79 protein-coding genes and 1 rRNA gene (1 of these 80 only partly in view) are annotated in these 81,374 nt (G+C 66.7%); 39 read left to right on the top strand and 41 right to left on the bottom strand.

Annotation, left to right across the window (positions count from 1 at the left end; all coding sequences use genetic code 11):
- Both CFB49_RS02295 and CFB49_RS02285 read right to left on the bottom strand, forming a co-directional pair.
- A 16S ribosomal RNA gene (locus CFB49_RS02295) occupies positions 1–128 on the bottom strand; the annotation flags it as partial.
- A 567-nt stretch (positions 129–695) separates the two neighbouring features.
- Entirely contained in the window at positions 696–1,472 is a 777-nt protein-coding gene (locus CFB49_RS02285) for an enoyl-CoA hydratase (RefSeq protein ID WP_069619502.1), read from the bottom strand.
- 129 nt (positions 1,473–1,601) lie between these two features.
- Here CFB49_RS02285 and paaN point away from each other — a divergent pair, with 129 nt between their 5' ends.
- From paaN to paaK, 5 genes are all read left to right on the top strand, one after another.
- Entirely contained in the window at positions 1,602–3,308 is a 1,707-nt protein-coding gene (gene paaN / locus CFB49_RS02280; protein ID WP_089490635.1) for a phenylacetic acid degradation protein PaaN, read from the top strand.
- Between the two features lie 87 nt (positions 3,309–3,395).
- On the top strand, positions 3,396–4,598 hold the full coding sequence (gene pcaF, locus CFB49_RS02275; protein WP_069619500.1) for a 3-oxoadipyl-CoA thiolase: 1,203 nt from the start codon (positions 3,396–3,398) through the stop codon (positions 4,596–4,598).
- Between the two features lie 45 nt (positions 4,599–4,643).
- Entirely contained in the window at positions 4,644–5,435 is a 792-nt protein-coding gene (gene paaG, locus CFB49_RS02270) for a 2-(1,2-epoxy-1,2-dihydrophenyl)acetyl-CoA isomerase PaaG (protein ID WP_089490634.1), read from the top strand.
- A 1-nt stretch (position 5,436) separates the two neighbouring features.
- Positions 5,437–5,889, top strand: a complete 453-nt coding sequence (gene paaI / locus CFB49_RS02265) for a hydroxyphenylacetyl-CoA thioesterase PaaI (RefSeq protein ID WP_089490633.1) — start codon at positions 5,437–5,439, stop codon at positions 5,887–5,889.
- A gap of 38 nt (positions 5,890–5,927) precedes the next feature.
- The gene (gene paaK / locus CFB49_RS02260) at positions 5,928–7,226 is read left to right on the top strand and encodes a phenylacetate--CoA ligase PaaK (RefSeq protein ID WP_089490632.1); all 1,299 of its coding nucleotides are present in this window, start codon (positions 5,928–5,930) and stop codon (positions 7,224–7,226) included.
- Positions 7,227–7,475: 249 nt separating this feature from the next.
- Here paaK and mltA read toward each other — a convergent pair whose 3' ends face one another.
- Positions 7,476–8,600, bottom strand: coding sequence for a murein transglycosylase A (gene mltA, locus CFB49_RS02255; protein WP_069619496.1), 1,125 nt, complete (start codon positions 8,598–8,600; stop codon positions 7,476–7,478).
- Between the two features lie 16 nt (positions 8,601–8,616).
- Here mltA and CFB49_RS36645 point away from each other — a divergent pair, with 16 nt between their 5' ends.
- Positions 8,617–8,772 (top strand): hypothetical protein, encoded by a 156-nt coding sequence (locus tag CFB49_RS36645; protein WP_249190562.1) that lies wholly within the window; start codon positions 8,617–8,619, stop codon positions 8,770–8,772.
- A 14-nt stretch (positions 8,773–8,786) separates the two neighbouring features.
- Here CFB49_RS36645 and apaG read toward each other — a convergent pair whose 3' ends face one another.
- Positions 8,787–9,161 (bottom strand): Co2+/Mg2+ efflux protein ApaG, encoded by a 375-nt coding sequence (gene apaG / locus CFB49_RS02250; protein WP_006477037.1) that lies wholly within the window; start codon positions 9,159–9,161, stop codon positions 8,787–8,789.
- A 177-nt stretch (positions 9,162–9,338) separates the two neighbouring features.
- On the opposite strand from apaG, the gene rpe reads away from it, so the two are divergent.
- The 8 genes from rpe to CFB49_RS02210 all read left to right on the top strand — a co-directional run bounded on the left by rpe (position 9,339) and on the right by CFB49_RS02210 (position 16,686).
- Positions 9,339–10,025 (top strand): ribulose-phosphate 3-epimerase, encoded by a 687-nt coding sequence (rpe, locus tag CFB49_RS02245; RefSeq protein WP_006482066.1) that lies wholly within the window; start codon positions 9,339–9,341, stop codon positions 10,023–10,025.
- A 4-nt stretch (positions 10,026–10,029) separates the two neighbouring features.
- The gene (locus tag CFB49_RS02240; protein WP_089490631.1) at positions 10,030–10,794 is read left to right on the top strand and encodes a phosphoglycolate phosphatase; all 765 of its coding nucleotides are present in this window, start codon (positions 10,030–10,032) and stop codon (positions 10,792–10,794) included.
- A gap of 357 nt (positions 10,795–11,151) precedes the next feature.
- A complete protein-coding gene (gene trpE, locus CFB49_RS02235; RefSeq protein WP_050013049.1) occupies positions 11,152–12,645 on the top strand; it encodes an anthranilate synthase component I in 1,494 nt (497 codons plus the stop codon).
- Between the two features lie 13 nt (positions 12,646–12,658).
- Positions 12,659–13,258 (top strand): aminodeoxychorismate/anthranilate synthase component II, encoded by a 600-nt coding sequence (locus CFB49_RS02230; protein WP_069619494.1) that lies wholly within the window; start codon positions 12,659–12,661, stop codon positions 13,256–13,258.
- A 13-nt stretch (positions 13,259–13,271) separates the two neighbouring features.
- Positions 13,272–14,303, top strand: a complete 1,032-nt coding sequence (gene trpD, locus CFB49_RS02225) for an anthranilate phosphoribosyltransferase (protein WP_069619509.1) — start codon at positions 13,272–13,274, stop codon at positions 14,301–14,303.
- A 28-nt stretch (positions 14,304–14,331) separates the two neighbouring features.
- The gene (gene trpC, locus CFB49_RS02220) at positions 14,332–15,117 is read left to right on the top strand and encodes an indole-3-glycerol phosphate synthase TrpC (protein ID WP_069619493.1); all 786 of its coding nucleotides are present in this window, start codon (positions 14,332–14,334) and stop codon (positions 15,115–15,117) included.
- Positions 15,117–15,743, top strand: coding sequence for a CYTH domain-containing protein (locus CFB49_RS02215; protein WP_011546533.1), 627 nt, complete (start codon positions 15,117–15,119; stop codon positions 15,741–15,743). The genes trpC and CFB49_RS02215 overlap by 1 nt, the downstream gene beginning before the upstream one ends.
- Positions 15,744–15,756: 13 nt before the next feature.
- On the top strand, positions 15,757–16,686 hold the full coding sequence (locus CFB49_RS02210; RefSeq protein WP_089434481.1) for a uracil-DNA glycosylase: 930 nt from the start codon (positions 15,757–15,759) through the stop codon (positions 16,684–16,686).
- A gap of 119 nt (positions 16,687–16,805) precedes the next feature.
- On the opposite strand, the gene CFB49_RS02205 is transcribed toward CFB49_RS02210, so the two are convergent.
- The 4 genes from CFB49_RS02205 to CFB49_RS02190 all read right to left on the bottom strand — a co-directional run bounded on the left by CFB49_RS02205 (position 16,806) and on the right by CFB49_RS02190 (position 21,453).
- A complete protein-coding gene (locus tag CFB49_RS02205; RefSeq protein WP_069619491.1) occupies positions 16,806–17,402 on the bottom strand; it encodes an FMN-dependent NADH-azoreductase in 597 nt (198 codons plus the stop codon).
- 148 nt (positions 17,403–17,550) lie between these two features.
- Entirely contained in the window at positions 17,551–19,350 is a 1,800-nt protein-coding gene (locus CFB49_RS02200; protein WP_089490630.1) for a M61 family metallopeptidase, read from the bottom strand.
- Between the two features lie 105 nt (positions 19,351–19,455).
- Positions 19,456–20,184, bottom strand: coding sequence for a DsbC family protein (locus tag CFB49_RS02195; protein ID WP_069619489.1), 729 nt, complete (start codon positions 20,182–20,184; stop codon positions 19,456–19,458).
- A 90-nt stretch (positions 20,185–20,274) separates the two neighbouring features.
- Complete coding sequence (locus CFB49_RS02190; protein ID WP_089490629.1) at positions 20,275–21,453, bottom strand: UbiH/UbiF family hydroxylase; 1,179 nt, start codon at positions 21,451–21,453, stop codon at positions 20,275–20,277.
- Between the two features lie 247 nt (positions 21,454–21,700).
- Between CFB49_RS02190 and ychF the strand changes: the two genes are divergently transcribed.
- On the top strand, positions 21,701–22,795 hold the full coding sequence (gene ychF / locus CFB49_RS02185) for a redox-regulated ATPase YchF (protein ID WP_089490628.1): 1,095 nt from the start codon (positions 21,701–21,703) through the stop codon (positions 22,793–22,795).
- Positions 22,796–22,869: 74 nt separating this feature from the next.
- Here the strand turns inward: ychF and CFB49_RS02180 are convergent, their stop codons facing one another.
- The 5 genes from CFB49_RS02180 to CFB49_RS02155 all read right to left on the bottom strand — a co-directional run bounded on the left by CFB49_RS02180 (position 22,870) and on the right by CFB49_RS02155 (position 27,663).
- The gene (locus CFB49_RS02180; RefSeq protein ID WP_089490627.1) at positions 22,870–24,081 is read right to left on the bottom strand and encodes an MBL fold metallo-hydrolase; all 1,212 of its coding nucleotides are present in this window, start codon (positions 24,079–24,081) and stop codon (positions 22,870–22,872) included.
- 267 nt (positions 24,082–24,348) lie between these two features.
- Positions 24,349–24,762, bottom strand: coding sequence for a lysozyme inhibitor LprI family protein (locus CFB49_RS02175; protein ID WP_089490626.1), 414 nt, complete (start codon positions 24,760–24,762; stop codon positions 24,349–24,351).
- Between the two features lie 8 nt (positions 24,763–24,770).
- Positions 24,771–25,271: a lysozyme gene (locus CFB49_RS02170; RefSeq protein ID WP_089490625.1), complete on the bottom strand. Its 501-nt coding sequence runs from the start codon at positions 25,269–25,271 to the stop codon at positions 24,771–24,773.
- Between the two features lie 280 nt (positions 25,272–25,551).
- Positions 25,552–26,943, bottom strand: coding sequence for a GABA permease (gene gabP, locus CFB49_RS02165; protein WP_089490624.1), 1,392 nt, complete (start codon positions 26,941–26,943; stop codon positions 25,552–25,554).
- Positions 26,944–27,318: 375 nt separating this feature from the next.
- The gene (locus CFB49_RS02155) at positions 27,319–27,663 is read right to left on the bottom strand and encodes an MmcQ/YjbR family DNA-binding protein (protein ID WP_089490623.1); all 345 of its coding nucleotides are present in this window, start codon (positions 27,661–27,663) and stop codon (positions 27,319–27,321) included.
- Here CFB49_RS02155 and CFB49_RS36195 point away from each other — a divergent pair.
- From CFB49_RS36195 to ettA, 3 genes are all read left to right on the top strand, one after another.
- On the top strand, positions 27,657–27,821 hold the full coding sequence (locus CFB49_RS36195; RefSeq protein WP_179234848.1) for a hypothetical protein: 165 nt from the start codon (positions 27,657–27,659) through the stop codon (positions 27,819–27,821). The two genes, CFB49_RS02155 and CFB49_RS36195, sit on opposite strands and share 7 nt — an antisense overlap.
- A gap of 88 nt (positions 27,822–27,909) precedes the next feature.
- Entirely contained in the window at positions 27,910–28,218 is a 309-nt protein-coding gene (locus CFB49_RS02150; RefSeq protein ID WP_069619483.1) for a DUF3761 domain-containing protein, read from the top strand.
- Between the two features lie 171 nt (positions 28,219–28,389).
- The gene (gene ettA, locus CFB49_RS02145) at positions 28,390–30,057 is read left to right on the top strand and encodes an energy-dependent translational throttle protein EttA (RefSeq protein WP_006494122.1); all 1,668 of its coding nucleotides are present in this window, start codon (positions 28,390–28,392) and stop codon (positions 30,055–30,057) included.
- Positions 30,058–30,187: 130 nt separating this feature from the next.
- On the opposite strand, the gene CFB49_RS02140 is transcribed toward ettA, so the two are convergent.
- The 4 genes from CFB49_RS02140 to CFB49_RS02125 all read right to left on the bottom strand — a co-directional run bounded on the left by CFB49_RS02140 (position 30,188) and on the right by CFB49_RS02125 (position 33,524).
- Positions 30,188–30,811, bottom strand: coding sequence for an HAD family hydrolase (locus CFB49_RS02140; protein WP_089490622.1), 624 nt, complete (start codon positions 30,809–30,811; stop codon positions 30,188–30,190).
- Positions 30,808–31,359, bottom strand: a complete 552-nt coding sequence (locus CFB49_RS02135; RefSeq protein ID WP_089490621.1) for a cysteine hydrolase family protein — start codon at positions 31,357–31,359, stop codon at positions 30,808–30,810. Before CFB49_RS02135 ends, CFB49_RS02140 begins: the two co-directional genes overlap by 4 nt.
- A gap of 77 nt (positions 31,360–31,436) precedes the next feature.
- Positions 31,437–33,251: an aminopeptidase P family protein gene (locus CFB49_RS02130; protein ID WP_089490620.1), complete on the bottom strand. Its 1,815-nt coding sequence runs from the start codon at positions 33,249–33,251 to the stop codon at positions 31,437–31,439.
- 18 nt (positions 33,252–33,269) lie between these two features.
- Complete coding sequence (locus CFB49_RS02125; protein ID WP_006477062.1) at positions 33,270–33,524, bottom strand: hypothetical protein; 255 nt, start codon at positions 33,522–33,524, stop codon at positions 33,270–33,272.
- Positions 33,525–33,695: 171 nt separating this feature from the next.
- Here CFB49_RS02125 and CFB49_RS02120 point away from each other — a divergent pair, with 171 nt between their 5' ends.
- The 7 genes from CFB49_RS02120 to CFB49_RS02090 all read left to right on the top strand — a co-directional run bounded on the left by CFB49_RS02120 (position 33,696) and on the right by CFB49_RS02090 (position 39,806).
- Positions 33,696–34,460: a response regulator transcription factor gene (locus tag CFB49_RS02120; RefSeq protein WP_069619479.1), complete on the top strand. Its 765-nt coding sequence runs from the start codon at positions 33,696–33,698 to the stop codon at positions 34,458–34,460.
- A gap of 26 nt (positions 34,461–34,486) precedes the next feature.
- The gene (gene hemA / locus CFB49_RS02115) at positions 34,487–35,785 is read left to right on the top strand and encodes a glutamyl-tRNA reductase (RefSeq protein WP_006477063.1); all 1,299 of its coding nucleotides are present in this window, start codon (positions 34,487–34,489) and stop codon (positions 35,783–35,785) included.
- Between the two features lie 93 nt (positions 35,786–35,878).
- Positions 35,879–36,961 carry a peptide chain release factor 1 gene (gene prfA, locus CFB49_RS02110; protein WP_006477064.1) on the top strand — a complete coding sequence of 361 codons (1,083 nt, stop codon included), beginning with the start codon at positions 35,879–35,881 and terminating at the stop codon, positions 36,959–36,961.
- 7 nt (positions 36,962–36,968) lie between these two features.
- Positions 36,969–37,811, top strand: coding sequence for a peptide chain release factor N(5)-glutamine methyltransferase (gene prmC / locus CFB49_RS02105; RefSeq protein ID WP_089490619.1), 843 nt, complete (start codon positions 36,969–36,971; stop codon positions 37,809–37,811).
- A gap of 67 nt (positions 37,812–37,878) precedes the next feature.
- Positions 37,879–38,190 carry a Grx4 family monothiol glutaredoxin gene (gene grxD / locus CFB49_RS02100; protein ID WP_006477066.1) on the top strand — a complete coding sequence of 104 codons (312 nt, stop codon included), beginning with the start codon at positions 37,879–37,881 and terminating at the stop codon, positions 38,188–38,190.
- A gap of 24 nt (positions 38,191–38,214) precedes the next feature.
- Positions 38,215–38,811 carry a UbiX family flavin prenyltransferase gene (locus CFB49_RS02095; RefSeq protein ID WP_089490618.1) on the top strand — a complete coding sequence of 199 codons (597 nt, stop codon included), beginning with the start codon at positions 38,215–38,217 and terminating at the stop codon, positions 38,809–38,811.
- 203 nt (positions 38,812–39,014) lie between these two features.
- Positions 39,015–39,806, top strand: coding sequence for a DODA-type extradiol aromatic ring-opening family dioxygenase (locus CFB49_RS02090; protein ID WP_089490617.1), 792 nt, complete (start codon positions 39,015–39,017; stop codon positions 39,804–39,806).
- A gap of 116 nt (positions 39,807–39,922) precedes the next feature.
- Here CFB49_RS02090 and CFB49_RS02085 read toward each other — a convergent pair whose 3' ends face one another.
- Entirely contained in the window at positions 39,923–41,521 is a 1,599-nt protein-coding gene (locus CFB49_RS02085) for an APC family permease (protein ID WP_089490616.1), read from the bottom strand.
- Positions 41,522–41,941: 420 nt separating this feature from the next.
- Here CFB49_RS02085 and CFB49_RS02075 point away from each other — a divergent pair, with 420 nt between their 5' ends.
- Positions 41,942–42,145, top strand: coding sequence for a cold-shock protein (locus CFB49_RS02075; protein WP_006477070.1), 204 nt, complete (start codon positions 41,942–41,944; stop codon positions 42,143–42,145).
- 112 nt (positions 42,146–42,257) lie between these two features.
- Here the strand turns inward: CFB49_RS02075 and CFB49_RS02070 are convergent, their stop codons facing one another.
- From CFB49_RS02070 to CFB49_RS02060, 3 genes are all read right to left on the bottom strand, one after another.
- Complete coding sequence (locus tag CFB49_RS02070; RefSeq protein ID WP_089490615.1) at positions 42,258–43,508, bottom strand: Hsp70 family protein; 1,251 nt, start codon at positions 43,506–43,508, stop codon at positions 42,258–42,260.
- Between the two features lie 185 nt (positions 43,509–43,693).
- Positions 43,694–44,299, bottom strand: a complete 606-nt coding sequence (locus CFB49_RS02065) for a nitroreductase family protein (protein WP_089490614.1) — start codon at positions 44,297–44,299, stop codon at positions 43,694–43,696.
- Positions 44,300–44,455: 156 nt separating this feature from the next.
- Entirely contained in the window at positions 44,456–45,739 is a 1,284-nt protein-coding gene (locus tag CFB49_RS02060; protein WP_089434493.1) for an MFS transporter, read from the bottom strand.
- 218 nt (positions 45,740–45,957) lie between these two features.
- On the opposite strand from CFB49_RS02060, the gene CFB49_RS02050 reads away from it, so the two are divergent.
- The gene (locus CFB49_RS02050; protein WP_069619472.1) at positions 45,958–46,578 is read left to right on the top strand and encodes a TetR/AcrR family transcriptional regulator; all 621 of its coding nucleotides are present in this window, start codon (positions 45,958–45,960) and stop codon (positions 46,576–46,578) included.
- A gap of 76 nt (positions 46,579–46,654) precedes the next feature.
- The gene (locus CFB49_RS02045) at positions 46,655–47,227 is read left to right on the top strand and encodes a DUF1415 domain-containing protein (protein WP_089434471.1); all 573 of its coding nucleotides are present in this window, start codon (positions 46,655–46,657) and stop codon (positions 47,225–47,227) included.
- Positions 47,228–47,255: 28 nt separating this feature from the next.
- On the opposite strand, the gene CFB49_RS02040 is transcribed toward CFB49_RS02045, so the two are convergent.
- The 5 genes from CFB49_RS02040 to CFB49_RS36190 all read right to left on the bottom strand — a co-directional run bounded on the left by CFB49_RS02040 (position 47,256) and on the right by CFB49_RS36190 (position 51,133).
- Positions 47,256–48,146, bottom strand: coding sequence for a class I SAM-dependent methyltransferase (locus tag CFB49_RS02040; protein ID WP_089490613.1), 891 nt, complete (start codon positions 48,144–48,146; stop codon positions 47,256–47,258).
- A gap of 89 nt (positions 48,147–48,235) precedes the next feature.
- On the bottom strand, positions 48,236–49,369 hold the full coding sequence (locus CFB49_RS02035; protein WP_089490612.1) for a methyltransferase: 1,134 nt from the start codon (positions 49,367–49,369) through the stop codon (positions 48,236–48,238).
- A 136-nt stretch (positions 49,370–49,505) separates the two neighbouring features.
- Positions 49,506–49,838 (bottom strand): YegP family protein, encoded by a 333-nt coding sequence (locus CFB49_RS02030; RefSeq protein ID WP_069619469.1) that lies wholly within the window; start codon positions 49,836–49,838, stop codon positions 49,506–49,508.
- A 154-nt stretch (positions 49,839–49,992) separates the two neighbouring features.
- The gene (locus tag CFB49_RS02025; RefSeq protein ID WP_089490611.1) at positions 49,993–50,487 is read right to left on the bottom strand and encodes an LEA type 2 family protein; all 495 of its coding nucleotides are present in this window, start codon (positions 50,485–50,487) and stop codon (positions 49,993–49,995) included.
- A gap of 433 nt (positions 50,488–50,920) precedes the next feature.
- Positions 50,921–51,133, bottom strand: a complete 213-nt coding sequence (locus tag CFB49_RS36190) for a hypothetical protein (RefSeq protein ID WP_179234850.1) — start codon at positions 51,131–51,133, stop codon at positions 50,921–50,923.
- 14 nt (positions 51,134–51,147) lie between these two features.
- Between CFB49_RS36190 and CFB49_RS02015 the strand changes: the two genes are divergently transcribed.
- Positions 51,148–53,316, top strand: coding sequence for a M1 family metallopeptidase (locus CFB49_RS02015; protein ID WP_069619467.1), 2,169 nt, complete (start codon positions 51,148–51,150; stop codon positions 53,314–53,316).
- Between the two features lie 122 nt (positions 53,317–53,438).
- Here CFB49_RS02015 and CFB49_RS02010 read toward each other — a convergent pair whose 3' ends face one another.
- Positions 53,439–54,359 (bottom strand): LysR family transcriptional regulator, encoded by a 921-nt coding sequence (locus CFB49_RS02010; RefSeq protein WP_089490610.1) that lies wholly within the window; start codon positions 54,357–54,359, stop codon positions 53,439–53,441.
- Positions 54,360–54,518: 159 nt separating this feature from the next.
- Between CFB49_RS02010 and CFB49_RS02005 the strand changes: the two genes are divergently transcribed.
- Both CFB49_RS02005 and CFB49_RS02000 read left to right on the top strand, forming a co-directional pair.
- Positions 54,519–55,496, top strand: coding sequence for a quinone oxidoreductase family protein (locus tag CFB49_RS02005; RefSeq protein WP_089434468.1), 978 nt, complete (start codon positions 54,519–54,521; stop codon positions 55,494–55,496).
- 23 nt (positions 55,497–55,519) lie between these two features.
- Complete coding sequence (locus CFB49_RS02000; protein WP_089490609.1) at positions 55,520–55,672, top strand: DUF1427 family protein; 153 nt, start codon at positions 55,520–55,522, stop codon at positions 55,670–55,672.
- 27 nt (positions 55,673–55,699) lie between these two features.
- Here the strand turns inward: CFB49_RS02000 and CFB49_RS01995 are convergent, their stop codons facing one another.
- Together CFB49_RS01995 and CFB49_RS01990 are read right to left on the bottom strand one after the other, a co-directional pair.
- Positions 55,700–56,728, bottom strand: a complete 1,029-nt coding sequence (locus tag CFB49_RS01995) for a transporter (protein WP_089434492.1) — start codon at positions 56,726–56,728, stop codon at positions 55,700–55,702.
- Positions 56,729–56,941: 213 nt separating this feature from the next.
- Entirely contained in the window at positions 56,942–57,928 is a 987-nt protein-coding gene (locus CFB49_RS01990) for a phage tail protein (protein WP_069619464.1), read from the bottom strand.
- A gap of 121 nt (positions 57,929–58,049) precedes the next feature.
- On the opposite strand from CFB49_RS01990, the gene CFB49_RS01985 reads away from it, so the two are divergent.
- The 4 genes from CFB49_RS01985 to CFB49_RS01970 all read left to right on the top strand — a co-directional run bounded on the left by CFB49_RS01985 (position 58,050) and on the right by CFB49_RS01970 (position 65,082).
- Complete coding sequence (locus CFB49_RS01985) at positions 58,050–58,895, top strand: M15 family metallopeptidase (RefSeq protein WP_089490608.1); 846 nt, start codon at positions 58,050–58,052, stop codon at positions 58,893–58,895.
- Positions 58,896–59,196: 301 nt separating this feature from the next.
- Entirely contained in the window at positions 59,197–63,141 is a 3,945-nt protein-coding gene (gene tssM, locus CFB49_RS01980; RefSeq protein WP_089490607.1) for a type VI secretion system membrane subunit TssM, read from the top strand.
- Positions 63,138–64,127: a type VI secretion system-associated protein TagF gene (tagF, locus tag CFB49_RS01975; RefSeq protein WP_069619461.1), complete on the top strand. Its 990-nt coding sequence runs from the start codon at positions 63,138–63,140 to the stop codon at positions 64,125–64,127. Before tssM ends, tagF begins: the two co-directional genes overlap by 4 nt.
- 4 nt (positions 64,128–64,131) lie before the next feature.
- Positions 64,132–65,082 carry an OmpA family protein gene (locus tag CFB49_RS01970; protein WP_069619460.1) on the top strand — a complete coding sequence of 317 codons (951 nt, stop codon included), beginning with the start codon at positions 64,132–64,134 and terminating at the stop codon, positions 65,080–65,082.
- 91 nt (positions 65,083–65,173) lie between these two features.
- Here CFB49_RS01970 and tssA read toward each other — a convergent pair whose 3' ends face one another.
- The 9 genes from tssA to CFB49_RS01925 form a co-directional block, all read right to left on the bottom strand.
- Positions 65,174–66,295 (bottom strand): type VI secretion system protein TssA, encoded by a 1,122-nt coding sequence (tssA, locus tag CFB49_RS01965; RefSeq protein ID WP_050013098.1) that lies wholly within the window; start codon positions 66,293–66,295, stop codon positions 65,174–65,176.
- A 39-nt stretch (positions 66,296–66,334) separates the two neighbouring features.
- On the bottom strand, positions 66,335–69,004 hold the full coding sequence (gene tssH / locus CFB49_RS01960) for a type VI secretion system ATPase TssH (protein WP_089490606.1): 2,670 nt from the start codon (positions 69,002–69,004) through the stop codon (positions 66,335–66,337).
- Between the two features lie 39 nt (positions 69,005–69,043).
- A complete protein-coding gene (gene tssG / locus CFB49_RS01955; protein ID WP_069619458.1) occupies positions 69,044–70,144 on the bottom strand; it encodes a type VI secretion system baseplate subunit TssG in 1,101 nt (366 codons plus the stop codon).
- Positions 70,108–71,943, bottom strand: a complete 1,836-nt coding sequence (gene tssF, locus CFB49_RS01950) for a type VI secretion system baseplate subunit TssF (protein WP_069619457.1) — start codon at positions 71,941–71,943, stop codon at positions 70,108–70,110. The genes tssG and tssF overlap by 37 nt, the downstream gene beginning before the upstream one ends.
- 76 nt (positions 71,944–72,019) lie before the next feature.
- Complete coding sequence (gene tssE / locus CFB49_RS01945) at positions 72,020–72,505, bottom strand: type VI secretion system baseplate subunit TssE (protein ID WP_006477092.1); 486 nt, start codon at positions 72,503–72,505, stop codon at positions 72,020–72,022.
- A gap of 62 nt (positions 72,506–72,567) precedes the next feature.
- On the bottom strand, positions 72,568–73,071 hold the full coding sequence (locus CFB49_RS01940; RefSeq protein ID WP_006477093.1) for an Hcp family type VI secretion system effector: 504 nt from the start codon (positions 73,069–73,071) through the stop codon (positions 72,568–72,570).
- Positions 73,072–73,141: 70 nt separating this feature from the next.
- Complete coding sequence (tssC, locus tag CFB49_RS01935) at positions 73,142–74,632, bottom strand: type VI secretion system contractile sheath large subunit (RefSeq protein WP_006484397.1); 1,491 nt, start codon at positions 74,630–74,632, stop codon at positions 73,142–73,144.
- A 15-nt stretch (positions 74,633–74,647) separates the two neighbouring features.
- Positions 74,648–75,163: a type VI secretion system contractile sheath small subunit gene (gene tssB / locus CFB49_RS01930; protein WP_069619456.1), complete on the bottom strand. Its 516-nt coding sequence runs from the start codon at positions 75,161–75,163 to the stop codon at positions 74,648–74,650.
- Between the two features lie 46 nt (positions 75,164–75,209).
- Positions 75,210–75,845, bottom strand: coding sequence for a tetratricopeptide repeat protein (locus CFB49_RS01925; RefSeq protein ID WP_069619455.1), 636 nt, complete (start codon positions 75,843–75,845; stop codon positions 75,210–75,212).
- A gap of 385 nt (positions 75,846–76,230) precedes the next feature.
- Here CFB49_RS01925 and tssJ point away from each other — a divergent pair, with 385 nt between their 5' ends.
- From tssJ to icmH, 3 genes are all read left to right on the top strand, one after another.
- Positions 76,231–76,830 (top strand): type VI secretion system lipoprotein TssJ, encoded by a 600-nt coding sequence (tssJ, locus tag CFB49_RS01920; RefSeq protein WP_176730226.1) that lies wholly within the window; start codon positions 76,231–76,233, stop codon positions 76,828–76,830.
- A gap of 102 nt (positions 76,831–76,932) precedes the next feature.
- Positions 76,933–78,279: a type VI secretion system baseplate subunit TssK gene (gene tssK / locus CFB49_RS01915; protein WP_006477098.1), complete on the top strand. Its 1,347-nt coding sequence runs from the start codon at positions 76,933–76,935 to the stop codon at positions 78,277–78,279.
- Positions 78,276–79,058: a type IVB secretion system protein IcmH/DotU gene (gene icmH, locus CFB49_RS01910; protein WP_050013105.1), complete on the top strand. Its 783-nt coding sequence runs from the start codon at positions 78,276–78,278 to the stop codon at positions 79,056–79,058. The genes tssK and icmH overlap by 4 nt, the downstream gene beginning before the upstream one ends.
- Positions 79,059–79,191: 133 nt before the next feature.
- On the opposite strand, the gene CFB49_RS01905 is transcribed toward icmH, so the two are convergent.
- The 3 genes from CFB49_RS01905 to CFB49_RS01895 form a co-directional block, all read right to left on the bottom strand.
- Positions 79,192–79,491: an immunity protein Imm33 domain-containing protein gene (locus tag CFB49_RS01905; RefSeq protein ID WP_249190553.1), complete on the bottom strand. Its 300-nt coding sequence runs from the start codon at positions 79,489–79,491 to the stop codon at positions 79,192–79,194.
- Between the two features lie 157 nt (positions 79,492–79,648).
- The gene (locus CFB49_RS01900) at positions 79,649–79,966 is read right to left on the bottom strand and encodes a DUF7716 domain-containing protein (protein ID WP_089490605.1); all 318 of its coding nucleotides are present in this window, start codon (positions 79,964–79,966) and stop codon (positions 79,649–79,651) included.
- A gap of 105 nt (positions 79,967–80,071) precedes the next feature.
- A complete protein-coding gene (locus tag CFB49_RS01895; protein WP_089490639.1) occupies positions 80,072–80,452 on the bottom strand; it encodes an Imm10 family immunity protein in 381 nt (126 codons plus the stop codon).
- Between the two features lie 233 nt (positions 80,453–80,685).
- Here CFB49_RS01895 and CFB49_RS01890 point away from each other — a divergent pair, with 233 nt between their 5' ends.
- On the top strand, positions 80,686–81,374 hold the 5' portion of the coding sequence (locus CFB49_RS01890; RefSeq protein ID WP_069619451.1) for a transporter substrate-binding domain-containing protein. The gene runs 112 nt beyond the window's last position; the window shows 689 of its 801 coding nt (coding positions 1–689); the start codon lies at positions 80,686–80,688; its stop codon lies off the right edge, out of view.

Genomic DNA, 81,374 nt, shown 5'->3' with positions numbered 1-81,374 from the left:
TGTTCCGATGTATTACTCACCCGTTCGCCACTCGCCACCAGGTGCAAGCACCCGTGCTGCCGTTCGACTTGCATGTGTAAGGCATGCCGCCAGCGTTCAATCTGAGCCAGGATCAAACTCTTCAGTTCAAACCTGTTACTGTTTTCGGTTCGGTTAAGAACCGGTCGCTCACTCAAAGCTGACAGGAATATGAATCACTTCATAAACCTGACTTACTTTAGTGTGAGACTCTTGATACTTTCGCTTTCTGATCCGAGGATCAGCTCGCTGCCATCAAGCGCCCACACTTATCGGCTGTTAATTTTTAAAGAGCATTCTGCGAGGAACTTCGTGTTTCCCGGCAGCGCTGCGTTTTCAGCAGCAGAGAAGCGAGATTATGAACCGTGTTTCGCAGTTCGTCAACAACTTTTACACTACATCGTTGCGACTGCCGGGCCATCTTCCTGCGCCGCCATGGCCCGCTACATCCCGAACCCCGACAGCACCGCTTCCCTTCCTCCCGCGCCGCGTTTCCGTTAGCGCGAAAGAGGCGTGATTCTAAGCACCTGCCCCCATCCGCGCAAGCTCTTTGTGAAGAAAGTTTGAAAAAGCCTCCGTGCGCTGACGCGCACGGAGGCTTTGAAGCACCGGGCGAGGCAATCGCATCGACAACGGATACAGATCAGTCACTAGATACCTATCGCCGCGCCGGCCGATCAGCGGTGCTTGAACACGGGCTTCCGCTTCTCGACGAACGCCGCCATCCCTTCCTTCTGGTCTTCCGTCGCGAACAACGAATGGAACAACCGGCGCTCGAAGTGGACGCCTTCAGCCAGCGTCGTCTCGTATGCGCGGTTCACCGACTCCTTGACCATCATGACCGCCGGCAGCGAGAACTCGGCGATCGTCGCCGCCGCGGCAATCGCCTCGTCGAGCAGCTTGTCGGCCGGCAGCACGCGCGATACGAGCCCGGCACGCTCGGCCTCGGCGGCGTCCATGAAGCGCGCGGTCAGACACATGTCCATTGCCTTCGCCTTCGATACCGCACGCGGCAGACGCTGCGTGCCGCCCGCACCCGGCATGACGCCCAGCTTGATTTCCGGCTGGCCGAACTTGGCCGTGTCCGCCGCGAAAACGATGTCGCACATCATCGCAAGTTCGCAGCCACCACCCAGCGCAAAGCCCGAAACCGCAGCAATGATCGGTTTGCGAATCTCGCGGACCGTCTCCCAGTTACGCGTGATGTAGTCGCCCCGATAAACATCCATATAGGAGTAGGTCGCCATCATGCCGATGTCCGCGCCGGCCGCAAACGCCTTCTCGCTGCCGGTCACGACGATGGCGCCGATATCGTCGTCCGCGTCGAACGCCTTCAGCGCAGCGCCCAGCTCATCCATCAGCGCATCGTTCAGCGCATTCAGCGCCTTCGGACGGTTCAGCGTCACCAGACCGACACGCCCCCGGGTCTCCACCAAGATGTTCTCGTAAGCCATCTATTTCTCCTCGATCAATGAAATGAGAAACGCCTCGCACATGCGAATAGTTTGATGCTACCATTCTCCGACCAACCGGTCGGTTAATTAATCGATCCGATCCCTCTCAATGTTCATCAGGCTGCCGCCATGACCCATGCCCTGTTCACGAAGCACGAAGACACGCTGAAACACGCACTCGCCGCCATCGAGAGCCGCGGGTACTGGAGCCCGTTCGCCGAAATGCCGAGCCCCAAAGTGTACGGGGAAAGCGCAAGCGCGGACGGCGAGGCTGCGTTCAAGTCGCACCTCGACAAGACCTTCGTGCTCGACCAGCCGGCGTCCGATGATACGGTCGGCGCCGAGCGCTCGCCGTACGGCATCGCGCTGGGCATCCGGTATCCGAAATCGACGCCGGACGCTCTGATCGCTGCGGCAACCGCCGCGCAACGCACGTGGCGCGAAGCCGGCCCGAGCGCGTGGATCGGCGTCAGCCTCGAAATTCTTGCGCGCCTGAATCGCGCAAGCTTCGAAATCGCCTACAGCGTGATGCACACCACCGGGCAAGCCTTCATGATGGCGTTCCAGGCCGGGGGCCCGCACGCGCAGGACCGCGCCCTCGAGGCGGTCGCCTATGCGTGGGACGAACTGCGCCGCATCCCGGCCGATGCGCACTGGGAAAAGCCGCAAGGCAAGAACCCGCCGCTCGCGATGCACAAGCGCTATACGATCGTGCCGCGCGGCACGGGCCTCGTGCTCGGCTGCTGCACGTTCCCGACCTGGAACGGCTACCCGGGCCTGTTCGCCGACCTGGCAACCGGTAATGCCGTGATCGTCAAACCGCACCCGGGCGCGATCCTGCCGCTCGCGATCACGGTGCGGATCGCCCGCGACGTGCTACGCGAAGCCGGGTTCGATCCGAACGTGGTCACCCTCCTCGCGACCGAACCCAACGACGGTGCCCTCGTTCAGGATCTCGCGCTGCGCCCCGAGATCAAGCTGATCGACTTCACCGGCAGCACGCAGAACGGCACGTGGCTCGAACGCCACGCCCACCAGGCGCAGGTCTACACCGAGAAAGCCGGCGTCAACCAGATCGTGATCGACTCGACCGACGACCTGAAGGCCGTCGCCAAGAACATCGCGTTCTCGCTGGCGCTGTACTCCGGCCAGATGTGCACGGCGCCCCAGAACATCTACGTGCCGCGCGACGGTATCCGGACGGCCGACGGCCATGCGAGCTTCGACGAAGTCGCGCAAGCGATCGCTGTTGCCGTGCAAAAACTCACCGGCGACCCGGCACGCTCGGTCGAATTGATCGGCGCGATCCAGAACGACGGCGTGACCGCGCGCGTTGACGACGCGCGCAAGCTCGGCCGCGTGCTCGCGGACAGCGTGACGCTCCAGCATCCCACCTTCCCCGACGCGCGCGTGCGCACGCCGCTCGTGCTGCAACTCGACGTGGCCGATCGCGAGAAATTCACGCAGGAGTGGTTCGGCCCGATTTCGTTCGTGATCGCAACCGACTCGACCGCGCAGTCGCTCGATCTGGCCGGTGAAATCGCCGCCGAGCATGGTGCGCTGACCCTCTCCGTCTACAGCACCGACGACGCAATCATCGACACCGCGCATGACGCGGCGGTGCGCGGCGGGGTCGCGCTGTCGATCAACCTGACGAGCGGCGTATTCGTCAATCAGTCGGCCGCGTTCTCCGACTTCCACGGCACGGGCGCGAACCCGGCGGCCAACGCCGCGCTGGCCGATCCGGCATTCGTCGCCAACCGGTTCCGCGTGGTCCAAAGTCGCGTCCATGTTGCTCCGAAGGCAGCACCGGCGGAAGCTGGCCAGACGGCATAACCCGATTGGCCGACGTGCAAACGCCGCCATGTTCTCTACCATGAACGAATCCGACACCCGGCGGGTTCGTCACTCTCCGATACGCTCATGACAGACGCCTACATCTGCGACGCGATTCGCACTCCCATCGGCCGCTACGGCGGCGCCCTGAAAGATGTCCGCGCCGACGACCTTGGCGCGGTGCCGCTCAAGGCGCTGATCGAGCGCAACCGCGACGTCGACTGGGCGGCGATCGACGACGTGATCTACGGCTGCGCGAACCAGGCCGGCGAGGACAATCGCAACGTCGCGCGCATGTCGGCGCTGCTGGCGGGCCTGCCCACCGCCGTGCCGGGCACGACGCTGAACCGGCTGTGCGGCTCCGGGATGGACGCGGTCGGCACGGCCGCCCGCGCGATCAAGGCAGGTGAAGCGCGCCTGATGATCGCAGGCGGCGTCGAGAGCATGACGCGCGCGCCGTTCGTGATGGGCAAGGCCGCGAGCGCGTTCGCGCGCCAGGCCGACATCTTCGATACGACGATCGGCTGGCGCTTCGTCAATCCGCTGATGAAACAACTGCATGGCGTCGATTCGATGCCGGAGACCGCCGAGAACGTCGCGGTCGATTACCACATCAGCCGTGCGGATCAGGACCTGTTCGCACTGCGCAGCCAGCAAAAGGCCGCGCGGGCGCAGCAAGATGGCACGCTCGCTGAAGAAATCGTCGCGGTCACGATTGCGCAGAAGAAAGGCGACGCCATCGTCGTGTCGCGCGACGAGCATCCGCGTGAAACGTCGCTCGAGGCGCTCGCGAAGCTGAAGGGCGTCGTGCGCCCGGACGGCTCGGTCACGGCCGGCAACGCGTCGGGCGTGAACGACGGCGCCTGCGCGTTGCTGCTCGCCAATGCGCAGGCCGCCGACCAGTATGGCCTGCGCCGCCGGGCGCGCGTCGTCGGCATGGCGACCGCCGGCGTCGAGCCACGCGTGATGGGCATCGGCCCCGCGCCGGCCACGCAGAAACTGTTGCGCCAGCTCGGCATGACGATCGACCAGTTCGACGTGATCGAACTGAACGAGGCGTTCGCGTCGCAGGGGCTCGCGGTGCTGCGCATGCTCGGCGTCGCCGACGACGATCCGCGCGTGAACCCGAACGGCGGCGCGATCGCACTCGGCCACCCGCTCGGCGCATCGGGCGCGCGGCTCGTCACCACGGCGCTCCATCAACTCGAGCGTACCGGCGGCCGCTTCGCGCTCTGTACGATGTGCATCGGCGTCGGTCAGGGCATCGCGCTCGCGATCGAACGCGTGTAACCGCCGCGCCGCGCGCCTATAACGAAGTCATGACGGAGATACTGCATGTCCTATCAGGCGATCCAGTTGGATATCGATCAGGCCGCGCGCGTGGCCACGATCACGCTCAACCGCCCCGACAAGCTGAACAGCTTCACGCGGGCGATGCATCGCGAACTGCAGTCGGCGCTCGATGAAGTCGAGACGGCCGGTGCACGCGCGCTGATTCTGACGGGGGCGGGGCGCGGCTTTTGCGCGGGCCAGGATCTGGCCGACCTCGACTTCACGCCGGGCGCATCCACCGATCTCGGCGCGCTGATCGACGAGCATTTCAATCCGCTGATTCGCCGCCTGCAGCGTCTGCCGATTCCAGTGATCGCCGCCGTCAACGGCACGGCGGCCGGCGCCGGCGCGAATCTCGCACTCGCATGCGATCTCGTGTTCGCCGCCCGCTCGAGCAGTTTCATCCAGGCCTTCGTGAAGATCGGGCTCGTACCCGATTCGGGCGGCACGTGGTTCCTGCCGCAACGCATCGGCATGGCGCGCGCGCTGGGACTCGCGCTGACCGGCGACAAGCTCGGCGCCGAACAGGCTGAACAGTGGGGCCTGATCTGGCGCGCGGTCGACGACGACGCGCTCGTCGCGACGGTCCGCCAGGTCGCCGCCCAGCTCGCGCAGCAGCCGACGTTCGCGATCGCGTCGATCAAGCAGTCGATGCGAGACAGCGTCACGAATACGCTCGATCAGCAACTCGACCTGGAACGCGACCTGCAACGCAAGCTCGGCCAGTCGCACGACTATGCGGAAGGTGCGCGGGCCTTCATCGAGAAGCGCGCACCGCGCTTCGAGGGGCGTTGACATGACGGACGCCACCGCCACGCTCGACCCCGATTCGCTCGCCCGCGCCGCCGCGCAGGCCATGTACGACGCCGATGCCTGCAGCCGCACGTTCGGCATGGAAATCGCCGAAGTACGCGCCGGCTATGCCCGCCTGCAGATGCGCGTGCGGCCCGAATTCCTGAACGGGCACCAGACCTGCCACGGCGGGATCATCTTCACGCTCGCCGATTCGACGTTCGCGTTCGCGTGCAACTCGTACAACGTGAATGCGGTCGCGGCCGGCTGCTCGATCGAATTCCTGCGCCCCGTGCACGGCGGCGACATGCTGACGGCCGAGGCGATCGAACAGGCGCGCGCCGGCCGCCAGGGCATCTACGACATCCGCGTCACGAACCAGACAGGCGACACGGTCGCGATGTTTCGCGGCAAATCCGCCCAGATCAAGGGCACGGTCATCCCGGAAGACCGCTGACGTCGACGGCCCGCCCATAACAAACACTGGAGACATGCATGACTACCCCGCTACCGCTCGAGCCGATCGAGACCGCCTCACGCGACGAGCTGACCGCGCTGCAGCTCGAACGCCTCAAGTGGTCGCTCCGGCATGCGTATGACCACTCGCCCGTCTATCGCCGCAAGTTCGACGAAGCGGGCGTGCATCCGGACGACCTGAAGACGCTCGCCGACCTGTCGCGCTTCCCGTTCACGACCAAGGGCGACCTGCGCGACAGCTATCCGTTCGGGATGTTCGCGGTGCCGCAGGACCAGATCTCGCGTATCCATGCGTCGTCGGGCACGACCGGCAAGCCGACGGTCGTCGGCTATACGGCCGCCGACATCGATACGTGGGCGAATCTCGTCGCACGTTCGATTCGCGCGGCCGGCGCGCGCCGTGGCGACAAGGTGCACGTCAGCTACGGCTATGGCCTCTTCACGGGCGGGCTCGGCGCGCACTACGGCGCCGAACGCGCAGGGCTGACAGTGATCCCGTTCGGCGGCGGGCAGACCGAAAAGCAGGTACAGCTGATCCAGGACTTCCGGCCCGACATCATCATGGTCACGCCGAGCTACATGCTGTCGATCGCCGACGAGATCGAGCGCCAGGGCCTCGATCCCGTGCAAAGTTCGCTGCGCATCGGCATCTTCGGCGCGGAGCCGTGGACCAATGACATGCGCGTCGCGATCGAACAGCGGATGGGCATCGACGCCGTCGACATCTATGGGCTGTCCGAAGTCATGGGCCCGGGCGTCGCGTCCGAATGCGTCGAGACCAAGGACGGCCCGACCATCTGGGAAGACCACTTCTATCCGGAAATCATCGACCCCGAAACCGGCGAAGTGCTGCCGGACGGCGAACTCGGCGAGCTCGTGTTCACGTCGCTGACGAAGGAAGCGCTGCCGATCATCCGCTACCGCACCCGCGACCTCACGCGCCTGTTGCCGGGCACCGCTCGCACGATGCGGCGAATGGAGAAGATCACCGGCCGTTCGGACGACATGATGATCGTGCGCGGCGTCAACGTGTTCCCGACGCAAATCGAGGAACAGTTGCTCAAGCAGCGCGTGCTCGCGCCGCACTATCAGATCGTGCTGACGAAGGAAGGCCCGCTCGACGTGCTGACGCTCAACGTCGAGCCCTGCCCGGAGACGGCGCCCGATACCGCGGCGATCCAGGCGGCAAAACAGGCACTCGCGTACGACATCAAGTCGCTGATCGGCGTGACGGCCGTGATCAACGTGCTGCCCGTGAACGGCATCGAGCGCTCGGTCGGCAAGGCGCGCCGCGTCGTCGACAAACGCAAGGGCTGAGCTCGTTCGCCGCGCGCACGTCGCGCCGCGGCGAATCCGTGCCTGCAAACGGAACAGCCCGGTCGGCCAACGCCGATCGGGCTGTTCTACTCCAACGCGTCGTTCGACGTGACACGCAGAGCATCACGCGAACTGAAATCACACGGGCACACCAGCGATCAGACCGGCACGCCCTGCGCGCATGAGACGCGCCATCCATGCCGCGTCTCGTTCACAACCGTCATCCGGGCTGCCTTCGCCGCCCCCCAATCACGAATTCGGGAACAGCAGCCACATCCGGCCGACCTGCTTCATCCGGCCGGCCTGGTCGCCCGCGTCGTCGCCGAGCCCCCAGAAATAGTCCGCCCGCACGCCGCCCTTGATCGCCGAGCCCGTATCCTGCGCGAACACGAGCCGGTTCATCGGCGTATTCGTCAACGGACGCGTGGTCTGCAGGAACACCGGCGTGCCGAGCGGGATCGACGACGGGTCGACCGCGATCGAGCGCTCCGGCGTCAGCGGCACGCCGAGCGCGCCGATCGGACCGTCCGCGCCGCCGTGCGGCGCATCCTCCTTGGTCGGCATGTCGCGGAAGAACACGAAGCGCGGATTCGTATCGAGCAGCGCGTCGACGCGCGTCGGGTTCGCCTTCGCCCAGGCCTTGATGCCCTGCATCGTCGCCTGCGCGGGCGTCAGCTCGCCGCGATCGAGCAGCCACTTGCCGATCGAACGGTACGGCTGGTTGTTGGTACCGCCGAAGCCGACCCGCATCACCGAGCCGTCGTCGAGCAGCACGCGCCCCGAGCCCTGCACCTGCAGGAAGAATGCCTCGATCGGATCGTCGACCCACACGAGCTCGTTGCCGTTCAGGATGCCGGCGCGCTCGAGCTGCGCGCGTGCCGGTAGCGCGGCGCCCGCGCGATAGCCGGCCGGCCAGCGATAGAGCGCGTACTGATACGGGCCGCGGCGTACGCGCGAACCGTGCAGCAGCGGTTCGTAATAGCCGGTCACGAGCCCGTCGAGCGTACCGTCGGTGTTCGCGAACTGGAACGGCGTGAAATATGTTTCGAAGAAGCTGCGGGCGCTGCTGACGTCGAGTTCGTCGAGCCGGTCGGCGGCCGCGCAAGCGCGTGTCCAGGCCGGCTGGCGCGCGAGCCGTGCACAGTTCTGCCGCAGCGCAGCCGTCGCGCCGATCAGCGAATCGTCCTGCCAGCCCGGCACCTGCTGCCACGCGACCGGCGTGAGCCGCTTCGCGGCGACCTGCCCCGGCACGATCGCCGCACCGGTCGGCGGCTTCAGCGCGGAAGTCCGCGTCGGCGCGCCGCCGCACGCGGCGAGCAGCGCCGCCGCCGCGGCCGCGGCCATCCACCCGGCCAGCCGGGGCCCAAACCACATACAATGTCCGTTCTTGATGGAAACCGCCATGTCAGATTTTCTCGACCAATATCCGATGCTCATCTTCGCGCTCGAAGCCTTCGTCGCGCTTGCCCTGCTGATCTTCATCGTCGTATGGACTTCGTCGGGCAGAAAGAAGCAGGCCCGCCGCGACGACCGCCAGCCGCGCTGACGCGCGCCGCACGCTCAATGCAGCGTGCGCGGCATGTGCAGGGCGAACTCGTCGACCGGCGCCTCGAAACGCTCGCCGTCCTCTGCCACGCAGAAGTACGCACCGCGCATCGTGCCGACCGGCGTCGCGATCACGGCCCAGCTCGTGTATTCGAAATGCTCGCCCGGCTGCAGCAGCGGCTGGTGCCCGACGACGCCAAGCCCCTTCACTTCCTGCACGTGGCTCTCGCTGTCCGTGATGATCCAGTGACGTGCGATCAGCTGCGCCGCGACCTGCCCGGTGTTGCGGATCGTCAGCGTGTACGCGAATGCGTATTGACGGTGATCGGGGTCGGATTGTTCCGGCAAGTAGCTGGTTTTCACCGAAACGGTGAACTGATACTGACTCATGGTGTGTCCGCTGTAGGTAACCGCGCGCGCCGACTCGAGCGGCCGGGCCGCGGGCGCGCCGCATTGGTTCGGCATTCTATGCGCATTCGGGCCGCAACCGCACGGCCTGCCGCCGCGCAGCGGGTCGCCGGACGGTAGAATGACGGTTTTGCGCCGCAACGTCCCCGCTCCCCTGTCATGACTCAATTCCGCATCGCTCCCAGCATCCTGTCGGCCGACTTTGCACGGCTCGGCGAAGAAGTCCGCAACGTGGTCGCCGCCGGCGCCGACTGGATTCACTTCGACGTGATGGACAACCATTATGTGCCGAACCTGACGATCGGCCCGCTCGTCTGCGAGGCGATCCGCCCGCACGTGCAGGTGCCGATCGACGTGCACCTGATGGTGCGCCCGGTCGACCGGATCGTGCCCGATTTCGCGAAAGCCGGCGCGAACCTGATCAGCTTCCACCCGGAAGGCTCGGACCACATCGACCGCACGCTGTCGCTGATCCGCGACCACGGCTGCAAGGCCGGTCTCGTGTTCAATCCGGCCACGCCGCTGAACTACCTCGACCACGTGATGGATCGCCTCGACTTCGTGCTGCTGATGTCGGTCAATCCCGGCTTCGGCGGCCAGTCGTTCATTCCGGAAACGCTGAACAAGCTGCGCGAAGCGCGCGCCCGCATCGACGCGTACACCGAACGCACGGGCCGTGAGATCCTGCTCGAAGTCGACGGCGGCGTGAAGGCCGACAATATCGCGGAAATCGCGGCGGCCGGCGCCGACACGTTCGTCGCGGGTTCGGCGATCTTCGGCAAGCCCGACTACCGCAAGGTGATCGACGAGATGCGCGCGGCGCTCGCGACCGTCGAGCGGAGCTGACGCCGTGGCCGACTCGTCGTTCGCCGGCCACGCGCCGGCCGGGGCCGCCACGGACGCCGCGCCGATCCGCTTCGCCGCGCCGCGCATCGATGCGGCGCTGATCGACCTCGACGGCACGATGGTCGACACGGCCGACGATTTCACCGCCGGCCTGAACGGGATGCTCGCGCAACTCGGCGCGCCGGCCACGTCGCGCGACGAAGTAATCGGCTACGTCGGCAAGGGCTCCGAACACCTGATCCACAGCGTGCTGAAGCCGCGCTTTCCGGCCGACGAAGCGCACGCGCGCTTCGACGATGCACTGGCGATCTACCAGACCGAATACGCGAAGATCAACGGTCGCCACACGCGTCTCTATCCGGACGTGGCAGCCGGTCTCGATGCGCTGCGCGCGGCCGGCATCCGGCTCGCGTGCGTGACGAACAAGCCGCACCGCTTCGCGGTCGAGCTGCTCGAACAATACGGGCTGGCCGGCTGCTTCGGCATCGTGCTGGGCGGCGACAGCGTCGCGCGCAAGAAGCCCGATCCGCTGCCGATGCTGACGGCCTGCGACGCGCTCGGCGTCGCGCCGGACGCCGCGGTCGCGATCGGCGACTCGGAAAACGACGCGCTGGCAGGCCGCGCGGCCGGGATGGCGACGCTGACGGTGCCGTACGGCTACAACCACGGCAAAGCTATACAAACGATAAATTCGGATGGTATAGTCGATTCGTTGCTGGTCGCGGCCCGTGCAATTTCCGCGCACAATACCGGCCGGCCAACCGTCTGATTATTTCTTCCATCCGCATGTTTCTGAATAAAAAACGGAGTCTGAGCAGCATCGACCGGGGAGCCTGGCCCTGGCGTCGCTGGTCGCGCTAACCTCTTCGATGAGGTACGCTGAAGCACGTCTTCAGCGCCGTTTTTTATCTCGCTGCGCATCCGCGCGCCGACCGTCGCACCACCTCGAGTTCCACCGCGCCCGAACGCTTGCGTTCAGGATCGGCCGCAGGCTCGCGACGTTCACGCCCGGAGTGCCGGCCGGCAACAGGCACTTCTCGATCGACCGCCCTTTCGCCGACGGCCAGCCGCGCAGCGTCAAATGATCCCTGGCGCACGCGCCGCTCGTCCCGAACAGGACCGGAACATGACCGAACTCGAATTCCAATCGCTCGCGAACGAAGGCTACAACCGCATCCCGCTGATCGCGGAAGCCCTTGCCGATCTCGAAACGCCGCTGTCCCTCTACCTGAAGCTGGCCCAGCCCGAACGCGCGGGCGCCAACTCGTTCCTGCTCGAATCGGTGGTCGGCGGCGAACGTTTCGGCCGCTATTCGTTCATCGGCCTGCCTGCCCGCACGCTCGTGCGCACCCGCAACGGCGTGTCCGAAGTGGTGCGCGACGGCCAGGTCGTCGAGACGCACGACGGCGACCCGTTCCAGTTCATCGAATCGTTCCAGGCGCGCTTCAAGGTTGCGCAGCGCCCGGGGCTGCCGCGGTTCTGCGGCGGCCTTGCCGGCTACTTCGGCTACGACGCGGTGCGCTACATCGAGAAGAAGCTCGCGAACACCGCGCCGCGCGACGATCTCGGCCTGCCCGACATCCAGTTGCTGCTGACCGAGGAAGTCGCGGTAATCGACAACCTCGCCGGCAAGCTCTACCTGATCATCTACGCGGACCCGGGCCAGCCCGAAGCGTATGCGAAGGCGAAACACCGCCTGCGCGAACTGAAACAGCGCCTGCGCACGACCGTGCAGCCGCCCGTCACGTCGGCGAGCGTGCGCACCGAGACGTTCCGCGAATTCAAGAAGGACGACTATCTGGCCGCCGTGCGCCAGGCGAAGGAATACATCGCGGCCGGCGAGCTGATGCAGATCCAGGTCGGCCAGCGGCTGACGAAGCCGTACCGCGACAATCCGCTGTCGCTGTACCGCGCGCTGCGTTCGCTGAATCCGTCGCCGTACATGTATTACTACAACTTCGGCGATTTCCACGTGGTCGGCGCGTCGCCGGAAATCCTGGTGCGCCAGGAAAAGCGCGGCGACGACCAGATCGTCACGATCCGCCCGCTCGCCGGCACGCGCCCGCGCGGCAACACGCCGGAGCGCGACGCGGAACTCGCGACCGAGCTGCTGAACGATCCGAAGGAAATCGCCGAACACGTGATGCTGATCGACCTCGCGCGCAACGACGTCGGCCGCATCGCGGAAATCGGCTCGGTGCAGGTGACCGACAAGATGGTGATCGAGAAGTATTCGCACGTGCAGCACATCGTCAGTTCGGTCGAAGGCAAGCTGAAGCCCGGCATGACGAACTACGACGTGCTGCGCGCGACGTTCCCGGCCGGCACGCTGTCCGGCGCGCCGAAGGTGCGCGCGATGGAACTGATCGACGAGCTCGAGCCGGTCAAGCGCGGGCTGTACGGCGGAGCGGTCGGCTACCTGTCGTTCTCGGGCGAGATGGATCTCGCGATCGCGATCCGCACGGGCCTGATCCACAACGGCAACCTGTACGTGCAAGCGGCGGCCGGCGTCGTCGCGGATTCGGTGCCCGAATCCGAATGGCAAGAGACCGAGAACAAGGCGCGCGCGGTGCTGCGTGCGGCCGAACAGGTCCAGGACGGCCTCGATAGCGACTTCTGACCGGAGACTGACCATGCTGCTCATGATCGACAACTACGACTCGTTTACCTACAACCTGGTCCAGTACTTCGGCGAACTCGGCGAGGACGTGCGTACCTACCGCAACGATGAAATCACGCTCGACGACATCGCGCGCCTGAACCCCGACACCATCTGCCTGTCGCCCGGCCCGAGCAATCCGCAGCACGCGGGCATCACGCTCGACGTGCTGCGCGAATTCGCGGGCCGGAAGCCGATCCTCGGCGTCTGCCTCGGCCACCAGGCGATCGGCGAAGCGTTCGGCGGCCGCGTCGTGCGCGCGAAGACCATCATGCACGGCAAGGTGAGCCGGATCGAAACCGACTGCCGCGGCGTGTTCGCCGACCTGCCTAAGCATTTCGACGTGACGCGCTACCACTCGCTCGCGATCGAACGCGAATCGCTGCCGGACTGCCTCGAGGTGTCCGCGTGGACCGACGACGGCGAGATCATGGGCGTGCGCCACAAGACGCTGCCGGTCGAAGGCGTGCAGTTCCACCCGGAATCGATCCTGTCCGAGCACGGCCATGCGCTGCTCGAGAATTTCCTGAAGCAGCATCGCGCAGCGGCCCATGCCGCCGCACCGGCTGCCTGACGGGAGGCGCACGATGACGATTACCCCGCAGGAAGCGCTGCAACGCACGATCGAGCACCGCGAGATCTTCCACGACGAAATGCTGCACCTGATGCGGCTGATCATGCGCGGCGACCTGTCGCCCGTGATGGCGGCCGCGATCATCACCGGGCTGCGCGTGAAGAAGGAGACGATCGGCGAGATCGCCGCCGCCGCGACCGTGATGCGCGAATTCGCGAACCACGTCGAGGTGCTGGACAACTCGAATTTCGTCGACATCGTCGGCACCGGCGGCGACGGCTCGCACACGTTCAACATCTCGACCGCGTCGATGTTCGTCACGGCGGCCGCGGGCGCGAAGGTCGCGAAGCACGGCAACCGCGGCGTATCGAGCAAGTCCGGCAGCGCCGACGTGCTCGAGGCGCTCGGCGTGAACATCGACCTGCAGTCGGACCAAGTCGCCGCATCGATCGCCGAAACCGGCATGGGCTTCATGTTCGCGCCGAACCATCACCCGGCGATGAAGAACATCGCGGCCGTGCGCCGCGAGCTCGGCGTGCGCACGATCTTCAACATCCTCGGCCCGCTGACCAATCCGGCCGGCGCGCCGAACCAGCTGATGGGCGTGTTCCACGCCGACCTCGTCGGCATCCAGGTACGCGTGATGCAGCGCCTCGGCGCGCAGCACGTGCTCGTCGTGTACGGCAAGGACGGAATGGACGAGGTGTCGCTCGGGGCCGCGACGCTCGTCGGCGAATTGCGCGACGGCAAGGTGCACGAATACGAGATCCATCCGGAGGACTTCGGGCTGCAGATGGTGTCGAACCGCACGCTGAAGGTGGAAAATGCGGACGAATCGCGCACGATGCTGCTCGGCGCGCTGGACAACCAGCCGGGCGTCGCGCGCGAGATCGTCACGCTGAACGCGGGCACCGCGCTCTACGCGGCCAATATCGCCGAGTCGATCGCGGACGGCATCCAGCTGGCCCGCGAAGCGATCGCGAGCGGCAAGGCCCGTGCGAAGGTCGACGAACTCGTGCGCTTCACGCAGCAGTTCAAGCGCTGACCCTCTTACGAACCCAGCAGGAACCCCTATGAGCGACATTCTCGACCGAATCATCGCCGTCAAGCGCGAAGAAATCGCGGCAGCCATCCGCAGCACGCCGCTCGAGGCACTGAAACTCGAAGCATCGGCGCGCGACCTGCGCGACTTCGTCGGCGCGCTGCGGGCGAAACACGCAGCCGGCAATGCCGCCGTGATCGCCGAAATCAAGAAGGCGAGCCCGTCGAAAGGCGTGCTGCGCGAGCATTTCGTGCCGGCCGACATCGCGCGCTCGTATGCGGCGCACGGCGCCGCGTGCCTGTCGGTGCTGACCGACGAGCAGTTCTTCCAGGGCGGCGTCCGCTATCTCGAGGAAGCCCGCGCGGCCTGCACGCTGCCGGTGCTGCGCAAGGACTTCATCGTCGACGCGTACCAGATCGTCGAAGCCCGCGCGATGGGCGCCGACGCGATCCTGCTGATCGCCGCCGCGCTCGACACGCCGCTGATGCAGGAACTCGAAGCCTATGCGCACTCGCTCGGCCTCGCGGTGCTGGTCGAAGTGCACGACCGCCACGAGATGGAACAGGCGCTGACGCTGAAGACGCCGCTGCTCGGCATCAACAACCGCAACCTGCGCACGTTCGAGACGTCGATCCAGACCACGCTCGACATGCTCGACATGATTCCGGCGGACCGTATCGTCGTGACCGAATCGGGCATCCTGTCGCGCGCCGACGTCGACACGATGCGCGCGGCGAACGTGAACACGTTCCTCGTCGGCGAGGCGTTCATGCGCGCCGACCAGCCGGGCGAGGAACTCGCACGGATGTTCTTCTGATGGCGATCGAACAGGAAATCAAGCTCGCGCTGCCGGCCGGCCAGGCCGACGCCGCGCGCCGCTTCTTCGAGACGCTGACCGGCGAACCCGGTCGCGCGATCACGCTCGCGAACGTCTATTACGACACGCCCGATCTCGCGCTCGCGCGTTCGAAGAGCGCGGTGCGCGTGCGCCGCACGCCGGACGGCTGGCTGCAGACGTTCAAGACGGTCGGCAGCGCGGAAGGCGGCCTGCACAGCCGCCACGAGTGGGAATTGCCGGTCGCGGGCGACGCGCTCGAAATCGACGCGCTCGTCGCGGCCTGCGACGTGCCGGAAGCCGCCGCCGCGCTCAATGACGCGGCCGGCGCGCTGCACGCACTGTTCCGCACGGATTTTTCGCGTACGCTGTGGCGCATCGCCATCGGCGGCGCAACCGTCGAGGCCGCGGTGGACCTCGGCGAGATTGTCGTCCAGGCGGAACACGAAACGCGCCGCGAACCGATCAGCGAAATCGAACTCGAACTGATCGACGGCCCGGAAACGGCGCTCGCGACGCTCGCCGCCGAACTGCAGCAGGCGCTGCCGGGCCTCGTTCCCGAAAACATCAGCAAGGCGCAGCGCGGCTACCGGCTGCGCGCGCAATAAACACGCATCACGCATGGCAACCCGCAAGACTTCCCGCGCGCCGCAACAGGCGTCGCTGTTCGACGATCCCGTGCCGGAAACGGCACCGGCCGATATTCCGTCCGCGGCTTCCGAGCCGCCGGCAGCCCGGCGCAAACCCGCGAAGAAAGCCGCCGCACCGGCGCCGGCGCCCATGCCCGAGCCAGCCCCGGCCGCCGCGGCACCGCGACCCGTTGCCGCCGACGTACCGCATCTCGCCGCGCAATTCGACGCGCTGCCGGCCGTCTGGCGCGACGTACTGAAACCGTTCACCGACAGCGACGCGTACGCTCCGCTGTGCCGCTTCGTCGACGAAGAGCGCGCCGCCGGCAAGACGGTCTACCCGACCGACGTGTTCCGCGCGCTGCGCCTGACGCATCCCGACGACGTGAAGGTCGTGATCCTCGGCCAGGATCCGTACCATGGCGACGATCGCGGCACGCCGCAGGCGCACGGCCTCGCATTCTCGGTGCCGCCGGCCGTCCGCACGCCGCCGTCGCTGCGCAACATCTTCAAGGAAATCGCCGCGAACTTCGGTCACGACACGCCGCGTCACGGCTGCCTCGACACGTGGGCGCGCCAGGGCGTGCTGCTGCTCAACACCGTGCTGACGGTCGAGCGCGGCGCGGCCGCGAGCCATGCGAAGCGCGGCTGGGAGCAGTGCACGGACACGCTGATCCGCGAGCTCGCCCGCCGCCATCGCGGACTCGTATTCATGCTGTGGGGCGCGCACGCGCAGGCCAAGCGCGCGCTGTTCGACGCGAACGCGCATTGCGTGCTCGAGGCGCCGCATCCGTCGCCGCTGTCCGCGCACCGCGGCTTCCTCGGCTGCCGCCATTTCGCGCTCGCAAACGACTATCTGGTCGATGCCGGCCGCGAACCGATCGACTGGCGTCTGCCGGACGTGGCCGAAACGCTCGCGTAACGGCCTCGGCGGCGAGTTCGCCGGCCGAATGCAAAAACGCCGCGTCCCTTCGTGAAGGGCGCGGCGTTTTTTTATCGGGCGACGCAGCGGGTGCGTGGCACCCGCGTCGACCTGGCGCGTTACGCGGCGGCGATCGCTTCGCGTGCGCCGGCCAGCGCGGCGCTCTGCGCGTCCGGGCCGAGGTTCAGGCCTTCCGCATGGATGAAGTTCACGTCGGTCAGGCCGATGAAGCCGAGGAACGTGCGCAGGTACGGGGTCTGGCTGTCGTTCGGCGTACCCAGATACTTGCCGCCACGGGCCGTCACGACGTGAACCTTCTTGCCCTTGATCAGGCCTTCCGGACCGTTCTCGGTGTAGCGGAACGTGACGCCTGCGCGGGCGATCCAGTCGAAATACGTCTTCAGTTGCGACGAGATGCCGAAGTTGTACATCGGCGCGCCGATCACGATGATGTCGGCAGCCTGCAGCTCGGCGATCAGTGCATCGCTCTTCGCGACGATCGCATTCTGTTCCGCGGTGCGTTGGTCGGCCGGCGTGAAGAACGCGCCGAGCACCGATTCGTCGAGGTGCGGCAGCGCATCGGCGAGCAGGTCGCGAACCACGACGTTCGCGCCGGGGTTCGATTGTTGCAGCTTTGCCGTCAGTTCGTTGGCCAGCAGCGTGGATTGCGCACCTTGCGAACGCGCAGCGGAATTGATTTGCAGAATGGTCGTCATGTCAGGCTCCGGGTGGGGTTGCGCTTCGGTAGCGCGAGTGACGCCATTGTGCGTGGCCATATGACCGCGAAAAAGCGGGTTCAGGGCGACGGATTGTTGCAACAGCAGAACAATCCTGGATCGCGCCCCGCCACCCGCTTTCGTACGCTTACCCCTTCAGCCAGGCTTCGCGCGCCTTCGTGGCCGCGGCCGGCTTCGCGGCCGCCGTCAGCCGGTAGCGGGTGATGTCCGGCCCGTCGAGCTTCAGTTTCGCGGTGCGCAGCTCGTCGCGGCGGAACGCGTGAACCTCGACCTTGTCGCCCGGCCGGTAGCGTGCGAGCAGCGCATCGAGGTTCGTGCCCGTCACGCGCAGCCCGTCCACCGCGATCAGCGTGTCGCCGGCCGACAACCCCGCGCGATGCGCGGCGCCGCCTTCGTAGACCGCCGCCAACGTACAGTCCGCGCCGCCGCGCAGGCGCGCGCCGATCGTCGGCTTCGCGGCCGCGCCGAGCGCGACGTCGGGGGCCAGCGTCACGCCGAACGGCGCGAACAGTTCGCCGAGCGGCAGGTCGCGCGTGCCGTGCACGGCGTCGGCGAACAGTCGGCCGAGCGCGACGCCCGTCGCCTCTTCGATCAGCGTCTCGACTTCGTTTTCGTCCACGCCCGCCTGCTTGCCGCGATAGAAGTCGCGGCCGTAGCGTTGCCACAGCAGGCGCATCACGTCGTCGAGCGACTTCCGGTTGCGCGTCCGCGCGCGGATCGCGAGATCGAACGCGAGCGCGACGAGCGAGCCCTTCGTGTAATAGCTGACGATCGCGTTGGTCGCGTTCTCGTCCTGGCGGTAGTACTTGATCCACGCGTCGAACGAGCTTTCCGCGACGCTCTGCTTGAGCCGGCCCGTGCCGCGCAGCACGCCGCCAACGGTACGGCCGAGCGCCGCGAAATAGTCGTCCTGCGACATCAGCCCGCTGCGGACCAGCATCAGGTCGTCGTAATACGACGTGAAGCCTTCGAACAGCCACAGCAGCGACGTGTAGTTCTCGCGCGTGAGGTCATACGGCACGAACGCCGCCGGCTTGATGCGCTTCACGTTCCACGTGTGGAAATACTCGTGGCTGCAGAGGCCGAGATAGGTGCGATAGCCTTCCGTCGTTTCCGCGCGCCCCTTCACCGGCAGGTCGGTCCGGTTGCAGATCAGCGCGGTCGACGCACGATGCTCGAGGCCGCCGTAGCCGTCGCTGACCGCGAGCGTCATGAACACGTAGCGATCCATCGGCGCCTTCTTCGACTTCGGCTCGAACAGCGCGATCTGCGCTTCGCATACGCGCTTCAGATCGGTACGCAGCCGCTCCAGGTCGAGCTGCGTCACGCGCCCGGCGATCACGATGTCGTGCGGCACGCCGTGCGCGTCGAACGTCGCGAGCGCGAATTCGCCGATCGTCACCGGATGGTCGGACAGTTCGTCGTAGTTCGCCGCGCGATACGCGCCGAAACCGTAGCGCCTGGTGCCGCGCGCCTCGGGCAGCGCGGTGCCGACGCGCCACGTACGGAACGCCGGGCCGGCCGGTTTCGCGATATCGACTTCGCACGGCGCCGCCTCGCGGCCGACGACGCTCAGGAACACGGCCGTCGCGTTGAAGAAGCCGCCCGAGTCGTCGAGATACGCGGAGCGCACCGACAGGTCCCACGCATAGACGTCGTAGCGCAGCTTCAGCGCGCCGGTGACGGGCGCGGCCTGCCACGTATGCTTGTCGGTCTTCGCGATGCGCACCTTGCGGCCCGCGTCGTTGAACGCATGCAGCGTCACGATGTTGCGCGCGAACTCACGCACGAGATAGCTGCCGGGAATCCATACCGGCAGCGAGAAACGCTGGCCTTCGGGATCGGGATCGGCAACCGTCACCGTCACTTCGAACAGGTGGGCGGCAAGATCTTTCGGGACAATCGAATAGCGGATCGGCTGGGTCATCGTGGCAATCGGTCGGTCGAATACGGCGGCGAAAACGAAGAGAGGCGCCGGCAGATCGTGCGGGCGCCCCTCGCTGGCCGGGCCATGCGCCCGGCGTGCAGTCGGTTACTTGCTCGAGGCGAGCGCCTGGTTGAGCTGGTCCGCCGATACCGCGCCCGGCAGGCGGCGGCCGTCCGGCAAGAAGATCGTCGGCGTGCCCGTGACGTTCATCCCGCGGCCGAGCGCGAGGTTCTTGTCGAGCGCGGTGGTGTCGCAGGTACCGGCGCCGGACGGCGCGCGGTGGTCGAGCATCCAGCTTTCCCAGGTCTTCGCGCGGTCGGTCGCGCACCAGATCGCCTTCGACTTCGCGGTCGAATCCGGCGACAGCACCGGGTACAGGAACGTGTAGACGGTCACGTTGTCGACCGACTGCAGCGTCGTCTCGAGCTTCTTGCAGTACGGGCAGTTCGGATCGGAGAACACCGCGATCTTGCGGGCGCCGTTGCCCTTGACGACCTTGATCGCATTCGCGAACGGCAGGCTCGCGAAGTCGATCTTGTTGATTTCGGACAGGCGGGCGTCGGTCAGGTTCTTGTGCGACTTGGTGTCGACGAGATCGCCGAGCAGCACGTAGTCGCCCGCCGCGTCGCTATAGATGATCTGCGAGCCGAGGTTCACTTCGTAAAGGCCTGCAACCGGCGATTTCGACACGCTCTTGATCGGCGCGTCGTTGCCGAGACGGGCTTGCAGCGTGGCCTTCAGCTTGTCGGTGGTCTGGTCGGCCTGCGCGGTGCAGCCAAGCGTCGCCATCGTGACGGCCAGCGCCAGCGACGCGATGCGGATCGTTTTTTTCATCGAAATCTTCCTTCAGCTCAATCGGAGTGCACGGCACAGTGTACGCCGTAACGGAACCGTCTCCGACCCACGCAGTGGCGGAAGGTTCGATCAGCCGAGCGCGGCCGACACGAGCCAGCGCTTCACGAGCGGCTGCGCGCCGACGAACGCCATGCCCGCATTGCGCACCGCCTTCGCGAGCGAGCCCGGCACCGCGAACAGCCGCTGCAAGCCATCGGTCGCGACCATCAGCGCGCGGATATCCTCGCGGCGCGAACGCTCGTAGCGGCGCAACAGCACCGGATCGCCGAGGTTGCGAAAGCTTTCCTTGCGCGCGATCGCGTCGGCGAGCGCGGCGACGTCGCGCAACCCCAGGTTCATCCCCTGCCCGGCGAGCGGATGGATCAGGTGCGCGGCATCGCCGACGAGCGCGACGCGCGGCGCGATCAGCTTGTCGACCGTCTGCAGCGCCAGCGGGAAGCCGGCGGCCGGCGTCACGCATTCGAGCGTGCCGATCTGGCCGTGCGACACGCGCTCGACCTCGGCCGCGAGCTGCGCCGGATCGAGGGCGAGCAGTTCGTCCGCATGCGCGGTGTGCGCGGACCATACCAGCGACACATGGCCGTCCGGCAGCGGCAGCAGCGCGACGATCTCCCCTTCGTGGAACCACTGGTACGCCGTCTCGCGGTGCGGCAGCGAGGCCTTGAAGTTCGCGACGACGCCCGTCTGCCGATAGTCGCGCCGCTCCACCCTGGCCCCCATTTGGGAACGCACCCATGAATGCGCGCCGTCGGCGCCGACGACGAGATCGGCCTCGAGCACCTGTCCCGACGACAGCGTGAGCACGGCCGCGTCGTCGCGCACGTCGAAGCCCTGCGCACGCGCGTCGAACCACGTGAGGTTCGGCTGGAACCGCAGCGCGGCGTCGAGCGACGCCTCGACCAGCGACGATTCGGCGATCCATGCGAGCTGCGGCACGGACGCCTGGTAAGCAGAGAAATGCAGTTCGGCATGCGCATCGCCATACACGCGCATGTCGTAGACCGGCGCGAGCCGGCCGTGGTCGAGCGCCTGCCAGACCCGCAGCCGCTCGAGCAACGCCTGCGAACTGGACGACAGCGCGTAGATGCGCGTGTCGAACGCGAGATCGGCGGGGCGCGGCGTGGCCGGCTGGGCGAGCAAGGCTGTCTTGTAGCCGGACTGGGTCAGCGCGAGCGCGGCCGTCTTGCCGACGAGCCCGCCGCCGACCACGGCGACGTCGAAGGAGTGGTGGGCAGTCATGGCGGGCATTATAGCCGCGGGGCCAAACCCTTACGCGGCCGGACTTTGCGGGAAATCAGCAGAATCGCAGGCCGGCGCGCCCGCGCGACGGCCAGCCGCATCGGCCGTTCGGCGCCAGGCCCGGAATCCGGCGCGCCGGCACGGTACAATAGCGTTTTTGACCGTCGGCCCGCCGCGCTCCACGCGCCGGCCGCCCTTTTTTCCCGCGCCGCCGTGCCCTGTCCGGCCGCGCCGCCTCACCCGTCCGAAGGATTCCATGAGTCTCAAATGCGGCATCGTCGGCTTGCCCAACGTCGGCAAGTCCACCCTGTTCAATGCGCTGACCAAGGCCGGCATCGCCGCCGAGAACTACCCGTTCTGCACGATCGAGCCGAACGTCGGCATCGTCGAAGTGCCGGATACGCGCCTGAAGGCGCTCTCCGAGATCGTCAAGCCCGAGCGCGTCGTGCCGGCCGTCGTCGAGTTCGTCGACATCGCGGGCCTCGTCGCGGGCGCGAGCAAGGGTGAAGGCCTGGGCAACCAGTTCCTCGCGAACATCCGCGAAACCGACGCGATCACGCACGTCGTGCGCTGCTTCGAGGACGACAACGTCATTCACGTCGCCGGCAAGGTCAGCCCGATCGACGACATCGAAGTGATCAACACCGAACTCGCGCTCGCCGATCTCGGCACCATCGAGAAGGCGCTCACGCGCTATTCGAAGGCGGCGAAGTCGGGCAACGACAAGGAAGCGGCGAAGCTCGTCGCGGTGCTCGAAAAAGTGCGCGCGCAGCTCGACCAGGGCAAGGCCGTGCGCGGCCTCGCGCTGTCGGACGACGAACAGGCGCTGATCAAGCCGTTCTGCCTGATCACCGCGAAGCCGGCGATGTATGTCGCTAACGTGAAGGACGACGGCTTCGAGAACAACCCGCACCTCGAGGCGGTGCGCAAGTACGCGGAAAGCGAAAACGCGCCGGTGGTCGCCGTGTGCGCGGCGATCGAGGCGGAAATCGCCGATCTCGACGACGCGGACAAGGAAGCGTTCCTCGCCGACATGGGCATGGAAGAGCCGGGCCTCGACCGCGTGATCCGCGCGGGCTTCAAGCTGCTCGGCCTGCAGACCTATTTCACCGCGGGCGTGAAGGAAGTGCGCGCGTGGACGATCCGCATCGGCGATACCGCTCCGCAGGCGGCCGGCGTGATCCACACCGACTTCGAGCGCGGCTTCATCCGTGCGCAGACGATCGCGTTCGACGACTTCGTCACGTACAAGGGCGAGCAAGGCGCGAAGGAAGCCGGCAAGATGCGCGCGGAAGGGAAGGAATACGTCGTGCACGACGGGGATGTGATGAACTTCCTGTTCAACGTTTGAGCGTTGCTGCTGCATCGACCGTAAAAAAGCCCGCTGAATGCGGGCTTTTTCTTTTTCGATGACGGAAGACCGACTCATTCCCGCCCGACGATCTTCAGTGTCCCGGACATATGCAGGAACTGCCCGTCCTTCGTCACGATGTTCGTGTCCACCGTGCCGCGTTCGAAATCCTCGACGTGCACGACGTTCGAGCCGGTGGACGGCTCATGCCAGTACACCATGTACACCTGCGGACGGATCTCGCGCGCCATGTACTGCACCGTATCCGTCACACCGTTGAATTGGCCGGCCGTGCCGACGAACGACATCGTCTTGTCGTCCTGGAAGTGCAGGTCGAACGCGGCAGCGCCGAGCTGCACGCGCACCGTCTTGCCCGCCGCGGGGAACGGCGCCGGCGCGGGCCATTGCATCTCGCCCTTGGCGACCTTCGCGCCCAGCTCGAGCGACGACTTCTCGCCGAGATCCGGGTAGCGCGCCTCCATCGCCGCGATCAGCGCCGCCGAATCCTTCGCGCGCGCCGCTTCGTCGTCGAACGCCTTCACGTAATTGCGCGTGAACGCGACGCCGGTGGCGAACGGCTGGCTGCCGTCACGGTTCGGCAGGAAGTGGCCAGGCACGACGCGCGCCGGCTTCAGCGCATCGATCCGGTCGAGCGTCGCCAGCCAGTTCGCGTGCGACAGCGGCGTCTGCGTGTCGGCCATCCACACGTGAATGTTCGCGGCGACCGGGATGCCACCGACCACGGTCCGTGTGGAAGGAATCCACACGAACGTGCGATCGGGCGTCGGGCCGTCAAGCCCGACGATGCGCAGCGGCTCGCCGTCGACGCGCAGCGTATTGCCGTCGAGCGGCTGCGGCACGATCACCGAAGTCGGCGCATTGTCCTTCAGGATCGGGCCCCAGTAGGCGAGCTTGCCGTCCTTGCTGGCCTCGATCGCGGCGACGGTCTGCTGCGTCGCGATGACCTTCGCATCCGGGAACGCCGCGTGAATGGTCTCCAGCCCGAAGTAATAGTCGGGGTCGCTGTGGCTCACGTAGACGGCCTTGAGCGTCTTGCCGCTCGCCTTGATCCGGCTCACCAGCGCCTGCGCGTCGTTGCGCTGGAACTGGGCGTCGATCAGGATCGCCTCGGTCTTGCCCGAAACGATTTCGGACGAAACCGGGAAGATCGCATGCGCGCCCGGATTGTAGACATCGACGGTCAGCGGGGCGGCAGTGCTCGCGGATGCGGCGCCGAGTAGTGCACTCGCCGCGAATGCGGAAGAAAACAGATGACGGATCGACATGGTCGGACGCTTGATTGGTGGTGAGCCCGTAGAATAAGTGAAACTGTCTCAGTAACAAATATCCCAAGTGTCGATGATTTATTTCCCAACGGGAACGAATCGATCGTCACACATCGGGGCACGGTCGTTTAAGCGGACGCCAGCCGACCTGATCTCCTGATAACAGGACGCGAGTACGCCAGGGCATCACTCCTGCATGACATGGCGAACACGCATCGGCAGTGACGAGATCGCGAACGCAGCGGCCTTTTGTCATGCCGGACCGATTCATGAAGGTTTGCGGGAAGCGCGAGCCGACAACCTTTTCGCCATTTCCTTCGTTGCCTCCGTTGCACAGATCGCCCGTGCCGCAGGTCGCATCGAACCATCGCCCCATTCGTTACGCGCCGATTTTTCGCAGGATGTGTCGCGCGCTTTCTTCCACTTCGCCATCTGCGCGTCGAGCGCCGCCTTGCGCCGTGGCTGCTCGCTCACCTGTTTGTCGACGATCCGCTGCAATTCCCGCTCGGCGACGAGCTGATCGCGCCACGCGCAAAAATTCATGCTCGTCTGGCTCGATTCACAGTCACTGAGCAGCGCGTTGACCTCGCTTGCCGGCAAGCCGCTGCGCGCCGCTATCTCGTCCGCTGCCGTCGGGCCGGCAAATGCATGCGTCGACGTCAGCACGAGCAAACCGATCATGGCCGTTCTCACGGTGCCCTCTGTTGTGACTGGAACGGCGCCGATTCAAGTCGGCGCCGGTTGACAAGCCCGTTTGAACGAACGGGCGCCAGACGACGCCCGTTATCGTCTCGCGGATGAATCCAGACGCGCTGATTCATGTGCGACACGACGCCCGCGTCGTCGCTCTGATTCGCTGAACGGAACACGGCCAGCGCACCTGTGTTGCCGGTATTGTGGGCATGGCTGACGAGCTCATCGAATTGCAACTGCGTCAATTGCCGAAGCGGGACATGTCGCCGCACGGCGGCTTCTGCCCGACGGACCCGGACCGCGAGTTGTGCATTGACTTGCGTCGTCGCAACCGGCGTGCGCAATTCTTCCGGGGTGCACGGCCCGGTGTGAGCCAGCGTTCCGATACCATAGGTACAGTTGTTCGCTTGGTCGTTGTAGTAAGCCATGACTGCGCTTTCCCGTCTCCGCAGCTCGGCCCAGCCTGCGTCACTCAATCGCAGGCTTTCGTTCGCCATTTGCCTCTCCTGGCGCGACCGCTAACGCGAGTCGGCCTCATCGTTCACCTCGGTTCTCGAAGCGATCAATGTATGGCGTTGCCGTTCGCGATGAAATCAGACGAGTTCGATTTTGACGCGTTCGTACATCAACGATCGCAGGGTACGAAAGATCGGGCAGCGTGACGTTCCGTGTATCCGCGTACTCGCTCAAAAAAGCAAATGGCCCGACCAGCAACCGCCGATCAGGCCATATTCACGCCCGGGACTTCGCACCCAGTCGTCACCTCATTCGATCAGATCACGTCGCCGACACCCGCCGCCCCGCATCCACCCGCGCATCGCGCCCACGCTTGTTCAGCCACGACGCGAGCAGCACGATCAACGCCAGCACGGCCGTCGCGCCAACCTCCATCCGGTGTTCCTCGCTGACGAACATCACGGTCAGCGTGCCGCAGATGAACAGGATCACCGCCCACGTGAGCCACGGGAACAGCCACATCCGCAGCGTCAGGTCCGCGCCGCCCGCTTCGAGCGTCTTGCGCATCCGCAGCTGCGAGATCGCGATCACGAGATACACGAGCAGCGCGATCGCGCCCGACGTCGCGAGCAGGAAGCCGAACACCTGCTCCGGCATCAGGTAGTTCGCGATCACGGTCAGGAAACCGAACGCGGTCGACGCGAGCACGGCCGCGCGCGGCGTGCCGGTCGAATCGGTGCGATGCAGGAAGGCGGGCGCGTCCTTGCGCCTGGACAGCGAGAACAGCATCCGCGACGCCGTGTACAGCGCCGAATTCAGGCAGCTCGCGACCGACACGAGCACGATCACGTCGATGATCGCCTTCGCGTTCGGGACGCCGATCAATTCCATCGCGCGCTGATACGAGCCGTGCTTCGGCAGCAGCGGGTCGTTCCACGGCACGATGGCCGCGACGACGAGAATCGAGCCGAGATAGAACAGCGTGATACGCCAGATGACCGAGTTCGTCGCACGCACGATCTGGCGTTGCGGGTTGTCCGATTCGGCGGCCGCGATCGTCACGATCTCGGTGCCGAGGAACGAGAACATCGTCGTGAGCATCGCCGCGAGCACCGCGCTCGCGCCGTGCGGCATGAAGCCGTCGTGCACGAACAGGTTCGACACGCCCGACACGGCCGGCGCGGGAATGATGCCGACGATCGCCGCGCCGCCGATGCACAGGAACACGACGATCGCGACGACCTTGATCAGCGCGAACCAGAATTCGAATTCGCCGTAGTTCTTGACGGAAAAGAGATTGGTGAGGGTGAGCAGCAGCGTGATGCCGAGCGCGAAGATCCACGTCGCGATGCCCGGAAACCACGCATTGAGGATGGTCGCGGCGGCGGTCGCCTCGATCGGGATCACCAGCACCCAGAACCACCAGTACAGCCAGCCGATCGTGAAGCCCGCCCAGTGGCCGATCGCTCGATCGGCATAGGTCGAGAACGACCCGCTGTCCGGATGCGCGACGGCCATTTCGCCGAGCATGCGCATCACCAGCACGACCAGCACGCCCGCGATCGCATACGCGAGTATCGATGCCGGCCCGGCTTCCGCGATCGCGTGGCCGGAGCCGACGAACAAGCCCGCGCCGATGACGCCGGCAATCGACATCATCGTGACGTGACGCTGCTTCAGGCCGGTGCCGAGGCCTGTGTTGCTTCCACTCATCTGTCTCTCTCCAAAAAACGGTTCCGGTACGACCGGTGTCGCGTGAAGGCGGCGCGGGAGTTGTCGTTCTTGAATCCGGCCGCGGCCGCGCGTGCGGCGCACGCGGGCATGAGGCCGGATGGGGCCGTTCCGGTCGGGTCGTCCGCGCAGTCTGCGAAGCTGCGGGTGCGATGCGGCGCACCGGGCGCCGGGCATCGCGTACGCCCGTTCCGTCGGCCGTCGTCAGCCGCCTTCGAAGCGAAGGAGTGTAAGCACCAAACGGTTCTTCACTAAGAACCAATTGGAGAATTTCGATGGAACCACTCGTTGCATCGACACGAACCGATGCAACGCTTGATCCGGTTTCGGCGGCGGCTCGCGTGCTGCGCGCGCCGTTCAGTTCATGTCGCCGGCGGCTTCCTTCCGCCACTTCGCCGGCACGATTGCGCGCCATTCCCGCAGGAGCAGGTTTTTCACGGCGTCGGGATGCGCGGCCGACAGGCGCACGAGCACGATCGGCCAGCCGACATAGTGATCGGTCACGTAATACACGTCGGGCGCCGACTCGATCAGCCAGGCGCGCTCGTCGGGGCCGACGCCCTTCACGACGAGCGTGTCGCCGTCCTCGCGCAGCCGCGCGAGCAGCTTGCCCTTCACCTTGAGCGCGGGCGTGCCGTACGACGTGCCTTCCTCGACGCCGCGCCACGTCAGTGCGATCTGCCGGACTTCGTCGAATGTCACGATGCCTCCCCGACCGCGAGTCGATGGTCGACGGTCCGGTCACCGTACCGGAAACCGCGCGACGCGCCCACTCTCCGCCGCATCACGCGGAACGGCCGAAGGTTGCCGCGTTCCGCCGCTGGATTCTCGATGCCGCGCAGGCCGACGGCGCGGCGTAGCGTCGCGCCGGCACCGGCGCCGATCCGCTAACATGCGGCGCGGGCGATCGGCCCGACGTCGATAACAACGAACGGAACGAGAGAGACCATGCGCACCCTGCTCCGCCGCGCGACCCATGTCGCGACCCTGTCCGCCGCGCTCTTCGTCGCGGGCGCCGCGCTGCCGCTTCCCGCGCACGCCTATCGCGCGCCGCCCGGCTACGGCAACGAAGCCGATCTCGACCGTCACGACACGTATCGCAACCGCGACGGCGAAACCGTGCATGCGCCCGCGCATTCGAAATCGGGCCGCGTGCCGGACGGCGCGAGCGCGCGTTGCCGCGACGGCACGTACAGCTTCAGCCGCCACCGGCGCGGCACGTGCTCGGGGCACGGCGGCGTCGCCGCGTGGCTGTGAGCGCGGGTCGGCCGAATGGCCTGTGCCGCGCCAGCGGCAGCCGGCGGCGAAGTACAATACGCGCTCGCACCGCCGCGCCCCGCGCGGCACGCTCCGTACCGAATCACCCGACGCCGCCACGCCCGCGCGCGCTGCGCGGCAGTCTCAACCACTTCTGACTTTCACACCGAAATGGCCCAATACGTTTTCACGATGAACCGGGTCGGCAAGATCGTGCCGCCCAAGCGCCAGATCCTGAAGGACATCTCGCTGTCGTTCTTTCCCGGCGCGAAGATCGGCGTGCTCGGCCTGAACGGCTCGGGCAAGTCGACGCTGATCCGCATCATGGCGGGCGTCGACAAGGACATCGAGGGCGAAGCCACGCCGATGCCGAACCTGAACATCGGCTACCTGCCGCAGGAACCGCAGCTCGACCCGACGAAGACCGTGCGCGAAGCCGTCGAGGAAGGCCTCGGCGACCTGTTCCAGGCCAACAAGAAGCTGGAAGAAATCTACGCGGCCTACGCCGAACCGGACGCCGACTTCGACGCGCTCGCGGCCGAGCAGGCGAAGTACGAGGCGATCCTCGCGTCGAGCGACGGCGGCAGCCCCGAGCAGCAGCTCGAAGTGGCCGCCGACGCACTGCGCCTGCCGCCGTGGGACGCGAAGATCGAGCACCTGTCGGGCGGCGAAAAGCGCCGCGTCGCGCTGTGCAAGCTGCTGCTCGAAAAGCCCGACATGCTGCTGCTCGACGAACCGACCAACCACCTCGACGCCGAATCGGTCGACTGGCTCGAGCAGTTCCTCGTGCGCTTCCCGGGCACCGTCGTCGCGGTCACGCACGATCGCTACTTCCTCGACAACGCGGCCGAGTGGATTCTCGAACTCGACCGCGGCCACGGCATTCCGTGGAAGGGCAACTACAGCAGCTGGCTCGACCAGAAGGAAGAGCGCCTGAAGCAGGAAGAAGCGTCGGAATCGGCGCGCCAGAAGGCGATCAAGAAGGAACTGGAGTGGGTGCGCCAGAATCCGAAGGGCCGTCAGGCGAAGTCGAAGGCGCGTATCGCGCGCTTCGAGGAGCTGAGCAGCCAGGAATACCAGAAGCGCAACGAAACGCAGGAAATCTTCATTCCGGCCGGCGAACGCCTCGGCAACGAAGTGATCGAGTTCAAGAACGTCAGCAAGTCGTTCGGCGACCGCCTGCTGATCGACAACCTGAGCTTCAAGATCCCGGCCGGCGCGATCGTCGGCATCATCGGCCCGAACGGCGCCGGCAAGTCGACGCTGTTCAAGATGCTGACGGGCAAGGAACAGCCGGATTCGGGCGAAGTGGTGATGGGCCCGACGGTGAAGCTCGCGTACGTCGACCAGAGCCGCGACGCGCTCGACGGTTCGAAGACGGTGTTCGAGGAAATCTCCGGCGGCGCCGACGTGCTGACGGTCGGCAAGTACGAAACGCCGTCGCGCGCGTACATCGGCCGCTTCAACTTCAAGGGCGGCGACCAGCAGAAGATCGTCGGCAACCTGTCCGGCGGCGAACGCGGCCGCCTGCACCTCGCGAAGACGCTGATCTCGGGCGGCAACGTGCTGCTGCTGGACGAGCCGTCGAACGACCTCGACGTCGAAACGCTGCGTGCGCTGGAAGACGCGCTGCTCGAATTCGCGGGCTCGGTGATGGTGATCTCGCACGATCGTTGGTTCCTCGACCGGATCGCGACGCACATCCTCGCGTTCGAAGGCGATTCGCAGGTCACATTCTTCGACGGCAACTACCAGGAGTACGAAGCCGACAAGCGTGCGCGCCTCGGCGAGGAAGCCGCGAAGCCGAAGCGCCTGCGCTACAAGCCGATCAGCCGCTGAGCGGCGCGGCCCGGGCGCCCGGCGCTGCGATCACGCGGGGCCGGCGCCGAAGCTGGCCGCTTCAGGAGCGGCACAACGAAGAAGCGAGCCCTTGGCTCGCTTTTTTTATCCCGCGTCGCTTCCCCGCCGCTTACACCAGCGCGCCTAATTCGCGCAGTCGGGTCTCGGTCGCCGCCGCGCTCGTGTGATGAATGCCGTGCCAGCCGAGCGCCGTCGCAGCCGCCGCGTTGTGCGCGTTGTCGTCGATGAACACGAGCTCGTGCGGCGCGATGCCGGGCACGTGCGGATCGATCCGCGCATGCATCTCGCGATAGATCGCCGGATCGGGTTTCACGAGCTTCACGCGGCCGGACACGACGATGTCCTTGAACCGGCGCAGCACAGGGAAGTTGTCCCATGCATACGGAAACGTCTGCGCGGACCAGTTCGTCAGCCCGAACAGCGGCATCCCCTGCGCGTCCAGCCGGTCGACGAGGGCCGCGCCCTCTTCGAGCACGCCGCCGATCATCTCGTGCCAGCGCGCGTAGAACGCGCGGATCAGCGCCTCGTGCTCCGGAAACTTCGCGACGAGTTCGGCCGTGCCCTCCTCGATCGTCTGCCCGCCGTCCTGGCGGACCACCCACTCCATCGCGCACACGTGTGTGAGGAACCAGCGACGCTCGGCGGCATCGGGAATCAGCTGACGGTAAAGGTACTCGGGGCTCCAGTCGATCAGCACGCCGCCGAAATCGAACACCACTGCCTTGATCGTCATGCGAACTCCGTGGCGAGCACGTCCGCGAGCGGACGCGGCGTCACCGCGTTGCCCGACAGCGAATTGTTGTGCCAGATGAACTGATGGTGCGCGACGATCTGCGCCGCCGACAGGTGGGCGCGCTCGTTCGTCGTGTGCAGGTCGGACACGACGGTCGTCCGGTAGCCGAGCAGCGCGGCACGGCGCGCGGCCGAATCGACGCAGAACTCGGTCGCATAGCCGCAGATCAGTACCGAACGGATGCCGTGGCGATCGAGCTGCGCGGCGAGCGGCGTGTCGTGGAACGCGTCGCTCGCCTGCTTGCGCAGGCGCCAGTCGTCGCGGCCGACGACCAGCCCCGCATGCAGTTCCCACCCCGGCGTGCCGGGCACGATGTCGTCGTCCGCGTCGCCGTCGTGCTGCACGAAGCACACCGGCGCGTTCGCCGCGCGCGCCGCCGCCGTCAACCGGTTGATGCCCGACACCACATCGTCGAGCCGGTACGCGGGCTGCGCCCGCTCCACCAGCCCGCGCTGCATGTCGACCACGATCACCGCAGTGTCCGCCATGGCTTGCCCTCGCTGTCATTGTCCGGACGTCGTCCGATCGTTGCCGGATCGCCATCCGGCCGTTCTCGCGCGCTGCGTCAGATCGGCTGCGTGCGCGCATCCAGCCACGCCTTCGCGTCGCCGCTCAGATGCCGGCCGACGCGCTCGCGCACCATCGCGTGATACGTGTTCAGCCACGCGCGCTCTTCGTCGTGCAGCATCTCGATCAGCACGCAGCGCGTGTCGATCGGGCACAGCGTCAGCGTCTCGAACGCGAGGAAATCGCCGAACTCCGTCTTCCCGGCCGCACGGTTCACGACCAGGTTCTCGATCCGGATGCCCCACTGGCCCGGACGGTACACGCCCGGCTCGATCGACGTGATCATCCCCTCTTCCATCGCCGTGTACGGCTCGGCCGGCGCGTAGTGCGAGATGACCTGCGGACCTTCATGCACGTTCAGGAAGTAACCCACGCCATGCCCGGTGCCGTGGCCGTAGTCGAGCCCGGCCGCCCACATCGGCGCACGGGCGATCGCGTCGAGCATCGGCGAGCGGATGCCGCGCGGGAAGCGGGCGCGCGACAGCGCCATCATCGATTTCAGCACGATCGTGAAATCGCGCCGCTGCAGGTCGCTGACGGCGCCGACCGGCACGACGCGCGTGATGTCGGTCGTACCCGTCATGTACTGGCCGCCCGAATCGATCAGCAGCAGGCCGTCGCCGGCGATCGTCGCGTGCGACTCGCGCGTCGCGTGGTAGTGCGGCATCGCGCCGTTCGCGTTGAAGCCGGCGATCGTCGCGAAGCTCGCCGACACGTAGCCGGGGCGGCGGGCGCGCGCGGCCGTGAGCTTCTCCTCGACCGTCAGCTCGGTGATCGTCTCGCGATTGACGGCCTGTTCGAACCACGCGAAGAATTCCGCGAGCGCGGCGCCGTCGTGCTCCATCGTCACCCGCACGTGCTCGATCTCGGCGGACGTCTTGCGCGACTTCGCGAACGTCGACGGATTCACGGCCTCGACGAGCTTCACGCCGGCCGGCACGGCCTCGAGCGTGCCGAACGTCACGCGGCGCGGATCGATCAGCAGCGTCGCGCCGTCGGGCAGCGCCGCGAGCGACGCACGCGCGGCATCGTAGGCGCGGACGTCGACGCCATCCTGCGCGAGCGACGCGGCCAGCGCCGACGGCACCTTGCCGTCGGCGACGAACAGCGTCGCGCGATCGGCGCCGATCAATGCGTGCGCAACGAACACCGGATTGAAGTTGACGTCGGCGCCGCGCAGGTTGAACAGCCACGCGAGATCGTCGAGCGTCGACACGAAGTGCCATTGCGCGCCCTGCGCGTGCATCGCGCGGCGCACGTCGGCGAGCTTGGCCGCGCGCGTCGTGTCGGCCTGCGGCGCCACGTGCTCGAACACCGCGTCGCCGGGCAGCCCCGGCCGCTCCGGCCAGATCGCGTCGAGCAGGTCGACGTCGGTGCGCAGCGCGATGCCGCGCGCGCTCAGCGCGGCCGTCAGCCCGCGCGCGGCCGCGACGCCGAGCACGGCGCCATCGACGCCCACCGTCGCGCCGGCCGCCACGTTCTGCGCGAGCCAGTCGACGTGCGGTGCGCTCTGCTGCCCGCCCGTCATCTTCATTAACTGCACGCCCGTGCCCGCCAGCTCGGCGTCGGCCTGCACCCAGTAGCGGCTGTCGACCCACAACCCGGCAAACTCCGCGGTCACGACCAGCGTGCCGACCGAGCCCGTGAAGCCCGACAGCCAGCGGCGCGCCTGCCAGCGTTCCGGCAGGTATTCGGACAGATGGGGATCGGCGGACGGCACGAGATAGGCGGCCAGGTTCTCGCGGGCCATGGCGCCGCGCAGCAGCGCGAGACGGGCCGGCACCGGCGAGACTTCGGGGAGACGGGCATTCATGATTTCACCTGAGAGCATTCAGCGACGGGCCGACAGCGCGACCGTCACGGCTACGGCGAGGAACGCGACGCCGGTGCAGACCGGCCATTCGAGCGTCTCGCCATCGTAAAACAGTCCCGAGAGATTGCCGACCATGCGGGCGGCGGCCGCGCCCACGATGCCGACGAGCACCGCGATCCACCACGCCGGCCGACCCGTGCGCCGCATCGGATGCAGCCAGCGGCCGAACAGCCCGACGGCCGCTCCCAGGACAAGGATTCCAAACCAGTTCATTCAACGCCTTCTATAAATTCAGATTCGTCCCATAGGCGTGAACGTTGCCAGCGGCTAGCATCGATTCATCCATCGAACCCGAGACCAGCCGGGCGCCGCGAACATTCGAGTGTAGGGGCCGACTCGACGTTATGGCAAGCGCACACCGGCTGCCGTATTGAAGAAATCGTCATGCGAATCGCTCTGATCGATCCGGAGCCGCGTCATAGCGCACTCCTGAACCGCCTGCTCTTCGCAGGCGGTCACGTGTGCCACGCGTTTCCGTCCAGCACCGCATTCTTCGAGTGGCTCGCCGCCGACAACACCTGCGACATGCTGATCACCGGCCACTGGGCCGGGGACCAGCCGGCGCAGGAAGTCATTCCGCGCGCGCAGGCGATCCTGCCCGGGTTGCCGGCCATTGCCATGATGCAGTCGGCGCGCGAGAGCGAAGTCGTCTCGTGCCTGCACGCGGGCGCCGACGATTGCCTCGTGCGCCCCGTGAGCGGGCCCGAGTTTCTCGCGCGCGTCAATGCATTGAGCCGGCGCGCGGGCGTACGGCGGACACCCGCCCGCTCGCGCGAAACGTATGGCGAATACGCATTCGACGCCACGCATTGCCTCGTGCGTTTCGGCAACGCAATCGTTTCACTCACGCCGAAGGAGTTCCGTTTCGCGCAGTTGCTGCTCACGAACGTGTCGCGGCCCGTGTCGCGCGCCCACATCCTCGAAACGGTATGGGGCCGCCGCCGCGACATGAAGTCGCGCACGCTCGACACGCACGCGTCCCGGCTGCGCAGCAAATTGCAGCTGCTTCCGGAGCGCGGCTACCGGCTGCTGCCGCTCTACGGCTTCGGCTATCAGCTCGATCGCGTACCGATCGAGCCCCCAAATTCGCGGCCCCGCCACGCGGATGCCCGGTATGCAACGAGTGAGGAAATCACCGAAACGCTATAATATGGGGCTAAACGATAGCCCTCGATATGCAACTCCTCACGATCGGAATCAACCACCACACTGCGCCTGTCGCCCTGCGCGAACGCGTGGCGTTTCCGCTCGAGCAAATCAAACCGGCTCTCGTCACGTTCAAGAACGTGTTTCTCGGCCCGCAGGCGCCCAATACGCCCGAGGCGGCGATCCTCTCCACCTGCAACCGCACCGAACTGTATTGCGCGACCGACGATCGCGCGGCCCGTGAAGGCGCGGTCCGCTGGCTGTCGGAATATCACCGGATTCCGGTCGACGAACTCGCCCCGCACGTCTATGCCCTGCCGCAGTCGGAAGCGGTCCGGCACGCGTTTCGCGTCGCATCCGGCCTCGATTCGATGGTGCTCGGCGAGACCCAGATTCTGGGCCAGATGAAGGATGCCGTTCGCACCGCGACGGAAGCGGGTGCGCTCGGCACCTACCTGAACCAGCTGTTCCAGCGCACGTTCGCGGTGGCGAAGGAAGTGCGCGGCACGACCGAAATCGGCACGCAGTCGGTATCGATGGCCGCCGCCGCGGTTCGCCTCGCGCAGCGGATCTTCGAAAAGGTGTCGGATCAGCGCGTGCTGTTCATCGGCGCCGGCGAAATGATCGAGCTGTGCGCGACGCACTTCGCCGCGCAAGGCCCGCGCGAACTCGTCGTCGCGAACCGCACGGCCGAACGCGGTCAGCGGCTCGCCGAACGCTTCAACGGCCGCGCGATGCCGCTGGCCGACCTGCCCACGCGCATGCACGAATTCGACATCATCGTGTCGTGCACCGCGTCGACGTTGCCGATCATCGGCCTCGGCGCGGTCGAGCGCGCGGTGAAGGCGCGCCGCCACCGGCCGATCTTCATGGTCGACCTTGCGGTGCCGCGCGACATCGAGCCCGAAGTCGGCAAGCTGAAGGACGTGTTCCTTTACACCGTCGACGATCTCGGCGCGATCGTGCGCGAGGGCAATGCATCGCGCCAGGCCGCGGTCGCCCAGGCCGAAGCGATCATCGAGACGCGCGTGCAGAATTTCATGCAATGGCTCGACACGCGCAGCGTCGTGCCGGTGATCCGTCACATGCATACGCAGGCGGACGCGCTGCGCCGGGCCGAAGTCGAGAAGGCGCAGAAGCTGCTCGCGCGCGGCGACGACCCGGCTGCGGTGCTCGAAGCGCTGTCGCAGGCGCTGACCAACAAGCTGATCCACGGCCCGACGAGCGCGCTCAATCGCGTCAACGGCGCCGATCGCGATTCGCTGATCGACCTGATGCGCGGCTTCTACCAGCACGCGCCGCGCTCGAACGACCAATCCGGCCACTAGCGCCGCCCGGTCGCCCTGCGGCCGGCCTGTCGTTGTCCTGCCGCCGGCCTATCCTTTCCGAATACCCCTTGCCCGGGAGCGCCGCTCCACACCATGAAGACGAGCATGCAACGCAAGCTCGACCAGCTGTCCACACGGCTGGCCGAACTGAACGACCTGCTGAGCCGCGAAAACGTCACGGCCGACCTCGACCAGTACCGCAAGCTGACGCGCGAACATGCGGAACTCGGCCCGGTCGTCGAGCAATACGCGTTATGGCGCCAGTCGCGCAGCGACGAGACGGCCGCGCAGGAACTGCTCGCCGATCCGTCGATGCGCGATTTCGCGGAAGACGAAATCCGCAGCGCGCGCGAGGGCATGGCGCGCCTCGAGACCGAGCTGCAGAAGATGCTGCTGCCGAAGGATCCGAACGACGACCGCAACATCTTCCTCGAAATCCGTGCGGGCACGGGCGGCGACGAATCGGCGCTGTTCGCGGGCGACCTGCTGCGCATGTACCTGCGCTTCGCGGAACGCCAGCGCTGGCAGGTCGAAATGATGTCGGAGAGCGCGTCGGATCTCGGCGGCTACAAGGAAGTGATCGTGCGGATCGCGGGCCAGGGCGCGTATTCGCGCCTGAAGTTCGAATCGGGCGGCCATCGCGTGCAGCGCGTGCCGGCCACCGAGACGCAGGGACGCATCCATACGTCCGCGTGCACGGTCGCCGTGATGCCGGAAGCCGACGAAATCGGCGAGGTCGAGATCAATCCGGCCGACCTGCGCATCGACACGTTCCGTGCGTCCGGCGCGGGCGGCCAGCACATCAACAAGACCGATTCGGCGGTGCGCGTCACGCACATCCCGACCGGGATCGTCGTCGAGTGCCAGGACGACCGCTCGCAGCACAAGAACAAGGATCGCGCACTGAAGGTGCTCGCCGCGCGCATCAAGGACAAGCAGTATCACGAGCAGCACGCGAAGGAAGCGGCGACGCGCAAGAGCCTGATCGGTTCCGGCGACCGCTCGGAGCGAATCCGCACGTACAACTTCCCGCAGGGCCGGATGACCGACCACCGGATCAACCTGACGCTGTACCGGCTCGAGGCGATCATGGACGGCGATCTCGACGAACTGATCGGCGCGCTCGTCACCGAGCATCAGGCCGAGCTGCTCGCGTCGCTCGGCGAAGCCGACTGAGGCCGCGATGTCCGACACCACCGCCGACGCGCTGCTGCGCGCATCGCCGCTTGATCCGGTCGATGCACGCGTGCTGCTCGCCCATGCGCTCGGCTGGACCCGCACGCAGCTGATCACGCGCGGCGACACGCCGCTCGACGCGGCCGCGGTCGAGCGCTACCGCGCGCTCGAAGCGCGCCGCGTCGCCGGCGAGCCCGTCGCGCAACTGGTCGGGATGCGCGAGTTCTTCGGCCGCCCGTTCGACGTGACGCCCGACGTGCTGATCCCGCGCCCCGAAACCGAGCTGCTCGTCGAAGCCGCGCTCGATGCGATCGGCGGGCTGCCGCACGCCGCCGTACTCGACCTCGGCACCGGCAGCGGCGCGATCGCCGTGTCGATCGCGGCCGAGCGTCCCGATGCGCGCGTCTGGGCGCTCGACCGTTCGCCGGCCGCGCTCGCGGTCGCGCAACGCAACGCCGACAAACTGCTCGACGCGCGGCGCCCCGGCGGCCCGCTGCGGTGGCTGCAGAGCGACTGGTACGCGGCGCTCGATCCCGCGCTCGCGTTCGATACGATCGTCAGCAACCCGCCGTACATCGCGCAGCACGACCCGCACCTCGCGCAAGGCGACCTGCGTTTCGAGCCGCGCGGCGCGCTCACCGACGATGCCGACGGCCTCAACGCGATCCGCACGATCGTCGCGGGCGCGGGCGCGTATCTGAAACCGGGCGGCACGCTCTGGATCGAGCACGGCTACGACCAGGCCGCGGCCGTCCGCGCGATCCTGGCGTCGCACGGCTTCGTCGCGGTCGAGTCGCTCGCCGATCTCGCCGCGATCGAACGCACGACCGGCGGCCGCCTGCCGGGCTGATGCCCGGCCCGCCCGGTTGAAATCCGCTATCATTTCGATCTAACGCCCCGCAAACGCAAGGTCAGTCATGGACACCCAACAACGTATCAAGCAAATCGTCGACGAAAACCAGGTCGTGCTCTTCATGAAGGGCAACGCGCAATTCCCGATGTGCGGCTTCTCGGGCCGCGCCGTGCAGGTGCTGAAGGCCTGCGGCGTCGACCAGTTCAAGACGGTCAACGTGCTCGAGGACGACGAAATCCGCCAGGGCATCAAGGCATTCTCGAACTGGCCGACCATCCCGCAGCTGTACGTGAAGGGCGAATTCATCGGCGGCTCGGACATCATGATGGAGATGTACCAGTCGGGCGAACTGCAGCAACTGTTCGCCGCCGCTTAACACGCGGCACCCGTCCTCGTTTCGATGGCATCTCCCAGCGCGCCGCCACGCCGGCTGATCGTCGCGATCACCGGCGCCACCGGCGCGATCTACGGCGTGCGGCTGCTCGACCTGCTGCGCGCCGCCAGCGGCGTCGAAACGCACCTGCTGGTTTCGAACGCCGGCTGGCTCAACATCCAGCATGAATTGAAGCTGCCGAAGGCCGATGTCGAACGCCGTGCCGACGTCGTGCATTCGGTGCGCGACGTCGGCGCGACGATCGCGTCGGGCTCGTTCGCGACCGACGGCATGGTGATTGCGCCCTGCTCGATGAAGACGCTCGCGAGCGTCGCGCACGGGCTGTCCGACAACCTGATCACGCGCGCGGCCGACGTCACGCTGAAGGAACGCCGCCGTCTCGTGCTGATGGTGCGCGAAACGCCGTTCAACCTCGCGCATCTGCGCAACATGACCGCCGTCACCGAAATGGGCGGCATCGTCTTCCCGCCGCTGCCCGCGTTCTATGCAATGCCGAAGACGATCGAGGAACTCGTCGACCAGACCGTCGCGCGCGTGCTCGACCTGTTCGCGCTCAGCGCGCCGCTCACGACACCGTGGGCCGGCATCCGTCACGCGCAGTAAGCCGCCCCCCTTCTGCGCGGATCTCCGCCGATCCGCACGTCAATTCCGTCGATTTCCCGCCTTTTGATGCGAACCAGCACTCGAACGCGTGCCGTCGTCACCATTATCAACAAAGAAGCGTCAATCAAATTCCAAGGCGCGGATTTATCAATGTACGGTGCGCGCCTATAGTCACAGGCAACCCCCTTTTGCAGGTCACCACCATGAACCGCTTGCCTTCGCTGTACCTGTCCCACGGCGCCCCGACACTGCCGATCGACCCGGCGCTGCCGTCCGGCGCGTTCACGCATCTCGGCGCCGAGTTGCCGCGCCCGCGCGCGGTGCTGATGCTGTCCGCGCACTGGGGCACGCAACAGCCGGTCGCGAGCGTCGCCGCGCATCCGGACACGATCCACGACTTCTACGGTTTCCCGCAGGCGCTGTACGACATCCGCTATCCGGCGCCGGGCGCCCCCGACGTCGCCGAACGCGCGGCCGCGCTGCTGAACGCGGCCGGCATCGCGACCGCGACGACCGAACACGGCCTCGATCACGGCGCGTGGGTGCCGATGCTGCTGATGTTTCCGGAGGCCGACGTGCCGGTCGCGCAACTGTCGATCCAGCCGCGCGCGAACGCTGTGCATCACTTCGCGCTCGGCCGCGCGCTGCGGCCGCTGCGCGACGAGGGCGTGATGGTGATCGGCTCAGGCCAGATCACGCACAACCTGCGCACCGCCGATTTCGGCGCGGCGCCCGAGGATGCGGACCCGCGCGTCGCGGAATTCACCGACTGGTTCGAGGCGAAACTCGCCGCGCGCGACGTCGATGCGTTGCTCGACTATCGCCGGCAGGCGCCGCACGCGGCGCTGATGCATCCGACCGACGAGCACCTGCTGCCGGTCTTCACCGCGCTCGGCGCGGCGGACGACGACTACCGGCTCGGCATCCAGTCGCTCGGCACCTACCAGCGCGTGCTCGCGATGACGAACTACGTGTTCGCGAGCGCCGACGCCTGAACCCGAACGGCGACGCAACCGCAGAGGCAGCCAGCAAAAAGCCCGCCCGAGCATCGCTCGGGCGGGCTTTTTTTCGCTGCACCCTGCCGCCGCCGAATCCGGCGACAGGTCACGCGTCAGACACCGACCCCTTCGAGGATCTCGTCGTGCGACTCGCGCTCGTCGAGATACTGGGTCCGGTAGCCGGTATTCACGCCCCAGAAGTAGAACACCAGCGAAATCACCGCGACGATCAGCATGTCCCAGCCATACGGCAGGTAGCCATGACCGCCGAACTCCTTGCTGCCGATCAGCGACAGCACGGCCATCGTCGGCAGGTACGCGACCAGCCACCACGCGGCTTTCAGGTCGGCGCCCCAGCCGGTCCAGCCCGACTTCGCCTGGAAGTAGAAATACACCGGCAGCGCGACGATCATCAGCAGGATGATTTCGCCCGTCAGCGGCCACTTCGCCCAGTAAAGGATCAGCGACGCGCACACGAACGCGAACGGCGCGATCAGCTTCATCAGCGGAATCGACAGCGGACGCTCGATGTCGGTCGCCGAACGGCGCAGCGCCATCAGGCTGATCGGGCCGGTCAGGTACGAGATCACCGTCGCGACCGAAATCACCGCCGCGAGCGAACTCCAGCCGCGGAAGAAGAACAGGAAGATGAACGACACGAGCAGGTTGAACCACATCGCCTGGCGCGGCACGCCGTAGATCGGGTGCACGTTGCCGAACATCTTCGGCATCGTGTTGTTGCGCTCCATCGCGTAGATCATGCGGGTGGTCGTCGCCATGTAGGTCGTGCCGGTGCCGCTGGGGCTGATGAACGCGTCGACATACAGCAGGATCGCGAGCCAGTTCAGGTTCAGCGCGATCGCGAGTTCCGCGAACGGCGACGAGAAGTTGAAGTGCTCCCAGCCCTTCGCGACATCGGCCGGGTTCACCGAACCGATGTACGCCATTTGCAGCAGCACGTAGATCACGAGTGCGAGCAGGATCGACGTGATCACCGCGAACGGCACGCTGCGCGACGGATTGCGCGCCTCGCCGGCCAGGTTCACCGGGCTCTGGAAGCCGTTGAACGCGAATACGATGCCGCTCGTCGCGACCGCGGTCAGCACGGCCGACCAGCCGTACGGCGCAAAGCTGGCATTGGACGCAGTGCCGAGGTTCTCCGCATGGAAGCTCGACAGCATCAGGCCGAGGATCGTGAGGCCGGGGATCAGGAACTTGAAGATCGTGATCGCGGTGTTCGCCCGCGCGAAGGCCTTGACGCCCCAGTAGTTCAGCATGAAGTAGACGACGACCAGCACGGCCGACAGCAGCAGCCCGAGCGTCTGTAATTCGCCGTTCACGAACAGGGCGTGCGCCCACGGATACGGCCACGTGCTCATGTACTGGATCGACGCTTCGGCCTCGATCGGGATCACGGATACGATCGCGATCCAGTTGGCCCATGCGCTGATGAAGCCCACCAGCGAACCGTGCGAGTAGCGCGCGTAACGCACCATGCCGCCCGATTCGGGGAACATCGCCCCCAGTTCCGCATACGTCAGCGCAATCGCGAGAATCACGACGGCGCCGATGATCCATGCGCAGATCGCCGCCGGACCGGCGATCTTCGCGGCCTTCCAGGCACCGAACAGCCAGCCCGAGCCGATAATCGAACCCAGCCCCGTCAGCATCAATGCAAACGGGCCGATGTTCCGTTGAATAGAACTCTTCACATCCTCTCCTGTGTCTCAAAAAGCATGGTCGGCCTACGGTCCGGGATCGGCTCGGAGCGCACCGCGCACGCATTCTTGGGGGGGAGGGTCACCCGATCGGGGCAACCCGTCCACGCGGCGCGTAGTTTAACGGTTGCACCTCGAACATGGCGCCAAAATCGATCGACCCCTACAAAAAATTCGCATCGCTTGCAAGCTTTGTAAACCGGATATCCGCAATAACCCTGAGAGCATGGGAATACGGTTGACCGTCAGACGGATTAGCCGTATAAAGAACTTCGCAGGATTTCAAGTGGCGAGTGAATTGGTTCTTTCGTAGTTCGCCCATCAACGGTACTCCGGTTGGTCCTATTACCCCTTCCTTGATTTTCCGCACCCCATGGGCTTCGGCCCCGTTTTATCTTTTTAGGAACAAGTAACATGGCAACCGGTACCGTCAAGTGGTTCAATGACGCAAAGGGCTTCGGCTTCATCACCCCGGAAGGCGGCGGCGACGATCTGTTCGCGCACTTCTCGGAAATCCGCGTCGAAGGCTTCAAGACGCTGCAAGAAAACCAGAAGGTTGAATTCGAAGTGAAGACGGGCCCGAAGGGTCTGCAAGCTGCGAACATCCGTCCGGTCTAAGCTTGGCGCGATCATTCGTGTAAAAAAGCCCCGCTTCGGCGGGGCTTTTTGTTTTTGGGCGCCGGGTTTTGTCCTACATGGCAGCGCAGGGCGGCCCGTAGCCGCCCGCCGTTCAGCCGAAGAGTCGCTGTGCGTGAATGCCGAGCCCCGTCGCGACACTTGCGAGGCGATCGCCGAACACCGGCTGCGCATCCGGGAACGCGCCGGCGAGCGCGCCCGACAGGAACGCGAGCCCCGTCGAACCGCCGGTAAAGTACAGCGCACCGACATCGCGCGGCGCCACGCCCGCGAGCCGCACGGTCTCGCGCGCGGCATCGACGATGCGCGCGGTATCGTCGCGGCTCGCGTCGACCAGGCGATTCGCGTCGAATGCGATCAGCAGGTCTTCTTCCACGTCGTTCAGGTCGATCATCGTCTCCCCGCCCGCCGCGACGCCGATCTTCGCTTCCTCCGCGCGCGCCATCAGCGCGTGCCCGAGCCGCTGCTCGACCACGCTCGTGAGCCGCTCGTACTGCCGCACGTCCTGGTACAGGTGCTTCATCAGCTTCAGTTCGCCGATCCGCTTCGGCGTGTAGACGGTGTTGATCAGGTGCCAGGTCGCGAGATCGAAGTAGATCTTGTTCGGCAGCTCGCGCCCTTCCGGGTCGAGCGAACGATAGCCGAATGCGGGCAGGATCGCCGCCAGCTCGACACGCCGGTCGTAGTCGGTGCCCGCGACGTGCACGCCGTGGTGCGCCAGCACGTCGTCCTTGCGCTCGAGCCGCGCCATCCGCTGCGGGCCGACGCGCACCAGCGAGAAGTCGGACGTGCCGCCGCCGATGTCGGCGACCAGCACGAGACGCTCGGCCGGCTGACGCGATTCGTAGTCGAACGCGGCAGCGATCGGTTCGTACTGGAAGTGAATGTCCGCGAAACCGACCGATTGCGCGGCCGCCTCGAGCTGATCCTGGGCGAGACGGTCCGCGCGCGGATCGTCGTCGACGAAGAACACCGGCCGGCCGAGCACCGCGCGGCCGATCGGCGCACCCGCGCGCGCTTCGGCCTTGCGCTTCAGGTGCGTCAGGAAGCGCGCGATGATTTCGGTGTACGCGATCGCGCTGCCGTCGCCGAGATCGGTCGTCGTTTCAGCGAGCGGCGAGCCGAGGATGCTCTTCATCGAGCGCATCAGTCGGCCGTCGAAACCATCGATATAGGAGGCCAGCGCCGCCCGGCCGTATTCGACCGTCTCTTCGTCGTTGTTGAAGAAGATCGCGGTGGGCAGCGTCAGGTGGTCGCCCTCGACGGGCGCGAGGCGCATGCCATCGCCGTCGGGCAGCGCCACGGCGGAATTGGACGTGCCGAAATCGATCGCGCAGTAAGTCATGGGAAATTGCCGCAGCAGGGCCGGCGCGAAAACGGAAAGGACGGGCTTTTTAACATGAAGCCCGCGGGATCACAACCGGGGCCGGCCACCGGAGCCGCGCAACGGGCGCAGGCGGCGGCGCGCGGCGTGGCGCGCCGGAAACAGGCGCGGGCAGGATGCGCGACGCAGCCTGCCCGCCCGCGGGGTCAGGCCGCCGCGTCGAAGCTCTTCTTCCACGCGCCCGCGTAGACGACTTCGCCGAGCGCGTGGCGCGTGCGCGGCGCCTTCTCGCGATCGCGCAGCACAGGATCGAGCTTGTCGACGTTGCCGTAGTGGCCGAGCGAAATGATCGACACGATCGCGACATCCGCCGGAATCGCGAACGCGTCGCGGAATGCGTTGGCGTCGAAACCGCTCATCTGGTGCGCGGCGAGGCCGAGCGCGTGCGCCTGCAGCACGAGCGACATCGCGGCGGCGCCGGCGTCGTACAGCGCGGTCGGCGCCGGCTCGCCCTTCGGCGTCAGCGTGTGCGCGGTGACCGCGATCAGCACCGGCGCCGGTGCATTCCAGCCCTGGTTGAACGGCACCAGCGTCGCGAACGCGCGCTTGAACGCGTCTTCGTCCTGGGTGCGATCGAATACGATGAAACGCCACGGTTGCGCGTTGTACGCGGACGGGGCCCAGCGTGCCGCTTCGAGCACCGCGTGGAGATCGCCGGCGCTGACGGCTTCATCCGAATACGCGCGGGGGCTCCAGCGGCCCGCGATCAGATCGTGAATCGAAACAGTGGTGGGAGCAGGTTTGACGGACATGCGGTTCCTCGCTGACATCGATGAAGGGGCGCGAACGCCCGGCGAACCGCAAGCATACCCGCTTGAGCGACAGCGCGCCCGATCCTGCCGCGCTATGCAAATCTCCGCGCGTGCAATGGCCGGCCGCAGCGCGTGCGGCCGGCCGGTCGGCCGCGCTCAGGCCGCCTGCGCGGCCGCGCGCGACGGGCCGCGATTGATCCGCAGCACGATCAGCGCGCCGACGATGCACAGCCCGCCCGAGATCATCGACGCGATCGTGTAGGTGCCGAGGCTCGCGCGCAGCAGCCCGGCGCCGAGCGCCGCGAATGCCGCGCCGAGCTGGTGGCCGGCGACGATCCAGCCGAACACGACCGGCGCCGCGGCCTTGCCGAACACGTCGGTCGCGAGCCGCACGGTGGGCGGCACGGTCGCGATCCAGTCGAGCCCGTAGAACATCGCGAACAGCGGCAGCCCGAAGAAATCGATCCCGAACGCATGCGGCAGGTAGATCAGCGACAGCCCGCGCAACCCGTAGTACCAGAACAGCAGCACGCGGTTGTCGTAACGGTCGGACAACCATCCCGACAGCGTCGTGCCGAACAGGTCGAACACGCCCATCGCCGCGAGCAGCGACGCGCCCTGCACTTCGGTCATCCCGTAGTCGCTGCACATCGCGATCAGGTGCGTGCCGACATAGCCGTTGGTGCTCGCGCCGCAGATGAAGAAGCTGAAGAACAGCAGCCAGAAGTCGCGCGAGCGGCTCGCCATCAGCAGTGTGCGGAACGCGACCGCGAGCGGGTTCTCCTTCGTCGCATCGGGCGCCGCCGGCGTATCGGCCGGCTCGCCGTACGGGCGCAGCTTCACGTCGGCCGGCCGCTCGGGCAGCAGGAACGCGACGAGCGGAATCACGATCGCCGCCGCCACCGCGACGACCAGCACGACCGGCCGCCAGCCGTGGCGCTGCGCGATCGCCGCGAGCATCGGCAGGAACACGAGCTGGCCGGTGGCCGTGCTCGCGGTCAGAATTCCCATCACGAGGCCGCGCCGCGCATGGAACCAGCGCGTGACGAAGGTCGCGGACAACGTCAGCGCGACGACGCCCGTCGAGCAGCCGACCATCAGCCCCCAGATCACCACCATCTGCCAGCTCTGCGTCATCATCGACGACAGCGCAACGCCCGCGCTCATCGTCACGAGCGCGGTGAGGATCGTCGGGCGCAACCCGAAGCGCTGCATCGCGGCGGCCGCGAACGGGCCCGTCAGGCCGTACAGCGCGATGTTCACCGAAATTGCCAGCGAAATCGCCGCGCGGCTCCAGCCGAGCTCGCGTTCGAGCGGCACCATCAGTACGCTCGGCGTCGCGCGCGTGCCGGCTGCCGCCAGCAGGATCAGGAATACCACCGCCGCCGCGAGCCACCCGTAATGGAAGCGCCCGCCGATTCGTGTCACCGCCCAGTTCATCTTCATGTTCTCCAGTTGGCGTTCCGGTGTCGTCGCACCCGCTCCGCCCCGATCAGGCCACCTCCGCCGCGCATTTCAACATCGGCTGACCCGGGCCGACGCTTGGCATTCGTCTGTCGATCCGGCCGCGATTGTTACCGACCGGTCACAACTGTGTTGCGATCGTAGTTACCAGTCGGTAACATGTCAAGCAATCCATTACGTAGTCGAGGGTCATCATGTCGGGCATCGAGGTCGCCAAACCGCTGGCGCGGCGCACGCGCCGGCCGATCGACGGCGCCACCGCGCAGGAGCACCTGCTGCGTGCCGCCGAGGAGCTGTTTTACAAGGAAGGGGTGCGAACGGTCGGCGTCGAGGCGGTGGTGGAACGCGCGGGTGTCAACAAGATGAGCCTGTACCGCCAGTTCTCGTCGAAGGACGAGTTGATCCTCGCGTATCTGGAACGGATGGACGCGTGCTTCTTCGAGCGGCTCGACACGAGCGCCGCGAAGCATCCGGGGCAGCCGAAGGCGCAGTTGATCCAGTACTTCGTCGATCTCGCCGAGCGTGCGACGCAAAAGGACTACCGCGGCTGCCCGTTCGTCAACGTCGCCGCCGAATTCCCGGATGCGTCGCACCCGGCGCGCGAACGCGTCGCGCAGAACAAGGAGCAGTTGATGAAACGCCTCGTCGCGCTGTGCGAAGGCGCCGGCGCGCGACAGCCGAAGGCGCTCGCCGATGCGCTCGCGCTGGTGGTCGAAGGCATCTATGCGGCGAGCCAGACCTACCGGCATGGCGAAACGCCGATCGGCACCGCACCCGCGCTCGTCACGCAGTTGATCGAAGCGGCCTGCGCGTGACGGGCCGCGCGCGTTCGTCCCCGGCGCGCCGGCTACAATGCGGCCCTCTTCGCCCTTCCGCCCGACTGGTATCACGATGATCGACACCCGCCCCGACTCGCACGACGACATCCTCGCCGCCACGCGACACTGGCTCGCGCGTGCGGTGATCGGACTCAACCTGTGCCCGTTCGCGAAAAGCGTCTATGTGAAGGAACAGGTGCGCTACGCGATCAGCGAAGCGACGACGCTGGAAGACGCGCTCGCCGAACTCGAAACCGAGCTGCGCGCGCTGGAAGCGGCGGACCCGCAGCAGGTCGATACGACGCTCGTGATCTACCCGCACGCGTTCGCCGATTTCGTCGACTACAACGATGCGCTGTTCTTCGCCGAGCGGCTCGTGCGGCAATTGCGGCTCGACGGCGTGCTGCAGATCGCGAGCTTCCATCCGCAATACCGATTCGACGGCACCGAACCCGACGACATCGAGAACTACACGAACCGCGCGCCTTATCCGATCCTGCACCTGCTGCGCGAGGACAGCATCGCACGCGCGGTCGACGCGTTTCCGGACGCGTCCGCGATCTACGAAAAGAATCAGGAAACGCTGCGCCGCCTCGGCCACGAAGGCTGGCGCGAATGGATGCGCCGGCCGGGCGACGACGTGTGATGCGGCGGGCGGGCGCGCTGCCCGCGCGTCAGCCTTCGGCAGGCTCGACGGCGGCGTCGCCCGCCGCGGCGGCCTGCGCGACGAAGAAGCGCTCGTTCAGCTCGGCGAGCCCGAACATCGCGAGGATTTCGTTCAACCGCTCGCCCGGCTTGCGGCGCGGCAGGTTCTTGTACTGCGCGATGATCAGCTCGTTCTTCATCGAATGCTCCCAGCCGACCAGCTCGGTCACGCTGACCTGGTAGCCGTGCGCCTCGAGCTGCAGACAGCGCAGCACGTTGGTGATCTGGCTGCCGAATTCGCGCGTATGCAGCGGATGCCGCCACACCTCGGTCAGCGCATTCGCGAGCGACTTGCCCTTGTTCCTGCGCAGCACGCCCGCGACTTCTGCCTGGCAGCACGGCACCAGCACGATGTGCTGCGCGCGCTTCGCGAGCGCGAAGCGGATCGCGTCGTCGGTCGCCGTGTCGCATGCGTGCAGCGCGGTGACGACGTCGACCGTGTCGGGCAGTTGCGGCGACGTGATCGAATCGGCGACCGACAGGTTCAGGAACGACATGCCGCCGAACCCGAGCCGCGCGGCGAGCTCGGTCGAGCGCGTGACGAGTTCCTCGCGCGTCTCGATGCCGTACACGTGTGACGCGAACGCCGGCGTGCCGTGCCCCGGCTGCTGCTTGAAGAACAGGTCGTACAGGATGAAACCGAGATACGACTTGCCGGCGCCGTGATCGACGAGCGTCACGTGGCCTTTGTCGGCCTGCACGCCGGCGAGCAGCGGCTCGATGAACTGGAACAGGTGATAGACCTGCTTCAGCTTGCGGCGGCTGTCCTGGTTCAGCTTCCCGTCGCGGGTGAGGATGTGCAGTTCCTTCAGCAGCTCGACGGACTGCTCCGGGCGGATTTCGTGGGTCTTGTTCGACATCGTGAAGCGACGCCGGGCCACGGTCGGTCGACCACGGCCCGGCGGCGGAAATTCGTGAGGAATGGCGGTAGTTTACCGAAAATACGCGGTCAGGCCCGGGCGCCGAGCCGCCACAGCGACGTGACCTCGGCGCGACGCGCCGCATGCAGCGGATCGTCGGCGTCCGCCGACTTCGGATGCGCGGGACGGATGTCGTCGCGGCCGAGCACGACGAGACCGGCTTCGTCGATCCACTGCAGCAAGGTGTCGCGCGGCCGCAGCCCGAGATGCTCGGCGAAATCGGACAGGATCAGCCAGCCCTCGCCGCCCGGCTCCAGATGCGCGGCCAGCCCCGCGAGGAAACCGCGCAGCATGCGGCTGTCCGGGTCGTAGACCGCGTATTCGATCGGCGCGCTCGGCCGGGCCGGCACCCACGGCGGGTTGCAGACCACGAGCGGCGCACGGCCGGGGGGGAACAGGTCGGCCTCGACGATCTCGACCTGGCCCGCATGGCCGAGCCGCGCGACGTTCTCGCGCGCGCAGGCAAGCGCGCGCGGATCCTGGTCGGTCGCGACGATGCGCTCGACGCCGCGCGACGCGAGCACCGCCGCCAGCACGCCGGTGCCCGTGCCGATATCGAACGCGAGCGACGTCGCCGGCAGCGGCGCACGCGCGACGAGCTCGACGTATTCGCCGCGCACCGGCGAGAACACGCCGTAGTGCGGATGGATCGGCGCGCCGCCGAGCGCCGGGATCGGCACACCCTTCTTGCGCCACTCGTGCGCGCCGACGAGGCCGAGCAGTTCGCGCAGCGACACGACCGACGGCACACCGCCGGGGCCGTACGCCTCCTCGCAGGCCGCCCGCACGTCGGGCGCGCGGCGCAGCGGGATCGTGTAATCGGCGTCGAGCGGGATCAGCAGCATGCCGAGCGTGCGGGCGCGCTGCGATTGCGCGAGACGATGCAGGTTGAACGCCTCGACGCCGGCCGCGGCCTTCGCCTTCTTCGGCTTGCGTTCGACACGGCGCGCCATCGCCTGCACGAGCTGGCGCGCATTCTGGAAGTCGCCCTGCCAGACGAGCGCGGTGCCCTCGCAAGCGAGGCGGTAGGCCGCATCGGCCGTGAGGCGGTCGTCGGCGGGCACCGCGCGCTTCGGCGGTTGCACGCCGGCTTCGGAGCGCCAGCGCACGGCATGATCGACGCCGTCGGCGTCGGTCCAGTGGAAAAGGGGGAAATCGGTCACGCGAACTCGGTACGGTTGGCTTCAACGGCGGCGAGAATTCACCGCGCGGACCACACCATACCGCGCTTTGCCCGACCCGGCAAAAACGGGCGCCGCGACGATCGCCCGAAGGCATCCGTCGCGGCGCCGCCGTCAATCAGGCGAGATCGACGGTTTCCGCCACGGGCGCATCGCGCTTGACGGCCGCGATGCCGTTGTCGCGTGCCTGCGCGCTGCTGTACGTTTCACTCGTGCCGATGACCTGGTGGTTCGCTGCCTTCAGGTTGAACATGGGCTCACCGTTGTGGGCGAGCTTGCGCTCGTAGCGCTCGTCGAGCGGCGCGTTTTCCCGCACGGACGCGATCCCGTTTCTCGCGCCGCTTTTCTCCTCGTACCGCTCGCTCGCGAGGATGATCTCGCCGTTCGCCGACTTCAGGTGAAAGTAGTACTGGCCGTTCGTGGCCTTCTTGAGCTCGAATTTTGCCGCCATGGCGTTCCCCTAAAAGAATGTCCGACCCTCGGACATCGGCAAGTGTAAGGGGGCGCGCCGACAAAAATCGACATTCAGGGGAAATAGACGTTAAAGACTGTCAAATGGTGAATTTTCCGACACATTTGACCGACGTTTAAGTTGGCCGCACGATCTATCCGCCCCACCCCGGCAGGCTCGGCAGACGCAGCGTGCCCGCGTCGTTGAAGTGCACGGTGCCCAGCCCGCTGCCGGCGAGCCGGCCGCGCAGCGCATACGGCAGCTCACCGTTCGCGGCCACGCCGGGCAGGTTCCACGCCTGCCGCGCGGCCGCGAAGGCCGACACCGAAACCGGCACGTCGAGGACGGCCTCGCCGAACCGCGGCACGGTGCCCGCCCGGTCGCTGACGCCGCTCGCGAACGGCGTGCCGTTCAGGTCGAGCGAGACCGAGATGCCGTCGTAGTCGATCGGCGCATCGCTCGGATTCTGCACGCGCAACTTCAGGCTGAAGCGCATCTCGAGACCTTGCCCGACGAGCGGGTCGAGCCCGGCGACCGACACGCGCACCGGCTCGCGCATGAGCCCCGCGCAGCCGCCCAGCAGGTACACGGCCGCGAACAGCAGCAGCACGGCGCGCAGCGGCGCGAGACGGGACAGGGTTCGCGGCATGGGAAGGCCTCCTCGCGGCAATCGGTGAACGGGGCGCGTCGCTGCATTGTACCGACCGTTCCTGTACCGGCCGTGCCGCCCGTCACGGGATTTCGTAGTTTCCGCGGCGACGCGAGATCGTTAATAGATTAAAACTACGAAATTGCCGGGCAAACGGAAAGCGCATTAATGACTTCCAGCATTCAATGAAGCGCCCGGATTTCAATAGATGCTCTTTCTAAATTTTTCGTTTCCTTTACCCAAAACCATCAAGTATATTTACGCATCCTTGGAGCAAGCCGACAAACCTTGAAGCCGCATGACGGCGAATTTGCGGGACGGCGACACGCTGTCCATCCGTCCTGCGGCCTGGCCCGGCCAGCCCCGTAGGTCGTCGGTTCAAAGGGATTGCGCGCCCGTGCCGGGCGTGCGGCCCCGTGTCGTGCGCGCGAAATCAATTCAGTACAACACGCGCCCGGCCATTTTGAACCGGCCAGTTAAACGACATCCGGAAATCCAGAGGGGGCAGTAAACCATGATTACCTTCACGTAGTCGGCCGCCGTCTTTTTCGAATAATCCGTCATTGGCATTTTTTCGCTGTTGATTAAACGGCGAGGGGATTGCTTTTGCCGGCGTTTTCGCAGCACTGAACGATTCTTTCAACAATCGAGGTTTCAGTCATGTCGATTCATATTCGCAAGATGCGTTATCTGCCGCTCGTCGCCGCACTCGCGCTAGCCGGGTGCGGCGGCGACGACGGCGGTGCGGGCTCCGCTTCCGCACTCAGCTCCGCCGGCGCGCCGCATACGGGCTCGTCGCCCGCCGTCACCGCGCCGCCGAGCGCATCGAATGTCGACAAGAGCGTCTCGCCTGTCGAATTGCCGGACACCGTGGTGCCCGTGAACTACCGGCTGTGGTTCCGCCCGAACGACGCGCTGGACGCGTTCGACGGCCGCGCCGACGTCGAGATCAAGGTGCTGAAGCCGGTCAACAACATCGTGATCGCCGGCCACCGGATCAAGTTCACCAACGGCCGCATCACGCTGCAGCCGGGCAACATCCAGCTGATCGCGACGCCGCAGGACAAGGGCGACTTCTATCAGCTGCGCCCCGCCGCCGGCACGATCGCGCCGGGCAATTATTCGCTGCACATGGAGTGGTCGGGCATCATCAACTTCAAGTCGTACGACGATCCGGCCACGCAGACGGGCGGCAGCTGCGGCGACGATCCGTATCCGGGTTGCTCGGCCGCGGAGGGCGTATTCCGCGTCGACCTGAAGGGCACCGACGGCAAGACGAGCGGCGCGATCCTGACGCAGGGCGAAACCAACCTGTCGCGCCAGTGGTTCCCGGGCTGGGACGAGCCGGCGTTCCGCCCGACTTATGAAGTGACGGCCGAAGTGCCGCAAAGCTGGCGCGTCGTGTCGAACGCGGCCGAGAAGCCGTCGACCAACGTCGGCGGCGGCTACAAGCTCGTGCAGTTCGAGAAGACGCCGCCGATGCCGTCGTACCTGCTGTTCTTCGGCGGCGGCCTGTTCGACACCTACGAGGACGACTTCACGAGCCCGCTGCCGGGCGGCAAGGGCGGCCTGCACCTGCGCGTGTTCACGCCGCCGGGCATGAGCGACTGGGCGAAGCCGGCGATGGACCGCACCAAGCAGGCGCTCGACTATTACTACCGCTACACGGGCATCCCGCTGCCGCTGACGAAGTTCGACACGGTGGCCGCGAATGACGCGTTCAAGGAGCAGAAAGACCTGAACTTCGGCGGGATGGAGAACTGGGGGTCGATCCTCGAGTTCGCCGACGACATCCTGCCGCAGCCGGGCCAGCCGATGTCGCGCTACGGCAACGAAGTGCTGACGCACGAAGTGGCGCACCAGTGGTTCGGCGATCTCGTGACGACCGACTGGTGGGACAACGTGTGGCTCAACGAATCGTTCGCGACGTTCTTCGAGACGAAGACGACGATCCAGTTCTTCCCCGACGAGTTCAGCTGGCTCGACCAGGTGAAGAACAAGTACCGCGTGATCAATCGCGACATCGGCCCGAACGCGTTCCCGGTCGCGCCGAACTTCAACGACTGGGCGTCGAACGACTTCGTGCTGAGCGCGAGCGCGTTCACGTACGACAAGGGCGGCCACGTGCTGAAGACGCTCGAGAACTATCTCGGCGAGCAGACGCTCCGCAAGGGCCTGCAGCAGTACCTGGTCGACTACTCGTTCGGCAACGGGACGCCGAAGCGTCTGTGGGACGCGCTGTCGAAGGAGAGCGGCCAGTCGGTCGGCCCGATCGGCGACAGCTACGTGCGTCAGACCGGCGTGCCGCTGATCTCGCTCGACACGCAGTGCGACATGACGAAGAACCAGACGATCGTCACGCTGAAACAGCAGCCGTTCCCGAACAAGAACGCGTATCCGGGCCTGCAATGGACGGTGCCGATCACGCTCGCGTACGGCCAGGGCCTCGCGAAACGCACGACGCTCGCGCTGAAGGATACGCAGGCGCAGACGCGGATCGACGGCTGCACGGGCGTGGTCGCCGACCCGAGCGGTCTCGACTACTACGTCGTGAACTACAGCGACGCGGCCTGGAGCGGGCTGCTGACGCAGGTGAACAGCTCGACCGATCCGGTGCTGCTGGCGAACCTGAAGAGCGAAGCGGCGCTGCTGGTCGCGAACAACCTCGCGCCGGCCTCGCGCTCGACGTCGATCGGCTCGGTCGCTTCGCCCGCCGCGATGAAGCTGCGCCAGACGCCGACCTTCGGCGGCATCGAACCGGTGACGAAGGAACGCCCGGCACGGCAATACCAGGGCCTCTTCAAGCCGCGCAAGGTAGTGACGCAGTAACGGTGCGGATCCGGCCGGTGCCGCGCGACCCGCGGCGCCGGCCGGCGTACCGGTTTCTCCGACCTGTTGACGGGCCTCGCATGCGAGGCCCTTTTTTCATGCGGCACGGCGTTCGCCGGCCGTCACGCCCACGCGGCATCCCACGCCGGCTGCGCGAACCACGTGGCGAGGAACGCGACGAGCCGCGACGTGCGCGCACTGCCGCGCGGCTGCTGGCGCAGCACGTGAATCGTCGCCGCCTCGGGCGCCGCCGCGTACTGCGGCAACAGCGCGCGCAACCCTCCGTCGCGCAGCGCGTCCGCCACGAGCCAGGTTGGCAGGTGCGCGAGACCGAGCCCGTCGATCGCCGCCTCGAGCAACGCTTCCGAATGATTGCTGCGAAACCGCGGCTGCGCCGGCGCGTGACGGCGCTCGCCGAAGCGCCATGCGCCGGGCGGCGGCGCGCCATGCCACGCGAGACAGTCGTGGCCGGCGAGCGCGTCGGGCGATGCGGGCTCGCCGCGCCGGGCGAGGTAGGCCGCGCTCGCGCACAGCACGCGCCGCTGCGGCGCCAGCACCGTCGCGACGAAACGCGTGTCCTCGAGCGGGCCGATGCGCACCGCGAGATCGACGTCGGAGCCCAGGCGCGCGCCCTGCAGGTCGACCATGCTGTCGGTCAGCACGAGATCGACCTGCAGCGCCGGATGGCGCTGCATGAACGCGGCCAGCGCGGCCATCAGGTGCCGCCGGCCGAAAGGCGCCGGACAGTCGATGCGCAGCAGCCCGCCCGGTTCGTCGTGCTGACTGTGCAGGTCTTCCTGCAATCCGCGCAGCTCGGCCAGCATGCGTGTCGCGCGCCCGTACAGCAGCTGCCCGGCCTCGGTCGGCCGCAACGCGTGCGTGGTGCGATGCAGGAGGCGGATGCCGAGCTGCGTCTCGAGCCGGTCGATGCGCCGCGTGACCGACGACGCGGCGACGCCGAGCCGGCGCGCGGCCGCGGAGAAGCTCTGCTGGTCGACCACGTCGACGAACAGCGCCAGGTGCGGGGAAAGGAAGTCGTCCATTCGGAGCCTGTGGCGTTGGCTATGCGGAAAACGCAAAACTATCATCCGCCTTTGCATGTTTCCGCGTCAAATCGGGCCCACTAGACTGCATTCACCGGTTTCATTCGCCGCATGCGCCGGCCCGCCGGGCCGGGCGGCCGCTACTTCACGGAGATCATCATGCGCAGCATCCGCTTCGACACCCCCGCCGCCGACATCGAGTCGCTCGATGCGCGGGTCCGGGACATCGCCCCGCCCGTACCGGCCGACGGCCAGATGCTGATCGAGGTGCGCGCGGCCGGCGTGAACCCGAGTGACGTGAAGGCCGCGCTCGGCCGCATGCCGCACGCGGTGTGGCCGCGCACGCCCGGGCGCGACTGGGCGGGCATCGTGCGCAGCGGCCCCGACGACTGGATCGGCGCGCCGGTGTGGGGCTCGGGCGGCGATCTCGGCGTCGGGCGCGACGGTTCGCATGCGGAATGGCTCGTGCTGGACGCCGCGCACGTGCGCCGCAAGCCGGGCGTGCTGACGCTCGACGAGGCCGCCGGCGTCGGCGTGCCGTTCGTCACCGCGTACGAAGGCTTGCGCCGGGCCGGCATGCCGACGGCCGACGACGTCGTGCTCGTGTTCGGCGCGAACGGCAAGGTCGGTCAGGCCGCGATCCAGCTCGCCAGCGCGCGCGGCGCGACCGTGATCGGCGTCGAGCGCGGGCCCGGCGACTATCGCGGCCACGCGTCGGGCGACGTCCACATGATCGACGCGTCGAGCCGGACGGTGGCCGACGCGGTGCGCGAGTTGACCGGCGGCCACGGCGCAGACGTCGTCTACAACACGGTCGGCAGCCCGTATTTCGAAGCGGCGAACGCGTCGATGGCGATCGGCGCGCGGCAGATCTTCATCTCGACGATCGAGCGCAGCGTGCCGTTCGACATCTTCTCGTTCTATCGCGGCCAGCATACGTTCGTGGGCATCGATTCGCTGCAGCTCGGCGCGGCCGCGGTCGCGCAGATCCTCGACACGCTCGCGCCCGGCTTCGGCAATGGCACGCTGCGCCCGTTCCCGATCGGCGACGACTACGTGTATCCGCTCGAGCGTGCGCACGACGCGTATCGCGCGGTGCTGGCCGGTGCGCGCGAGCGCGTCATCCTCAAGCCCTGACACCGAACCTACGGGAGACCGCCATGATGGATTACGTGACCTCGCTCGCGGTGGGCATCGGCGTCGGCGTGTTGTACGCGCTGCTGCACGTACGCTCGCCGGCCCCGCCGCTCGTTGCACTCATCGGCCTGCTCGGGATGGTGATCGGCGAACGCGCGATCGCGCTGCTGCGTTGATGCGTTGATGCGTCGCCCGATGCGGCGCTAGCGATCGTCGCGGCGTCGGAACGCCCACCACGCGGCCAGCGCGGTGAAGCCGGCAACGAGCAGCACCATCAGCCAGAAACCGTGCTTGTTCTCCGAGAACGGCACGCCGCCGACGTTCATCCCGAAGAAGCCCGCGACGATGTTGATCGGCAGCGCGATCACGGTGACGAGCGTCAGCGTGAACAGCGTCCGGTTGTTCTGCTCGTCGAGGCGCGAACCGATCTCTTCCTGCAGCAGCTTGATCCGCTCGTTGAGCCCCGCCAGATCGGCGAGCACCAGCGAGAATTCCTCGGTCGACTCGCGCAGCTCCTGCACGTCTTCCGTGTGCAGCCACGCGGGCGGCTTCGCGAGCAGCCGGAAGATCGAGCCGGGTTCCGGCGCGAGCATGCGCTGCAGCCGCGTCAGCGTGCGGCGCATCGCGCCGAGCTCGATGCGGCTCGACGTGAGCCGCTGCGACAGGAAACGATCCTCGATGCGATCGACGTCGATGCTCGTGCGCCGCATGATCTGGATCAGCAGGTCGGCCTGATCGCGCAGCAGATGCACGAGCAGCTCCGCGGGCGAGCGGAACCGCTCGCCGTCGCGCACGGACGCGCGCAGCGTGTCGACCGAGCGCAGCGGCTTGAGCCGCGCGGTCACCATGATGCGCCGCTCGACGTGGACGAACAGCGTCGCGATCTCCGACGGCGTGAGTTCGAGGTTGAACATCACGTCGTTGACGATCGCGCGCAACGCGCCGTCCTCCTGCTCGATGCGCGTCGAGCGCGAGCCTTCGTGCAGGAATTCGAAGAAGCTGTCGGGCAGCCCGAGATGCGTGCGCATCCAGCGCTCGCTCGCGCCGTGCGCGAGATTGAAATGCAGCCAGACGAAATCACCCGATGCGGCCGCGCCGTGCTCGCGGCACGTGCGCAGCCACGCGGCGGCCGCGTCGGCATCGAGCATCGCGCCGGCGCCGCCCGGAACGAAGCGGAATCCGCACACCATGCCGGACGTATCGGCGCCGTAAGTCTGTACGATCAGGTCCATCGTGTCGAAGGTGATGCGGCGCGCGGCGCGCCGCACATCGCGGGTCGCGGGCCCGCGCCGGGAAAAGAAAGGAAACGTATGCCCGACGGGCGTGACGCGTTCGTGACAGCGTCATGCGGCATCATACCGGCAGCTTCTCCGTGCCTCCGAAAACAACACGCCGCCCAATGGGCGGCGCTGACAGGGAAGACACCGGGGCGTGCGCGACACGCGTTACTGCCGCGTCTCCGACTGCGCGGCGCTCGGGCACGCAGGGTCCTTGCCCCAGTGGCCGTCGCACACGCGCCAGCGGCACAGCTGATCCTCGAAGAAACCGCGCTCCGAGCACTCCTTCACGCGCGACGCCAGCGCGCCGCCGGTCGCCGCCGTCTTGGTGGGCACGGCCTGCGCCTTCTGAGCGGCGAGTTTCTTGTCGGCCGGCTTCGTGCGCGCGACGAGCGCGGCGAGCAGATCGGCATCCGGATCGTCCTTCGCGCCCGCCTTCGCGGTTCGGGTCGGCGCCGTTTCGCGGCGCTTCTTCGCCTGCGCGAGCTCGGCCTGCTGTTCCTTGCGATGCTTGCGGGCTTCGGCCTTCGCATCGGTTTTCGTGTCGGTCTTGCCGTGGGCCGCGACCTTCGTGCCCTTCGACGCGTCGGCCTTCGCCGTCTTGGTCGTCGCCGCTGCCGCGGCGGCCGCAGTTGCGGCGACGCCGGCCGTGGCCGCCGCGCCCGAACCCTCGTCGGCGCCGTTGGCGAGCGCGCGCGACAGGCGGCTGTTGTCCGCGGCGGAAGCGGATGCGCCGGACGCCGATGCGGATGCAACGGTCTGGGATGCCGAATCGTCGTTGACGATCGTGGCCGGTTGCGCGGCCGGTGCAGCGGACGCGCCATTCTGCGCGACCTGCGCGGCGGCGCCGCTGGCCGGTGCGGCCTTGGCCGGCGCGGCCGCCGACGGTTCCGTCGCGGCCGCGATCGCGGCAGGCCGCTCGCCCGACGACTGCTGCATGCGCCACGCGCCCCAACCGCCGACGGCCACGACCAACGCCACGACGGCGGCGATCGGCGCCTTCAGCGAACGGCGCGGCGGCTCGGCGGGCGGCGTGACACGCCCTTCCAGATCCGCGAGAATGCGCGACTGCCGAGGTCCTCCCTCCCCTGCCGGTTTAGTATCGGACAGCAGGCTGGGCGGAGTTTTCGAATTTGAATTTTCCGGCGCACTCATTCAGCGTCTCATTGAATCCTGGTTTAATTCACCGCGATAATATAGCCCGGCCTCTTGAAGCAGCCTGATTCTAAGAGCAAGCATTGCAAAACACAATCAATTCCAATTTCCGGGGATTTCTTTGATTGCCGTCGCACTCGTCGCCTATTTCGCCCTAGCCGTCGCGGTTGCGGCACTGTTGCTTTTACCGGGTATCCGCGCGAGCGTTTTCGAATCGGTCGCCCAGCTTCACGGCCGCCTGACGCGCCGGGCGAACGATCGCGCCGCCCGCGCGCGGAGTCAGATTGTTAAATCGGCAACCGTGACGCGCGGCACATTAAGCGACGTGCAAAATTTACTGGTTCGGCGGCGCTTGATGATTATGGTGTCGGCAGGTATTCTTGCGACGCCGCCATTGGTGGCCATTGCGTTACGCGGTCGGCAATTATTTCAGTACGACGACACGACGCGCGTGCCCGACGAGAAGATCGCCGCGCTGTTGCAGGGCGAACAACTCGTGCCGCCGCCGCCGTTGCCGCCGGAAGTCTTTGCCACGAAGGAAGTCGAGCAGGTCCGCCCGGCGCTGAAGGACGCAAGCCGCGACTGGAACCTGCTGGACCCGGATTTCCGGACGCGTTTGCTGCTGGTCTACAAGATCATGCACGAACAACATGGTTATGAAATGGCGCTGCTGGAAGGCTACCGGAGCCCGGAACGACAGAACCGGCTCGCGCAGATGGGCACGAACGTGACCAATGCGGCGGCGTTCCAGAGTTATCACCAGTTCGGGCTGGCGGCCGACAACGCATTCCTGCGCGACGGCAAGCTGGTCATTTCCGAGAAAGATCCGTGGGCGATGCGCGGCTACCAGTTGTACGGACAGGTCGCCGAGCAAGTCGGCCTGACCTGGGGCGGCCGATGGAAAATGATGGATCTCGGGCACGTGGAATACCATAAACCCGGTTTTAAACTGGGACGCGGCAGCTAGTCAGGGCTGCCGGACAAGAAATAATGAGGGCGGCATGGGGCTTTTTAATCACCCGGCAGGAAACGATTTGGGCGGCGCAAACAATCGGGCATTCCGGTGCGCGATTTTTTCCGGCCGCCGCTTCCGTTTTAAATCTCACAGCGTCCTTTCGTTAATGCGCGCGCCTTCTCCGATGCCGCGAGCGCATTGATGCCAGCCTCCTTCATCCCGTTTGACAGCATGGCGACACATCGCGGCGCCACCCTTGCCGCTCGGCGCGCCTGCGTCGCCTCATCGAATCGCACCGGAACCTGAACGTCCTATGCAACGCATCCTCAACGTGCTGACTCATCCGCGTACGCTCTCGATCGTCGGGATCGTCGCGCTAGCGGCCATTCTGTTCATCGTCGCCGACATGCTGCAGCTGCCGCTCCTGTGGGCGGCGATCGCATTCGCGGCGGTCCTCGCGCTGTGGTTCGTCGTCGCGCTGTGGCGCCGCTGGCGCGTGAAGCGCGCGAACCAGCAGCTCGGCCAGGTGCTGGAAGAACAGGCGGAAACCGGCAAGATCGCCGCGCCGGCCGCCGCCGCGCTCGCGCCGGACGCGAAGACGGCCGACCTCGACGTGCTGCGCACGCGCCTGTCGGACGCGGTGAAGACGATCAAGACGTCGAAGATCGGCCAGGTGTCGGGCGGCTCCGCGCTGTACGAACTGCCGTGGTACATCGTGATCGGCAACCCCGCCGCGGGCAAGAGCAGCGCCGTGCTCAATTCCGGCCTGCAATTCCCGTTCGCGGACAAGAACAGCGCCGTGATCCACGGCATCGGCGGCACGCGCAACTGCGACTGGTTCTTCACGACCGAAGGGATCCTGCTCGACACGGCCGGCCGCTATTCGGTGCACGAGGAAGACCGCAGCGAGTGGCTCGGCTTCCTCGGGCTGCTCAAGCGCTACCGTCCGAAGGCGCCGATCAACGGCATCATCGTCACGGCCAGCATCGCCGAACTCACCGGCAACCGCCCCGAATTCGCGATCAACCTCGCGAAAAACCTTCGTCAGCGCGTTCAGGAGCTGACGGAAAAGCTCGAAGTGTTCGCGCCGGTCTACGTGATGTTCACGAAGGCCGACCTGATCACCGGCTTCACCGAATTCTTCAGCAGCAGCGACAAGCACGAGTACGACCGCGTGTGGGGCGCCACCCTGCCCTACGAGCCCGACGACAAGCGCGACGTCGTCGCGCAGTTCGACACGCACTTCGAGGAACTCTACGAAGGGCTGAAGGAAATCAGCGTCGCGCAGCTGTCGCTGTCGCGCGGCAACCAGCTGTCGCCGGGCCAGCTGAGCTTCCCGCTCGAATTCTCGACGATCAAGCCGTCGCTGCGCGCGTTCCTCGCGACGCTGTTCGAGAACAACCCGTTCCAGTACAAGCCGATCTTCCGTGGCTTCTACTTCACCAGCGCGCTGCAGGAAGGCGAAACCAACAGCGCGGCCGCGCAGCGCATCGCGCACCGCTTCGGCCTCGACGGGAGCGCGCTGCCCAAACCGCACAGCGCGTTCTCGAAGAATGGCTTCTTCCTGCGCGACCTGTTCTCGAAGGTGATCTTCGCGGACCGCCAGACGGTGCGCCAGTTCGCGAGCCCGACCAAGACGCGGCTGCGCTACGCGACCTTCTTCGGCTTCGTCGCGGCGCTCGCGCTCGCGCTGGGCGGCTGGACCTGGTCGACGATCGGCAACCAGCAGCTCGTGTCGAACGTGCAGGCCGACCTCGACAACGTCACGCGCCTGCAGCAGGGCCGCAACGACCTGCAGTCGCGCCTGCAGGCGATGGACATCCTCGAGGACCGGATCGAGCAGCTCGAACAGTTCCGCCGCGACAAGCCGCTGTCGGTGTCGCTCGGCCTGTACCAGGGCGACCGTCTCGAGCAGCACCTGCTGACCGAGTACTACAACGGCGTGCGCCAGATCCTGCTGGCCCCCGTGTCGCAGAACCTCGCGTCGTTCATGAAGGACGTGAACGCGCACCCCGAGCAGCTGGTGCCGATGACGCGCCCGCCGGAATCGGGCGCCGTGCAGGGCGGCACGATGCCGGTGTCGACGAACGCGGCAGGCGCTGCGCCGCAGGCCGGCGCCGTGCCGGCCGCGTCGGGCGCCGCGCCGGCCGCCGCCCCGCAGCAGCCCGCCGCGCCGCAGGGCGGCCTCTACAGCGACGCGTCGCCGACCAACGTGCAGGACGCGTACAACGCGCTGAAGACCTACCTGATGCTGTCCGACAAGCGGCACGTCGAACAGGCGCACCTGACCGACCAGCTCGCCCGCTTCTGGCGAGGCTGGCTCGAGACGAATCGGGGCAACATGCCGCGCGACGAGATGATCCGGAGCGCCGAGCGCATGATCTCGTTCTACCTGTCGCGCGTGAACGACGACGACTGGCCGATGATCGACGCGAATCTCGCGCTCGTCGACCAGACCCGCGAGAACCTGCGCCGCGTGGTGCGCGGCATGCCGGCGCGCCAGCGCGTGTACGAGGAAATCAAGGCCCGCGCGTCGACCCGCTTCGCGCCGATGACCATCGCGCGCATCGTCGGCGACGGCAACCAGGGGCTCGTGGCGGGCAGCTACGCGATTCCGGGCACGTTCACGCGTGAAGCGTGGTTCGACTACGTGCAGCCGGCGATCCGCGATGCGGCGACCAAGGAACTGCAGGCGAAGGACTGGGTGCTCAACACGTCGACGCAGGACGACCTGACGCTCGAGGGCAGCCCCGAGCAGATCCAGAAGACGCTCGTCGGCATGTACAAGACCGAGTACGCGCAGCACTGGCAGAAGTTCATGCAGGGCATTGCGGTACAGGGCTTCACGAGCTTCGGCCAGGCCGTCGACGGGATGAACCGCCTGGGCGACCCGCAGGATTCGCCGATCCGCAAGATCCTCGAGACCGCGTACGACCAGACGTCGTGGGACAACCCGTCGCTCGCGAACGTGACGATCAAGAAGGCGCAGACGGGCGTCGTGAACTGGGTCAAGCAACTGTTCACGCGCTCGCAGGCCGGCCAGATGGCGGCAGCCAACATCGACATCAACGGCAATCCGGCCGAGGTGCCGATGGGGCCGATCGGCCAGGAGTTCGTCGGGCTCGCGCGGATCGTCGCGACGCATGACGGCACGTCGATGCTGAAGGGCTACATGGAGTCGCTGTCGAAGGTCCGTACCCGCTTCAACGTGATCAAGAACCAGGGCGACCCGGGGCCGGGCGCGCGCCAGCTGATGCAGCAGACGCTCGACGGCAGCGGGTCGGAACTCGCCGATTCGCTGAAGCTCGTCGACGAGCAGATGCTGACGGGCCTGACCGATTCGCAACGCAAGTCGCTGCGTCCGCTGCTGGTGCGGCCGCTGATGCAGGCGTTCGCGGTCGTGATCCAGCCGGCCAGCGCCGAAGTCAACAAGGTGTGGAACGCGCAGGTCTACCAGCCGTTCCAGAGCTCGCTCGCGACCAAGTACCCGTTCGCGGCGAACGCGAAGGTCGAGGCCGGCGCCGGCGAGATCGCGCAGGTGTTCGGTCCGGACGGCTCGATCGCGAAGTTCGTCGGCACGACGCTCGGGCCGCTCGCGGTGCGCCGCGGCGACACGCTCGCCGCCCGCACGTGGGGCGACATGGGCATCGGGCTCACGCCGGACTTCACGAACGGCTTCGCCCGCTGGGTCGCGCCGCTCGCGGGCGGCGCCGCCGGCAGCGCGGCCGCGTCGGCCGAGCCGCAGACCGTGTTCCAGATCCTGCCGCAACCGAGCACGGGCACGACGGAATACACGATCGCGATCGACGGCCAGCAGCTGCGTTACCGCAACACGCCGCCGCAGTGGACCAACTTCGTGTGGCCGAACCCGCAGGGCTCGCCGGGCGCGACGCTGTCAGCGACGACCTTCGACGGCCGTACGGTGCAGCTCGTCAACGAGCCGGGCCGCTACGGTCTCGAGAAGCTGATCAACTCGGCGCAGCGCAAGCGCCGTCCGGACGGCACCTTCGACCTGACGTGGGCACAGGGCAGCGTGAACGTGTCGGTGACGATGCGCATCATCAGCACGTCGCAACCGTCGGCCGGCGGCGGCGACCAGCCGCAGCAGCAGAGCCTGCGCGGCCTGCAGCTGCCGTCGTCGGTCGCCGACGCGAGCGCGGGCGCCGCGCAGAACGCGACGCAAGCCGGCACCGGCACGCCGGGCGCCGCGCCGGCCGTCGCGGCCGCCAACGCAACGAATGCACAGAGGGCGCAATGACGCAAACCGTACAGGCGCAAATCGCCTACTTCGGCAAGATTCCGTCGCGCGGCGACTTCGTGAAGAGCGCGCACAATCCGCAGCTGCTGCAGACGCTCGATCGCTGGATCGCGCAGGCGCTCGAGCTGCTCGCGGAAGATCCGCGCTGGAAGATCGTCTACGAGGACGCGAAGCCGATGCATTTCGCGTTCCTCGGTTCGCGCAGCAAGCTCGCGATCGCGGGCCACATGGTCGCGAGCCATGACGTGTCGATGCGCCGCTTCCCGTTCCTCGGCGCCACCGCGCTGGAGGTCGACCGGCCGCTCGCGTTCCTCGCGCGCAGCCCGCTCGCGTTCGCGCGGCTGTGGTCTCGCGTCGCCGCGCAGATCCCGCCGCTGCTCGGCAAGGACGAGCCGCCCGGCGCGCTGCAGGCGCTCGGCGACACGCAGGTGCCGATCGACATCGGCGGCCCCGGCACGTCGCATGACGGCACCTTCAACGATTTCGTCGAACACCAGTCGCTGCACGGCCTGCAGGAGATGCTGCTCGAAAGCGGTCATCCGGTGCGGCTGCGCGGCGCGATGCTCGCGCTCGGCTCGCTGCTGCGGCCGGTGATGCAGAGCGGCTCGTCGCACATCGAACGCGGCCTCACGCTGCCGCTGCCGGTCGATCCGTTCTACCGCAGCCTCGTCGCCGCGTTCTGGCTCGAGCTGATCGCGCCGTTCGTCGCGCAGGCCGACTTCGAGCTCGCGATCTTCATCGGCACGATCGCCGAACGCGAACGGCTGATCATCGGCTTCAACGGCGCGTCGGCGAAGACGCTGCTGAGCGTCGTCGACCCGCAGACCTACGCCGCCCACAACATCGACATCGACGATCCCGAGTGGATCGACGCCCATGCGCAAAACGATCACCAGATCAGCAAGCTCGTCAGCTACCTCGACCAACCGCAACTCTCGCTGCGCGTCGCCATCGACGCGTTCCGCGAAGCGTTCATCGGAGGCTGACCGCATGCATCGCACGATTCAGGTCCGGCGCACGCGCTCGTCGTTCGCCGTCTCGCCCGCCCTCGCCGCGCTGTTCGCCGCCGGCCTCGTCGCGAGCGGCGCGGCGTTCGCGCAGAACACGGGCGCGACCGTCACGCCGGTCGGCAACGGTACGGTCGCGACGACCGCGCTGCCGCAGGCGAACCCGAACGCCGGCGGTGCGTCGGGCACGGTGGTGCACGGCACCGCCGGCACGATCGCGCCGCCGCCCGCGAACGCAACGCCCGGCCAGGTGGTGGTCGGCGGCAAGGTGCCCGACGAGGCGACCAAGGCCGCCGTGCTGCAGAAGCTGCGCGACACCTACGGCGCGACGAACGTCGTCGACCAGATCGAGGTGGGCGACGTCGCGACGCCGCCGAACTGGAGCGCGAACGTGCAGAAGCTGCTCGGCGCGCAGCTCAAGCAGATCAGCAAGGGCCAGTTGAAGATCAACGGGACGCAGATCGAGATGAAGGGCGAGGTGCACAACGAGGCGCAGCGCCAGCAGCTCGCGAGCGACATGGCGAACACGCTGAACCCGACGTATACGATCAAGAACGGGCTGCGCGTGTCGGCGTCCGAACAGGGCGTGCTCGACCAGACGCTGGCGAACCGGACGATCGAGTTCGAGACCGGCAGCGCGACGCTGACGCCGCAGGGCAAGCTGATCCTCGACCAGATGGCGGCCGCGCTCGCGAAGATGCAGAACCGCACGGTCGACATCATCGGCCACACCGACAATTCGGGGAACCGGACGTCGAACATCGCGCTGAGCCAGGCGCGCGCGGATGCGGTGAAGGGGTATCTGATCACGAAGGGCATCCCGCCGCAGCAGATGACGACGACGGGGGTCGGGCCGGATCAGCCGATCGCGCCGAACGATACGGCGGATGGCAGGGCGAGGAATCGGCGGATCGAGTTCCGGGTGGGGCAGTAACGGGAAACCGGCCGGCCGCTCGCGCTATGGCGAAGCGGGCACGGCACGGCACACGACGGGCGGCGGCGGCAATGCGCCGCCCGTCCTGCGTTTACGCCTGCTCGTCAGGCCTCACCCCCAGCAGCTCGCGAATGTGCGACAGCGAGCCGTCGTCCTTCACGACGCTCTCGAGCCACTTGTGCAGCGGCATGTCGGCCCATTCGGCCGCCTTGTCGGCGAGATACGCGACCGGGCTGTGCGGCTCGGTCTGACGGAAATAGCGCGCCACCGCACGCAACTGGTCGACGGCCTGCGCACGGTTCTGGATGCCGGCGATCATCTGCGTCACCGGAGGACGCGAAGCGGTCTGCTGCTGCACGTGAGTCTCCTCGGTCTGGATCGGCTGGCCGAACACCGGCTCGATGCGTTCTGACTGGGCCTGCGGCGCCGCCTGCGTGTGCGGTGCGCTGCCCGTATAGCCCTGTTCGCGCGCAAAGCGCTCGGCGAGCCGGTACACGGTCTCGAACGCGTCGCGCGCCTGCCGGAAGCTCGGCGCCGAATCGCCGGCGCGCTCGACGAGCCGCTCCTCGAACGCATCGAGCGCGAATTCGAACGCCTTCAGGTTCGCCAGCAACGCCGTGTAGAACGCGATCGATGTCACGCGCCGCGACGCATCGATCTGCTCGATCGACGGCTTGCCGCGCGCGATGTCGTCCGCGTGTTCGGGATCGCGCTTGATCGACTGCGCGACGTGCTGCGCGACTTCCCAGTCGAGCGTGCTGAATGCATTCGATGCGCCGTCCGTCAGCGGCACCGCGCGCAGCAGCTCGGCCGTGCGGCCGGAGAGCCACGCGACGTTGCCGAGCCGGTGCTCGATGTCGTCGTCCTCGGGCAGCGGGTGGAAGGTGTCCCAGAAGTCGCGGCACAGGCCCTCGAGCAGCGCATAGCCTTCGGTGAGGCCCGTGATACCGTCCTCGAGCGCGAGCGCCTCGGTCAGCCATACGGCGAGCCGCAGGTCCTTCGTGCGTGTGCGCAGCAGCTCGCCCGCATGATCGACGACGAAGCCCCAGTCGGCCTCCTTGATCTCGGTCACCCATTCGCCCTGGTCGAGCGTCGGATCGTCGTAGCGCCGCGCGTCCTGGATCGCGTCGAATTCGTTCGAAAACAGCAGGTCGTCGCCGCTGGGCGACGCGTCGCTGATCGGCGTCAGCAGCTCGGGGAGATTGATCGGCATGGTTCGGTCAGTTCATCAATGCGGGTTGCGCGGCCGCGCTCATTCGACGGTGTACGCGAATTCGCCGGCCTCGTCCGCACGCACCGCGATGCGCGCGATGGCCGCGCCGTCGGCGATCCGGCCGAGCACGTGGCCCGCGATCTCCGGCAGCAGCGTGCCGTTCAGGATGTGGTCGACGTTGCGGGCGCCCGAATCGACCTCGGTGCAACGCGCGAGCACCGCGTCGACGAGCGATTCGTCCCACTCGAACGCGGCCTTGTGGTTCGCGTCGATCCGGCGGCGGATGCGCTCGAGCTTCAGCTCGATGATCTCGGCCAGCACGTCGTCGGAAATCGGATAGTACGGCACGACCTTCATCCGGCCGAGGAACGCCGGCTTGAAGGTCTTGTACAGCTGCGGACGCAGCGTTTCGGCGAGCGCGTCCGGATCGGGCAGTTCCTCGGCCGGCTTGTTCAGGCACGCCTGCATCACCGCGGCCGAGCCGACGTTCGACGTCAGGATGATCAGCGTGTTGCGGAAGTCGATCTCGCGCCCTTCCGCATCGTCCATCGTGCCCTTGTCGAACACCTGGAAGAACATCTCGAGCACGTCCGGGTGCGCCTTCTCGACCTCGTCGAGCAGCACGACGGAATACGGGTTGCGGCGCACGGCCTCGGTCAGCACGCCGCCCTCGCCGTAACCGACGTAGCCGGGCGGCGAGCCCTTCAGGCCCGACACGCTGTGCGCTTCCTGGTACTCGCTCATGTTGATCGTGACCATCTTGCGCTCGCCGCCGTACAGGATGTCGGCCAGCGCCAGCGCCGTCTCGGTCTTGCCGACGCCCGACGGCCCGACGAACATGAACACGCCGCGCGGCTTGTTCGGATCCTCGAGGTTCGCGGTCGCGGTACGCACGCGCTGCGCGATCGCCTCCAGCGCGTGATCCTGGCCGATCACGCGCGCGGTCAGCAGCGGCTGCAGGTTCAGCACGGTGTCGATCTCGTCCTTCACCATCCGGCCGAGCGGAATGCCCGTCCACGCGGCGACGATCTCGGCGACGACGTGGCCGTCGACCTGCAGCGGCACCATCGGCTCGCCGCCCTGCAGCGCATGCAGCGCGGCGACGCGTTCGGAGAGCTTGTCGCGCGTGGCCTGCACGTCGACCGGCTGGCCGTCTTCCGACGGGCCGCGCGCCTTGTCGAGCGCGTCGCGCAGCTCGGTGATCTCGGCGACGATCACGCGCTCGGCCTCGTAGCGTGCTTCGTCCTTCGCCAGTTGTTCGAGCGCCGTGCCGCGCGCGCCGCGCAGCTCGCCGAGCCGCTCGTCGTGCGCCGCGCCGCCCGCCGCCTCGCGCTCCAGCGACGCGATTTCCGCATCGATGCGCTCGATGCGCTTCTTCGTATCGTCGATCGCCGCCGGCGTCGCGCTGTGCGCGAGCGCGACCTTCGCGCACGCGGTGTCGAGCACGCTGATCGCCTTGTCCGGCAGTTGGCGGCCGCTGATGTAGCGGTGCGACAGGCGCACGGCCTCGGTGATCGCATCGTCGAGAATCCGCACGTTGAAGTGCTTCTCCATCAGGCCCGACATCCCGCGCAGCATCGCGGCGGCCAGCGGCTCGCTCGGCTCCTCGACCTTCACGACCTGGAAGCGCCGCGCGAGCGCCGCATCCTTCTCGAAGTACTTCTTGTATTCGCTCCACGTCGTCGCGGCGATCGTGCGCAGTTCGCCGCGCGCGAGCGCCGGCTTCAACAGGTTGGCCGCGTCGTTCTGGCCGGCCTGGCCGCCCGCGCCGATGATCGTGTGCGCCTCGTCGATGAACAGGATGATCGGGTGCGCACTCTTCTTCACCTCGTCGATCACACTCTTTAGCCGGTTCTCGAACTCGCCCTTCACGCTCGCGCCGGCCTGCAGCAGCCCCATGTCGAGCACGTGCAACGCCACGCCGCGCAACGGCGGCGGCACGTCGTCGGCCGCGATCCGCAGCGCGAGCCCTTCGACGACCGCCGTTTTGCCGACGCCGGCCTCCCCGGTCATGATCGGGTTGTTCTGGCGGCGGCGCATCAGGATGTCGATCGCCTGGCGAATCTCCGCTTCGCGGCCGATCACCGGATCGATCTTGCCCTCGCGCGCGCGCTGCGTGAGGTTGGTCGTGTACGTGTCGAGCGCGGGCGTCTTCGACGGGCCGGCCGCGGGTGCAAGGCCATCGGCGGCCGGCGCGGCGTCGCTGTCCTCGTCGTCCGCCTGGCGCGGCTCGGCTTCGCTCGAGCCGGCCATGATTTCGTCGAACTTGTGCTTCAGGTCCGTCACGTTCATTTCCGCGAACCGCGACGACATCCGTTGCGCGAACTGCGCGAGATCCGGCGCGGTCAGCAGTGCGAGCAGCAGATGCCCCGACCGGATGCGCCCGAGCTGCGAATCGAGCGACGCGATCAGCCACGCCTGCTCGAACAGCGCGATCAGGTGCACGGAGAACACCGGCGTGCGCGTGTTGCCCGTCTTCAGGCGCGTGAGCTCGCGTTCGAGATCGGCATGCAGCGCATGCGGATCGACGCGGCTCGCGCGCAATGCGAGCGGCAGGTCGCCCGTCGCTTCGTCGAGCAACGCGAGGAACAGGTGCTCCAGATCGACCTCGTAATGGCCGCGCGCCAGGCACGCGCTCGCCGCCCGCTCGGTCGCATGGCGGCACAGCGGGTTCAGTTTCGTGATCAGGGTCTTCAGAGGCGTGCTCATGGCGTCGATCTCAGGTTCGATTGCGTGTTGTTGTTAGGGTCAGTGAATCACGTGCAGTTCGTAGCGGGCGTCCGAGCGGTCCTCGAGCGCGTCGCGCGTGCACAGGAACGCGTCCCAGCCGAGCCGCGAACCCGCGCCGAGCACGCTCGCGCCGACTTCCGTGCGCTTGAGCACGAGCTTCACCTCGTACTCCAGCGTGACGCCGGCGAGCAGCGTCAGCATCCGCTCGAGCGCGACGGCGTGCGCGCCGCCGGGCAGGAACGCCTCGTAATCGCGCTTGGACAGCGGGCCGACGACGATCCGCGCGCGCATGTCGCGCTGCCACACGCGCTCGCCGACGAGCGCCGTCGCACCGAGCACCGCATTGACTTCGCCGAGCACGCTCAGCTGGTCGGGCGGCACGTCGTACCACTTGCCGACGAACTGGTCGATCTTCACCGGCACGCGGAAGTAATCGGACAGCGTGCGCTGCAGGTAGGCGGCCGACATCGGCCGGTGCCGCGCCGCGAGCGCGTAGCCGGCCACGGCTTCGTCCAGCACGCCGCCCGGCCCGGCCGCGAGACTGTCGCGCACCTCGTCGCTCGGCACGCCCGCGATCGCGAGCAACAGCGGCAGGTAGCGCTCGTCGCGATCGAGTTCGTAATGGAACGGCAGCCGGTATTTCTTCCACGCCGCATAGAACAGCGCGGTCGCGCGGTTCGAAAACACGTCGAAGAACGCGCGCGCCGCGTGGTCGCGCCTCAGGTGCTCGCGCGCGACGATCTGTTCGGTGTAGTGCAGCGGCAGCGCGCCCTGCCCGCCCAGCAGCCCGAAGAACGCGGGCGTCAGCTCGACGCGGCCGAGCTCGCCGGCGGCCAGCGCGGCGCCGCGCTGCTCGTCCGAGTTCAGCGGCGCGCCGTCGCCGTCGAACGAGCGCGCGCCTTCGATCTCGCTCGGCGGGAAGCCGAGCGACAGCGTGTTGCGGAATGCGATGCGCTGCGCGACGACGTCGCCCTGCCGCCACGCGCCGGGCGCATCCGACGCCTGCCGCGCGAACAGCCCTTCGAGCACGCGCACCGCCTGGAAGAACTCGAAGCGATGCGGCTCGTCGAGCAGCGCGTCGACTACGCCAGGATCGATTCGCCGGTTCGGGGCTTGCATCGGATGATCTCCTCGCCGGTGCGCTTCGACACGACGACCAATTGAACGAAACTGTTGAGGTGGACGTACAGCCCGAAGAAGCTGTCGAGCACGCGCACGAACGATGCGAGGCTCGCGCCGACGAAGTGTTCCTCGTCGATCGTCAGCCGGATCTCGATGCCGCGCACGAAGGTCGCGAACGGCTTGCCGGGCAGCCACTGCACGGCGCCGCGCTGCTCGACGCCGGCCAGGCCGTCGATCTGGCGCATCGACACGGCCGTGCGTCGCAGGTCGTACAGCGTCAGCATTTCCTTCAGCGGCGCGAGGCCGTGCGCGACGAGCGACACGTGATTGAGCGCGAGGTGCGACACGAGCCGCCAGTGCGCGGCGCGGCCGCGCTCGAAGCGCACGCTCTGCGTCGGGCGGCGCAGCATCGAGATGCCGCTCGTCTGCGCGCCGCCTTCCTGGAACAGGTCGCCGCCCTCGAGGCCGAACGCCAGCATCGCCGGCAGGTCGCGGTTCGTGCAGGTGAGGTCGAGGCTCAGCGTGTCGGTTTGCGGCGACGTCGGCTCGAAGTCGATGTCGACGATCGAGATCTCGGTTTCGTAGCCGGGGCTCTTCTGCGCGACCCAGTCGTTGCGGCGCGCGAACCAGTAATGGCCGATCCGCGCCGATTCGCCGTGATGCAGCGAATAGAACGGGCGGAACTCGATCACCGATTCCTCGTGCGCCTGCTGCCGGACGAGCTTCACCGAGTCGATCGAGTACACCTCGTACGCGAACGCGCGCCGCGCCTCGGCGATCACCGGATACGACACCGCGCGGTGCGTGATGCGGATCGGCTCGCCGTGCTGGCGGAACAGATTGACGATCGGCGTGCAGAACAGCCGGAAATGGCTCGCCGTCAGCAGCTCCAGCAGGCGCGCGACATGCGAATCGCTGCGCACGTCCTGCAGCACGAGATGCAGCGTCGCGCGCTGGCAGCGGCCCGATGCGCGTGCGATCGCCGCGAGGTCGAAGTCGACGAAATCGAATTTGTCGGGAAACGCGAAGTATTCGGTGAGCAGCCGGTACGCGGGATGCGATTTCGCCGGGTAGTCGATCAGCGCGTCGTCCTCGGCGAAGCCGGCCTGCGCGATCGGCAGCTTGCGCAGCGCGGTCCAGCGGCCGTTGCGTTCGGGCTCGACATACGCGCCGAGCACGTTGACGAACAGGCAGTCGGTCAGCGCGGCGACGAACGACTGCTCGCCGTGCAGATGCGCGCGCAGCGTCGACAGCTTCAGCGCGCCGAGATCGAGCTGCGCGGCGAGCGATTCGAACGTGATCGAGATCACGCCCGTCGCGTTCGACGGCAGCACCGTCGCGCTCGGCGCGAGCGCGACCGGCGTATAGCGCGCCTCCGAGATGCGGATCGGCGCGAGCGTCACGTCGTAGGCGGTGCGGAACCGGCATTGCACGCCGCGGATCGGGCGGCTCTTCAGCTCGGTGCCGCGATCGATCACGACCGGCTCGGTCTGCTGGCCGGGCGAAGCCGGCGTGAACTGCGCGATCGAGCACGACGGGAACGGCCGCAGGTAGTGCGGATACAGCACTTCCAGCAGCGCTTCGGTGAATTCCGGGTAGTCGTCGTCGAGCTTCTTGTTGATGCGTGCGCCGAGCAGCGCGAACGACTCGATCATCCGTTCGACGTGCGGATCCTCGCAGTGCTCGCCCGACACCGCGAGACGCGCGGCGATCTTCGGATAGCGTTCGGCGAAATCTCGCGAATAGCGCCGCAAAAACGATAATTCGCGTTCGTAATACGGCAGCAATTCTTCCATCGACGACCCCGAACCTCAATATTTCCTGCCGGACCTGATTGACCACCGGGCGGTCCGGCCCGCTCGGCGACTTGATTTACTGCATTCGTGCGGCGCGTGCGCGCGTGACCGAGTATTGCAGCGTCGACGGTTGCAGCATCGCGTCGAAACTCACCGGCTCCTCGGCCGGGTGTACGACGAGCAGTGCCTGGATCGCGAAATAGAGCGCGTTGGTGGCCTGCTCGTTCAGCTCGAACGTCACCTGCACCTGCTGCAGGCGCGGCTCATGGCGCGCGATCGCCTGCTGGATCGACTTGCAGATGAATGCGCGATCGTAGTGGCTCGCGAGGCTCAGCCCCGCGAAATCGTTCAGCCCGTAGGTCAGCACCGATTTCTGGCATTCCGGCAGCGCGGCCAGCTCGTTCTCGGTGTGGGCGATACGGGTGTTGAGGATCGCCTCGACGTCGCGGGCGACCGTGTTCTTGAGCTCGTCCAGCGACAATTGCCGCATCGCTGCCGAGGCCGGCAGGTGCGGTTCGTCATCGAACAGCTTGTCGAGAAAACTGGGTTCGAATCGTTTCATCGGCCGGTGTGGACAGCGAAAACGGCAACGGGACGCGAAGCGCCCCGTTGCCGCAACCGACCTTAGACCGCGTAGGTCTTGTCGTTCTTCGTCAGGCTCCAGGCGCCTTGCGTGTTACCGCCCTGGTTGCCGCCGATCTTCTGCTGGGTTTGCTTCCACTGCACGGCTGCGTACTTCAACGAGAACGTCTCGAGGGGCAGACCTTCCTCGCGAACGCTCGGGGCGATGCTCGAGATGATCACGTACTTGAGCTTGACTTCCAGATACTGCACGCGCTTGCCTTCACCGTCCGCGCGCGAGAAATGGACCGTCACTTCGTCGAACGTGGTACCGCCCGAAGCGTGCTGGTACAGCAGCGGGCTCGACGAATCGATTTCCTTCGTGAAGATCATGTCGCCGTGCTCGCAACGCGTCATCGTGTGACCGCCAGCGGTCGATGCGGTTGCCGAACGCGGCTGAACGATCGAGTGATCCCACGATTTCAGTTCGATCCAGCCCTGGTGGTCCTTGTCCGCGGATTCGCCCTTCACCGCGGGACTACCAAACTGCAAGTGCATATGTAACATGGCCCTTCGACTCCCCAAAGAGGTGGTTTTAACGTCCTACCCAGGCGGCCCGCCCGGGCGATTTACTCGCTTATGAATTTGCCGGTTTGGGCAGATCAGCGACAAGTCGCAGAGAAATCGAGAGTTCGTCGAGCTGAAAGTGCGGGCGCAGGAATGCGACCGAACGATACGAGCCCGGCTTGCCCGGAATCTCCGACACTTGTATGGATGCCTCGCGCAGCGGAAATTGCGCTTTCTGTTCCTGCGAGGCGTTGTCGTCGAGCAGGACGTATTGCGAAATCCACCGGTTGAGGAAAGTCTCCACGTTCTGCGCCGATGCGAAGCTGCCGATCTTGTCCCGCATCATCGCCTTCAGGTAGTGCGCGACGCGCGATACCGAGAAGATGTACTGAAGCTGGGCGGACAGGACGGCGTTCGCATTCGCGCTGTCGGTACTGTATTTTTTGGGCTTCTGCACCGACTGCGCGGCGAAGAACGCGGCGTAATCTGAGTTCTTGCAATGGACGAGCGGGATGAAGCCGAGGTCGCTCAGCTCCTTCTCGCGGCGATCGGTGATCGCGATTTCGGTCGGGCACTTCAGCGCGACTTCACCGTCGTCGGTCTTGAACGTGTGGGTCGGCAGGTCCTCGACGAGGCCGCCGCCTTCGACGCCGCGGATCGCCGCGCACCAGCCGAAGTCGTCGAACGCGGCCGTCAGGCGGGCCGCGAAGGCCCATGCCGCGTTGCACCACAGGTACTTGTCGTGATCGGTGCCGTCGACGTCCTCGACGAAGTTGAAGTTCTCCGCGGTCTGGCCGTCCTTCGGATTGAACGGCAGGCGGCCGAGGAAGCGCGGCAGCGTCAGGCCGACGTAGCGTGAATCCTCGGCGTCGCGGAACGACTTCCACTTCGCGTATTCGACGGTGTCGAACACCTTGCCGAGGTCGCGCGGCTTGCCGAGGTCGGAGAACGACTCGAGGCCGAGCAGTTCCGGCGACGCCGACGCGATGAACGGCGCATGCGCGGCCGCGGCGACGTGCGACATCTGCTCGATGAAGTACATGTCTTCCGGCTGGCGCGAGATCTCGTAATCGCCGATCAGCGCCCCGAACGGCGAGCCGCCGAACGTGCCGAACTCCTCTTCGTAGACCTTCTTGAACAGCGCGCTCTGGTCGAACTCGCTCGCACCCTTGAAGTCGCGCACGAGGTCGCGCTTCGGCGCGTGCAGCGCCTTGATCTTGATCGTCTGGCCCGTGTTGCTTTCCTTGACCAGATAATCCAGCCCGCGCCACGTGCTTTCGAGCCGCTGGAATTCCGGCGCATGCATCACGGCGGAAAGCTGCGTGGAAATCAGGCGGTCGAGTTCCGCGACGCGCGCGTCGATCGTGGCCGACAGGTTGTCCGACACGATCACCGTGCCGTCGAGCACCTGGTGCACGAGTTCGCCGATCAGGTCCTTCGCACGCGCATGCTCGGAATCGGATTTCGCGACCTTGCTCTTCTCGACGATGTCGTCGAGCAGCGAAGTCCCGGCGGCGTATTCCGCGCCGCTCGCTTGGGCCGCAGCCGTTTGCTGGTTCATCTCAACACTCCGTCGTCATTCGCCGTCTTTGTCGCCGCCGGTGCCCTTCGCGAGCTCCTGCAGCTGCTGCGTGTTCTTCAGCACCTCGGACAGCAGATCCTCGAGCTTGTCGTTGCCGGCGAGCTTGTTGCGCAGGTCGGCGAGCTTCGAACGCGCCTCGAGCAGGCGGCGCAGCGGCTCGACCTGTTCGACGACGTCGTCCGGGCTGAAATCCGACAGCGAGCGGAACTTCAGGTCGACCGCGAACTTGCCGCCTTCCGGGCTCAGGCGGTTTTCCACCTGGAACGCGGCACGCGGCTCGATCGCCTTCATCACGTCGTCGAAATTGTCGCGGTCGATATTGACGAACTTGCGGTCGCGCAGCTTCGGCTGCTCGATTTCGGACTGGCCCGCCAGATCGCCGACGACCCCGACGACGAACGGCAGTTCCTTCACCTCGATCGCATCGCCCTTCTCGACCTCGTAGGTCAGCTGGACGCGCGGCGGCCGTATTTTCTGCAAGCTTTTCTGAATGCTTTCTTTCTTGGCCATCTCGACGGCTCCCAGGTTAGTTGTGGTTATCGCGTCAGTTGCGGGTTCAGTTGCGCAGTGCGCCGAACGGATCCGCGCTGCCCTTTTGCGCGGCGGGCGGCGTCGGGGTCGGCGCGGCGCTCGCCGCCGTGTCCGCGGCCGGCGCGGCCCCCGCCTTCGGACGATGAACCGGACGGCGGCCGGTGTACTTCTTCGACTGCGCCCGCTGCTCCGGCGGGAACAGCGCCGACTCGCCGAGCGTGTCGCGCAGCTGCTTCGCGAGCGCCTGCGCGTCGGACTTCGCGTCGCCCGCGAGCGATGCATCCTGGCGCAGCTCGCCGAGCGACTGCGTTGCGATCCGCAGGCCGGCGACGGCCAGCACGCTCTTCGCCTGACGATCGGTCGCGTCGCGCTGCAGCGCTTCCTGGGCGGCGACGATCGCCTGCCCGTAATGGTTTTGTGCGAACTGGATTTGCGCGATGCGCGACCACGGCTCCTCGCGCGTCGGATCCGACTTCGCGAGCTGCTGGTACAGGCCCAGCGCCTTGTCCTGATCCCCCGCCTTCGCGACGGCGTCTGCATCGGCCAGCGACTTGTTGAACACTTCCGCAGTCGGCGGCGCGGAAGGCTGGCTCGCACAGCCGGCGATCACGCCGCAAGCCACCACCACCCCAGACAGTTTTGCGAACAGACGGTCTTTCATCGTTATATCCACCGGCGCGTGAGTTTTAAATCGTTGAGAATCTGGTTCTTTTGCTTTGCAAGAAGCGCGCGGGTATAGTACCGATCAATTTTTCATAATTCAATCGTCGTGTGAAGAGTAATTCCTTTTAAAACCGGGCGCTACCCCCTCGAATGGCTTCTCGTTGCGGGCTCGCAGCGGTTTTCCGTCGGGCTGGAAAGTGCAAGTTTTACTGATCGCGCGACGCGCCGCCGGGGCGGCGGAAAAAATTTCCGAGCGCTTGCCACGACGCAGGCGTGCCTAATAGTTGAGCGATGCAACGTCGGGGATACGCAGCGAACGCGGCAATGCCCGGCAGTTTTGACAGGGATAAAGGCGGCACGCCGGAAAAACGATGAGATCGTCCATGATTCGCTACGCGCTGCCGCTGCTTGCGTGCACCCTTCTGGCCGGATGCGCGGCCGCCCCGCTGCTCGGCTCGGCCGCGAGCGCCGTGATGTCCGCGGCCGGCATCGGCAAGCCCGAGGTGCCCGACGCGCAGAAGCCGCCGCGCAACATCGGGCTCACGCTGGCCGCCGCGCAGAACCTGAATGCCGCGACCGACCACAAGCCGCTCGCGCTCGTCGTCCGGCTCTATGCGCTGAAGGACCCGACTTCGTTCCAGCAGGCGCCGTTCGACGCCTTTACCGATCCGACCAAGGAAAAAGCCGCACTCGGCGCCGATCTGCTGAACGTGCGCGAAATCACGCTGATTCCGGGTCAGCGCTATACGGCAACCGAGAAGGTGTCGCGCGAGGCGCAGGCATTCGGTATTGTCGCGCTGTTCCGCGATCCCGCACTGCAACGATGGAAACTGACGTTCGATCCGGCGAAGTCGGAGAAATCCGGCATAATCATCGGCCTGCATAACTGCGCGATGACGGTCACCGACGGGACGGTCATCGCACCGCAACAGGGTGCGCCTTCGCAACCGCTGAATATGCTGTCTTCGGTGTCCTGCGGTTAAACATGACGCACGAATGTCAATTAACAAGAGTTAACAATTGGCGATTTAATTCGGGCACGAACAAATCGATTACGTCGCAACGCCACATTAACCGGATTTGACATGAGTTATTCGGCCAAGGTGCTGTGGGGGGAAGGACTGTTCCTTCGGCCTCAACACTTTCAACGACAGGACGCGTACCACGAGGCGCGCCTGTTCGAGTCCATCCAGGCGATCCAGCCGTACAACTGGGGCGTGCGCTCGGTGCGCATCGATCGCGACGCGCTCGGCAGCAACGTGCTGCGCGTGGCCGAGCTCGCGCTCGTGTTCCCGGACGGCGCGCTGTATGCTGCGCCGCAGGCCGACGATCTGCCGCCGCCCATCGCGCTGGATACGTTGCCCGACGGCATCAACGAATTCGTGTTCTATCTCGCGCTGCATCCGCTGCGCGAGAACGGCACCAACTACAGCGACGATCCGGCCGCCGGCTTCATGACGCGATTCGTCAGCGAGCAGACGAGCGTCGCCGACAATTTCACCGACGCCGCCGAAGCCGACATCACGTTCCTGAAGACGCAGGTCAAGCTGATCGCGCACAGCGAGCCGCGCGACCAGTTGCTGTCGGTGCCGCTCGTGCGCGTGCGCCGCACCGCGACGTCCGGCTTCGAGATCGACGACAGCTTCGTGCCGCCGTGCCTCGCGATCGAAGCGTCGCCGATCCTGCACCAGCGGCTGCGCCAGCTGGTCGACGCGCTGCAGGCGAAGGTGAACGCGCTGTACGGCTTCCACCGCGAGCCGTCGAAGAACATCATCGAATTCCGCTCGGGCGACATCGCGTCGTTCTGGCTGCTGCACACGGCGAACGCCGCATTCGCGACGCTCGCGCACCTGCACCAGCACGCGGCGCTGCATCCTGAACGGCTGTTCCAGGAACTGCTGCGCCTCGCGGGCCAGCTGATGACGTTCTCGAAGGGCTATACGCTCGCCGACCTGCCCGTGTATCGCCACGACGATCCGGGCCCGAGCTTCGCGCGTCTCGACCTGATGCTGCGCGAACTGCTCGACACGGTGATCTCGACGCGCTATTTCGCGATCACGCTCGACGAGGTGCGCCCGTCGTTCCACCTCGGCCGCCTCGATTCCGGCAAGATCGACGACAAGACCGAGTTCTACCTCGCGGTGTCCGCGGACATGCCGAGCGTCGAGCTCGTCGATGCGGTGCCGGCCCGCTTCAAGGTCGGCGCGCCCGACGACGTCGACAAACTCGTGCTGTCGGCGATGCCCGGCGTGCGGCTGTCGTACACGCCGCAGGTGCCGCCCGCGATTCCGGTGCGCCCCGGCGCGTGCTACTTCGCGCTCGATTCGCGCAGCCCGCTGTACGAGCGCATGCTGCAGGCCCAGTCCGCGATGATCTATGCGCCGACTGGCATCAATGACCTGAAATTCGAACTGATCGCGGTCACATCATGAGCTACGCGCCTTCCCTGTTCGGCGACAACGTGCCGCCGCCCCTGCATAGCCCGGCGTCGACGGACTCCGCGTTCCAGGCCCGTTCGCTGCTCGATCTGCTGTACGACGGGTTCTTCATGCTGTTCCTGCTCAAGAACAAGCGGGAGCCGGACAGCGCCAGCGAGTTCAGCACGCGAATCCAGGAATTCCTGTCGGATTTCGAGCGCGGCGCGAAGAAGCTGAATATCGCCGCCGAAGACGTGTACGGCGCGAAGTTCGCGTTCTGCGCGGCGATCGACGAGATGGTGCTGTCGTCGCAGTTCAAGATCCGCGCGGATTGGGAACGCCGGCCGCTGCAGCTCGTGCTGTTCGGCGAGCAGCTCGCGGGCGAGAAGTTCTTCCAGTATCTCGAGGAATGTCGCGCGCAGGGTGCGGCGCGGTTGCAGTCGCTCGAGGTGTTTCATATGTGCCTGCTGCTCGGGTTCCAGGGCAAGTATCTGCTCGAGGGGCCGGAGAAGCTCGCTTATCTCACCGCGCGGCTGGGTGACGAGATCGCGCACATGAAGGGCAAGCGCGCTGCGTTTGCTCCGCATTGGCCGCTGCCGGATCAGATCGCGCATCGGTTGAAGCGGGAGGTGCCGGTTTGGGCGATCGGGGCGGTGTTTGCGCTCGTTGCGCTGCTCGGGTATCTCGGGCTCAATACTTATCTCAAGGACAAGACGCTGCAGGCGTTGGCGCCTTATTCGCAGGTGATCAAGGTGGGCCCGGAGTCGGCGAATTTGACGATTTCGTTGCCGTAAGAGGCGCGCGTTTTTTCGAATGCCGCTTCATGGAAAAGGACCGCGTGGCGGTCCTTTTTCGTTTCTGCCCCGCTTCCTCTGGATCGCTGCAAAGATCGATCGCGTACCGATACGTCACGCCGTCCAGAGATCTTCATAACCGACATCGTCGATGATGAAAGCGCGCGCCGGCCGGCAACCGCAGATAGGGCAGAACCGAGGGCAGGTAGGTCGACAGGTGCGTGGCGTGCAGCGGCTGATAGAAATCGGCGGCGTCCGGGTATTCGCCGCAATGAAAGAACCAGCCGACGTTGTCGCCTTCGGACAGCGCGATGCGCGTGCCGTAGACAGGCATGCGCCCGAGCGTCGACATCGCGACGGCAACCATGTCTTCGGGTTCGACGGCATGCAGCCCGTAACGCATGACCGCACACCCGTGTGTCGATACCTGCATTCGGCTCCGCCATGTCGCGAATCGCGACGATGAACGACTTCAGATCCCGGTCGCGCATCGTGCCTCCGTCGACATCACGCGTGGTCCATTCGTTCGAAACCGATGCCAATTTCGCACCGTCCATACTAAAACATGCCGCCGTGCCGCCGGCTCGGTCTCAGAACAGGATAAACGCGTCGTTCTCGACGTAGAAGACGAACGCGTCGAGCAATTGTGCGACGCTCGGCTCGTCGATCTGGTCGTGTGCGTCGATCACGATATCCTCGATCGTCGCGCTGTCGAGCGTGACTTTCCAGCTGGACTGCACCGCAACGACAGGAGCGGCGTCTGCTTCCGCGTCATCGGCATCTTCGAAAAACACCCCTTCGGTGTCGAGCGTCCACGGCATCGGCGGCAGGTAAAGCCGCCCGGAGAAATCGCCGGGACGTTCGAGAATATGGTGCAGCGACACTGCGGTCGTGGAATCGAGCGACATGGGTATTGCGGTGGTATCCGGATTGATTGCGTTGCATCGGCCGCGAGCAACCCGCGGCAGGCCGTGATTATGCCAATTCCGCGCACGCCCGCCGCCGAACGCCCGTCAGTCGATGCGCAGCATGACCGAGGTCCCCGCAAAAACCGCCGCCAACCCCTGCTTCACGTGCTCGAGCCCGTCCGTCGCGCGCAACGCGATCGTGACAAGGCCGAGCCCTTGCGCCCATCGCGCATCCGGCGCCAGTTCGATATTCAGCATTTCTCCGCGCAGCGAGACGGATTCGACACCGCCATAACCGGCCACGCCGCGCTCGCCCACTTCCGCATAGTACGTGTCGAGGCCGAGCGCCTCGTCCTGTTCGTCGTCCTCGGTTCCACGCTGCAGGATCACGTAGTTCGTCGGCGGGTCGCGATCCGCGAAGCCGACGACGTGAATGCCGTCCTCGAACCTGTCAGTCGCGATGTCGGCGAAAAATCCGGAATCCATGTCCATCTGCTCCTGGCCAGATGATGTCGGCGTCCTCCGGCGGACGGTTTTCGTCGGATTATTCGCATGCGCGAACGCGTCACCGGTTTTCGGTGAAATCGATTGCAATCAGGGCCAATTCGACTTCCGGCGCGGCGCGGTTGCGAGTAGTGTCTACGTGCCCGCATTCCGGCCGCCCCGGGTCGACCGATACCCGGCGCTCACACCACGACACTGAACCCTGGAGATCTGCGATGAAACGTTCGAAGTTCCTGCTGTCGGGCCTGCTGCTCGCGTCGGCCCTCGGCTTCACGGCCGTCGCCGCGCACGCGGACGACCTGCTCGATTCCGTGAAGAAAGCCGGCGTGCTGCGCGTCGGCCTCGAAGGCACGTATCCGCCGTTCAACTCGCGCGGCACGTCGGGCCAGCTCGAGGGCTTCGACGTCGACGTCGCGAACGCGGTCGCCGGCAAGCTCGGCGTGAAGACGCAGTTCGTCCCGACCGAATGGAGCGGCATCATCGCGGGGCTGCAGGCCGGCAAGTTCGACGTGATCGTCAACCAGGTCACGATCACGCCGCAGCGCAAGGAGGCGCTCGACTTCAGCGAACCGTACACGTACTCGGCCGCGCAACTGATCCAGCGCAAGGACGACACGCGCAACTTCAAGTCGCTCGAGGACTTCAAGGGCAAGAAGCTCGGCGTGACGCTCGGCACCAACTACGACCAGATGGCGCGCAGCGTGCCGGGCATCGAGGTGCAGACGTATCCGGGCGCGCCGGAGAAGCTGCGCGACCTCGCCGCGGGCCGGATCGAAGCGACGCTCGACGACCGCCTGATGCTGCCGTACATGATCAAGACGTCGAACCTGCCGCTGCGCTCGGGTGCGGTGCTGAACGGCGGCAAGCAGGAGATGGCGATCCCGTTCCGCAAGGGCAACCCGAA

The organism is Burkholderia sp. AU17457, from assembly GCF_002223255.1.
GTDB lineage: Bacteria > Pseudomonadota > Gammaproteobacteria > Burkholderiales > Burkholderiaceae > Burkholderia > Burkholderia sola.
Note: the sequence above shows the minus strand (reverse complement) of the source record. Positions and strands in the feature narration are given on the sequence as shown.

Coding starts and splice junctions, on each gene's coding strand:
- CFB49_RS02285 (WP_069619502.1), bottom strand. CDS start 1,472: ATGGCTTACGAGAACATCTTGGTGGAGACCCGGGGGCGTGTCGGTCTG.
- paaN (WP_089490635.1), top strand. CDS start 1,602: ATGACCCATGCCCTGTTCACGAAGCACGAAGACACGCTGAAACACGCA.
- pcaF (WP_069619500.1), top strand. CDS start 3,396: ATGACAGACGCCTACATCTGCGACGCGATTCGCACTCCCATCGGCCGC.
- paaG (WP_089490634.1), top strand. CDS start 4,644: ATGTCCTATCAGGCGATCCAGTTGGATATCGATCAGGCCGCGCGCGTG.
- paaI (WP_089490633.1), top strand. CDS start 5,437: ATGACGGACGCCACCGCCACGCTCGACCCCGATTCGCTCGCCCGCGCC.
- paaK (WP_089490632.1), top strand. CDS start 5,928: ATGACTACCCCGCTACCGCTCGAGCCGATCGAGACCGCCTCACGCGAC.
- mltA (WP_069619496.1), bottom strand. CDS start 8,600: ATGTGGTTTGGGCCCCGGCTGGCCGGGTGGATGGCCGCGGCCGCGGCG.
- CFB49_RS36645 (WP_249190562.1), top strand. CDS start 8,617: ATGGAAACCGCCATGTCAGATTTTCTCGACCAATATCCGATGCTCATC.
- apaG (WP_006477037.1), bottom strand. CDS start 9,161: ATGAGTCAGTATCAGTTCACCGTTTCGGTGAAAACCAGCTACTTGCCG.
- rpe (WP_006482066.1), top strand. CDS start 9,339: ATGACTCAATTCCGCATCGCTCCCAGCATCCTGTCGGCCGACTTTGCA.
- trpE (WP_050013049.1), top strand. CDS start 11,152: ATGACCGAACTCGAATTCCAATCGCTCGCGAACGAAGGCTACAACCGC.
- CFB49_RS02230 (WP_069619494.1), top strand. CDS start 12,659: ATGCTGCTCATGATCGACAACTACGACTCGTTTACCTACAACCTGGTC.
- trpD (WP_069619509.1), top strand. CDS start 13,272: ATGACGATTACCCCGCAGGAAGCGCTGCAACGCACGATCGAGCACCGC.
- trpC (WP_069619493.1), top strand. CDS start 14,332: ATGAGCGACATTCTCGACCGAATCATCGCCGTCAAGCGCGAAGAAATC.
- CFB49_RS02215 (WP_011546533.1), top strand. CDS start 15,117: ATGGCGATCGAACAGGAAATCAAGCTCGCGCTGCCGGCCGGCCAGGCC.
- CFB49_RS02210 (WP_089434481.1), top strand. CDS start 15,757: ATGGCAACCCGCAAGACTTCCCGCGCGCCGCAACAGGCGTCGCTGTTC.
- CFB49_RS02205 (WP_069619491.1), bottom strand. CDS start 17,402: ATGACGACCATTCTGCAAATCAATTCCGCTGCGCGTTCGCAAGGTGCG.
- CFB49_RS02200 (WP_089490630.1), bottom strand. CDS start 19,350: ATGACCCAGCCGATCCGCTATTCGATTGTCCCGAAAGATCTTGCCGCC.
- CFB49_RS02195 (WP_069619489.1), bottom strand. CDS start 20,184: ATGAAAAAAACGATCCGCATCGCGTCGCTGGCGCTGGCCGTCACGATG.
- CFB49_RS02190 (WP_089490629.1), bottom strand. CDS start 21,453: ATGCCCGCCATGACTGCCCACCACTCCTTCGACGTCGCCGTGGTCGGC.
- ychF (WP_089490628.1), top strand. CDS start 21,701: ATGAGTCTCAAATGCGGCATCGTCGGCTTGCCCAACGTCGGCAAGTCC.
- CFB49_RS02180 (WP_089490627.1), bottom strand. CDS start 24,081: ATGTCGATCCGTCATCTGTTTTCTTCCGCATTCGCGGCGAGTGCACTA.
- CFB49_RS02175 (WP_089490626.1), bottom strand. CDS start 24,762: ATGATCGGTTTGCTCGTGCTGACGTCGACGCATGCATTTGCCGGCCCG.
- CFB49_RS02170 (WP_089490625.1), bottom strand. CDS start 25,271: ATGGCGAACGAAAGCCTGCGATTGAGTGACGCAGGCTGGGCCGAGCTG.
- gabP (WP_089490624.1), bottom strand. CDS start 26,943: ATGAGTGGAAGCAACACAGGCCTCGGCACCGGCCTGAAGCAGCGTCAC.
- CFB49_RS36195 (WP_179234848.1), top strand. CDS start 27,657: ATGTCACGATGCCTCCCCGACCGCGAGTCGATGGTCGACGGTCCGGTC.
- CFB49_RS02150 (WP_069619483.1), top strand. CDS start 27,910: ATGCGCACCCTGCTCCGCCGCGCGACCCATGTCGCGACCCTGTCCGCC.
- ettA (WP_006494122.1), top strand. CDS start 28,390: ATGGCCCAATACGTTTTCACGATGAACCGGGTCGGCAAGATCGTGCCG.
- CFB49_RS02140 (WP_089490622.1), bottom strand. CDS start 30,811: ATGACGATCAAGGCAGTGGTGTTCGATTTCGGCGGCGTGCTGATCGAC.
- CFB49_RS02135 (WP_089490621.1), bottom strand. CDS start 31,359: ATGGCGGACACTGCGGTGATCGTGGTCGACATGCAGCGCGGGCTGGTG.
- CFB49_RS02130 (WP_089490620.1), bottom strand. CDS start 33,251: ATGAATGCCCGTCTCCCCGAAGTCTCGCCGGTGCCGGCCCGTCTCGCG.
- CFB49_RS02125 (WP_006477062.1), bottom strand. CDS start 33,524: ATGAACTGGTTTGGAATCCTTGTCCTGGGAGCGGCCGTCGGGCTGTTC.
- CFB49_RS02120 (WP_069619479.1), top strand. CDS start 33,696: ATGCGAATCGCTCTGATCGATCCGGAGCCGCGTCATAGCGCACTCCTG.
- hemA (WP_006477063.1), top strand. CDS start 34,487: ATGCAACTCCTCACGATCGGAATCAACCACCACACTGCGCCTGTCGCC.
- prfA (WP_006477064.1), top strand. CDS start 35,879: ATGAAGACGAGCATGCAACGCAAGCTCGACCAGCTGTCCACACGGCTG.
- prmC (WP_089490619.1), top strand. CDS start 36,969: ATGTCCGACACCACCGCCGACGCGCTGCTGCGCGCATCGCCGCTTGAT.
- grxD (WP_006477066.1), top strand. CDS start 37,879: ATGGACACCCAACAACGTATCAAGCAAATCGTCGACGAAAACCAGGTC.
- CFB49_RS02095 (WP_089490618.1), top strand. CDS start 38,215: ATGGCATCTCCCAGCGCGCCGCCACGCCGGCTGATCGTCGCGATCACC.
- CFB49_RS02090 (WP_089490617.1), top strand. CDS start 39,015: ATGAACCGCTTGCCTTCGCTGTACCTGTCCCACGGCGCCCCGACACTG.
- CFB49_RS02075 (WP_006477070.1), top strand. CDS start 41,942: ATGGCAACCGGTACCGTCAAGTGGTTCAATGACGCAAAGGGCTTCGGC.
- CFB49_RS02070 (WP_089490615.1), bottom strand. CDS start 43,508: ATGACTTACTGCGCGATCGATTTCGGCACGTCCAATTCCGCCGTGGCG.
- CFB49_RS02065 (WP_089490614.1), bottom strand. CDS start 44,299: ATGTCCGTCAAACCTGCTCCCACCACTGTTTCGATTCACGATCTGATC.
- CFB49_RS02060 (WP_089434493.1), bottom strand. CDS start 45,739: ATGAACTGGGCGGTGACACGAATCGGCGGGCGCTTCCATTACGGGTGG.
- CFB49_RS02050 (WP_069619472.1), top strand. CDS start 45,958: ATGTCGGGCATCGAGGTCGCCAAACCGCTGGCGCGGCGCACGCGCCGG.
- CFB49_RS02045 (WP_089434471.1), top strand. CDS start 46,655: ATGATCGACACCCGCCCCGACTCGCACGACGACATCCTCGCCGCCACG.
- CFB49_RS02040 (WP_089490613.1), bottom strand. CDS start 48,146: ATGTCGAACAAGACCCACGAAATCCGCCCGGAGCAGTCCGTCGAGCTG.
- CFB49_RS02030 (WP_069619469.1), bottom strand. CDS start 49,838: ATGGCGGCAAAATTCGAGCTCAAGAAGGCCACGAACGGCCAGTACTAC.
- CFB49_RS02025 (WP_089490611.1), bottom strand. CDS start 50,487: ATGCCGCGAACCCTGTCCCGTCTCGCGCCGCTGCGCGCCGTGCTGCTG.
- CFB49_RS02015 (WP_069619467.1), top strand. CDS start 51,148: ATGTCGATTCATATTCGCAAGATGCGTTATCTGCCGCTCGTCGCCGCA.
- CFB49_RS02010 (WP_089490610.1), bottom strand. CDS start 54,359: ATGGACGACTTCCTTTCCCCGCACCTGGCGCTGTTCGTCGACGTGGTC.
- CFB49_RS02005 (WP_089434468.1), top strand. CDS start 54,519: ATGCGCAGCATCCGCTTCGACACCCCCGCCGCCGACATCGAGTCGCTC.
- CFB49_RS02000 (WP_089490609.1), top strand. CDS start 55,520: ATGATGGATTACGTGACCTCGCTCGCGGTGGGCATCGGCGTCGGCGTG.
- CFB49_RS01995 (WP_089434492.1), bottom strand. CDS start 56,728: ATGGACCTGATCGTACAGACTTACGGCGCCGATACGTCCGGCATGGTG.
- CFB49_RS01990 (WP_069619464.1), bottom strand. CDS start 57,928: ATGAGTGCGCCGGAAAATTCAAATTCGAAAACTCCGCCCAGCCTGCTG.
- tssM (WP_089490607.1), top strand. CDS start 59,197: ATGCAACGCATCCTCAACGTGCTGACTCATCCGCGTACGCTCTCGATC.
- tagF (WP_069619461.1), top strand. CDS start 63,138: ATGACGCAAACCGTACAGGCGCAAATCGCCTACTTCGGCAAGATTCCG.
- CFB49_RS01970 (WP_069619460.1), top strand. CDS start 64,132: ATGCATCGCACGATTCAGGTCCGGCGCACGCGCTCGTCGTTCGCCGTC.
- tssA (WP_050013098.1), bottom strand. CDS start 66,295: ATGCCGATCAATCTCCCCGAGCTGCTGACGCCGATCAGCGACGCGTCG.
- tssH (WP_089490606.1), bottom strand. CDS start 69,004: ATGAGCACGCCTCTGAAGACCCTGATCACGAAACTGAACCCGCTGTGC.
- tssG (WP_069619458.1), bottom strand. CDS start 70,144: ATGCAAGCCCCGAACCGGCGAATCGATCCTGGCGTAGTCGACGCGCTG.
- tssF (WP_069619457.1), bottom strand. CDS start 71,943: ATGGAAGAATTGCTGCCGTATTACGAACGCGAATTATCGTTTTTGCGG.
- tssE (WP_006477092.1), bottom strand. CDS start 72,505: ATGAAACGATTCGAACCCAGTTTTCTCGACAAGCTGTTCGATGACGAA.
- CFB49_RS01940 (WP_006477093.1), bottom strand. CDS start 73,071: ATGTTACATATGCACTTGCAGTTTGGTAGTCCCGCGGTGAAGGGCGAA.
- tssC (WP_006484397.1), bottom strand. CDS start 74,632: ATGAACCAGCAAACGGCTGCGGCCCAAGCGAGCGGCGCGGAATACGCC.
- tssB (WP_069619456.1), bottom strand. CDS start 75,163: ATGGCCAAGAAAGAAAGCATTCAGAAAAGCTTGCAGAAAATACGGCCG.
- CFB49_RS01925 (WP_069619455.1), bottom strand. CDS start 75,845: ATGAAAGACCGTCTGTTCGCAAAACTGTCTGGGGTGGTGGTGGCTTGC.
- tssJ (WP_176730226.1), top strand. CDS start 76,231: ATGATTCGCTACGCGCTGCCGCTGCTTGCGTGCACCCTTCTGGCCGGA.
- tssK (WP_006477098.1), top strand. CDS start 76,933: ATGAGTTATTCGGCCAAGGTGCTGTGGGGGGAAGGACTGTTCCTTCGG.
- icmH (WP_050013105.1), top strand. CDS start 78,276: ATGAGCTACGCGCCTTCCCTGTTCGGCGACAACGTGCCGCCGCCCCTG.
- CFB49_RS01905 (WP_249190553.1), bottom strand. CDS start 79,491: ATGCAGGTATCGACACACGGGTGTGCGGTCATGCGTTACGGGCTGCAT.
- CFB49_RS01900 (WP_089490605.1), bottom strand. CDS start 79,966: ATGTCGCTCGATTCCACGACCGCAGTGTCGCTGCACCATATTCTCGAA.
- CFB49_RS01895 (WP_089490639.1), bottom strand. CDS start 80,452: ATGGATTCCGGATTTTTCGCCGACATCGCGACTGACAGGTTCGAGGAC.